91 protein-coding genes and 3 pseudogenes (1 of these 94 cut by a window edge) are annotated in these 115,343 nt (G+C 58.8%); 48 read left to right on the top strand and 46 right to left on the bottom strand.

All coding sequences use genetic code 11. The features are described from left to right. The first annotated feature begins 282 nt into the window (after positions 1–282). Complete coding sequence (locus tag AC6I1V_RS05555; protein ID WP_302552137.1) at positions 283–2,010, top strand: hypothetical protein; 1,728 nt, start codon at positions 283–285, stop codon at positions 2,008–2,010. A gap of 150 nt (positions 2,011–2,160) precedes the next feature. Continuing rightward, entirely contained in the window at positions 2,161–2,943 is a 783-nt protein-coding gene (locus AC6I1V_RS05550; protein ID WP_482333531.1) for a 16S rRNA (uracil(1498)-N(3))-methyltransferase, read from the top strand. A gap of 819 nt (positions 2,944–3,762) precedes the next feature. Here the strand turns inward: AC6I1V_RS05550 and aroQ are convergent. After that, complete coding sequence (gene aroQ / locus AC6I1V_RS05545) at positions 3,763–4,203, bottom strand: type II 3-dehydroquinate dehydratase (RefSeq protein ID WP_308771629.1); 441 nt, start codon at positions 4,201–4,203, stop codon at positions 3,763–3,765. A gap of 219 nt (positions 4,204–4,422) precedes the next feature. On the opposite strand from aroQ, the gene AC6I1V_RS05540 reads away from it, so the two are divergent. Next, on the top strand, positions 4,423–5,115 hold the full coding sequence (locus AC6I1V_RS05540) for a glutamine amidotransferase (protein WP_486854872.1): 693 nt from the start codon (positions 4,423–4,425) through the stop codon (positions 5,113–5,115). Between the two features lie 427 nt (positions 5,116–5,542). On the opposite strand, the gene AC6I1V_RS05535 is transcribed toward AC6I1V_RS05540, so the two are convergent. The 5 genes from AC6I1V_RS05535 to AC6I1V_RS05515 all read right to left on the bottom strand — a co-directional run bounded on the left by AC6I1V_RS05535 (position 5,543) and on the right by AC6I1V_RS05515 (position 11,675). Next, positions 5,543–6,319: a phosphate ABC transporter ATP-binding protein gene (locus tag AC6I1V_RS05535; RefSeq protein WP_486854873.1), complete on the bottom strand. Its 777-nt coding sequence runs from the start codon at positions 6,317–6,319 to the stop codon at positions 5,543–5,545. Then, a complete protein-coding gene (locus tag AC6I1V_RS05530; protein WP_486854874.1) occupies positions 6,316–8,094 on the bottom strand; it encodes a phosphate ABC transporter permease in 1,779 nt (592 codons plus the stop codon). Before AC6I1V_RS05530 ends, AC6I1V_RS05535 begins: the two co-directional genes overlap by 4 nt. 321 nt (positions 8,095–8,415) lie before the next feature. Next, a complete protein-coding gene (locus tag AC6I1V_RS05525) occupies positions 8,416–9,243 on the bottom strand; it encodes a phosphate ABC transporter substrate-binding protein (protein ID WP_486854875.1) in 828 nt (275 codons plus the stop codon). A gap of 1,376 nt (positions 9,244–10,619) precedes the next feature. After that, entirely contained in the window at positions 10,620–11,132 is a 513-nt protein-coding gene (locus tag AC6I1V_RS05520; RefSeq protein WP_486854860.1) for a hypothetical protein, read from the bottom strand. Positions 11,133–11,183: 51 nt separating this feature from the next. Continuing rightward, positions 11,184–11,675 carry a hypothetical protein gene (locus AC6I1V_RS05515; RefSeq protein WP_486854861.1) on the bottom strand — a complete coding sequence of 164 codons (492 nt, stop codon included), beginning with the start codon at positions 11,673–11,675 and terminating at the stop codon, positions 11,184–11,186. Between the two features lie 1,034 nt (positions 11,676–12,709). Between AC6I1V_RS05515 and AC6I1V_RS05510 the strand changes: the two genes are divergently transcribed. Further along, positions 12,710–13,219, top strand: a complete 510-nt coding sequence (locus AC6I1V_RS05510) for a DUF1269 domain-containing protein (RefSeq protein ID WP_005025835.1) — start codon at positions 12,710–12,712, stop codon at positions 13,217–13,219. A gap of 119 nt (positions 13,220–13,338) precedes the next feature. On the opposite strand, the gene AC6I1V_RS05505 is transcribed toward AC6I1V_RS05510, so the two are convergent. Continuing rightward, on the bottom strand, positions 13,339–14,118 hold the full coding sequence (locus AC6I1V_RS05505) for an HAD-IIA family hydrolase (RefSeq protein WP_486854862.1): 780 nt from the start codon (positions 14,116–14,118) through the stop codon (positions 13,339–13,341). Between the two features lie 148 nt (positions 14,119–14,266). Here AC6I1V_RS05505 and AC6I1V_RS05500 point away from each other — a divergent pair, with 148 nt between their 5' ends. Beyond that, on the top strand, positions 14,267–15,028 hold the full coding sequence (locus AC6I1V_RS05500) for a DeoR/GlpR family DNA-binding transcription regulator (RefSeq protein WP_302554734.1): 762 nt from the start codon (positions 14,267–14,269) through the stop codon (positions 15,026–15,028). 590 nt (positions 15,029–15,618) lie between these two features. On the opposite strand, the gene AC6I1V_RS05495 is transcribed toward AC6I1V_RS05500, so the two are convergent. The 15 genes from AC6I1V_RS05495 to AC6I1V_RS05425 form a co-directional block, all read right to left on the bottom strand. Then, the gene (locus tag AC6I1V_RS05495) at positions 15,619–16,041 is read right to left on the bottom strand and encodes a JDVT-CTERM system glutamic-type intramembrane protease (protein WP_486854863.1); all 423 of its coding nucleotides are present in this window, start codon (positions 16,039–16,041) and stop codon (positions 15,619–15,621) included. Between the two features lie 310 nt (positions 16,042–16,351). After that, positions 16,352–17,362 (bottom strand): tetratricopeptide repeat protein, encoded by a 1,011-nt coding sequence (locus AC6I1V_RS05490; RefSeq protein WP_486854864.1) that lies wholly within the window; start codon positions 17,360–17,362, stop codon positions 16,352–16,354. Next, entirely contained in the window at positions 17,359–17,844 is a 486-nt protein-coding gene (locus AC6I1V_RS05485) for a pilus assembly FimT family protein (RefSeq protein ID WP_482332136.1), read from the bottom strand. Before AC6I1V_RS05485 ends, AC6I1V_RS05490 begins: the two co-directional genes overlap by 4 nt. Continuing rightward, positions 17,828–18,280, bottom strand: a complete 453-nt coding sequence (gspG, locus tag AC6I1V_RS05480) for a type II secretion system major pseudopilin GspG (protein ID WP_302552558.1) — start codon at positions 18,278–18,280, stop codon at positions 17,828–17,830. The genes AC6I1V_RS05485 and gspG overlap by 17 nt, the downstream gene beginning before the upstream one ends. Positions 18,281–18,327: 47 nt before the next feature. Beyond that, the gene (locus tag AC6I1V_RS05475; protein WP_486853957.1) at positions 18,328–19,368 is read right to left on the bottom strand and encodes a type II secretion system minor pseudopilin; all 1,041 of its coding nucleotides are present in this window, start codon (positions 19,366–19,368) and stop codon (positions 18,328–18,330) included. Further along, on the bottom strand, positions 19,355–20,062 hold the full coding sequence (locus AC6I1V_RS05470) for a type II secretion system protein GspJ (protein ID WP_486853958.1): 708 nt from the start codon (positions 20,060–20,062) through the stop codon (positions 19,355–19,357). Before AC6I1V_RS05470 ends, AC6I1V_RS05475 begins: the two co-directional genes overlap by 14 nt. Continuing rightward, the gene (locus tag AC6I1V_RS05465) at positions 20,040–20,390 is read right to left on the bottom strand and encodes a type II secretion system protein (protein ID WP_308770681.1); all 351 of its coding nucleotides are present in this window, start codon (positions 20,388–20,390) and stop codon (positions 20,040–20,042) included. The genes AC6I1V_RS05470 and AC6I1V_RS05465 overlap by 23 nt, the downstream gene beginning before the upstream one ends. After that, the gene (locus AC6I1V_RS05460) at positions 20,387–20,866 is read right to left on the bottom strand and encodes a type II secretion system protein M (protein ID WP_337430473.1); all 480 of its coding nucleotides are present in this window, start codon (positions 20,864–20,866) and stop codon (positions 20,387–20,389) included. Before AC6I1V_RS05460 ends, AC6I1V_RS05465 begins: the two co-directional genes overlap by 4 nt. Next, a complete protein-coding gene (locus tag AC6I1V_RS05455) occupies positions 20,863–22,401 on the bottom strand; it encodes a hypothetical protein (protein ID WP_497736925.1) in 1,539 nt (512 codons plus the stop codon). The genes AC6I1V_RS05460 and AC6I1V_RS05455 overlap by 4 nt, the downstream gene beginning before the upstream one ends. A 12-nt stretch (positions 22,402–22,413) precedes the next feature. Beyond that, positions 22,414–23,349, bottom strand: coding sequence for a type II secretion system protein GspN (gene gspN / locus AC6I1V_RS05450; protein ID WP_497736924.1), 936 nt, complete (start codon positions 23,347–23,349; stop codon positions 22,414–22,416). Positions 23,350–23,436: 87 nt separating this feature from the next. Continuing rightward, the gene (gspE, locus tag AC6I1V_RS05445) at positions 23,437–25,152 is read right to left on the bottom strand and encodes a type II secretion system ATPase GspE (protein WP_308770678.1); all 1,716 of its coding nucleotides are present in this window, start codon (positions 25,150–25,152) and stop codon (positions 23,437–23,439) included. Positions 25,153–25,156: 4 nt separating this feature from the next. After that, positions 25,157–27,154, bottom strand: coding sequence for a type II secretion system secretin GspD (gene gspD / locus AC6I1V_RS05440; protein WP_302552550.1), 1,998 nt, complete (start codon positions 27,152–27,154; stop codon positions 25,157–25,159). Continuing rightward, the gene (locus AC6I1V_RS05435; protein ID WP_486853961.1) at positions 27,138–27,998 is read right to left on the bottom strand and encodes a type II secretion system protein N; all 861 of its coding nucleotides are present in this window, start codon (positions 27,996–27,998) and stop codon (positions 27,138–27,140) included. Before AC6I1V_RS05435 ends, gspD begins: the two co-directional genes overlap by 17 nt. A 2-nt stretch (positions 27,999–28,000) precedes the next feature. After that, positions 28,001–29,242, bottom strand: a complete 1,242-nt coding sequence (locus tag AC6I1V_RS05430) for a type II secretion system F family protein (protein WP_486853962.1) — start codon at positions 29,240–29,242, stop codon at positions 28,001–28,003. A gap of 59 nt (positions 29,243–29,301) precedes the next feature. Beyond that, positions 29,302–31,818 carry an amidohydrolase gene (locus tag AC6I1V_RS05425; RefSeq protein ID WP_486853963.1) on the bottom strand — a complete coding sequence of 839 codons (2,517 nt, stop codon included), beginning with the start codon at positions 31,816–31,818 and terminating at the stop codon, positions 29,302–29,304. Between AC6I1V_RS05425 and AC6I1V_RS05420 the strand changes: the two genes are divergently transcribed. Next, positions 31,792–32,076: a hypothetical protein gene (locus tag AC6I1V_RS05420; protein WP_486853964.1), complete on the top strand. Its 285-nt coding sequence runs from the start codon at positions 31,792–31,794 to the stop codon at positions 32,074–32,076. The two genes, AC6I1V_RS05425 and AC6I1V_RS05420, sit on opposite strands and share 27 nt — an antisense overlap. 129 nt (positions 32,077–32,205) lie before the next feature. Here the strand turns inward: AC6I1V_RS05420 and AC6I1V_RS05415 are convergent, their stop codons facing one another. Then, a complete protein-coding gene (locus AC6I1V_RS05415) occupies positions 32,206–35,085 on the bottom strand; it encodes an amidohydrolase (protein ID WP_486853965.1) in 2,880 nt (959 codons plus the stop codon). Positions 35,086–35,247: 162 nt separating this feature from the next. Between AC6I1V_RS05415 and AC6I1V_RS05410 the strand changes: the two genes are divergently transcribed. After that, positions 35,248–35,586 (top strand): hypothetical protein, encoded by a 339-nt coding sequence (locus tag AC6I1V_RS05410; RefSeq protein WP_497736923.1) that lies wholly within the window; start codon positions 35,248–35,250, stop codon positions 35,584–35,586. 1,310 nt (positions 35,587–36,896) lie between these two features. On the opposite strand, the gene AC6I1V_RS05405 is transcribed toward AC6I1V_RS05410, so the two are convergent. Both AC6I1V_RS05405 and AC6I1V_RS05400 read right to left on the bottom strand, forming a co-directional pair. Beyond that, positions 36,897–37,592 carry a nicotinate-nicotinamide nucleotide adenylyltransferase gene (locus tag AC6I1V_RS05405; protein ID WP_486853967.1) on the bottom strand — a complete coding sequence of 232 codons (696 nt, stop codon included), beginning with the start codon at positions 37,590–37,592 and terminating at the stop codon, positions 36,897–36,899. Between the two features lies 1 nt (position 37,593). Then, positions 37,594–38,862: a glutamate-5-semialdehyde dehydrogenase gene (locus AC6I1V_RS05400; protein WP_486853968.1), complete on the bottom strand. Its 1,269-nt coding sequence runs from the start codon at positions 38,860–38,862 to the stop codon at positions 37,594–37,596. Between the two features lie 230 nt (positions 38,863–39,092). On the opposite strand from AC6I1V_RS05400, the gene AC6I1V_RS05395 reads away from it, so the two are divergent. The 6 genes from AC6I1V_RS05395 (at position 39,093) to AC6I1V_RS05370 (ending at position 46,403) form a co-directional block, all read left to right on the top strand. Further along, positions 39,093–39,779 (top strand): tetratricopeptide repeat protein, encoded by a 687-nt coding sequence (locus AC6I1V_RS05395; RefSeq protein WP_482332082.1) that lies wholly within the window; start codon positions 39,093–39,095, stop codon positions 39,777–39,779. A gap of 174 nt (positions 39,780–39,953) precedes the next feature. After that, positions 39,954–41,807, top strand: coding sequence for an indolepyruvate ferredoxin oxidoreductase subunit alpha (gene iorA / locus AC6I1V_RS05390; protein WP_479859113.1), 1,854 nt, complete (start codon positions 39,954–39,956; stop codon positions 41,805–41,807). A 2-nt stretch (positions 41,808–41,809) separates the two neighbouring features. Further along, entirely contained in the window at positions 41,810–42,415 is a 606-nt protein-coding gene (locus AC6I1V_RS05385) for an indolepyruvate oxidoreductase subunit beta (RefSeq protein WP_482332075.1), read from the top strand. Positions 42,416–42,624: 209 nt separating this feature from the next. Beyond that, positions 42,625–44,214, top strand: a complete 1,590-nt coding sequence (locus AC6I1V_RS05380; RefSeq protein ID WP_486853969.1) for a sigma 54-interacting transcriptional regulator — start codon at positions 42,625–42,627, stop codon at positions 44,212–44,214. A gap of 995 nt (positions 44,215–45,209) precedes the next feature. Next, positions 45,210–45,614 (top strand): Ros/MucR family transcriptional regulator, encoded by a 405-nt coding sequence (locus tag AC6I1V_RS05375; RefSeq protein WP_486854663.1) that lies wholly within the window; start codon positions 45,210–45,212, stop codon positions 45,612–45,614. Between the two features lie 588 nt (positions 45,615–46,202). Continuing rightward, the gene (locus AC6I1V_RS05370) at positions 46,203–46,403 is read left to right on the top strand and encodes a hypothetical protein (protein ID WP_486854664.1); all 201 of its coding nucleotides are present in this window, start codon (positions 46,203–46,205) and stop codon (positions 46,401–46,403) included. A gap of 444 nt (positions 46,404–46,847) precedes the next feature. Here the strand turns inward: AC6I1V_RS05370 and AC6I1V_RS05365 are convergent, their stop codons facing one another. Beyond that, positions 46,848–50,069 carry a DEAD/DEAH box helicase gene (locus tag AC6I1V_RS05365; protein WP_337430444.1) on the bottom strand — a complete coding sequence of 1,074 codons (3,222 nt, stop codon included), beginning with the start codon at positions 50,067–50,069 and terminating at the stop codon, positions 46,848–46,850. A gap of 314 nt (positions 50,070–50,383) precedes the next feature. On the opposite strand from AC6I1V_RS05365, the gene AC6I1V_RS05360 reads away from it, so the two are divergent. The 3 genes from AC6I1V_RS05360 (at position 50,384) to AC6I1V_RS05350 (ending at position 54,844) form a co-directional block, all read left to right on the top strand. Beyond that, positions 50,384–52,018, top strand: coding sequence for a peptide-binding protein (locus AC6I1V_RS05360; RefSeq protein WP_486854665.1), 1,635 nt, complete (start codon positions 50,384–50,386; stop codon positions 52,016–52,018). Between the two features lie 69 nt (positions 52,019–52,087). After that, the gene (locus tag AC6I1V_RS05355; protein WP_302552537.1) at positions 52,088–54,304 is read left to right on the top strand and encodes a RelA/SpoT family protein; all 2,217 of its coding nucleotides are present in this window, start codon (positions 52,088–52,090) and stop codon (positions 54,302–54,304) included. 3 nt (positions 54,305–54,307) lie between these two features. Further along, positions 54,308–54,844 carry a DUF456 domain-containing protein gene (locus AC6I1V_RS05350; RefSeq protein ID WP_308771441.1) on the top strand — a complete coding sequence of 179 codons (537 nt, stop codon included), beginning with the start codon at positions 54,308–54,310 and terminating at the stop codon, positions 54,842–54,844. 1,350 nt (positions 54,845–56,194) lie between these two features. Here the strand turns inward: AC6I1V_RS05350 and AC6I1V_RS05345 are convergent. The 5 genes from AC6I1V_RS05345 to AC6I1V_RS05325 all read right to left on the bottom strand — a co-directional run bounded on the left by AC6I1V_RS05345 (position 56,195) and on the right by AC6I1V_RS05325 (position 61,197). Next, on the bottom strand, positions 56,195–57,493 hold the full coding sequence (locus AC6I1V_RS05345) for a phenylacetate--CoA ligase family protein (RefSeq protein ID WP_486854375.1): 1,299 nt from the start codon (positions 57,491–57,493) through the stop codon (positions 56,195–56,197). A 189-nt stretch (positions 57,494–57,682) separates the two neighbouring features. Further along, a complete protein-coding gene (locus AC6I1V_RS05340) occupies positions 57,683–58,765 on the bottom strand; it encodes a DUF1786 family protein (RefSeq protein WP_486854374.1) in 1,083 nt (360 codons plus the stop codon). 2 nt (positions 58,766–58,767) lie between these two features. Then, entirely contained in the window at positions 58,768–59,166 is a 399-nt protein-coding gene (locus tag AC6I1V_RS05335; RefSeq protein WP_302554517.1) for a pancreas/duodenum homeobox protein 1, read from the bottom strand. Between the two features lie 136 nt (positions 59,167–59,302). Then, positions 59,303–60,292: a tRNA glutamyl-Q(34) synthetase GluQRS gene (gene gluQRS / locus AC6I1V_RS05330; RefSeq protein WP_486854373.1), complete on the bottom strand. Its 990-nt coding sequence runs from the start codon at positions 60,290–60,292 to the stop codon at positions 59,303–59,305. Then, complete coding sequence (locus tag AC6I1V_RS05325; RefSeq protein WP_302554515.1) at positions 60,289–61,197, bottom strand: EamA family transporter; 909 nt, start codon at positions 61,195–61,197, stop codon at positions 60,289–60,291. Before AC6I1V_RS05325 ends, gluQRS begins: the two co-directional genes overlap by 4 nt. A gap of 308 nt (positions 61,198–61,505) precedes the next feature. Here AC6I1V_RS05325 and trpB point away from each other — a divergent pair, with 308 nt between their 5' ends. Then, positions 61,506–62,708, top strand: coding sequence for a tryptophan synthase subunit beta (gene trpB / locus AC6I1V_RS05320; RefSeq protein ID WP_337432072.1), 1,203 nt, complete (start codon positions 61,506–61,508; stop codon positions 62,706–62,708). A gap of 326 nt (positions 62,709–63,034) precedes the next feature. Continuing rightward, positions 63,035–63,271 (top strand): hypothetical protein, encoded by a 237-nt coding sequence (locus AC6I1V_RS05315; protein ID WP_497736922.1) that lies wholly within the window; start codon positions 63,035–63,037, stop codon positions 63,269–63,271. A gap of 486 nt (positions 63,272–63,757) precedes the next feature. On the opposite strand, the pseudogene AC6I1V_RS05310 reads toward AC6I1V_RS05315, so the two are convergent. Then, positions 63,758–63,841: pseudogene (locus tag AC6I1V_RS05310) on the bottom strand (IS1595 family transposase); the annotation flags it as partial. A gap of 159 nt (positions 63,842–64,000) precedes the next feature. After that, positions 64,001–64,585: pseudogene (locus tag AC6I1V_RS05305) on the bottom strand (IS1595 family transposase); the annotation flags it as partial. A 281-nt stretch (positions 64,586–64,866) separates the two neighbouring features. Here AC6I1V_RS05305 and AC6I1V_RS05300 point away from each other — a divergent pair. The 4 genes from AC6I1V_RS05300 to rho all read left to right on the top strand — a co-directional run bounded on the left by AC6I1V_RS05300 (position 64,867) and on the right by rho (position 70,971). Then, a complete protein-coding gene (locus tag AC6I1V_RS05300) occupies positions 64,867–66,582 on the top strand; it encodes an amidohydrolase (protein WP_486854372.1) in 1,716 nt (571 codons plus the stop codon). A gap of 520 nt (positions 66,583–67,102) precedes the next feature. Continuing rightward, the gene (locus AC6I1V_RS05295) at positions 67,103–68,458 is read left to right on the top strand and encodes an alanine/glycine:cation symporter family protein (RefSeq protein ID WP_302554184.1); all 1,356 of its coding nucleotides are present in this window, start codon (positions 67,103–67,105) and stop codon (positions 68,456–68,458) included. Positions 68,459–68,516: 58 nt separating this feature from the next. Beyond that, positions 68,517–68,912: a hypothetical protein gene (locus tag AC6I1V_RS05290; protein WP_497736921.1), complete on the top strand. Its 396-nt coding sequence runs from the start codon at positions 68,517–68,519 to the stop codon at positions 68,910–68,912. Positions 68,913–69,720: 808 nt separating this feature from the next. Further along, positions 69,721–70,971, top strand: a complete 1,251-nt coding sequence (rho, locus tag AC6I1V_RS05285) for a transcription termination factor Rho (RefSeq protein WP_302554186.1) — start codon at positions 69,721–69,723, stop codon at positions 70,969–70,971. A 311-nt stretch (positions 70,972–71,282) separates the two neighbouring features. On the opposite strand, the gene AC6I1V_RS05280 is transcribed toward rho, so the two are convergent. Together AC6I1V_RS05280 and AC6I1V_RS05275 are read right to left on the bottom strand one after the other, a co-directional pair. Further along, on the bottom strand, positions 71,283–71,915 hold the full coding sequence (locus AC6I1V_RS05280; protein WP_486854370.1) for a hypothetical protein: 633 nt from the start codon (positions 71,913–71,915) through the stop codon (positions 71,283–71,285). After that, positions 71,912–73,150 (bottom strand): hypothetical protein, encoded by a 1,239-nt coding sequence (locus AC6I1V_RS05275; RefSeq protein ID WP_486854369.1) that lies wholly within the window; start codon positions 73,148–73,150, stop codon positions 71,912–71,914. The genes AC6I1V_RS05280 and AC6I1V_RS05275 overlap by 4 nt, the downstream gene beginning before the upstream one ends. 301 nt (positions 73,151–73,451) lie before the next feature. On the opposite strand from AC6I1V_RS05275, the gene AC6I1V_RS05270 reads away from it, so the two are divergent. After that, positions 73,452–73,664 carry a heavy metal-binding domain-containing protein gene (locus AC6I1V_RS05270; protein WP_308770927.1) on the top strand — a complete coding sequence of 71 codons (213 nt, stop codon included), beginning with the start codon at positions 73,452–73,454 and terminating at the stop codon, positions 73,662–73,664. 730 nt (positions 73,665–74,394) lie between these two features. On the opposite strand, the gene AC6I1V_RS05265 is transcribed toward AC6I1V_RS05270, so the two are convergent. The 3 genes from AC6I1V_RS05265 to AC6I1V_RS05255 all read right to left on the bottom strand — a co-directional run bounded on the left by AC6I1V_RS05265 (position 74,395) and on the right by AC6I1V_RS05255 (position 76,858). Next, positions 74,395–75,147 (bottom strand): amino acid ABC transporter ATP-binding protein, encoded by a 753-nt coding sequence (locus AC6I1V_RS05265; RefSeq protein WP_302554614.1) that lies wholly within the window; start codon positions 75,145–75,147, stop codon positions 74,395–74,397. Beyond that, on the bottom strand, positions 75,128–75,922 hold the full coding sequence (locus AC6I1V_RS05260; protein WP_302554615.1) for an amino acid ABC transporter permease: 795 nt from the start codon (positions 75,920–75,922) through the stop codon (positions 75,128–75,130). Before AC6I1V_RS05260 ends, AC6I1V_RS05265 begins: the two co-directional genes overlap by 20 nt. A gap of 192 nt (positions 75,923–76,114) precedes the next feature. Further along, complete coding sequence (locus AC6I1V_RS05255) at positions 76,115–76,858, bottom strand: basic amino acid ABC transporter substrate-binding protein (protein WP_302554616.1); 744 nt, start codon at positions 76,856–76,858, stop codon at positions 76,115–76,117. Positions 76,859–77,099: 241 nt separating this feature from the next. Here AC6I1V_RS05255 and AC6I1V_RS05250 point away from each other — a divergent pair, with 241 nt between their 5' ends. Further along, a complete protein-coding gene (locus AC6I1V_RS05250) occupies positions 77,100–77,714 on the top strand; it encodes a D-glycero-alpha-D-manno-heptose-1,7-bisphosphate 7-phosphatase (protein ID WP_486853790.1) in 615 nt (204 codons plus the stop codon). A gap of 595 nt (positions 77,715–78,309) precedes the next feature. On the opposite strand, the gene AC6I1V_RS05245 is transcribed toward AC6I1V_RS05250, so the two are convergent. From AC6I1V_RS05245 to AC6I1V_RS05220, 6 genes and pseudogenes are all read right to left on the bottom strand, one after another. Beyond that, the gene (locus tag AC6I1V_RS05245; protein ID WP_479859520.1) at positions 78,310–80,007 is read right to left on the bottom strand and encodes a lipopolysaccharide biosynthesis protein; all 1,698 of its coding nucleotides are present in this window, start codon (positions 80,005–80,007) and stop codon (positions 78,310–78,312) included. A 648-nt stretch (positions 80,008–80,655) separates the two neighbouring features. Then, positions 80,656–82,044 carry an aminopeptidase gene (locus tag AC6I1V_RS05240; RefSeq protein WP_308772040.1) on the bottom strand — a complete coding sequence of 463 codons (1,389 nt, stop codon included), beginning with the start codon at positions 82,042–82,044 and terminating at the stop codon, positions 80,656–80,658. A gap of 116 nt (positions 82,045–82,160) precedes the next feature. Beyond that, positions 82,161–83,567: an L-seryl-tRNA(Sec) selenium transferase gene (gene selA, locus AC6I1V_RS05235; RefSeq protein ID WP_486853789.1), complete on the bottom strand. Its 1,407-nt coding sequence runs from the start codon at positions 83,565–83,567 to the stop codon at positions 82,161–82,163. Then, complete coding sequence (locus AC6I1V_RS05230; protein ID WP_486853788.1) at positions 83,564–83,833, bottom strand: hypothetical protein; 270 nt, start codon at positions 83,831–83,833, stop codon at positions 83,564–83,566. The genes selA and AC6I1V_RS05230 overlap by 4 nt, the downstream gene beginning before the upstream one ends. Positions 83,834–84,220: 387 nt before the next feature. Further along, positions 84,221–85,486 (bottom strand): bifunctional folylpolyglutamate synthase/dihydrofolate synthase, encoded by a 1,266-nt coding sequence (locus AC6I1V_RS05225; protein ID WP_486853787.1) that lies wholly within the window; start codon positions 85,484–85,486, stop codon positions 84,221–84,223. Positions 85,487–85,701: 215 nt separating this feature from the next. Continuing rightward, positions 85,702–85,863, bottom strand: a pseudogene (locus tag AC6I1V_RS05220) (DUF711 family protein); the annotation flags it as partial. Between the two features lie 1,179 nt (positions 85,864–87,042). On the opposite strand from AC6I1V_RS05220, the gene mraZ reads away from it, so the two are divergent. The 17 genes from mraZ (at position 87,043) to AC6I1V_RS05135 (ending at position 106,285) form a co-directional block, all read left to right on the top strand. After that, a complete protein-coding gene (gene mraZ / locus AC6I1V_RS05215; RefSeq protein ID WP_302552808.1) occupies positions 87,043–87,492 on the top strand; it encodes a division/cell wall cluster transcriptional repressor MraZ in 450 nt (149 codons plus the stop codon). A gap of 90 nt (positions 87,493–87,582) precedes the next feature. After that, a complete protein-coding gene (gene rsmH, locus AC6I1V_RS05210; protein ID WP_486853786.1) occupies positions 87,583–88,668 on the top strand; it encodes a 16S rRNA (cytosine(1402)-N(4))-methyltransferase RsmH in 1,086 nt (361 codons plus the stop codon). Continuing rightward, a complete protein-coding gene (locus AC6I1V_RS05205; protein WP_302552810.1) occupies positions 88,665–88,970 on the top strand; it encodes a hypothetical protein in 306 nt (101 codons plus the stop codon). The genes rsmH and AC6I1V_RS05205 overlap by 4 nt, the downstream gene beginning before the upstream one ends. 33 nt (positions 88,971–89,003) lie before the next feature. Next, positions 89,004–91,088 carry a penicillin-binding transpeptidase domain-containing protein gene (locus AC6I1V_RS05200; RefSeq protein WP_308770464.1) on the top strand — a complete coding sequence of 695 codons (2,085 nt, stop codon included), beginning with the start codon at positions 89,004–89,006 and terminating at the stop codon, positions 91,086–91,088. After that, entirely contained in the window at positions 91,088–92,542 is a 1,455-nt protein-coding gene (locus tag AC6I1V_RS05195) for a UDP-N-acetylmuramoyl-L-alanyl-D-glutamate--2,6-diaminopimelate ligase (RefSeq protein ID WP_486853785.1), read from the top strand. Before AC6I1V_RS05200 ends, AC6I1V_RS05195 begins: the two co-directional genes overlap by 1 nt. Next, positions 92,533–93,951 (top strand): UDP-N-acetylmuramoyl-tripeptide--D-alanyl-D-alanine ligase, encoded by a 1,419-nt coding sequence (locus AC6I1V_RS05190; RefSeq protein WP_302552813.1) that lies wholly within the window; start codon positions 92,533–92,535, stop codon positions 93,949–93,951. Before AC6I1V_RS05195 ends, AC6I1V_RS05190 begins: the two co-directional genes overlap by 10 nt. Beyond that, entirely contained in the window at positions 93,941–95,017 is a 1,077-nt protein-coding gene (gene mraY, locus AC6I1V_RS05185; protein WP_302552814.1) for a phospho-N-acetylmuramoyl-pentapeptide-transferase, read from the top strand. The genes AC6I1V_RS05190 and mraY overlap by 11 nt, the downstream gene beginning before the upstream one ends. A gap of 249 nt (positions 95,018–95,266) precedes the next feature. After that, the gene (gene murD, locus AC6I1V_RS05180) at positions 95,267–96,601 is read left to right on the top strand and encodes a UDP-N-acetylmuramoyl-L-alanine--D-glutamate ligase (RefSeq protein ID WP_486853784.1); all 1,335 of its coding nucleotides are present in this window, start codon (positions 95,267–95,269) and stop codon (positions 96,599–96,601) included. Next, positions 96,598–97,743 carry a putative lipid II flippase FtsW gene (gene ftsW / locus AC6I1V_RS05175; protein ID WP_302552815.1) on the top strand — a complete coding sequence of 382 codons (1,146 nt, stop codon included), beginning with the start codon at positions 96,598–96,600 and terminating at the stop codon, positions 97,741–97,743. The genes murD and ftsW overlap by 4 nt, the downstream gene beginning before the upstream one ends. A 12-nt stretch (positions 97,744–97,755) precedes the next feature. Next, complete coding sequence (gene murG, locus AC6I1V_RS05170) at positions 97,756–98,832, top strand: undecaprenyldiphospho-muramoylpentapeptide beta-N-acetylglucosaminyltransferase (protein WP_486853783.1); 1,077 nt, start codon at positions 97,756–97,758, stop codon at positions 98,830–98,832. Between the two features lie 14 nt (positions 98,833–98,846). Continuing rightward, positions 98,847–100,211: a UDP-N-acetylmuramate--L-alanine ligase gene (murC, locus tag AC6I1V_RS05165; protein ID WP_302552817.1), complete on the top strand. Its 1,365-nt coding sequence runs from the start codon at positions 98,847–98,849 to the stop codon at positions 100,209–100,211. Positions 100,212–100,509: 298 nt separating this feature from the next. After that, positions 100,510–100,653, top strand: coding sequence for a hypothetical protein (locus AC6I1V_RS05160; RefSeq protein ID WP_497736920.1), 144 nt, complete (start codon positions 100,510–100,512; stop codon positions 100,651–100,653). Between the two features lie 50 nt (positions 100,654–100,703). After that, the gene (murB, locus tag AC6I1V_RS05155) at positions 100,704–101,594 is read left to right on the top strand and encodes a UDP-N-acetylmuramate dehydrogenase (RefSeq protein ID WP_486853782.1); all 891 of its coding nucleotides are present in this window, start codon (positions 100,704–100,706) and stop codon (positions 101,592–101,594) included. Continuing rightward, positions 101,582–102,427, top strand: a complete 846-nt coding sequence (locus AC6I1V_RS05150) for a cell division protein FtsQ/DivIB (RefSeq protein ID WP_302552820.1) — start codon at positions 101,582–101,584, stop codon at positions 102,425–102,427. Before murB ends, AC6I1V_RS05150 begins: the two co-directional genes overlap by 13 nt. Before the next feature lie 229 nt (positions 102,428–102,656). Then, the gene (gene ftsA, locus AC6I1V_RS05145; protein ID WP_005025975.1) at positions 102,657–103,889 is read left to right on the top strand and encodes a cell division protein FtsA; all 1,233 of its coding nucleotides are present in this window, start codon (positions 102,657–102,659) and stop codon (positions 103,887–103,889) included. 40 nt (positions 103,890–103,929) lie between these two features. Continuing rightward, positions 103,930–105,219: a cell division protein FtsZ gene (gene ftsZ / locus AC6I1V_RS05140; protein ID WP_302552821.1), complete on the top strand. Its 1,290-nt coding sequence runs from the start codon at positions 103,930–103,932 to the stop codon at positions 105,217–105,219. A gap of 328 nt (positions 105,220–105,547) precedes the next feature. Then, a complete protein-coding gene (locus AC6I1V_RS05135; RefSeq protein ID WP_308770455.1) occupies positions 105,548–106,285 on the top strand; it encodes a DUF4851 domain-containing protein in 738 nt (245 codons plus the stop codon). 258 nt (positions 106,286–106,543) lie between these two features. Here the strand turns inward: AC6I1V_RS05135 and AC6I1V_RS05130 are convergent, their stop codons facing one another. Further along, on the bottom strand, positions 106,544–106,750 hold the full coding sequence (locus tag AC6I1V_RS05130) for a Trm112 family protein (protein ID WP_302552823.1): 207 nt from the start codon (positions 106,748–106,750) through the stop codon (positions 106,544–106,546). A gap of 202 nt (positions 106,751–106,952) precedes the next feature. Here AC6I1V_RS05130 and AC6I1V_RS05125 point away from each other — a divergent pair, with 202 nt between their 5' ends. The 6 genes from AC6I1V_RS05125 (at position 106,953) to AC6I1V_RS05100 (ending at position 114,106) form a co-directional block, all read left to right on the top strand. Continuing rightward, positions 106,953–107,831 carry a PHP domain-containing protein gene (locus tag AC6I1V_RS05125; RefSeq protein WP_337430995.1) on the top strand — a complete coding sequence of 293 codons (879 nt, stop codon included), beginning with the start codon at positions 106,953–106,955 and terminating at the stop codon, positions 107,829–107,831. A 9-nt stretch (positions 107,832–107,840) separates the two neighbouring features. Continuing rightward, a complete protein-coding gene (locus AC6I1V_RS05120; protein WP_486855016.1) occupies positions 107,841–109,199 on the top strand; it encodes an aminotransferase-like domain-containing protein in 1,359 nt (452 codons plus the stop codon). A 1,633-nt stretch (positions 109,200–110,832) separates the two neighbouring features. Beyond that, the gene (locus AC6I1V_RS05115; protein ID WP_486854867.1) at positions 110,833–111,147 is read left to right on the top strand and encodes a c-type cytochrome; all 315 of its coding nucleotides are present in this window, start codon (positions 110,833–110,835) and stop codon (positions 111,145–111,147) included. A gap of 152 nt (positions 111,148–111,299) precedes the next feature. After that, positions 111,300–112,424, top strand: coding sequence for a glycosyltransferase family 4 protein (locus tag AC6I1V_RS05110; protein ID WP_486854866.1), 1,125 nt, complete (start codon positions 111,300–111,302; stop codon positions 112,422–112,424). Between the two features lie 623 nt (positions 112,425–113,047). Continuing rightward, the gene (locus AC6I1V_RS05105; protein WP_497736919.1) at positions 113,048–113,626 is read left to right on the top strand and encodes an ATP-dependent Clp protease proteolytic subunit; all 579 of its coding nucleotides are present in this window, start codon (positions 113,048–113,050) and stop codon (positions 113,624–113,626) included. A gap of 141 nt (positions 113,627–113,767) precedes the next feature. Beyond that, positions 113,768–114,106: a DUF4410 domain-containing protein gene (locus AC6I1V_RS05100; protein WP_497736918.1), complete on the top strand. Its 339-nt coding sequence runs from the start codon at positions 113,768–113,770 to the stop codon at positions 114,104–114,106. A 48-nt stretch (positions 114,107–114,154) separates the two neighbouring features. On the opposite strand, the gene AC6I1V_RS05095 is transcribed toward AC6I1V_RS05100, so the two are convergent. Next, a complete protein-coding gene (locus AC6I1V_RS05095) occupies positions 114,155–114,433 on the bottom strand; it encodes a zinc ribbon domain-containing protein (protein ID WP_497736917.1) in 279 nt (92 codons plus the stop codon). Between the two features lie 141 nt (positions 114,434–114,574). On the opposite strand from AC6I1V_RS05095, the gene AC6I1V_RS05090 reads away from it, so the two are divergent. After that, on the top strand, positions 114,575–115,343 hold the 5' portion of the coding sequence (locus AC6I1V_RS05090) for a phage tail tape measure C-terminal domain-containing protein (protein ID WP_497736916.1). 2,222 nt of this gene lie beyond the right edge of the window; 769 of the gene's 2,991 nt are visible here — the first part of the coding sequence; the start codon lies at positions 114,575–114,577; the stop codon falls past the right edge of the window.

Genomic DNA, 115,343 nt, shown 5'->3' with positions numbered 1-115,343 from the left:
ATATTCAACTATATGAAATTAAAAATGAATTCTTTCAAAAGCCATTGAAAGGGCGAATGCCTCAAGGGGCGCTTCCCGTTTGTCCCGGATGTACAAAATTTTCACTGGTGCGAAGGCGGCGCGTATGGGTGAGCAGCCGTCTTTTTTGGAAATCAGGGGTGGAATTTTTTTTGCATTTCTGATAGGTAAACGGCGTAAAACCCATGAGCTTGTAATGGAACAGAGGCGGCCTTGCTCCGTGGGCAGGGGCTTGGTCTATAAAGCCGGAAAGAGAGTTCAACCATGTCTTTGTTATGGAAAGAAGCGTTCACCCTCGGGGATTTTTCTTGGTCGAACACCAACTCTTTCTCTGATATTATCGAAATTACTGATCTTGAAACGCTCAAGCATTTTCTTGATGCGGTACACGTCAAGTTCTGCCTGCTCAAGCCGTGGTGCGAAACGGAAAATTATCCGCTGGTCGATTCGCGTGATCTCCTGCCTTCTTTCGAGGCGGAATTGTGGGAATACAAGGGGCTCCCCGGTTTTTCCATGGTGGCCTTTGCCCGGCCTCTGGAAAGTTTCAGCGAAATTTTCCAATACGACATCCTCCATCCGGTTCTCAGTGCGGTAAACGCGGCGGAAGGAGCCTCCTGCCCCTTGGAAACGCACGTCATCGCCCGCAACGTCCAGATCTTCCTAAGCCGCCTGCCCAAAAAACTTCAAGATCCTTTCCGTGATCAGTTCCGGCGCGTGGATACCGCCGTACTTGACTACTATCCCGCGCTGATGCCGTACCTGCTGGCGATGGATCGGGCCCATGTGTTCGCTACGGACGTCTACGGGCATTATCATCTTGCGGGGCTTTTCGCTTCATTCCCGTCCGATATGGACGGCGAGATCAAGCGGTTCGGGCTGCGCACCGGTAAATTCAAGATCGGCGACAACGAGATGTACGAACGCAACCGGACGTTCGTCTGCCAGTTCCTGATGGAACTGTACGGCTTTCCCATTTCCTCGGAGCGCCGGACTTCGGCGGCGCTTTTTTCCCGGCGCCTGCACAAGCTCGGCGAGCGGTTTATGGTGCGCGTGCTTGGGCAGTCCGACCGGACGATCACGACCATCTGGAACAACGGCGAGAACCGGCCCTATCCGCGCGTTGAAAAAATCGCCCTTGTGAAGCTCGACCCTGAGCAGAAGGATTTGATCCGGGCGTGCGGGGAGGGCGGCTTTTTCGTGGACGCCGAAAAACGCGTGGTGATCATCCGCATTTCCTACAAACAGCACCGCTACAATGCGGACAACGTGCGGCAGGATCGTGCCCTTTCCGTCGAGCGGCAGGAGCTGATCCACCCGCTCACGGGGCGGGTGATGCCGGACGTGAACGTGGTCAAGGATACCAGCACCATGATCCTGCGCCTCAACGACATTGTGCGCGGCGAGTATGTGGGCCGCGCGGTCTACAAGCGCAATGAGCTGGTGGAGAATACGGATACGGACGAAAAGCGCCTCAAGTTCCTGTTCTCGTGGCTGTCCAAAAACCAGCGCCGCATCATCGGGTACAGTGAAGAGTTTTACAACAATACCACCAAGGTACTGGACGCCTACCTCAAAAACCCCGAAAACCAAGAAGCGTTTGCGCTCCTGCATGATCTCAAGCAGGAAGTGATGAGCAAATACGCCTATATCCGTCAGGCGCGCACGGTGCGCTATCTTGAGGACATCGTTTCCCGGAACTATAAGGGGGAACGGCTGACCTACAGCCGTATGCTGATTGAAGCGATCGGGCTGCTGCGGGATCTCAAGTTCGAGCTCGGCAACTACTTTGAACCGCTGATGCTGAGCGTGCTCCACTATATGGAAATGATGCTGGATGACCGTTACCTGCTCCGGCGCTACATCAATTGCCCGGACGAAAAGCTGAGCAAGGGCGGCGTGGAGATACGCAAGAATTATCGGCGTCTTGTCAGCCTCAAGGACGAATTCGAGTCGGTGCGCAAGTCCCGGCAAAAACCTGTTGCCGAAGGGTAACAGGGACGTTTGGGGAACTGGGGGCGCTTCTCAAAAGGGAGCGTCCTTTTTTAGGGGCATTTGACAAGACCCTTCGCCGATGCGAATTTCCTGTGCCGCCATATCGGTTTCCGGTATGCGTACCGCGGACTTTTTTTGAAGGAAAACATCATGGCAGAGAATGAAATTCCCGAACCGCCGGACTGGTCGGATGCGCGCACGTTTTTTCTGGAGCCCGATCTGTGGCATGCCCCCTATGAACTGGACGCTTCGGAGAGCCATCACCTGACCCGCGTGTTGCGTATCCGCGAGGGTGAGGAGGTACGTGTCCTGGACGGCAAGGGGCGCGAGGGGCGTTTCCGGGTTTTGCCCTATAAGAAGAACGCCAAGACCGTAGCCTTGCAGCTTCTTGACGAGTGGACGTACCCCGAACCGGAATCGAAGGTCATCCTTGCGGCCGGCTGGACAAAGGCCGCCCGCCGGGGCTGGATTTTGGAGAAGGCCGTGGAGTTTGAAGCCAGCGGGATCTGGCTGTGGCAGGCCGAGCGGAGCCAGTTCCCCGTGCCGTCGGACATCAAGGAGTCATGGCAGGGGCAGCTTGTTGCCGGAGCCAAGCAGTGCCGCAACCCGTGGCTGCCCGAACTGCGTACCATGCCCGGCGGCGTGGGTGAGCTCATCGCGCTGGCCGAGGAGCTCGGCTGTGAGCATCGGCACGTGCTCGTGGAGAGCGGGCACAAGTCGGTCATGTCGCTGACCCCGGACACGCTGGGGCAGCCCGGCAAGACTCTTTGCGTGGTCGGCCCTGAAGGGGGCTTTACGGTGCAGGAAGTGGAGAAGCTCACCCGTGCGGGGTTCCTGCCCGCGACGCTCGGCGAGCGCGTTTTGCGCTGGGAGACTGCCGCCGTGCTGTGTCTCGGCCTTCATTGGTGGAAGCGTCAGCTTGGAGGGGAATAGGGAGGAAGACCGGGGGAGGAAACTTTCTGGAGAAAGTTTCCTCCCCCGGACCCCCACCTTCAAAGACTTTTGACCTTATCGAATCCCTGACTTCAGCTTTCCCGTACTTGGGAGGAGCCTCTTTTTTAAGGCCCTGTCAGAGTATGTGGCTGTTTTATCTCCAGAGAGCGTTGAAAATACAGATTTTTCCAGTTTTCCCCTTGGCGGAATCCACGGCTAAGGCTTTTTGCTGGTTATTCCTTTGGAATTTCAAGAAATAGCCAATAAAATTCCCCAATCATGGAGCCCATCAGCGGAAAAATTGGAAAAAGTATATATTTTCGTTATATTATTGAGATAGAACAACCATATGCTTTGACAGGGCCTTAAAAAAGAGGCTCCTTTTTGTTATGGCTGTGTTATAGAAAATGGTTGATGCTTTTTTTCTTGAAATTTCAAAGGGATAACCGGAAAAAACTTGGCCGTGGATTCCACCAAGGGGAACACTGGAAAAAGGCTGTATTTTTCACCGCACTGTGGAGATGAAATAACCACATGCTGTAACAGAGCCTTTGTCATAGGGTTCAGCTTGCTGGGGCACAAGGCGGCCGAAACGATAAACCGCTTGTATAAGAGCGGTTGTTATTTTGTTGTTAATAGGTAACAGCAGAATGCTGGGGGCTATTGCCCCGACCGGCTAAAATGTTCCGTCCTGTCATAAGGGATTCGATAAGGTCAAAAGTCTTTGGAAGAGGAGGGATGGGGGTGTGGGGGAAGGGAGGGGAAACCTTTCTCCAGAAAGGTTTCCCCTCCCTTCCCCCACAATGCCCCCCCCACCCGTCACCCTCTCACCAAATCAACAACGGCACGCAAACCGAGCAGATAGCTGCCGCTGCCGAACCCGGCAACGGAACCCCGTGTCACGGCGGAAAGCACGGAAAAATGGCGGAAGGCTTCGCGGGCGTGGACGTTGGACATATGCACTTCCACGACCGGAATGCTCAAGATTGCCAGCGCATCCATGATGGCATAGCTGTAATGGGTCCATGCCCCCGCGTTGAGCACGATGCCGTCCGTACCGTCCCCGTGCGCCTCCTGAATCCGTTCCACAAACGCGCCTTCATAGTTCGACTGGAAAAACGAAACCTCCACTCCGAGCTCCCCGGCGAGCGCGGAAAGTTTGCCGTTGATGTCTTCGAGCGTTTCCGTCCCGTAATGTTTGGGATCGCGCTTGCCGAACATATTAAGGTTGACGCCGTGCATGACCAGAATACGATTCATAGGATGGTGTCCTTTTGGATTGTGCAGGTTGCGGGACGGCCTGAGATGCCGCCGTGGGGCACAGCATAGGGAAAAGGAAGCCGGAAAACCAGAGGGGAATGGCCCCGCGGAAAAAAGAACCCGGATGAGGCTTGCCAAATGGAGTAAAATCAATAGAATCCAAACGAAAAGCCTGTGCGGTCTGGGGGGTAAGGACGCGCGGCGCAGGAGGCGTATCATATGAAACAGTGTCTGGTTATGCAGCATGTCGCCTTTGAGGACATGGGGACTTTCGCGCCTGTGCTGGAAGAGAAAGGGTTTGCCATCCGCTATTGCCCGGTGGATGAACCGCCTACCGAAGAGGAATGGCTGTCCGCTGAGCTCGCCGTGGTTCTTGGGGGCGCCATCGGGGTTTACGATCAGGTGCTTTATCCGTTTCTCAAGGATGAAAAAGATCTCATCAGGAAGCGCCTGGAGTCGCAAAAGCCGCTGCTCGGCATCTGTCTGGGGGCGCAGCTCATTGCCTCCGTGCTCAAATCCCGCGTATATCCCGGCAAGGGCAAGGAAATCGGCTGGGGCGGCGTAGAGCTCACCGAGGCGGGCAGGAAGTCGCCCTTGCGTTTTCTTGATGGTTACCGCCCGGTTCTGCATTGGCATGGGGACACGTTTGATTTGCCCGAAGGTGCCGAACTGCTGGCTTCCACCCCGTTGACCCCGCATCAGGCGTTCCGCATGGGGAACCATGTGCTGGCGTTGCAGTTCCACCCGGAGGCCGATGCGGACAAGCTGGAAAGATGGTTTGTCGGGCATGCCTGCGAGTTGGCCCGCGCCGCCATCGATCCCCGCCGCCTGCGCGAGGAAACCAAACGCGCGGGTGAGAGCGCCAAAAAAACGGGGCAGGCGCTTCTGCGTGAGTGGATAGACCAGTGGTAAAAGTATGCTGACAAGCAATGAGGAAACGCGCAGCCGTCGGGGTGCGCGTTTTTTTGTATGGCTGTGTCTTAGATCGTGTCGTCAACTAGATATAATTTATTGAAATTATTGAGTTGTTTTTAGGTTGTAAAAGGTTGTTTTCAAATGGTTTCAAATAGTTCTATGTCAAATGACGACACGGCCTGGAAAATGGTTGATGCTTTTTTGAAGTCCCAAAGGAATAACCGGCAACATGCCTCAGCTATGGATGCCGCCAAGGGGAAAACTGGAGAAAAAGGCCGTCTTTTCACCGTGCTGTGGACATGAAACAACTATGCTCTGACAGAGCCTTTTGTATTGTGGAGGCCATGCGCTGAAGAAGCGGCTCTGTGCTTTGGCGGGGCGGGTTTCCCTTTGCTGGGAAAAGGAGGAGAGCCGCACGTTTTCCTTAACAGTTTGCAGCGTCCTCGCCGTCGAAAAAGCGGTTCATTTCCGCCTCGCTGGGGAGCTCTTCGGGTGAAATCAGACCTTGCAGGCGCCCTTTCCCAAAGAGGGCAATCCGCGAAGCCACCCTTTTGGCCTGCGGCAGCCCGTGGGAGACGAGAAGGATGGGATAGCGATCCGCCAGCCTGAGGAGCAGGTTTTCAATGGTATGGGTTGTTGCGGGATCGAGGGATGCCGTGGGTTCGTCGAGGAGCAGCATTTCCGGCTCAAGCGCCAGCGTGCGGGCAAGGCAGAGGCGTTGCTGCTGCCCCCCCGAAAGTATTGAAGCCGGTTCCCGCAGGCGTGAGCGGACATCCTGCCAAAGCCCCACCTCCGTCAGGCTGCGTTCCATCCGTTCCTGCCATTCCGAGGCAGGGAATCCTGTTGCCAGTTGAAGGGGGAGCAGCATGTTTTGCCGGATGCTGGCGGGCAGGATGTTGGGCGTCTGGAAGACCATACCCACGCGGCGGCGCAGGTCGGAGAGTGCGGCCTCTCCGGTGCGTCCGGCATAGATCGGGCGGAGTTCGCCGCCTAAACGGAGTTCGGCCTCGCCGGATGTCCGGCATCCGGGCAGGCATTCGTTCAGGCGGTTCAGAGCTCGGAGGAAGGTCGTCTTGCCCGATCCTGAGCGTCCGAGCAGGACGGTGACGCCTTCGGCCGGGATGTCCAGGGTGATGTCATGGAGGATCGTGCGTCCGTGGAAGGCGACGGAAAGCCGCCGGATACGTGCTGCCAGCGTCATGCGGAAACTCCCTCCCGCAGGGAACGGGCGTCCTTGCGGCGTTGATAGCGGGCGTGCAGCCACCATGCGGCGAGCAGAAGGCTTCCCGAAAGCAGCAGGAGCGTCAGTGAGGCTCCGAAGCCGCGTTCGAGTTCTTCTGGCGTCTGGTATTGGGCCGCCGTGTAATAGATGAAGAAGGGCAGGGCCTCGAAGCGCACGGCGAGGCCGGACGGAAGGCCCGCATTGGCGACCACGCCGGTCAGCAGGATGACCGCCGTGTCTTCGGCGGCGCGGCCCATAGCCAGCATGACGCCGCCGAGGATGCCCCGGCTGGCTTGCGGCACGAGGATATGGCGGACTGTCTGGCTGCGTGTCAGGCCGAGCGCGAACCCCGTCAGGCGCAGGGAGGCGGGCAGCCCTTCCAGCGCCGTCCGGGTTGTGACCACGAGCGAGGGCAGAACCAGCAGTGCGAGGCAGCCGCCCGCGAGCAGGATGCCGGGGCTGGCTCCGGCGATGCCGAGGCGGTGCAGGAACAGGATGAGCGTAAAGCCGAAAATCCCCATGACGATGGACGGTATGCCCGCGAGGACGTCCATGAGCACGCCGAACCTTTGTTTCATGGAAGGCGAGGCGTACTCGGCAAGATAGATGCCGCAGCCGATGCCCGGCCCGACGGCGAGGAGCATGGTCGTCACGATGAGGCAGAACGTCCCGGCGCAGGCGGGCCAGATGCCGTCCCAAACGGGCAGGGTTCCGAGCAGGGCGCGGAGCGGCGGGGTGTCTCCGAAGAGGAGGGACGGGCCGAGCGTGGGCAGGCCGCGATACAGCAGGAATCCGAGCAGGCACGCGATGGCGGAGGCGACGGCGATCCCCGAAATGAAGGACAGCGGGCGGAGTGCGGAAGGCGCGTGCCGTCTCCAGAGGGCGGGCAGTCCGGGAAGCTGTTCGCCGGATTCGGATGCCAGCTTGCGCAGCGCAAGGCTGACGCAGGCGCTGGTGAGGAGGAGCAGCCCGCCCGCCACAAACAGGGAATTATATGCCGGGCCGCCCACTTCGGTGGCCGTGACGAGCCCCATGTGCGCGGTCAGCGTCCGCAGGCTGCCGAACAGGGATTCCGGCACATGCGGGGCGTTGCCCGTAAGCATCAGCGGGATCAGTGTATCGCCCACGGCGCGCCCGAAACCGAGGATGGCCGCCGTAAGCAGCCAGCGCCGGGAGGCGGGGAGCACGAGGCAGGCCAGCGTTTGGGAGCGCGTAAAGCCGAGGGCCGCGGCGGTGATGCGGACGTCCTTTTCCTTCGTCCGCATGGCTGAATCCATGACCAGAACCATCGTGGGGAGGATGAGCAGGGCGAGCATCAGGGCTGCGGAGAGCCAGCAGAGGCCGGAACCTTTCCCCGCGGCCTCGCGGACGATGGGGACAAGCAGAAAGACGGCGGCGAAGCCGTAAACCACGGTGGGGATCGTGGTCATGAACCGGATGATGCCCGCGACGGTGCCGCCGAAGAGGTGGTTTTTCCCGCCGTCCTGTATGGTGCAGGCCACGCCGACCGCGAGAGGCCAGCTCAGGAGCAGGGCGGAGACGGACAGCAGGAGCGAGCCCACGATCATGGGCAGGATGCCGAATTCATAGGTATCCGGGCGCCAGACCCAGTTGAATATCTGACCCCCCTGTGCGCTGAACACGACGGGCAGTGCGAAGCAGGCGATAAGGGCGAAGACGGCGCACACGGACGCCCCGGCCAGCCATGCCGCCAACAGGGGGAGCCCGCCGCGTTCCGTGAGTGAAGTGTCCATCAAGCTGTCCGTGTTGAGGTGTATGGAAAGGCTGCTGGGGAAAGGAGGGGCTGAGGGGAGGGGCTCTTTCCCCTCCCCAAACGGCCGGCACTGCCCGCGCCCACCCCTCTCCCTCCAGAGACGTCCGTTATCGATCCCTGATGCCGTTTTTCCCTGAGGAAGCGGAAGGCGGCGTTGGCGTCCGTTTTTTTGGGGGGGGAGAGGACGCCAACGCCAGTGTGCACGAGGTCGGGCACTATGGTTCATCAGGGGATGAATGCATTGTAAACATGGAAGGTGGGGAGACAGGTGGGCTCCCCATTCTTTCCGTGTTGGGGCGGGTTATTGCCTGCCGGTGGGGATGTAGCCGCTCTTTTTGATGATTTCGGTGCCTTCGGGGGTGTAGATGTAGTCGATGAAGGCTTTGGTGATGCCTTCGGGGGCGCCCTTGGTGTTCATGAACAGCAGGCGGGTCACTTTATACGTGCCGTTGGAGGCGTTTTCCTGCGAGGGAACCATCTTGTCGAAGACGAGCGCCTTCACGTTCTTATCCACATGCCCGATGCCCACGTAGCCGATGGACTGCTTGTCCTGCGCCACGGCGGTCTTCATCGCGCCGTTGGAGTTCACCACGTTGGCGGACTGCACGATGGAGCCCTTGTTCAGCGCGCGTTCCACGAACACTTCGCGGGTGCCGCTGCCGTCTTCGCGGGTGTACAGGGTGATGGGCGCGTCGGCTCCGCCGAGTTCCTTCCAGTTGGTGATCTTGCCGTTGTAGATGTCGGCGGCCTGCTGGGCGGTGATGTCGGTCACGCTGTTGGTGGGATTGACCACGAGGGCCACGCCGTCAATGGCGAAGGGGAATGTTTTCAAGCCGAATTTTTTGATTTCCTTGTCCTTCAGCGGGCGGCCCGTGTTGCCGATCTGGACGAGCCCTTCGCCCACCTGCTGTACGCCCACGCCGGAACCGCCGCCCGCCACGGTGATGCGGATGTCGGGATTGGCGGTCATGATGCGTTTGGCGGCTTCCTTCATGACCGGGATGTGGGCGGTGCCTCCGGCAATGTCCAGAGTGCCTTTCATACCCTTAAAGGCGTCGAGGGGCGCGGCCACGGCGGTGGCGGCCAAAAGAAGCGTTGCGGCGAAAGCGGGGAGCAGGAATTTTTTCATGGGAGCCTCACAAGATACAAGTAGAGGATAGCCTGACGCATGGAGTGAGGATGCGGCAGGACGAAAGCGCACGCTCAAGGCGTGCAGCCCTAGTTGCTCGGAGACGCTTCCATACCCGGTATGGAATGCGCGTGGATGGGGGAAGGGTCCGGTGTCACCTCACCGGAGCACGCAAGGCGCTCAGGGGGGGAGGCAGTTTGCGGATGCAAGGCGAAGGCACAGACCACACGGGACAGGACGGCCCGCTATGGAAGAGAAAAGGAAGAGGCGGTCTGTGGAGGATGGAATCATGATCAAAGCATAGCCGCAAGCGGCGCTTTTGGCAACGGCATCCAACGGATTCTTTTCGGCGGGAAGGCTGATATTGAAGCCCCGCTTTTTAGGGGGGCGTCAATTGTATAATCCATTGAAATTGTTTAACTGTTTTTAAGTTTCAAAATATCTTTTAATAATTTCAAATTGTTATATAGTGTGACGACACGCCCTAGGGGGAAAAGCCGCCCTTGCTGCCTGCATCAAACAGTTTGATGTCGTGTATTTTTTATATGCTGAAACAACTGTCTATAGTTACCCCAAAGCCTCTGCCGCAGCCTTTGGCTGACGTCATTTTGCAGTAATTGATTTCACTGGGTTTTGGGGAGGCATTTGCTGACAAGCCCAACGGCTGAAAATATTTTTTCAATATTTGCTATAACCTATATAAAACAAAGGCTGTGTTATAGAAAATGGGTGATGCTTTTTCCCTTGGAACTCCAAAGGTATAACCGGAAAATGTCTTAACCGTGGATCCCGCCAAGGGGAAAACTAGAAAAAAAGCTCTATTTTTCATCGCACTGTGGAGATGAAACAACCACATACTGTAATAGAGCCCAAACAAAAGGCTGTATCATAGAAAAGGCTGATGCCTTCTTGAAGTTCCGAAGGAATAGCCAAGAAAAAGCCTCAACCATAGCGCCCGCCAAAGGAGAACTTGAAGAAAAAGGCCGTATTTTCACCATACTGTGGGATGAAGCAATAGCATTCCATGACAGAGCAAAACAAAATGGCAACCTTTTGCCATAACGGATCCTTTCAAAAACGCTCTGTTATAGTTTGCTCATCTCCACAGTGAGGTGAAAATACAGCCTTTTTCTCCGGTTTTCCCCTTGGCAGGATCCACGGTTAAGACATTTTCCGGTTATCCCTTTGGAACTTCAAGGAAAAAAACATCAACCATTTTCTATAACACAGCCTTCAAAAAAAAAGCCGCCCAACGGAACTTCCGTCGCGCGGCCTCCCCACCCGTCGAAAGTCTTGGGAGGGAGAGGGGAGGGGGTTCGGGGGAGGGGAGAGGGAACCCTTCTCCAGAAGGGTTCCCTCTCCCCTCCCCCGATATCCTATTCAACCCCAAACTCGTACTGCCCCATCTTGTCGAGGATAGCGCACATGGTAATCGCCATCATGCCGGAAAGGAAGGCAACCCGTTCCTTGGGCAGGGCTTCCAAGGTCCCTTCGCCGACCAGCCGCTGGTAAAACAGCGAGGGGCACTCTTTCTGCCGGTTCTGGGCCATCAGCCGGATATAGCCGGAAAACGTGTCGTCGATGAAGCTCTCGATCTGCTCGGAGGTGTACCCGGCCACCTGCGACAGCAAGTTCCGGGTGCTCCGCAGGTATTCGGCCATGACCTGATTGGAGGCCTGCGCCATCAGGCCATAGACCACGGCGGCGTGGACGAAGCCGTACCATTCGCGGGTGAGGGCCTTGCGGGAGGCGTCGTCGGCACAAGGAACACCCGCTCGCTGGGCCATCTCAAGGAGATCCTGCTCACGGGTGTTGAGTTCAAAGAGGATGCAGGCGGCCTGCACCGCCTGTTCAGGAGAAAGTATTTTCTTTTCGGTTTGTTCTTGCATGGCGTTTCCGGCGGGCAGGGCGGCCGCGAGAGGCCCCGCCAGGCTATGCCGCTACCCGATTTCGTTAGTGTCGTCCTTGGTATGGAACGGATTAAAGGAGGCTTCTTCCCTGAACATGGCTTCGAGGTAGGACAGCGCGTTGTCGCTGCTTGTCTGCTTGATGCCGATGGCGCCGTAGGAGAAGTTTACATGGAACTGCTTGACGCGGTCAGTTCCATAGCCGATTTCCATGAAACATTCCACCAACGAGATGGGCTTGACGCTGATGGGGATCCATGTGCGGTCGCTTCTGTCCTCCGTGTGGATGCAGACGGCGGCGATCATTTTGTTGTTGACGATGCGGAAAGAGGCGGTCTGATCCGGCAAGGGGGTGCAGGCTTCGTCGATGCGCAGGGGAACCACCAAATCCGGCTGCTGGCAGCCGATGTAAAATTCAAAAAGTTCCACGAAGGTCAGCAACTGGCTGTATGCGGCGCTGGCGTATTCTTCTTCAACTTTTCTCCGTTGTTCAAACATGGAACAGATTTCAGCGTAAGCGGACATGGATGTTTCCTCCTGCGGATGCGTTTTGCCGAATAACATTCCGGTATATGACGGCGTTTCCCGTGCAGGCGGCCCGGAGGGGCGGGGAGCGGCGCGGGCAAGCGCGGTTCTCCCGGCGGGAAACGCATCTCCTTGTTCCCTTTGCAGTTGTATTGCAACACGCCTGCTGCAATGGAAAAGGGGCCCGCACGGAGCTTGCCGTTCCGTGCTGCGTCCTTACCATGCAAGAAAGTTCAAAGATGATCAAGCGCCGGACAAGGAAAAGAACGTCCGGGGCCCCGCTTTTTATCGGGCCAATGCGGTGCTGGGATACGGCTTGCGGCGGCGTCCCCCGGCACGGTTCGGAGGGAGGGCCTTTTTGCGTCCGGGAAAACGGGATTCGCCTCCTCATTTTTAGGGGAAGGCTTCGCCATGGAACGTGGCTGTTTCATCTCTACAGTATAACGAACATACAGGTTTTTTCTCCCATTTTTCTATTGGCGGGCTCTACGGCTGAGGCATATTTTGGCTATCCCTTTGGAGTTTAACAAGGCTGTGCCATAGAAAACGGTTGATGTTTTTTCCTTTAATTTCCAAAGAGATAACCGGAAAAATGCCTTGGCTATGGATTCCGCCAAGGGGAAAGCTGGGGATAAAGTCTGTATTTTCACTGTGTTATAAAGATGAAGCAACCACATACTATGACAGAGCCTTATTCTTTGTTTGCGTGAACAGGCCCTAGGTTGTGGCGTTAATTAGATATAATATATTGAAATTATGTAACTATTTTAAAGAAACAAAATATTATTATTTAATAATTTCAAATAGTTATATGTAATATGAAACACAACCTAAGGGAAAAGCGGGCAAGGAGCGTTGTGGTAGGGTGCCCCCGTTGGCCGGAGGCTTCTTTTTGCGTCCGCCCTCCCCTGAAAACATTGAGGAAACCCTTTGGGTTCAATACTCTCAGAACTCTAAAGGGATATATAATGGCGGTTTCCCGGCGTTCGCGGCACCTTTTGCGCAAGGCACAAAACGAATCAGGAGGTTTTTCCATGCGTAAACTGATTGCTGTGACATATGATACGGAATTCAAGGCCGAAGAAGTGCGCCTTCAGTTCCTGAAAATGCAGAAGTCGTATTTGGTTTCCCTTGAGGACGCCGTGGTTGTTGAAAAAAAGCAGAACGGCAAGGTGAAGCTGCACCAGATGTACAACCTGACCGCCAGCGGCGCCGTCGGCGGCGGTTTCTGGGGCGTGCTCATCGGCCTGATCTTCATGAATCCGCTGCTCGGCCTTGTGGTCGGGGCCGGAGCCGGTGCCGTCGCCGGTGCGCTGAGCGATGTGGGCATCAACGACGATTTCATGAAGCAGCTTGCTGAAAAGCTGACGCCCGGCACGTCCGCCCTGTTCGTTTTGGTCGACTCCGACCTCACCGACAAGGTGCTTGACGCCCTGCGCGGCACAGGCGGGACTGTCCTCCAGTCCTCGTTGTCCCATGAGGACGAAGCCAAGCTCCAAGCCGCCCTGAACAGCGCCCGCGCCGCTCAGAAGGATGCCGAATAGCTCGCCGATGCTCCGGAAAGGCAGTATGGAAAGGCCGCTTCCTCAGGGAAAGCGGCCTTTTTGTATGCGCAACGGGGAGGCGGTATGGAATCCTCCCCGTACATCAGGCGGGGTTCCGCTTATACGCTTTCCAACTGGCCGAGGTTGTCCACGACCAGCGTGGGCTGGCGTTCGAGGCCGGGCAGGTCGCTGCGCTTGGCTTCCCCGCTGAGGACGAGGATGAAGTCGATGCCCGCGTTTTCAGCGAGTTTTTTGTCCGTGCTCAGGCGGTCGCCGACCATAACCATGTCTTCTTTTGCATAGGTATCCAGAAGCGTGCCGAGCACTGCGGGGTCGGGTTTGCCGAAGATATGCTGTGGACGGCGTCCCGTAGCTGTTTCAAACAGCGACATGAAGCTGCCCGCATCCGGGAGCGGCCCTTGCGGGGAAGGGCAGACGAGATCCGGGTGGGTGGCGAGGTAGGCTACTTCCGGGTTTTGCAGCAGCAGGGCGGCGTGGGTGAGCTTTTCGTAGGTGAGCTCCGTATCGTATGCCAGTACGACGGCTTCCGCGCCTTCGGAGTCGCCGTAGCCGAGGACGTTCAGTTCCGGCATCCGTTCGCGCAGGCACGCCACGAAGTCACGGTTCCCCACGGGGTACACCGTGCGGATGCCGTTCGCCCGCAGGTGGGCGATGAGCGGCGTCACGGGGGAAAGGATGCGGTCAAGCGTCGCCGGGATGCCCATCCGGGCCAGCTTGTTGACGTAGGTCGTCGGGGCCTTTGACGTGTTGTTGCTGAGGAAATGGAAGTCGATGGCGTCCCAGTGGCGGAGGATGAAGTCGACCGTTTCTTGAATGGGGATGTCGCCGAGGTAGACGGTTCCGTCGAGATCCAGAACAAAACATTTCTTGTTGAGCATGGCAGTCTTCCGGGGATCAGTGTTGGAAAGCGCGTTACCATACGGAGACTTTGTGCGCCTGTCCAGCCGGACAGCCTTTGACGTTTCCCCACAGCCTGTTGAACCAAAAGGAAGAACAGGATAAAAGCGGGGAGCACAGGGAGGACACATGAGCAAAACTTCCGCTCGTCATCAGGCCTTGCAGGAGTTCCTTTCGGCCCGCGGCTACGCGACCATCGAGGAGCTGGCCCGGCATTTTGAAGTGACGCCGCAGACGGTTCGCAAAGACATCAACGCGCTCGCCGGAGAGGGGAAAGTGCAGCGTTTCCACGGCGGGGCGGGCATGGTTTCCGGTTCGGAGAACATCGTTTACGACGAGCGCAAGGGGATTTGTCAGGAAGAAAAGCGGCGTATCGGCGCTCTGCTGGCGACGCACATCCCGGACGGCGTTTCCGTGTGCATCAATATCGGAACCACCACCGAAGAGGCGGCGCGCGCCCTGCTTGAGCACAAGAACCTGCGCGTGGTGACCAACAGCATCAATGTGGCTTCCATCTGCGCCCGCAACTCCTCCTTTGACGTGGTGGTCGCCTGCGGCACGGTGCGGCACAGGGACAACGGCATCGTCGGGGCCAGCGCCGAGCGTTTTATCCGCGAGTTCCGCGTGGACTACGGCATCATCGGCATTTCCGGCATTGACGAGGAGGGCAACCTGCTCGATTACGACTACCGGGAAGTCGCCGTGGCCCGTACCATCATCGAATGTTCCCGCCGCGTGTTCCTCGTGACCGACCGATCCAAGTTCGGGAGGCCCGCAATGGTTCGCGTCGCGCACCTTTCAGACATCAACGCGCTGTTCACCGACGGCCCCATCGACACCAAGTGGGCGGATCTCATCCATGAGCACGGCGTCGAATTGTTCATGGTCTGATCGGATCGAAAAGAATGACGATAGGAAGGGAACCTTTCAGGAGAAAGGTTCCTTTCTTTTTGAATGGCTGTATCACAGCAAACGATTGGTGTTTTCTTGAAGTCCCAAAGATATAGCCGATAAAATACCCCAGCCATAAAGCCAGTCAACGGAAAAACAATATGAAAGCCTATATTTTCAATATATTATAAATGTAAAAGGCCCTATCATAGTACATGGTTGTTTGTTTCAGTAATATATTGAAAATATATGTTTTTTTTAATCTTTCCGCTGGTGGACTCTGTGATTGGGGGATTTTATTGCTTATTTCTTTAGGTCGTGTCGTTATTTTACATGTAATTATTTGAGGCTATTGAAAATAATCATTTTGTGACTTTAAAATGGTTAAATAATTTCAATATATTATATATTGAAAACACGACCTAGAATTTCAAGAAATAAAGCATCAACCGTTTTCCATGACACAGCCTTTGAAATTCCAAAGGAATGACCAATAACGTTTCTCAGTTATGGAATCTTTTAGTGGAACAATAGAGAAAAAATGTATTTTCACTATGTTGAAAAAAAGTAACCACATTCTATGACAGAGCCTATAGAAACAAAAGGAGATTATACCAGAAATGGACGGCGGCGCAGAGCCAGAGGGAACGGTGGCGCGTCCAGAGCGCACCAAAGGCAAGCGAAGGGAAAAACGTCAGAGCCGCCATAAGGGGCGTATGCGTTGGCAGGTGGGAAAGCGCGAACAGGGCCGATGTTATCAACATGCCGCCCGTAAACAGTCCCCATTTGCCCGGCACACATTGTTCAAGCTGACGCTGGAGCAGGGCGCGGTACGCCAGCTCCTCCGTTACGGCGGCGAATGCCAAACGCCACAGGGGTGGGATGCCGCCCGCCGGGAACAACAGCCCAATGCCCCCGATCAGGAAGGCCAGCCAGACCCACCGATCCCGGAACGAGCCGAAAAAACGCCTCCTGTCCAGCGATCCCCTGATGTCCGCCCATACTTCCTTCATGCTATATTATTACCCACTAGAGCAAGTTAACTTTAACATATTAATATTACATTTAGACACGCTCGATCCGGCATTGGACAGCGCAACTCCATTGTGCTTATGCCTTCGCAGCGACCGCCTGCTTCCTGTAGCCGGAAGAACGTTTTCACATTGAACACCCTCTAACTGATACTCTCCAGCCGCTTGTTCCCGGAAAGCCGCGGATAGGGATTCGATAAGCACAAAAGTCTTTGGGGATGGAGGGGATGGGGTTTGGGGAAGGGGAGGAAGGCCCTTTCTCCAGAAAGGGCCTTCCTCCCCTTCCCCAATCTTAAAAGAAATCCCGGCAGCGCCCGGCGTCCTCGTATCTGTTCAAACGCTCGCACTCTCCAAGCTCACAGGCTTTTTTCAGATCCTGACAGGCACCTTCCGTTTCGCGCAGCAGGAAACGCACGTCGCCGCGGTTGATGTACGCGCCCGCCAGATCCGGGATGAAGGCGACGGCACGCGTGTAGTCGTCGATGGCGGCCTTGAATTCCTTCTGCTCCTTGAGCACGTTCGCCCGGTTGTAGTAATACTCACCCTGTTCGGGGCGCAAGGCGATGGCCCGATCAAGATGCGCCTTCGCGCTGGCGTAGTTCCCGGCGCGCAGCATCACGACGCCGAGGGCGTTCTGCGCTTCGGCGTCGTCAGGATGCTCACGGGCATAGGTGCCGAGAGCCGTGCCCGCATCGTCCGCGAGCCCCATTTGATACATGGCGAGCGCCTTATTGTAGAGCACTTCGGAAGACGCCGCATCCGTGCCGCTGACCAGCGAAAGCTGCCGGAGGGCCTTTTCCGGCTCCTTCCGCTGGATGAGGATGCCCGCCTTGCCCACAAGGGCTTCCGGGTTGGTGGGATCGATCCGCAGGGCCGCGTCAAATTGCCGTTCGGCGCGCTTGTAATCGTTGGCGGCGTACAGCGCGGTGCCCGCATTGGTATGCAGCGCGGCGGAGCCGGGCGAGATGGAGACGGCGCGTTCAAAGGCTTGGGCGGCGTTCCGAGGCTGGTTGCAGCTCAGATAGGCCATGCCCAGCCCGTTGAGCAAGGCCGGGTGCTCCTGCTGCTGCAGCGCGGCGCTGAAACGGAGGATGCTCTCGCGGCAGTCGCCTTTCTGGTAGGCTTCGACGGCCTCGTTCATCGTGCTGGCCGGAAAGGTGGGGGCGGCCCCCTGTTTGCGCATGGGCGTACAGCCGGAAGCCGCCATGAGGACGAAAACGGCACAGAGGGCCGCCGCTGCGGAACGGAAGGGGGCCCGGCGGGAAAACCCGTGCTGCGGGACGGGGCGGTGAGCCGACATCATAAAAACTCCTTGCGAATCTGTTCCAGAGAAAACTGCCCTTCGAGGATGCGGGCCGTTCCCGTGGCCGGGATATAGACCGAGAGGGTATCCTGGCCGGACTGAAGGTGGACGACGTGTTCCTGCACCACGCCGAGGGGATGGAACAGCAGCTTCTGAGAGCTGCCGAGCAGGTAGTGTTCGTCAACCGAGGCGGCGGACATGCCCTTGGGGAAGTCCTCCCTGAGCGGGCGATCGCCGTTTTCCGAGCTGATTTCCATAAACGTCTGGCCGAGTTCGAGCGTAACGGGCGCGTTGAGCAGAAGTGCCCGGCTGCGGGCCGTGGAGGACGCGGTGACGAGCGCCTGCGCCCCGGTGTAGAGCGGATTCCGCTCGACGGAGAGGGCGCCCGCTCCCACGGCCGCCAGCACGCCCATGAGCACAAGGACAATGAGCAGCTCAAGCAGGGTGAACCCGGCAGACCGCCGCTCAGCGGTCGGGCACATCTTCGCCCCAGATGTCGGCGGCTTCGCCTTCGCCGCCTTCCGCACCGTCGGAGCCGAGGCTCATGATTTCAAACGGCACTTTCTGCCCCGGCGCCGTGTAGACGTAATCATTGCCCCAAGGGTCTTTCGGGATCTTGGTGATGTAGCCGTTGGCAGGGTAGTTCTTGGGCGTCTTGCCGATAGCCGGGCGGGTGACGAGGCTTTCGAGGCCCTGTTCCGTGGACGGATAGAACCCGTTGTCGAGATAGAATTTCTTGACCGCCGTGGACAGGTTTTCGATCTGCATCTTGGCCTGCACCACGCGGGCCTTGTGGGGTTCGTCCATGAATTTCGGGGCGACGATGGCTCCGAGAATCCCCAGAATGACGATGACGATCATCAGTTCGAGCAGGGTGAACCCGCCGTTGTTCCGTTGCCGGATGTGTCCTTTGTCCATGTTTTCCTCCTGTCAGGCGCAAGTGTGCGTATCAGAGCCGGGCGGCGTTAACGTACGGCCCGGTATTCCCATGTGACATATTCGTGCGTGACCCATCCCACCGAAGTGAGCGTATTTTTCCGCGCACCCTGCTGTACGGTGAGGTTGAGCCTGTACCAGCGGCTCCGCACGTCGAGGCAGCCGCTGGGGAGGGCCGGGACGTCGTACGCGGAGAGCAGATCCTCATACCAGTTTTCCCCCAAATCGTTGTCGGGGTTACTGCGGTAGTGCAGGACGGCGTTGACGAAGGGCCGCGCCTGCCGTTCGTCGCGGACGAGCGCGCTGAGTACGGCGGGTTGGAGCGTATTCATGTTCATGGGCCCCTGCGTCCAGATGGTCAGGGTTTCCAAGAGGCCGGGAAGCTCCTTTGTCCCGCGCAGGACATCCCACCCCCATTCCTGTTCGACATGCGGCCAGCGCACGAGCAGGATTTCTTCTGGCGCCATCAGGGGGCGTCCCGGCGGCAGGCGGCGCGGCGTCTGCGTGAGATACCATTTCAGGGTGTCCTGATCCGTTTCGGCCAGCCCGCCCCACTGCCGGAGCGAATCCACATACTCTTTGGCCAGCGCAAGGGCGTTGTCCGTCCCGCCCGCGTAACCGTGCACGCGCATGAGCCCGGCCAACAACCGGGTGAGGATGTCGGCGAACGCCTCGGCGCGGGCGCGATCGGCCTCGCGTTCGTAGAAAATGGCGTTGATGGGAAAGCGGCTGTTTTCGTCCTCGATGGAGCCCGAAAGGTCCGCGCCCGGCAGTTCGGCGGAAAGACGCTCCAGCCCGATGCCGAACAGCCCCCAGTCCTCCCGCATGTGATCCGGGGTCCCCTCTTCGCTGTTCCGGGTGAGGACAGCCGTGGCGAGGCGTTCGCCGGACTCCATGAGCGGTTTGGCGGCAAGGATGGAGCGGGTGGATGCGGACATGGCGTGATCAAGCAGGATGTCGCGGCTGAACTCCACGGTCAGCACGGAAAGCCCGGTGAGCACGAACAGCACCAGAATGAGCACCGCGCCCCGGCGCCTGTCCTTGAAGAAAGTTCCCCTAGTCCCGTACATGCGGCCTCCGGGGGAAAACGGGGACGACAAACAGTTCCGGCTGTTCTTCCCCTTCCCTGTGCAGGGCAAACCGGATGGCTTCGGGCACGGCGCCGGAGGGCAGCGGGGAAGGCCAGTCCTCGACGTATTGCGTCTTGGCCGAATAGAGGGCCACTTCAAGCGACTTCACATTGCGGACAAGCACCAGTTCTGACCACGGGAAATCGCCCTCCACGCCGCAGTAGGCCCGTTCGCGCCGGATGAAGGCGGCGGAACGGTTGCCGTTGCGCAGGACGTATTCCACGCATACCGGGCCGGGCAAGGGATCGCCGGGCATGTCCGCCAGATGCGAGCTGGTGGCGAAGGACAGCAGCACTTCGTCGTCGGACGGCTGCGGCTTGTCCGTTTCGGTGAGGCGGTAGAACGCATCGGACGGGACAATCGGCTCGCGCGAGAGCGGGGGCAGGGTGGAATGCTTGTCGTCGATGAGGCACAGCCCGGCGATGTCGTTGTCGAGGATGCCCCAGAAGACGCGCTCGCTTTCCCGTTCGAGGACGCGTTTGCGCACGGTCTTTCCGTTGTCCATGACCATGCTGTAGGTGCTGAACAGCACCATGCCGATGACGGCGGTGAGGGTCATGGCGATGAGCAGTTCCACGAGCGTAAAGCCGCACATGCCCGTCGAGGGAGGATTATCGCGGGAGGACGTATTCAAGCAGCAGCTCCCGGTAGGACGTCCCACGGTTTTCCACCAGCCGGAATTCAAGGCGCTTGCCTTCCATGCACCGCAGGGCGACGAGTTTTGAATGCCATTCCACATCAGGGTATTCTGGGGACAGGGTTCCCCATTGTTCGAGGCTGTCCGGGGATTCCCGGAGCATCTGGAGCATCTTGGCTCTTCCGGCGCGGAGGACGCCGTCCTCCCATCCCGTTTCCGCAAGCTGCGTCAGGCTGTCCCCGCTGACGCGGACGGCAAGCAGGGCCACCGTGCTCAGGATCGCCAGCGCGACGAGCACTTCCAGCAGGGTGAAGCCCCGGTTCATTGCGCGCCCCCGGAAAGGGAAACGGTCATGTCCATATCCAGAAGATTTTTGCCCGAACGCCGGAACGTGACGTTTTCGACGCGGACGCCGGGGTGCGATTCCAGCGCGTGCAGCCATTGCACCCCCTGTTTCAGGTAGAGGCCGGTAAGGCGCATCTCGATGCGCTCGGAGCCGTCGTTTTCCTTGCGGGCCGCCGGGCGTAGGGCCTCGATGCGCCGGGACAGGGAGAGGCGGTCGGCCTCCTTGTTGACGAGGCTGAACAGGGAACGGTTTTTTGCCGGGGCCGCCGCGTTCGACTGGGACAGCCGGGCGTAGTCGTCGGTCAGGAGCCGCATGGAAAGATGGCGCTGCCGGGCGCGTTCGGCGCGGGAGGCGTTGTCGGCACGATACTCGAAGATGGGCAGGATCACCCATTGGACAGCCCCAAGGAGCACAAGCCCGCCGAGGCCGAGGAGGAGGGGACGGGACACGCTCATGGCTGGCCTCCCTCAAGGGCAAGTTCGATTTCAAAGATGACCGCGCCCGGCGGCGTGCCCGGTTCGGGCTTGCCCGTACGGTTGGCTGCACTGAGGATTTTGGCCTCGCGGACGCCGGGGAGCCCGGACAGGGCCACGCGCAGGGCGTTGACCTGCTCATAGCCTGCGGCCGTTCCGCCGAACTCGCAGCGGCGGGCGTCGAGGCTCAGGCGGTCAAGGCGGATGTCGAGGGAGCCCGGTACGGCGGCGTGCATGTCCTGCAACAGGTGGAGGGCCGGGAAGGTGGCGTCGTTTTCCCCGCCGCCGCGCAGTCCGGCAATGCGGTTTTTGAGGATGCTCTCCATCTGCACGGGGTTGAACGAGCCGCGCACGTCGGGGAGCGCCTTGCGGAACAGGGCGCGGGCGGCGTCCTCATGGCGCAGGGCCTGCTGTCCGGCGGCGTACCCTTCCGCCCAAACGGAGGCGAGGCAGGCCGCTCCCACGGCAAGCGCGCCGCAGGCCGCCCATGCCAAACGCCTGCCGTGTTCGCTGGAAAGATGGCCCCCCCTCGGAGGACGGTGGAACGAGGGGATGAGGGGCGGACGCCACGGAGCCGGGAGCGGCATGGCTGCCACGCAGAGCGCGAGGAGCCGGGAGGGATCGGTTTCTCCCAGCCGGGCCACCTGCCCGCCCAAGGGTATTTCTTGGCCAAGCACGGAAACGGGCAGCCCGAAGGCTTCGGCAAAACGGGCGGACGCGCCGTTTCCGAGAAAGGCTTCACCATAGGCGAGAAGGCGATCCGGCACGAAAGGCGTCCCTTCCAGTACGAGGGAGGTTTCGCGCCGCAGCCGGGCGGCGAATCCGCACAGGGCGGCGTTTTCCCGTTCGGATGAAGGGCTGTTGAGGCCGGCGGCGTCCGTTTCGGGCATCCAGCCGACCGGGATGGCCCGGATGCGCCGGATGGTGCCGTTGTCGAGCAGGGCCACGGTGGAGCATTCGCGCTGGACGTGCAGGAACAGGGCTATTCCATGTTGTCTGGACGGCAGGTTTATGAGTAGCGGGAACGGATCAACGGTGACGAGGCTGGGGAAAAGCCCCTCCGCGTCAAAGGCGTCCAGCCATAAATCCAGTTCTTCCTTTCGGAGGGATACGCTGATTGCCTGTGCGCCGCTTTTGTACCCGGCGGACGCGGCGGCGTTCCCGGTCAGGCAGACGCGGTGCGCGAGCGTGTCGGCGTCGAAGGGAAATTCGGTTTCGAGCATCAGGGAAAGCGCCTGCTCCACCTTGGCCCGCGAACGGAAGGGGAAGGCCCAGTCCCTAAACAGCGCGGCCCCGGCGGACAGGCACACGCGCACGTCGTCCGGCCGCTTCAGACCCGCCGCAGCCGACCCGTCGAGCAGGGAGCGGAGGCCGGAGGCCACGGCCTGCGGCGTCAGATCGGCGCAGGCGACGCGGTGCAGATACGAAACCTCACGGCTTTTCAGCCCGATGCGGCACAACGCGCCCGTGAGTTCAGTCCCGGACTGGAGGATGATGAAGCTGTCCTTGGCGATCATAATGCTCTCCGGTCAGGGTTGCACGTCAAAGGAGGGGCGTCGGAAGACATCCCGGATGCGAACCCGGACTTCGCCTTTATCCTTAAGGGATTGAAGCGTCCGTTCCGGCATGAGTTCCTCCCGTACCTGTTCAAGCGGGATGCGCAGGGCGGACTGTACGTCCATACGGCTGGCGGGGAGATCGCGCGGGACAAGGGTAGCCTGCCCTTGGACGGTACACGCAATCACGGGGCTCCGTACTGCGAGCTGGTGCAGGGTCAGCCGGTTTTTTTTCCAACCGGTTTCCACTGTACCCTCCAACTTATCCAGGCGGGAACTCTTGAGCATAGGCAGGCTGAGATCCGCCACGCCCCCGCGCAGGGAGAGGTTCAATGAGCCTTCGCCCGCAAGCGGATCGGGCCGTCCGTTCTGAAGGGGCAGATCGAGCGTTGCGGAACCATCCAGCTTGCCGCCCCGCATCTGCACGAGAGACGTTTTGCCCACGAATGGCCTGATTAAGGGCTCGATGCCGATTCCGGAGAGGGATGACCGCACGGCGAGCCGTTCGGGGTTCCAGAGCGAGGAGGGGATCACCGTCGCGTTCAGCTCACCCCCGGCGATGTCAGCGTCGAGTGTTACGCCAAGCGGGAAGGCGGTCAGGCCCGCCCGGACATTGCGGAAGGCCAACGGCTCCGGGGCGTTCGGCGGCTGCACCGTCAGCTCGGCGATTTTCAGCGCGGGCGGGAAGAAAGACAGTTCCGGGCGGCTCATGTCCATCTGCACGCCGGGCAGACGCCCGCACCATTGGCGCAGGCCGACCACGCCGAGCTCGCGCACGTACAGTATGCCGAGGAACAGGCCGTACAGCAGCAGCCCGAACAGGAGATAGAGCCCCCCACGCACCAGCGAGGTCCGGGAAGGCGGGGAAGGAAGCGCGAAAAGCAGCCTGTCCAGCAACGCCCGCATCATATGGCCGCCCCGTATGTTAAAGGCGCTTCGCCGTGGGCCTCATGCGGAGGCGTCGGGGCGTGCCGCCGGGAAGTGCCGTTTATTTTGCTACTCATTGGTAACCCTCGCAACTTCGGTAAGCGAGGTCAGCCCCGCGATCACTTTCAACATGCCGTCATGCCGCAGGTTGCGCATGCCTTCGGACAGCGCGCACGCCCCAAGCACGTTGGCGTCGGCCTTATCCACGATGAGCCGTTTCAAAGCGTCACTTACCGGCATGATTTCATAAATCGCCATACGGCCCCGGTATCCCGTGTCCAGACAGTCCGGGCAGCCTTTGGCCCGGTAGAGCGGCTGGCCGGGCCGGTAGGCGGAACGGGCCGCACCGAGCTTTTCCAGTTCCTGCCCATCCGGGAGATAGGCCTCCCGGCAGTGCGGGCAGAGCATACGGACGAGGCGCTGCGCCACCACGCCGCGCAGGACCGAGGAGAGCAGGAACGGTTCCACGCCCATGTCGAAGAGGCGGGTGACTGCGCCGGGCGCGTCGTTGGTGTGCAGGGTGGAAAAGACGAGGTGCCCGGTCAGGGCGGATTGCACGGCGATGGCGGCGGTTTCGGCGTCGCGGATTTCGCCGATCAGGATGACGTCCGGGTCTTGGCGCACGATGGAGCGCAGCCCGTCGGCAAAGGTCAGCCCTATTTTGGGGTTGACCTGTATCTGCCCAACGCCCTCCAGCTCGTATTCCACGGGATCTTCAATGGTCAGGATGTTCTTGTCCGGCGCGGTCAGTTCCTGAAGCACGGCGTAAAGCGTGGTGGTCTTGCCGCTGCCGGTGGGGCCGGTGACCAGCACGATGCCGTGCGTGATCCCCACAAGGGAATGCATGAGCTGCAAGTCTTCCCGGCTGAGCCCGAGTTCGGTGAGGGAGAGCACGCGTTCGCTCTTTTCGAGCAGGCGGAGCACCACGCGCTCGCCGAAAGACGTGGGCAGGGTGGACACGCGCAGCCCCGCCTGACGCCCGCCGAGGGAAATGGCGATGCGCCCGTCCTGCGGCAGGCGCTTTTCCGCGATGTTGAGCTTCGCCATGACCTTGATGCGCGACACCACGGCGGCGTGATGGGCCTTGTTCAGGGTGTGGCGTTCGTAAAGCACGCCGTCCAGCCGGAAGCGCACGCGGGAAACGTCGCGGTAGGGTTCGATGTGGATGTCGCTGGCCCCGGCGCGCACGGCCTGCGCGAGGATCATGTTGACCAGCCGGATAAACGGGGCTTCGCTGCTGTCCTCCAGCAAGTCCTCCACCGCATCTTCATTGAATTCGTCGATCTCGTTGACCGAATCGCCGAGCACGTCCGAAACGCTCCCTTCCGAGCGGGTGGACTCGCCGAAAATCCGGTTGATGACGTCCGTGATGTCGTCTTCGCGGGCAAGCACGGGGTATTCAAGCCGTTCACCGAGCAGCATCCCCAGTTCTTGCGCGAGAAGCCAACTGAACGGATGGCAGATCGCCAGCGCAAGTTTGCCGTCCTTGTCGCGGACGGGCACCACTTTCTGTTTTCTGAGCCACGGAAGGGGAACCTTACAGACACGTTCGGCGTCCGCACGCCACCCTGAGCCCTCCTTGCCCACGAGGGCCGCAAGCCGCAGTTCGCAAGGCATGGCATGGCGCTCCGCCGCGGTTTCCAGATACTGGTTTTCGTCGATGCGCTCCGCCTCGTACAGGGCCCTTTCGAGGGGGATGCCCGAAGCTTCCGCATTCCGCGCACAGGCCTCCAGCACCTCAGGGGCGAGGTTAAGGCGTTCCAGCAATGAAGTGAGCGTCTTCATGGCGTCAGTTCACGAAAACAGGTTTCAGCATCTTGGGCTTGCTCATGATCGGCAGGCCGAGGCCGTCATGCCCCACACTCGTTTCATGCAGCACGAGCTGTTTTTCGCGCGTAAGGTCGGCGGAGTCGGCTGCGTTCCTGATGACTTTGGGCGTGATGAAGATGAACAGGTTGGTCTGGTTCGACTGCTTGTTGCGGGCTTTGAACAGCCATCCCAGTCCGGGAATGCTGCCGAGCCCCGGAACTTCGCTCTGGTTGTAGGTCTTCTGATCGTCGAGGAGGCCGCCGATGACCGCCGTCTGGCTGTCCTGCAACAGGATGGTCGTCTTGACCAGGCGCTTGCGGGTGGTCGGGGCGACGATCTGATCCCCGTTGGTGAGGGTGATGAGGCCCTGCGTGACCCGGCTGACTTCCTGTTCCACCTCAAGGCGGAGCGAGCCGTCGTCGCTGATGCGCGGGGTAATCTTGAGCTTCACGCCCACGTCCTTGTAGTCCATGGACTGGGTGGTGAAGTCGTTGTCGTTGCGGGTGGTGCTTTCCTTGGTGAACGGGATATTGTCCACGACTTCCACGCTGGCCTCCTCGTTGTCGAGCGTGAGGAGCTGCGGGGTGGCGAGCACGTCGACGTCGCTGTTGCCCCTGACCGCGTTCAGGATGGATTGGATGTTGTAGCTTGTGTTGCCCACGGTGATGGCGTCTTTCAGGATGGCCCCGATGCTCACGCCGGAGGGGAGGGATACCGTTTTGTTGGTTCCGCTGGAGCTCAGGGAGAAGCTTCCCCCGTTCAGGCCGACACCGCCGACGATGGCGGCATCTCCGGTATTGCCCCCGACGGCCCAGTTGATGCCGAAGGAGAAGGATGCCTCACTGCTCACTTCCATGATCAGGGCTTCGATGAACACCTGCTTGCGCACCACGTCGAGCTTGGCGACGATGTTGCTGAGGGCTTCAAATTCATCCGGGCGGGCGGTGATGACAAGGCTGTTGGTGGATTTGTCGGCCACCACCTTAATGTCCTTGGAAAGCACGGTATCCGGCTTCTGCTCTTCCGTCCCTGAGGCGCGCTGGCGCTCCACGAGCGTGTTGATGACCTGCGCCAGATCCTCGGCCTTGGCGTTGGACAGTGAGATAAGGTGTACGTCGCCCTTGCCCTTGGGGGTGGGGATGTCCAGGGAGCCGACCGCGTCACGCGCCATCCCGATGGCTTCGGGATCGCCGTAGATGAGCAGGCTGTTGGTACGTTCGTCGGCAAGCACGAGGCTGACGGTGGGGCGGCCCTTTTTGGCGTACTCCTCATCCCGGCTTTTGAGGATCTTGGCGAGCGTGGCGGCCAGCGTCTTGGAGTCGCCGTATTGCAGGCCGAGCGTGACGGAGGTGCCCGCCGTTTCGCTGGCCTCCACCTGTTCAAGGAAGGTCATGGCCTTGGCGACGTTGGGGGCCGGGGCCGTCAGCGCGAGGGTGTTCGATGGGGTATAGGCGGAAATGGCGTGCTCCTTCCCAAGCAGGGAGGGCAGGATTTTGGCGAGCTCGGCCGCCACGCCGACTTTCAGGGGCACGATCTGCGTGACCACGGTTTCCAGCTCGGAACCCATTTTACGGCCCACGGCGGCGTCTTCGCCTTGCCCGATGCCTTCCTTCAGCGGGACGATCTTGTAGGCCGTGCCGCTTTTCTGCACCGCGTACCCTTGCACGCGCAGGATGGAAACGAAGGTCTCAAAGGCTTCATCCGGGGAAATCCTGACCGGGGAATAAACGGTCACTTTCCCTTTGACTGCGGGATCGGTGATGAAGTTCCGGCCGGTGGCTTCGCTGATGTACTTGATGAGGGCATGGATGTCCGCATCCTTGAAATCCAGCGTCAGGCCGTTTTCCGGCTCCGCCCACGCAGGAGCGGCGGACGGGAAACCCTGCGCGCAGAGCAGGGCGAGGAACAGGATGGAGACACGAAGGGCCGTTGCCGCTTTGCTGGACGAATCGAACATGGCATCAACTTTGTACATCATACCGGATGATGGTTTTTTTCCCGTTGCGCAAGACTTCGAGCGTGATGGCGCTCTTGTCGGCCAAATCCCCAAGCCCGCCCAGATCGCCGAACCCTCTCAGGGGCTTGCCGTTGGCCCCCAGCAGAAGGTCGTCTTTTTTGAGGCCGAGCTCCTCTATGTAGCTTCCCGGCTGCATGTCGAGGATGCGTAAACCCTGATAGCCGCCCACGGCCTGCGGGGAGACGGAGACGGCGCGCATCAGGGCGCCGATGTCGCCGAGTTCTTCCCGAAGCCGGGCGCGGCTCACGGCCTTTTGTTCGTCGGGTTTGGCGCTTTCCTTTTGGAAGACAGGATCCTCGCTCATGGGCAGCCGTTCTTTTGCTCCGCCTTTGGCGATGACCACGGTGCGGCGCTGCACGAGGGCGATTTTCCACCCTTGTATCGTGTCCCCTTCCTTGTAGGGCCGTTCCGTCCCGTTCACCTGAATGACGGCGCGGCTGGCCTTGCCCGGCCCCGTGTCCACGATGGTTCCGAGCAGTTTCCAACCCTGCTTGCTGATGGGCAGCGCGTCGATGCCTTCGGCGGAAAGGCGTTCGCTTTCTTCGCCGGAATCCGTCCCCGTACCGCCTTTGGGGGAACGGCGGGCTTCAGGTGGGAAGACGGAAACCCCAAGGAGGTTGCGTGCGGTGATGCCGTCAAAGGCGGAGAGCGGTTCGGGCGCGGCAGCGGCGTGTTCCGTAAGCCGGGAGGCGGAACCGGGTGTGTCGAGCGCCGTCTCGCGCAGGGCGAAGGTGGCCTTGGCAAGGAACCACGCGATCAGCGAGATGCAGAAGAGGGAGAAGAGTGTGGTTACGCGCTTGGACATGGTCAGCCTGCGAGGGTGCTCATTTCAAAGATGGGCAGGATGATGGCGATGACCACAAAGCCGACGATGCCGCCCAGCAGGAGGATCATGACCGGTTCCATGAGGGACGTGACGACCTGAAGGCGCGAGGCGACCCGGTTTTCGCTGTCGTTGGCGACCCAAAGCAGCATTTCGCCGAGTTGCCCGCTCCGTTCCCCGGCGGCGACCATCTGGCGGGACAACGGCGGAAAGACAAGCGGATCGTCCATGAATTCCGAGAGATCCCGGCCCGCCTGCACGCCGTCGATCATGTTCTGGACGGCTTGGGCCATGAGTTTGTTGTCCGCCACGGATTTGACGATGTGCAGGGCCTTGAGCAGGGTGACGCCGTTTTTGAGGAGCATGCCGAGGGTGCGGGCCATATGCCCGACGATCAGCGGGCGGTAGATGCCGGCAATACCGGGCAGGCGCAGCAGCAGGCGGTGGGCGTACCGTTTGCCTCTTTCAGTCCTGCGCATCCGCCAAATGCCGAGCATGATGCAGAGGGCGAGGAGCAGGATGATCCACCAGCCGGATCGGATGCCGTCGCTGACGGCCAGCAGGATCTGCGTGGGCACGGGAAGCGCGCGGCCCATGTCCGAGAAAATTTGTGTGACCTTGGGGATCACGAACGTCAATAGAAAGATGACGACGCCGATGCCCACGAACAGCATGAGGATGGGGTAGGCCAGCGTAGCCTGCACCTTGCGCACGAGCGCCACCTGCTGTTCGATATGTTCGGCGAAGCGTTCGATCACGAGTTCCAGCGTGCCGGAGGCTTCGCCCGCCCGTACCATCGTTACGAACGTTGATGAGAAGACGCGGGGGAACTCGGCCAGCCCGTCAGCAAGATCCCCACCCGCCATAATCCGGTCGCGCAGGCGGGAAACGATGCCCTGCATCCGGGAGAGATCGTCGTGGGCGCAGATGCTCGCAAGGGCCTCGTCAAGCGGAAGGCCCGCATGCAGCAGTGTAGCAAGCTGGCGGGCCATGGCTGCGACGGCCGTCTTGGGGACGGGGCAGAGCGATTCGAGGATTTTTTTGAAAGGTTTTTGGGCGGAAGGCTTTTCCGGGTTGGCAACGGATGCAGATGCGGATTCGACGGAGAGCGGCACAAGCCCCTTTTCGCGTACGGACGCGATGGCCTGCCGTTCGGTGTCAGCCTCCACCATGCCGCGCACGGTTTTGCCGGTTGCGGAAATGGCCTTGTAGCAAAAGTTCGCCATGAAACCTTGCGCGTGAAAGGGGCCCCCATACGGGATGGAGGGCCCCTTTTCAATTGATGTTATTGTTCGTTGCGGCGGCGCAGCACGCGGATAGCGGCTACGGCCGACATGCCGAGGAACAGAACCAGGAGGTCATAGGAAGGCGTGGAGCCGACGGTGCAGCCGCTGCTGCTTCCGTCGTCGTCCGAGCCGGAATTGCCGTTATTGGGCAGAGGGCCCGTTGTGGCGAGAGAAACCGAATCCTTGATCACCCCGTCAGCGGGTTCGATGTCAAACGTGGCGTCGTTATCAGCGATGATAAAGAAAGCCATATAGGTATGATCCATTTCCAGAACGTCTGTCGGAGCGAGAGCCTTCGTCGGCTCCTTGATGTCGGCGACCCACCACATGCCGGAAGCGGTAGGCAGCTCATCGGCGGACGGCTTACCGTAAGTATACGGGGCGGTCTTATTGGCGTACAACTTGTGCAGGCTCAGCTCACCCACCGTGGCCCCGTTGCCGAGGAAGTTCATTTGGAAAACGGCGCTCTTGCCGGCGGTCGTTTCAGCCGTGAACGCAAACGTGCCAAGGCGCTTGCTCCCCTTCGGCAACGGAGCGTAATCCTTATCGGCCGTGGCATTGTCGATGCTCGTACCGTTGAAAGAGGATACGCTTGTTCCGTTAGGCTGGTCATAGCTCGGCGCAATCTGCATGGCGAAGGTTTCGGAGTCGGGCAGAACACCGTATACAGGCTTGTCGCCTACGATGGTGGTCGTCACACGCGTGGAAGCGATGGTGGTAGGATCGATTTTGAAAGGATCCTGATCCAGGATGGTAAAGTCAGCGAACTTATCGGGAGCGATGGAGCCGATTTTATCTTCCATGTGGTTCTGGTATGCGGGGACAATGGTGATCGCGTGGAGTGCCTGCAACACATTGATCCGCTGGTCATAATTCCAGAAAGCCTTCTGGGTGCCGTCCTTGGTTTCGGGATACATGGCAACGGCGTCGAGATTCTTGCCTGTACCACTGATCAGCGTACCGCCCTCGCCCAGAGGCGTGGGGGAAGAAAGGCGGGTGATCGCATCCTGCATACTGCGGAGCGGAGAGATAGGGGTGACCGTCGTGTCATTGTGTACGGAAAACGGCAGATCGTACGCAGCACTCCAGCCGCAGGGGTTCATATTCTTAGCGCGGCCGGGCCCCATGAATATTTCCATGTGGCGGTCGCCCCAATAGAATGCGTGGTTGACGAAGTAGGAGTTGATGAAATTCTGTTTCTTCATCAGTTCCCCGTCCTGAAGGGCGGCGCGGAGAGCCGGATCCACAGCGGTGCCGCTCAGCTCCGTATACATATCCTTCGTGGCATCAAGCTTTGAGTAGTCGCCGACAAGACGTTCGATGTGCTGACGCTCCATCATCTGTCCATGAATGGCGCAATCCCGGGTATCCGTGACTTCGGGATGGGCCGCAACGGCTTTTTCGAGAGCGGTCACGTAATCTTCGGCGGCCCAGCTTCCATTGGTATGCACTTCGACGGACTGCTTGGCGGCGTGGTATATGTCAATGGTCTTCTCGAGGACCTCCTTGGAGAAGGTCGTGGCGTTGGGCATACCGTTGTAACCCTTTTCATACCCGCCATATTCGGGGTCATAATACCCGGGTGTTTTGAAATACCCCGTATACCCTTGGTTAGAACCGTCGTAGATGATCTTCCACGCACCCATGAAAAAACGGTTGGCAGGCAGCCCTTCAGGCGCTTTACCATTTATAGAAACGTCTTTGAGGCTGAGGCTCGTTATGTCGGAACCTTTGGCGGGTGAGTCGCCGGGATCAGAATAATCGTCACCCTTCCAGCCAAGAGCCATACGATTGATTTTACCGATTTCGGCTGAACCATAGGCCATATATGCGAAGGGATGGACGAGAACACGGGGCTCAAGTACTCCACGCTGGAGGGCCTCTTGAATTTGATACAAGGCGAAGCCGACGTTACCGTATTCGCTAGGCATAGCGAGCACGGCCCCTCCTAGATCAGCGGTCGTCACGCCCGCGGCGGTGTACACCTGTGAAGCGCGGGCGATGCTGCGGACGGATTTGTCAGTGATGTTCGGACCATTATTCTGTGTTGCCGCGTTCAGAAGGCCCATGGCTTCGGTTTCGGCGCAGATGCCGGTAAAATCCCATCCGTCAGCCTTTTTCACAGTACGGACGCCGATGTAGGGCTTACCGTCACGCATGTAAACGCCGTCTTCACCTATATCGCCGCGTTTGAAACCAGCCAGCTCAAAGGCCAACGAGTTCCCCGCATTGAGATGGTCAGATGTATGAGTAATAACAATTGGATGCTTTGTGCTGGCTTCGTCAAGATCTTCCTTGGTAGGGTACCTCCTTTCCGTCACCAACGTATCGTCAAATCCCTTCCCGGTAACCGCTTTGCCTTCTTCTGTTTGGTCGGCCAGTGCGGCGAGGGCGGAGATATAGTCCTTAATGCTTGTCATGGTGCCGATGGGCGGACTGTTCAAGTTCGCTTGGAACAGATCGAGTTCACCTTGTCCGGGAAAGTGCCCATGACCATCGACAAAGCCAGGCAACATCGTTTTGCCTTTGAGATCCACAATCTTGTTCACGTTACTGGCGTTGAGGAAACCTTGGGCCTTAGCTTCCGACTCACTGCCCACGAAAACAATCTTTCCATTCAACGTCGCGACGACTTCAGCCGTGTTGGGGGTATTCAGTTGCGATGGCTTACGAAAATCTTCCGTTACAGTGTAAATAGTACCGTTGTGATAAACGGTATCGGCCTTTTTATTAGCCGCATACAACTGCATGCCGCCGCCAAGGACCAATGTTAGAGCTGCTGCAAAACAGAAAGCATATGTTGAGGTTGGTTTTTTCAAAGTCGCTCTCCTGTAACAAATCATTACTGGGTATACTGGGAAGAGGAGCCTCCACACGAAATGGAGGCCCCTTTTCAGCAGGTGTTATTGTTCATTGCGACGGCGCAGCACGCGGATAGCGGCTACGGCCGACATGCCGAGGAACAGGACCAGGAGGTCATAGGAAGGCGTGGAGCCGACGGTGCAGCCGCTACTGCTTCCACCGTCGTCCTTACAAATACCGTTGTCGGGGAGCTCACCGGTTGTCGTGAGTGATATAGGAGCATTGATAATGCCGATGGTGTTGTCGGCATCGAACACACCGTCGTTGTCACAAATTACAAAGAAAGCGAGATATGTCTTGTTCTTTTCCAACGTATCAGTAGGAGCCAACGCTGTTAACGGAGAGTCTAAGTCGGCGATCCACCACTTGCCGGACGCAGTAGCCATGTCTTCTGTGGCAGGCTTGCCGTACTCATATAAATCAACAGTGGTATTGTGCAGCCCGTACAGCTTGAAATCACCAGCGGTACCTCCATTGCCGAGGAAGGAGAGCTGGAATACACCACTCTTACCTTCGGTCACCCTTACCGAGAATTCAACGGTACCGAGACGGTTTTCGCCCGCACCGATAGCCCCGTAATTTTTTTCTGCAGTAGCGTGAGCGATCTGTCTGTAGTCAAGCTCCCTAACATCCACTCCTTCGGGCTGGGCATAACCGATGCTCATCTGCCCAACCATGCTTTCAGAATCAGGGAGAATCCCGTGAACGACCTTATCCCCCACGATAGTGCTGGTAACGCGGATATCGGCTAGCTTCAGAGGCTCATTGGCGGCGACTTCCAGTGGATCTTGATCGAGGATAGTGAAGTCGGCCAGCTTGCCGACTTCGATGGAGCCGATGCGATCGTCGACCTTGTTCTGATAGGCTGGATTGAAAGTAGTGGCATGCAGAGCCTGCAGCGCGTTTACCTTCTGGTTGTAATCCCAGAATTCGGCGTCCGTACCATTCTTGGTTTCAGGGAAACGCACAGTAGCGTCGATATCTTCACTGTCGCCGTTAAGGACCCTGCCGCCGGTGGTGATGCGATTTACGAATGAGTTAACGCTCCGCAAAGGCGATATCGGAGTAACGGGGGTATCGTTGTGTGAGGTGAATCTGTGGCCAAAGTAGGTGGCCCAACCGGCAGGGCTGATCATTCTGGCAATACCGGGGCCAAAGTAAATCTCATAGTGGCGATCCCCCCAGAAGTAAGTATGGTTGATAAAGTAGGAAGAGATCAAATTCTGATCTTTGATCAACTGACCGTTCCCCAAGGCTGAACGCAAGGACTGGGCTGTATATGTGGTACCGTCGGCAGCCTTCACAGAACCTTCCTGCAAGGCGGTTCCGTTGAGCTGCGTATACATATGGGCGGTAGCATCAAGGTTGGTGTAATTGCCCACGGCTCGTTCAACAATCTGACGCTCTTCTGTTTGTCCATGAATAAACGTGTGCCGGGTGTCTTTAACTTGGGGGTTGGTAGCTACAGCTAACTCAATAGCTGTCATCAGACTTTCGGCGGCGAGAGGGCCGTTGGCATGGGTTTCGATAGATTCCCCATACTGATGATAGAGGTTAACACTCTCCACAAGCTGCTGGAACGGAATTTTGGAGGTACCGCCAAGCCCCAGTAGAGGACCATCAGGACCAAGGTCTTGGTTGGTTTCGGGATCAAAACCGTTCTGTCCCTGCTTGTCCCAGTACCCAGGACGCTTGAACAGTGCCGTATACCCCTGGGGAGAGCCGTCGTAGAACTGCTTCCATGCGCCGAGGAAGATACGATTATCGACCTGCCCTGCCATGTCTACTTCTTTAACGGCGTTAGGAGCTTTGTAATTGGTAAGATCGGTCCCCATTCTCGGGGAACTCTCCGTGGGCTTGTCGTCCAGCAAGCTAGTTAGGTTCTTGTTACTTGCGGAGTTGTCTTCGGTACCGTTGAGATCCCACTTCAGCGCCTTGTGGTTGGCAGTGTTGCAGATAGACGGGTGCGCGATTACGCGAATGTTCATCAAGCCATTCTTGATCGACTGCTGATAGCCAGGAATGGTAGAGGCGATTGCTGTACCACCACAGTCGGCGGTAGTAACGCCTGCCGCAGCGTACTTTTGGCTACCACGGGCATTCAGCCAGTCGGTATTGGATGTGACGTTTTGAGCAGGATACCCTGAAGAGAGGCTGGCGGCGGACTCTCGAAGTACGCCGGTAGGTCTACCGTTCTTATCAATATCTACGCCAGATTCATAGGTTCCATCGTTTTTCTTGAAAATATAGGAGCCGTCTTTTTTCTCGATAGTTCCTTGGGTTTTCAGGATCCATTCTATAACGATGCTATTAACCGAACCCATATGCCCGGAACTGTGCGTAACGTTGACTGGTTTGGTTTGGCTGACCTGATCAAGGTCATCTCGAGTGGGATGCCTTTTTTCGGCAATTAACGAATCGTCATAGTTATTTCCCTTTACCCAATAGCCATCGGGTGTACTATCCGCTTTATTTTTCATTAGGGCGATCAGATCCGCCATAGTTTCCACTGGACCAAGAGGAGGGCAGTTCAAGTTTACCGTATATAGGTCAATGGAACTGTCACCGGGAAAGTGGCTATGACCGTCTACAAAGCCAGGTAGCATGGTTTTACCTTTTAGGTCGACAATCTTGCCTACCTTGTTGGCGTCAAGCAATCCATTGGCCTTAGCTTCAGACTCACTGCCCACGAAAATGATTTTTCCATCTAACGTGGCAACGACCTGAGCTGTCTTAGCGTTTTTGACGTCCTTGACCTCTTCTGGTGTTTCCGTAATGGTGTAAATTTTACCATTGTGGTATACGGTGTCAGCGATCTTGTCGGCAGCATACAACTGCATACCGCCGCCAAGAACCATCGCCATGACCGCCGCGAAAGACAGCGCCTGCTTCTTCACGCGATTCTTTACACGGTTCTTCATGAATCTTCCTCCTGTAAAAGGGTGGCATTGCCAGACGCATTCCTGTCGGCTCCTTTCCCCGATTCGGATAACAGAAACGCATTTTCCCCAGATTGGGGGCAATAAAAAGACCAGCAACGCGCCTTGCGTATGCCGGTCTTTTTATACGGATGGGTAGAGAGTGTGGCTCTCGAAGAAAGGGAGGAAAAACGGCATCCCCTGAACAAAGGAATGCCGTGCAAAGAGGCTGACGGATTGAAGAGGGAACTTACTCTAGAGAGAGAGAGAGAGAGAGAGAGAGAGAGAGAGAGAGAGAGAGAGAGAGAGAGAGAGAGACCGCGCGCCAGCCAAGAGAGGTGTTCTTACACCGTTAGAAGGGGAAAGAGGCTGGCGGGATGGCTGCATTTACTATCCGATTGTTGTCATCTTGCAAAATACGCTTGTTCAAAAAAGGATATGCAAAGGCCATACCTGAGAATTATCATGTTATATTTCTATAGATTGAAAAAGAATGGCACATAAAGATGATAAAATAAAGGTAAACTTAATGCATAAATGAATTGCCTATTTAAAATAATTCAATAGTATCCATTGATTATAAAATAAGTCTTTTATGCATTATAATTTGAATATGCATTATCACGCAACCCTTTTCAATCAAAGGCTGGAACCTCTCCCCCCTCCTATATGATAATGATAACCTTTTTATCAAGAAAAATAGGCATCCATCGTGTGGAATGTAATCATTTTTGTCTGTGCCGCAAAAAATGGCTGATGCTTTATTTCTTGAAATTCCAAAGGAATCACCAATAAGTACCCCAATTATGAAGTCCACTGACGGAAAACTGGAGAAAAAGTTTACATTTTTCACCATACGTTGGAGATAGGACAACTACATACTGTGACAAGATATATTATTGATAATCATAATAATTATGTGTTCTTGATAGCTTTTTTTGATGGCTCTGTCATAGCATATGGTTGTTTCATCTCCACAGTATGGTGAAAATACAGCCTCTTTCGCTAGTTTTTTCTTTGCGGAATTCGTGGTTAAAGTATTTTGTTACTTATTCCTTTGGAAATTCAAGAAAAAAAGTATCAACCATTTTCTATGACACAGCCTTTTTGATAAACGAAGATAGGGGAAACGGCACAGGCGGGATGTGTGTATCCGGGATAATGTACGGAGAGGGGTTGTGTGTTTAGCTTGTGAATTTAATCGTATAATTGTGCCGGATGAACGTCCAGATCCTTACTATAGGGCCAGCCGATTCACAGCGTATTGCCGCAGTGTGGGGGCTCCGCAGAGAAAAAATTTGGCTTTGTTATAGTGTGGGGTGCTTCATCGCCACAGCGCAGTGAAAATACCGCCTTTTTCTCCAGTTTTTTCTTGGCGGAATCCGTGGCTAAGGCATTTTGTCGGTTAATCCTTTGGAGCTTCAGGGAAAAAGCATCAGACGTTTTCTAGGCTGTGACGTTATTTTACATGTAACTATTTGAAATTATTTTAATAATATTTTTTGCGGCTTAAAAATAGTTAAGTAGTTTCAGTAGACTATATCTAATTGGCGACACAGCCTAGAATACAGCCAAAAATTTAAGGCTGTGCCATAGAAAACGGTTGATGCTTTCTTTCCTGAAATTCTAAAGAAGTAACCAATAAAATCACCCAATCATGGAGCCTACCGGCGGAAAATTAAAAAAAGTATATAATTTCAGTGTATTGTTGATACAAAACAATCGTATGCCATGACAGGCCAAATGTAAAAGACAACCACCGGGGCATGGCAGGACATACAAAAAGCCTTCCCTGTGATGGGGAAGGCTTTTTGTCATTGCCAGCAGAGGCGGACGTCTTCCTTATAGGTATCCAAAATGTCGATGACCGGGTCGGGGGTCAGGTAGCGGATGCTTTCGCCAAGGAGCCATTTGGTGCGGAGCAGCGAGGCGCTGATGTCCAGATGCGGCAGCGGAAGGTAGAGGCAGGAGGTTTCGTCCGTGATCGCCGCCGAGAGGAGGTTGTTTTCATCGGGCTCGGTGATGACGGCCTTGGGCCAGTAACGGGCTATCGTCGCCCGGAACGCCTCCTCATCCGCCCGGCAGCGGGGCACCACGACAAAGTTGGTGATGTTGGGAAGCTCCAATCCCCTGTGCCATGTGTCCAGGTGCATGAAATCCTCACCCCCAAGGATGAACATGGGGCTTTCAGAGGCATGCCGCTTCCGCCATTCCGTGATCAGGTTCCATGTATAGGAAGGGTGGGGAAGTTCGCCTTCAAGCGTGCTGACCTGAAGCCGTGCATCGGATGGGGAGGCGTTTGGGGGCGTTTCCAGCGCGCCCTGCAGCAGCGAGACACGCATCTCGAACGGAAGCAGGCCGGAATCGGGCTTGTGCGGCGGGACGGCGCAGGGCATGAGATCCACATGCTTGAGTTTCAGCGCTTCGGCCACGGCGGTAGCCAGCCGGAGGTGTCCGATGTGTACAGGGTTGAATGTCCCGCCCAGGATGCCGATGGTTTCCGGAGTCATGCTATTCCCTGATCTGCCCAGTCCCAAGGGCTACGAATTTGGTTGTGGTGAGTTCGCGCACGCCCATAGCGCCGTAGGAATGCAGCTTGGAGGTGCAGATCCCGATTTCGGCGCCAAGGCCGAGCTGCCCGCCGTCGTTGAAACGGGTGGATGCGTTGACGGCGGTGAGGGAGGCGTCGGCCTCGCGCAGGAAGCGCATGGCGTTGGCGTGGTTGTTGGTGCAAATGACTTCGGTATGGTTCGAGCCGTAACTGGCGATGTGATCCAGCGCGTCATCCAGCGAATCCACGACGCGGACCGCAAGGATCAGGTCATGGAACTCCTGCCCGAAGTCGCCGGGCTGCGCGGGGACGGCCTTGGCCCCGGACAGCAGGGGCAGGGCGCGGGCGTCGGCCCGGAACTCCACGCCGTCGCCGCCGAGTTTCGCGGCAAGCGTCGGCAGGAACGCGGCGGCCTCTTTCTCATGCACCAGCAGGCATTCAAGCGCGTTGCAGACGCCGGGGCGCTGGACTTTGCCGTTGTGGGCGAGCCGCAGGGCCATGCCGAGATCCGCCCCTTCATCTATATAAAGGTGGCACACGCCCATGTAGTGCTTGAGCACGGGCATGGTGGCGGCTTCGCAGACGGCGCGCACCAGCGATTCCCCGCCCCGCGGGATCATGACGTCCACATATTTGTCAAGTTTGCAGAGCGCGGCGACGGCGGCGCGATCCGTGGTTTCCACGACCTGCGCCGCATCTTCGGGCAGCCCGGCGCTGCGCAGCGCTTCATGGAGGAGCCCCGCCAGCGCGAGGTTGGAGTGGATGGCCTCCGAGCCGCCGCGCAGGATCACGGCGTCCCCGGCTTTCAGGCACAGGATGGCGGCGTCGATGGTGACGTTGGGGCGCGACTCGAAAATCATGGCGATGACCCCAAGCGGGATGCGCATCTTGCCGATCATAAGCCCGTTGGGGCGCTGCCACTGCTGCTCGATGACGCCGACTTCATCAGCCATCTCGGCGATATGCAGGCAGGCATCGGCCATATCCGCCATGATGCGCGGCGTGAGGGTGAGGCGGTCGAGACGCGGCGCGTCCATGTTTGCGGCTTTGGCGGCGTCCACGTCGAGGGCGTTGGCCTTGAGGATGTCAGGCTGGCGTTCGATGAGCAGTGCGGCGAGCGTGCGCAGGGCCTGCGTCTTGGCTGCGGGCGCGGCGGCCGCGAGCACGCGGGCGGCCTTCTTGGCGCGCTGCCCCATCCGTTCCATCTGAAGTTCGATCGAGACTGTCATGGCGTTTCCTTTTTCGTGGCGCGGGAGGGTCGAACCGTTCCCTGTAGCCCGTATGTATACGGTTCCACGCCGTTTCCCGCAACCCCGGCCGGGACATTTCTTTTGACATTCCTGTCGATCCAACCTATGTTTTGCTGTCTTTGGTCTTGCTCCGGCAAGCCCGTTTCTGCGTGCATCGGACTTCGTCCGACATAAAAAAGAGTGTGGAAGAGTCAAGGAGTACAGACATCATGGCAGATCCTCTCCGTCCGTCCGGGCCTCAGATCCCCGGCAGTCTGATGGGCGAAATCCAGTCCGAAGTGGCCGTCGAAGCCACGCCGCTGTTGAGCTTCGTGCTTCGGAACAGCCGCATCATCGTGGCCTGCATCGTTTTGCTGGTGCTCGTCATCGTCGGCGTCGGAGGCTGGCAGTGGCATCAGGGCCGTGTGGAGCGCGAGGCGCATCTTGAGCTTGGCCGCATCCTCGTCAGCACGCAGGGCCCGGATCGCATCGCCGCGCTGGAAACATTCCTGCCCACCGCCCCCAGCGACATGAAGCCCGGCGTCCAGCTTGAAATCGCCACCGCCGCCCTTGGCCTTGAACAATACGGGAAGGCCGCCGACGCCTATGCCGCCGTCGCCGCCGCCGATCCCAAGGGCCCCATCGGGATGATGGCCGCCATCAATCAGGCCGACCTCCTCCAGCGCCAAGGCAAGTACGCCGAAGCGCTCGCCGTTTTCGACTCTCTGGAAAAGGGTGCCCCCGAAAGCCTGCGCCCCGCCATCCTGGAAGGGCAGGCCATGTCCGCGGAACTCGCGGGCAAGCTCGACCGCGCACTCGCCGCCTATGAAAGCATCGCCGCCTCTCTGGGGGATGCCGCAAACAACGGCTACTTTCAGGCCAAGATCGCCGAACTGAAGGCGCGCATGGCCTCCTAACGCCTATCAAGGGGAACGGCCTCCGTCGTAAACCCTGTCGGTTTCCGGTTTTCCGGAAAGAAAACGGGCTGTTGCCGCAAGGCCTCAGCCCGTTTGCGCAGGGGCCGTTTCTTTCGGAAAACCGTGCGGCCCGGATCCGTTCCCGCCGCGCTTCAAACACGAGGGAAGGTTTTCATGAGTCATCCGTTACTGGCTGCTGAAGCGGGCGTGAGACACCTGCTTCTTGGCAACGAGGCCATCGTCCGGGGGGCGTTGGAAGCAGGGATCAATGTGGTAACCTGCTATCCGGGCACCCCTTCATCCGAGATCCCGGACACGTTCCACGCTCTCGCCTCGTGCGGCAGATACCGCATGGAGTATTCCGTCAATGAGAAGGTGGCTGTGGAAGTGGGTGCCGGCGCGGCCCTTGCCGGGGCTATGAGCATGACCACGATGAAGCACGTGGGCGTCAACGTGGCCGCCGATCCGCTGTTCACCGCGGCGTATGTGGGGCTTCCCGGCGGTTTCGTGCTGGTGAGCGCCGACGATCCGCTGTGCCATTCCAGCCAGGATGAACAGGATAACCGCACCTACGCCCGGTTCATGGGGATGCCCTGCTTCGAGCCCGCCACCGCGCAGGAAGCCAAGGACATGGCCCGTGAAGCCCTGCTGCTGGCCCGTGAGCTCCAGCAGCCGGTCATGCTGCGCACGACCACCCGCGTCAACCACCTGCGCGGCCCGGTCACGTTCGGCGCGCTCGGCGAACCGGCCCCCATCGTGCCTTTCGAGCGCAACCCCATGCGTTTCGTGCCCGTGCCAGCCGTGGCGCAGAGCCGCCATAAGGTTCTTGTCGAGCACCTTGAGAACGCCCGCGCCAAGGCCGAAGCCTCCCCGTGGAACAAGGTTTCCGGAGAAGGGCGCATCGGCGTCGTCGCCAGCGGCATCAGCCGGGCCTACCTTGCCGACGCGCTCGCCGAGAACGGCTGGGAAAAGGAGGTCAAGGTACTCGAACTCGGGTTCACGTGGCCCCTGCCGGAAAACCTGCTGGCGGACTTCATGTCCGGCTGCGATACGGTGCTGGTGCTCGAAGAGCTCCAGCCGCTGGTTGAGCAGGATCTTCGCGCGCTCGCCCAAGAACGCGGGATTGACGTTTCCATCGTGGGCAAAGGCCCGGATCTGACGATTTTCGGCGAATACTCCACGGGCGCCGTGGCCCGTGCGCTGGCCGCCGTGCTCGGCAAGGAGCCCGTGTCCGTCAGCGGTTCCGCCATCGACGTGTCCCGTCTGCCCGGCCGTCCTCCGAACCTCTGCGCCGGGTGCTCGCACCGCGCCATGTACTACGCCGTCCGCAAAGTCTTTGGCGACGAAGCCGTCTACTCCAGCGACATCGGCTGTTATACCCTCGGCATGGTTCCGCCCCTGCGCGCCGCGGACTTCCTGTTCTGCATGGGCTCTTCCGTATCCGCAGGCAGCGGGTTCGCCATGGTTTCCGATCGCCCCGTGGTCGGCTTCATCGGCGATTCCACGTTCTTCCATTCCGGCATGACCGGCCTTGCCAACGCCGTGTTCAACAAGCACGACGTGCTGCTGGTGATCCTCGACAACGGCACGACCGCCATGACCGGCCATCAGCCCAACCCCGGCGTATGCACCGCCGTCCTCGGCGAAGGCTGCAACCATCTGGACATCGAGAGCGTTGTCCGCGGCATCGGCGTTACGGACGTCGCCAAGGTCAAGCCCTTCAACATGCGCAGCACGCTGAAGACGATTGAGGAAATGAAGGCCCGCTCTGGGGTTCGCGTCATCATCGCGGAAGAGCCCTGTATGCTGTTCGCCCGCCGCACGCTGAAGCAGAACCGCCCGCAGGTGGCTGAGGTCGTCACGCAGGGCGAGGAAGCCTTGAAGTGCCTGGCCGAGCTTGCTTGCCCCGCGTTCCGTCGCGGCGGCACCGCCGAAGCCCCGGTCGTCAGCGTGGATGAGTCGCAGTGTTCCGGCTGCATGGTGTGTCTCCAGGTAACGCCCGCTATCCGGGCCCGCAAGCGGAGCTGAAGATGAGCAATCGTATTCGTATTTATATGACGGGTGTGGGTGGTCAGGGAACGCTTACCGCCACCACGCTGCTGGCCCGCGTTGCCGTGGCGCAGGGCGTCGAGGTGGTCGCCGGCGAAATCCACGGTATGGCGCAGCGCGGCGGCGTTGTGGAATCCACCATTCTGCTCGGCGGCTGGAAAAGCCCCAAGCTCGGATTTGGGGAAGCCGACATCGTGCTTGGCTTTGAGCCGTTGGAAACGCTGCGCGGCCTGCGTTACCTGAAGCAGGGGGGCGTGGTGTTTTCCAGCACGGACGCCATCCCGCCGTTGTCCGTTTCCGCCGGGCGGGAAGCCGCTCCGGGGCTGGACGCCGTGGAGCGGGCCGTGCGTGATCACGCTTCTTCCGCGTGGTTCCTCCCCTGCCGCAGCATGGGCATCGAGCTCGGTTCCGCCCAGTGCGGCAACAACATTCTGCTCGGCGCGCTGTGCGCTTCCGGCCTCCTGCCCTTCGGGTTTGAAGCGTTGGAAGAAGGCATCCGCACTTTCATGCCCGCCAAGCTGGTTGACGTAAACATCAAGGCCGCCGGGCGCGGGCGCGAAATCCTCGCCTCGTCGCGGCTGTTCTAGCCGTTTGCCGGAAAGGGCGGCGCGCTTCCGGCACAAGGGGGGCGCGCCCCCTTGCCCTTTCCGAGGCAGGCCATAAGCGCGGACAGGCCCCGGCTCCTCCGAATGCTTTTTTATGGATGAAGGGGCAGGCCGTCCCGTTTTTCCTTCACATTCATGCACCCTCACACTTGGGGCTTGAAACGTGCCTTTCAGTCCCTTTTTTGATTCTTATGTCCGAACAGCCGACAGCCGATTTGCTGGATCCCATCCCGTACATGGAAACCCTGCGGCGCATCGCCGCAGGGATGGGGCCGCAGCGTGGTTTCCAGTCTTCGCTTAACTCCTTGCTTTCGCTCCTTACCGAGCGGCATGGTTTTCTGCGCCCGCATCTGGTCATTTTCGATCCGGAAACCCGGACGCTGCGCCTCTGCGTGGCTGATGGCGCCCCCCGGAGCGCTCAGGTCGTGTATGAGCCCGGCATGGGCGTTACCGGCCAGGTTTTCGTCACGGGCAAGCCGGTTATCGTCGAGTGCCTCAAGGGACACCCCGTTTTTCTCAGCAAATTTTTTGTGCGTACTGATGAAGAACTGTCTTCGCTGGCTTTCCTCAGCGTCCCGGTGCTCGCCCCGCAGATAAGCTGGGAGCCGGGCCGCGAACAGGCGCGCAAGGTCATCGGCGTGTTGAGCGTCGATACGCCGCGGGCTTCACGCGAGGAACTGGAGCGGCACCGTTGTTTCCTTGAGGTCGTTGCGGGGATGATTGCGGCGCAGGCCACGTATTTGCAAGACGACATGGCCCGGCAGCAGCGCCTTGCCGAGCGCCGGGGGGACAGGCCGCATGTGGCCGGGGATTTGGACGGCGGCATACTTGCCGTGTCCGAGGGCATGTGCGAGGCGCTGAAGCAGGCCAGCTATGCCGGGCACGGGCGTGGCCCGGTTCTGCTCCGGGGCGAACCGGGTACGGGAAAAGCCCGCGTAGCGGCATTCATCCATACGGCAAGCGTGCGCAACGAACTGCCGCTGGTGCGTTTTTATGCGTCGCGCCTCCAGTCGTCGGGTGCCGACAGGCTGACCGAGGAACAGGCCGAACGCGAGTTGTTCGGCTACCGCAAAGGCGCGTTTCCCGGTGCCGTTCAGACCCGCAAGGGGCTGTTTGAGCTTGCCAATTGCAGTACGCTGTTCATTGAGGACATCGACAGGCTTCCCCTGTCCATTCAAACGCAGATCCTGCATGTCTTGCAGGATCAGTCCGTGATCCGTATGGGGGGCGGGCAGCCCGTAGGCGTGGACGTGCGTTTTATCTGTTCATCGGCGGCGGATTTGGAATCTTTGGTTGCCCAAGGCGCCTTTCTTGAGGACTTGTACAATCGGATCACCGCGTTTCCCATTACCCTGCCCCCATTGCGTGAACGCCCTGAAGACATCCTTCCGTTGGCGGATATGTTCCTCAAGGCGTCCGCCGAGGCCATGGGGCGCACGGTGGAGCGCATTTCGACGCCGGCGCAGGAACTCCTCCTGCAATACCCGTGGCCGGGCAATGCCGGGGAGCTGGCCCAGTGCATGAGGCTCGCCGTACAGGGATGCGACGATCTCGTCCTGCGCGCCGCCCACTTGCCCCAATTCCTCCAGACGTCCGGGGACAGCCGGACGGCGCTGCCGTTCAACGATGCGGTGGCACGCTTCGAGCAGGAACTGCTTATCGACGCCCTGCAGCATGCGCACGGCAATATGCTGCAGGCCGCCAGGGATTTGCAGGTGAGTTACCGTATCGTCAATTACAAGGTCAAGAAGTATAAGATTGATCCCCGTTCCTTTGCCTGACATGGCAAGAGCCTGGCAGAGCATAGGTTAAGGATGGGGCGGCGCTGGGGAAGGGGAGGCATCCCGGCAATTGCTTTGCCCTTCGGCACGGAGGCATTGGCCCAGCGCTATAGCATGTGGCCGTTTCATCCCCACAGCCGAAAAGACACCTTTTTTCAGTTTTCCCCTTGGCGGAATCCAGAGCTGGCCTTTTGCCGGTTATTCCTTGGGGACTTCAAGGAAAAAGCATCGATCATTTTCTATGATGCAGCCTTCCGTTTTTTCCAACGCCGAAGTTATCTTTTCCCTCGGCCCGTTGGGGTAAGGAATGGCTTTGGACGGATATATACACTCTAAAGTGAAAAGGCTCTGGGCCCCGCCGCCGTTTTCCCTTGAAGAAGCCTCCTGCAGCCGCCCCCGGTTTTGGGGCCGTGCGGGGGGCCTTTTTGTGGACTCGTCAGCAACATCTCTTTACTGCGCCCCGTTCTGCTCTTGGGAAAAGTGCAGGGCGCCGCTTACTGCCCCCTATCGGATCATCTGCCCAAGAAAACGGAGGGAGGCGTTTTCCCCGTGCAAGCTGTGATTCCTCCTGAACAAGATGGGACGGGCAAGCAGCGTTCCTCAACCATACTTCTTGATGCGGCCGCATGGAATAACCGCCTTTTAGCCGGCCTTCATGGAAAGTATATAATAAAAGGGTGCGAAAAGCAGTTGCATTGCATAGCCTCCCCGTGCGATACTGAACAATATCGTTTCAGATATGGCTTGTTGTGCAGAGATCCTGAGTACGGAATAGAGGGAAGTGAGATGCCTTGGCATCAGGGACAGTTGACGGCTGGTAGGGGTACTTTGCCGGGGGAACGGTTCCGTTCCTTTCTGTCCCCGCCCCATGTCACCTCAGGGGAGGAGACACGGGGGAAAGGTGTATCGGGATTCTGGGGGGAGTGGGTACAGGAGAGGTTCCTGAATCCATAGCACAACCTTTTCAGTAACTTTGTTCCGAGGAGGCATCCCTGATGGATGATCATTTGAAAGAAGCACTGGATATTGTCAAAGCACAGGCCTGCGTCCGTATCATGTCGGAAGACGAAATCATCTCTATGGTGCGCCGTCTTTCCTCCGATATTAAGAATGTTGCCGAGGGTGAAGGCTGTGCCGAGGAGCTTGCCAGCTCCGATGTGCAGAGCGATCCCCGCAAGTCCATCAAAGAAAAGTCGATTACCTGCATGGAATGCGGCAAGACATTCAAAATTTTGACGCGCAAGCACCTCGCCAGCCATAACCTTGACGCTGCCGAATACCGCGAAAAGTGGGGCCTCAAGAAGGATACCCCGCTGGTCTGCAAGGGCCTCCAGCGCGAACGCCGCAAGAAGATGAAGGATATGAAGCTTTGGGAAAAGCGCCGTAAGGTTGAAGAATAACCATAGCCCGGTGGGGAGGGGGCTTTTTGAAGGACGAGATGCCCGGACGGGTTCTCTTCCCCCTCCCCGCCGGATTTTTTGCCCCGCTGTTTTGGCTGTGGGGTTAGCGGAAAGAGGCGGCTGTCCAAGGCCGCCTTTTTGTATGGAAAGAAAGCCTCCCGGTGGGCGGGAGGTTCCCAACACCCTTACAGCCTTGCGTAGGTTAAAAATTCCTTTTCATGGGTTTCGGCGTGCTGAGGGCGCGAAGCGGCCGAAACAAACGGCTGCCCGCATAACGGGTAGTTTTTTAGGCTGTGTAGTCAATTAGATATAATCTATTGAAGCTATTGGCTCTGTCATAGTATGTGGTTGTTTTGTTTTTACAGTACACTGAAAATACAGACTTTTTATCCTGCTTTCCCTTGCGGAATCCCTAGCTGAGGTATTTTGTTGGTTATTCCTTTGGAACTTCAAGGAAAAAGCATCAACCATTTTCTATGACACAGCCAAGCTATTTAACTATTTTTAATTTATAAAAATATTATTTTTAAATAATTTCAAATATTTGTATGTAAAATGACGACACGGCCTAGGCCGCCATAGCGGAATATGACAGTTTCATTTCCCCAGTATGGTGAAAATCAGTTCGCTCCGGCGGTTCCGCCAGCGAATCCTGTTCAGGGCATTTTGTTGGCTCCCATTGGGGAACTCAAGAAGCAAGAGATCAACCGTTTATCGTATACGGCTTTCTTTGAGGCTGTGCCAGAGGAAGCGCTTGAGGCGTTATTTCTTGAAATTCCAAAGGAATAACTCATAAAATGCCCCAATCATGGAGCCTATCAACGGAAAAATTGGATAAAAAGCCTCTACTTTTCAACATGCTGCGGAAATAAAACATCCACATGCCATGACAGGGCCTTCCTTGATGCTTCACATAGCCTTTTGAAGCGGCTTGAACAGCATTGGGCTGTGTTGTTTTGCATGTAGTTATTTAAAATAATTTTAATAGATTATATCTGATTGACGACACGATCTAGGAACCGCAGGGATAGCCCTGCGATATTCCGCCGTTGTCTGCGCCTCCCGCATCACCCTGCAATCTGTCGCCGGATGGAAACGGCAGCCCCATATTGCACAGGAAAAAAGTGAAGAGGGATTCAATGAAGGGGAAAGTCTTTGAAGGGGGCGGGGGAGGTTTGGAGGGGGCGGGGGAAACTTTCTCCAGAAAGTTTTCCCCGCCCCCTCCAATCGTTTCTAAACCTCAAACAACATTTCGAGGTCTTCCTTGGTGAGGGACTTCCATGTGTCCTGACCGGGGATGACGGCCTCGGCAACGCCGCGCTTCATTTCCTGAAGCTTGAGGATCTTTTCTTCCACGGTGTTCTGGCAGATCAGCTTGTAGGAGAACACCTGACGCGTCTGGCCGATGCGGTGCGTGCGGTCGGTGGCCTGGCTTTCCACGGCGGGGTTCCACCACGGATCGTAATGGATGACGTAGTCCGCTGAGGTCAGGTTGATGCCCGTGCCGCCCGCCTTCAGGGAGATGAGGAAGATCGGGATGTCCAGGCTGTTGTTGAAGCGATCCACCTGATCGAGGCGATCCTTGCTGGTACCGTCCAGATAGCAGAAGGGGATGTCCGTCAACTGGAGCCAGCCGCGGATGATCTGCAGCATCTGCACGAACTGCGAGAAGACCAGCACCTTGTGGCCGCCTTCCACCACATCGAAGATCATATCCTTGAAGGCCTCGAACTTGCCGGAGGGCAGGCTTCCGGTGGAGAAGCCGGGCATGTCCACCTTGAGCAGGCGCGGGTGGCAGCAGATCTGGCGCAGCTTGAGCAGCGCGTCGAGGATGGACATCTGGCTCTTGGCCATGCCCTTGCTTTCGACGTCGGCCAGCACCTGATCGCGGAGCTTCCGGGTCAGGGCCGAATAGAGTTCGGCCTGCTCGTCCGTCATGTTGCAGTACGTCACGTTCTCGATCTTCGGCGGCAGATCCTTGGCCACTTCAGCCTTGGTGCGCCGCAGGATGAACGGCTTCACGCGGGAACGCAGGTATTCGAGGCTTTCGCCGTCGCCGTCGCGGATGGGCTTGACCACGCCGCGCTGGAACGCGTGCTGCGAACCGAGGAAGCCGGGCATCAGGAACTCGAACAGCGACCACAGCTCGAACAGGTTGTTTTCGATGGGCGTACCGGACAGGCACAGCCGCATCCGGGCCTTGATGGCGCGTACCGAGCGGGCCGTGATGGTGTTCGGGTTCTTGATGTTCTGCGCTTCGTCAAGGATGATCGAGTTGAAGTAGTGCTTTTCCAGCTCCTCAAGGTCACGGCGGAGCAGGGCGTAGGTCGTCACCACGATGTCGGAATCCGCGACCTTGCGGAACATCCCTTCGCGGCGCGTCCCGTAGATGATCAGCCGCTTGAGGTGGGGCACGAACTTTTCGGATTCGCGTTCCCAGTTGGGCAGCACGGACGTGGGCACCACGATGAGGTTCGGGCCTTCATGCCCGTGGTTGACCATATGCTGGATGAACGACAGGGTCTGGATGGTCTTGCCGAGGCCCATTTCGTCCGCGAGGATGCCGCCGAACCCGTACTCGCTGAGGAAATTCAGGTACGAAACGCCCTGCAGCTGGTAGTTGCGGAGGGTGGCGTTCAGGCCCTTGGGCGTGCTGACGGGCTCCACTTCGGTGAAGTTCCGCACCTTCTCACGCAGCGAGTTCCAGAAGGAGTCGGTTTCCGCATTGGGCAGGTCGTCGAGCAGGTTGTCGAGCACGGGGGCTTCAAACTGCTTGAACTGGCGCTTGGGCGGCTTGGTGGGGTCGAAGCCGAGGGCCTGCAGCTTGTGGGCCAGCTTTTCCAGCCACGATTCGGGCAGGCTCGTGTAGGAGCCGTCCTTGAGCTGCACGTAACGGCGGCCGCGTACCCATGCCTTCCAGATGCGCTCCAGAGGCAGGTGCTGGCCGTCGTACTCCACATCGATGTCGAGGGAGAACCACTTTTCCTTCTCGTTGCTCTCCACCTTGGCGGAGATGACCGGCTGCGACATGCGCACCTTGTAGCGGGTGAGCGCCTTTTCGCCGTACACGCGCCAGTTTTCCACCAGCGTGGGGTAGGAGTCGAGCAGGAAGGCGATGGCCTCTTCCGGCTCCATAAACCACAGCCGGGTGCTTCTGGGCTGGAAGTGCATTTCCGCGAGCTGCGCCATGAGCGCGGCCTCTTCGGTCTGATCGCGGCGCACGAGGAAGGTATGCCCTTCAAAGACGTAGCTGCCCGTCTGGAAGTCCGGGTTCGGGCCGGGGAGGACGAATTCGCCGTGCACCGTCTCGTAGGTGTTCTGGACTTCAAGCGTGAGCAGGCTGCCTTCCTCGTCGAGGAACAGCTTGGGATCGTAGGTCGCGGGCTGGAAGATCGGGCCCATGATCTTGAGGAATTCGTCCGGCTCGTAGAGCTCGGAGGCGGGCAGGCGCGCCCATACGCGGTCGAGGAATTCCGAAATGTTGTCCTGCGGTACCACGGGATGGTCGGCGACAAGCTGCTTCACCAGCGAGGGGGAAAGGCTGGTCTGCACCGGGTAGAAGCTCTGGTTCCAGCACACCCACAGGGGCATCTGCCCGTGGAAGGTGATTTCGCTGTCTTCTTCCGAAATGGAGAAGGGTTTCTTTTCGCCGCGCTGGAGCAGCACGTCGAAGCGCAGCCCGTCCTCGTCGAGGCTGGGGCGCAGCTTCACGGTGAGCGGCGTGCTCACGATGGTGCACGGGATGTCCGTATCCTTCCAGAACATATAGTATTCGCGGCGGATAGCCCAGAAGAACCACGAAACGAGGCCCTCCGGGATTTCAATCCTGTGCCCGTAGTAGTCGAGGTAGTGCCCGATCTGGCGGGCGACCTGCAGGAGCTGGGGAGACTGGTCGCACCACTCCGGATTGCGCAGGATCTGTTCCAGCGACGTTTCCTGATGGACGGAGGACAGGCCGGTCTTGTTCTGCCGCGCCCGGAAAAGCGCCACGATGAGGCGGCCCGGTTCGGGATAAAAGCGGAAGATGAAGTAGTGGCGTCCGGTTTCCGGCTCCAGGGAGCTGGAGAAGAAGCTGCGGAAGCTCTGGCGCCATTCGGTGTTGAGGCGCTGCGGCTCCTCCGGCGCGCCATAGTCCTTGTCGAGATCCGCGAACATCTTCAAGGCGGTGGCGGCCACATGACGGCAAACGCCCATGAACGCTTCATGGCAGTTGCAGTTATACGAAATCTGGGAGTCCCCCGGATTCAGCAGCAGGTGGGGCGAATAGTTCTGAAAGTCCTCGCCCTGGACGATGCCTTCCACGTCCCAAGTATCGCCCTCCTTGCGGATGGTCAGCTTGTGGACGCCGCCGCTGTTCAGGATTTCCTGCCCCGTATCCTTGATGTATTCGGGCACGGAATCTTTCAGGAAGCCTTGGATCATGGCCCTGGCGGCATTTTCCTCACGTACGTTCATTTTTTCGGATGTCCTTGCTTCTGTCATGGCACTTTTAAACAGCGTATCCTTGTTTGTTGTGCATAAGCCTCATCAAAGCGGCAGATCCCTTGCCGACAGTTCGTCTATGGGTACGGATGCTTGCGGCATAACTGATAAAGTGGGATGGATACCCGGCAGAACGATGCGCTCCGCAGATGCGGAAGGGGATGCACGGAAGTATAAGCGACGAGTCTTATATTATCGTTGTATGCCAAGAATCGTCTGTTTTCAAGGGTACGCAAGTATGTTATGGGCATTTTCGAGAAAATATTTACAACTGACCCGGAATGCGTATGAAAAAGAGCTTGTTGATTCTGCTTTTCATCTTTTTGGCGCTGTTTTTTGCGGCGTTCCGTCCAGCCATGCCCTTTGCGGAGGAAACGGCGGCTCCACCGGAAGGCGCCCCGGTCACCGGAGGGCGTATCCTGATGGGCACCATCGGCGAGCCGTCCAACCTCATCCCTTATATGGCGTCCGATTCCGCTTCGAGCGAGATCACCGGGCTCCTGTATGTAGCTCCGCTCAAGTACGACAAGGATCTGAATGTGGTTCCGTGGGCCGCCGCTTCCTATGAAGTGCTCGACGGCGGCAGGCTCCTCCGCTTCGTCCTGCGCGACGATATCCGTTGGGAGGACGGCGCGCCCCTAACGGCGGACGATGTGGAATTCACCTACAGGCTCATGATCGATCCCAAGACGCCCACGGCCTATTCCGGGGACTTCCTCGCCATCGAATCCTTCAGGAAGACAGGGCGGCTGTCGTTCGAGGTGCGTTATGCCAAGCCTTTCGCCCGCTCCCTGATGACATGGATGGGGGCCATTCTGCCCAAGCATGTGCTTGAGGGGCAGGATATCATGACCTCTCCCGCAGCCCGCAAGCCCATCGGCGCGGGGCCGTACCGGCTTGCCAAATGGGACGCCGGTTCCATGCTTACCCTTACGGCTTCGGATACCTATTTCGAGGGCCGTCCCAATCTGGATGAGGTGGTGTACCGGATTATCCCCGATCCCTCGACCATGTTTCTGGAGCTGAAGGCCGGAAAGCTGGATATGATGTCCCTTTCCCCCCAGCAGTACCTGCGCCAGACGCAAGGGCCGCAGTGGGAACAGGATTGGCGCAAATATCGCTACCTGTCGTTCAGCTACACCTTCCTCGGGTTCAATCTTGAGCATCCTTTCTTTAAGGATGTGCGCGTCCGCCGGGCCATTTCGATGGCCATCGAACGCCAGTCGCTCATCGACGGCGTGCTGCTCGGGCAGGGCGTGCCCACGGTGGGGCCGTACAAGCCGGGGACATGGGCCTACAACGACAGGCTGACGCCGGTTCAACAGGATGTGGACGAGGCCCGCAGGCTGTTGGCCGAGGCCGGCTGGAAAAAGGGCAAGGACGGCCTCCTTGAGCGGGACGGCAAGCCGTTCCTGTTCACCATCCTCGTCAATCAAGGCAACGATTCGCGCATCAAGGCGGCGATCATCATCCAAAGCCAGCTCAAGGCGCTGGGCATCACGGTGCATATCCGCACGGTGGAGTGGGCCGCCTTCATCAAGGAGTTTGTCAATAAAGGGCGCTTCGACGCCATCATCCTCGCGTGGACGATTACCCTCGATCCCGACATCTATGACGTATGGCACTCTTCACGGGCCAAGCCCGGCGGGCTGAATTTCACGGGCTACCGCAACGCCGAGGTCGACAAGCTGCTCGTGGAGGCCCGGAGCATGGCCGATCAGGATCGCCGCAAGGAGCTTTACGACCGCGTGCAGGAGATCCTTGACGCCGAACAGCCCTACTGTTTCCTCTACGTCCCCTACGCACTGCCCATCGTGCAGGCCCGGTTCCAAGGCATCAAGCCTGAGCTGAACGGCATCATGTACAATTTTGATCGCTGGTGGGTTCCCAAAGACTTGCAGAGGTACAGCGTTCGGCCTTAGAGTTCGTATACCGCCGCACAAAACCTTGCGCGGCGGCGATCATGCACCATCAGCCCACAGGACGAGTCCATGAGTACAGTTGAAGCTCCTGCCTCCCATCTTCCCCTGCCGATGCAGAACATCCTGAGCCGGCTGGCTGCCAATTCCACGGAAGCGGAACAGGCGCTCGTACGCAAAGCCTATGCTTACGCAGCGGCGGCCCATGCCGGGCAGGTACGGCTTTCCGGCGAACCCTATCTCTCGCACCCGCTGGCCGTGGCCGAAGTCCTTGCCGAGCTCGGCTTCGACGCCCATGCGGTGGCTGCCGGGCTGCTGCACGATACGGTCGAGGATACCAAAGTCACGCTTGAAGAGGTTGACGCCGAATTTGGCGAACAGGTCGCCGACATCGTGGACGGCGTGACCAAGATCAGCATGATGACGTTCGACAGCAAGGAAGAGCAGCAGGCGGAGAATATCCGCAAAATGATCCTTGCGATGTCGCACGACATCCGCGTGCCCATCGTCAAACTGGCTGACCGCGTGCACAACATGCGGACGCTCGATTTCCAGAAGGCCCACAAGCGGCAGCGCATCGCGCAGGAGACGATGGACATTTACGTGCCCCTCGCCAACCGCCTCGGCCTGCACCGGATCAAGCTGGAACTTGAGGGCCTGAGCTTCAAATACATACACCCGGACGTCTACGCCCAGATTTCGGACTGGCTGGAAAGCAATCAGGTCGTGGAGCGTCAGCTCATCGCCAAAATCATCGCCAAGCTGGAAGGCATCCTCAGCTCCAACCAGATCGAAGGCACGGTTTGGGGCCGCATCAAGCATATCTACAGCATCTACAAGAAGATGACCGAGCAGAACCTGACGCTCGACGATATGCACGACATCCTGGCTTTCCGCGCCATCGTCAAGGATGTGCGCGACTGTTACGCGGTGCTCGGCCTTGTCCATGCGCAGTGGAAGCCCGTGCCGGGCCGCTTCAAAGACTATATTTCCATGCCCAAGGCCAACGGCTACCAGAGCCTGCACACCACGGTCATCGGGCCGGAGGGCGAGCGGATCGAAATCCAGATCCGTACCGAGGAGATGCACCGCCTTGCCGAGCACGGCGTGGCCTCGCACTGGCTGTATAAGGAGCGCCACCACGCGGTCAACGTCAAGGACGCCCCGGAATTTGAATGGCTCCGCGAGATCGTCAACCGGCAGGGGCAGGAATCGGACTCGAAGGAATTCATGCACACTTTGCGCATGGATCTCTTCAAGGATGAAGTCTACGTCTTCACGCCCGCGGGCGACGTAAAGGAACTCCCCGAAGGCGCGACGCCGCTGGACTTCGCTTTCCTCATCCATACGCAGGTGGGCAGCCAGTGCGTGGGCGCGAAGGTCAACGGCAAGCTGGTTCCGCTGAATACCGCGCTCAAGAGCGGCGACACGGTGGAAATCATCACCGACAAGAACCGCCATCCGAGCCGGGACTGGCTCAAGATCGTCAAAACTGCCAAGGCGCGCAGCCGCATCCAGCAGTACCTGCGTACCGAAGAACGCGCGGCGGCGATGGGCCTTGGCCGTGAAATGCTGGAAAAGGAAGCCCGCAAGTCAGGCATCAACCTGAGCAAGGCCGAGAAGGAAGGGCACCTGAGCACGCTGGTGAACAGCCTTGCCGCCGGGTCAGTGGATGAGCTGATGGCCTCCATCGGGTACGCGCGCTTCACGACCAAGCAGGTGGTGAAGCGTTTGCAGTCCATCGTTTCGCCGCCGGAGATCCTCGAAACGCCCGATGCCGTGGACACGGTCGTCTCCCACCGCAAGCGCAAGGAGCAGAGCCCGCCTCCCCCGCCCAAGACGGGCGGCATCTCCGTGCGCGGCGTGGACGATATGATGGTCCGCATCGCCCACTGCTGCAACCCCGTGCCCGGCGATTCCATTGTGGGGTTCATCAGCCGCGGGCGCGGCGTGATCGTCCATACGGCGACGTGTCCGAACATTCAGGAGATGGAGCCTGACCGCCTCGTTTCCGTGCAGTGGGACGGCCATGAGACGCAGCCCTTCCCGGTGCGTATCCATATCATGGCCCGCAACCAGAAGGGGTCGCTGGCGGACATCGCCATCGTCCTGCGCGACGAGGACGTCAATATCGACGGCTGTCTTTTGCAGGCGCTGGTGGACGGGCGCTCCGAGATGGAAATGGTGGTGCAGGTGCGCGACGTGGCGCATCTTTACCATGTCATCGACCGCTTGCGCCATTTGCCTTCGGTCATGGAAGTGCTGCGCAAGACGGCGGACGAGGAGTAGTGCGTGGAGGTTCTTTTTCCGACCATCTTTCTCGTTCTGCTCGGTTTTGTCCTTTTGCTGAACGTGATCACGCTTCCCGCCAACTGGATCATGCTCGGCCTCATCGGGCTTTGGAGGTTTGCCTACCCCTCCCCCGGAGACATGGGGTTTTTCTTCTTCGCCATGCTTGTCGGCCTTGCCCTGTTCGGTGAGGTCATCGAGTACATTGCGCAAGGCTGGGGGAGCAAGAAATACGGTTCGAGCACCAGCGGCATGTGGGCGGGGCTGCTCGGCGCGCTTGTCGGCGCTCTGGCGGGGCTTCCCCTGCTGTTTGGCCTTGGCGCGTTCATCGGCGCGCTCGTCGGCGCGTGGGTAGGCTGTTATCTCATGGAGCGCTGCAAGGGGCGCAACGACTACGAAGCCCGGCAAGCCGCCAAAGGCGCGCTGGTAGGCCGTTTCCTCGGCATCGTGGTCAAGTGCGGCATCGGTGCCGTCATGCTCGGCCTCACCTGCCACGCTGTTTTTCAGGTACCGGTGTATCCTGAGGTGACGACGTTTTAGGAACCGGGGGAAGGGAGGAAGAAACTTTCTATAGAAAGTTTCTTCCTCCCTTCCCCCGGACCCCCATCCCTCCATCTTCAAAGATTTTTGACTTTATCGAATCCCTATTCCGCGTTTTTGCCTCTTTTGAAGATCTGGGCGTTGTAAAATAAACGGAAGGCTTTGCCAGAGCAAATGGCCGATGTTTTTTGGGGCATGTCATAGGAAATGGCTGATGCTTTATTTTTGGCTCTATCATAGTACATGGTTTGTTGTTGTTTCGGCAATATACTGAAAATATATGCTTTTTCTCCAAGTTTTCCGCTGGTGGGCTCTGTGATTGGGGGATTTTATTGATTATTTCTTTGGAATTTCAAGAAAATAAAGCATCAACCGTTTTCTATGACACAGCCTTATTTTTATGGCTGTGTTTAAGTTTACGGTTGCTGATTTTTTCAATGAAAATCATGAATAGATAAAAGCTCGTTTCACGTCTAGTGATGTGGGCCTCTCTCATTTTTTGTTCATTACATGAAATCCAGTTTTGAAGAATTGTTGCGAGACCTCCAGATAATCTCCAAAGAGCTCTTCTTTTTCAGTTGGAATCTTGTATCAATCACAAACTTAAACACAGCCATTTTTATTTATCTTTTTTTGAAATTCCAAAGGGATAACCAATAAAGTGTCTCGCGCTATGGAGTCCTTTAGTGGGAAAACAGGAGAAAAAGGTTGTATTTTCACCATACTGTGAAAATACAACCTTTTTCTATGACAGGGCCTTTTTCATGGCCCAATATAGCGGTTCCACCTCTTTTAGGTCTTACTGTTGTTTTTGCATATAATTATTTGAAGTTATTAAAAACAATCTTTTTATAACTTGAAAAGTAGTTTAATGGTTTCAATAGATTATATCTAAATGACGACACGACCTAATAAGGTTCTGTTATAGTGTATGCTTGTTTCATCTCCGCAACGCGGTGGGCATACAGCCTTTTTCCCCGGTTTTCCCCTTGGCGGAATCCATAGCTAAACATTTTGCTGATTATTCCTTTGGAATTTCAAGGAAAAAAGCATGGCTCTGTCATAGTGCGTGGTTGTTTCATCTCACAGAACGGTGAAAATGCAGCCTTTTTATCCATTTTTCCCCTTGGCGGACGTTATGGCTGAGACATTTTATTGATTTCCGCACTTCAAGGAAAAAGGCATCAATCATTTTCTATGACACAGCCTTTAATAAGGAACCGTCTTGCGAGAAGGATTCGATAAACACGAAAGTCTTTGAAGAGGGAGAGGGGAGGTTTGGAGGGGGGAGGGAGAAACTTTCTCCAGAAAGTTTCTCCCTCCCCCCTCCAATCTTCACAATACCTTCCCTCAACTCTTCTCGCGCTTGTCGATAACGCGCTGGGCCTTGCCTTCGGTGCGGGGCAGGGAATTGTGCTGCACGAGTTCGACCTTGGGCGTGATGAGGATTTCGTCCTTGAGGGCGCGGGCGATGGTCTCCTGAAGGCCGCGCAGCACGCGCATGTCTTCCACAAAGCTCTCCTCGCGGATTTCGACCTGTACCTTCATGGTGTCCTTGAGGCCGTCGCGCTCAAGGACGATGACATAGTTCTGGCCCACTTCGGGGTAGGCCATGAGCACGCGCTCGACCTGCATGGGATAGATGTTCACACCCTTGACGATGATCATGTCGTCGGAACGGCCAAGGATGCGGTCGATGCGGCGGTGCTTGCGGCCACAGGGACAGTCGCCGGGGATGATTCGGGTAAGATCGCGTGTCCGATAACGCAGGATGGGCATCCCGTGGCGGCACAGGGTCGTGAGCACCAGCTCGCCCACTTCGCCGTCCGGAACCAGCTTCCCAGTGTTCGGATCAATGATTTCCAGCAGGTAGGCATCTTCCCAGAGGTGCAGGCCGTTTTGGTACTGGCACTCGAAGGCCACGCCGGGGCCGTTCATTTCGGACAGGCCGTAGGAGTTGTATACCTTCATGTCGAACAGGGCTTCGATGCGGCGGCGCGTTTCTTCGGTGTAGGGTTCCGCGCCCACGCAGGCGATGCGCAGGGAAAGGGTCTTGGGGTCTTCGCCCTCCTCAATCAGGGTCGTGCCGAGATGCAGGGCGTAGGAGGGCAGGATGTGGGCCACGGTGGTCCCGAAATCCTTCACCAGCTTGAGCTGGCGCTTGGAGTTGCCCGCGCCCGCCGGAATGGTCATGCAGCCGAGGCGCTCGGCGCCGAAATGGATGCCGAGGCCGCCCGTAAACAGGCCGTAGCCGGACATATTCTGAAACACATCGTCTTTGCGTACGCCCGCCATGTAGAGGCTGCGGGCCATGAGATCGGCCCAACTGTTGATGTCGGACTGGGTGTAGCAGACGGCTACCGGGGTGCCGGTGGTGCCGCTGGAGCAGTGCATGCGCACGAATTCGGAATGCGGGACCGTGGCGAGCCCATACGGATACTGGGAGCGGAGATCGTCCTTGCTGGTAAAGGGAATCCGCCGGATGTCCTCAAGGGAGCGCAGGTTGTCGGCGGACACCCCGGCTTCGGCAAGGCGCTTGGCGTAGAAAGGCGCGCGGCTGGCTTGCTGAATGGTCGTTTTCAGGCGCGCCAACTGAACGGTTTCCAGCGTGGCCCTGTCCCATGTTTCGGCTTTGTCAAAGTAATCCATCTTCGTATCCGTATTTGGTTGAAAAACGGTTAACACGCTATCCGTAAAAGCGTTCGCTCATTCAACGGAACTCCCGCCGCGTAGCCACCCCACCAGTCAAAAATTTTGGGAAAGGACGGGAAAGGGGGTGGAGAAGGGGAGGAGAACCTTTTCTGGCAGGAAGGTTCTCCTTCTCCCCAATGCAAACCATTATGCCTCCCGCAGCGCAAGGCCGTGCAGCAACCCGTGGCAGCCCGCAATCATCATATCGCCGTGCGGGGCGATGAATTGGGCGTGCCCCAGCAGCATCCCGCGGCGCGGCCCGACCGCGAAGGTCGGGGCAAAGCCTTCCGCTTCAGGAGGCAGGGGAGCGAGAAACGCGCAGCCGTGCCCGCCTTTGGCGCGTACCTGTTCGTCGGGAAGCCAGCCGAAACCGAATTCCTTGAGATCGAACAGCAGGGCGTCGGTGTCCAGCATCCCGGTGTGGTGCTCGTAAACGCCGAGGATACGCCCCTTGAAGACGAGGAACGCCGCAACATGGCTGTTGCCCACGTTGACCACCGTAACGCCTTGGCGCTGGCTGCGCTTGGCGACTTCCGGCGCGGCGAGCGCGCCGAGGACGGCTGCCGCGGCGGTATCCGCCACAGGCCCGCCCGTGCATTGCCGGAGGGCGCTGAGCCGGGTGCAGGGGGCGGGGGGCGTGTCGTACAGCCAGCGGGCGGGATCGCCCTGCGTTTCGGTGAGCAGGGCGCGCCAGAGGTTGAAGCGCCCGACGCGGTTGCCTTCGGGATGGTGCCCGTGATCCTGTGCGGCGGCGACGACGAGGGAGGGCTTGGGAAGCCCGGCGGCGCTGAGGAGGCCGTCCCAGAAGCCGGGTTCGTAGTCGGCCAGCGGGACGGCGGCGTATCCTTTGGGGCAGGACGGGGTAATGGAGACGCCCTGCGCCTTCACGCGTTCGGGATTGTCATGCAGGGCGAGGGCCGCATCAGGCGAAGCGGCGGGGGCGAGCCCGGCTGCCGCTTGTTCCTGAACCGCGACGGCGAAACCGCCGCCCATGTTGTGCCCGTACAGCCAGACGGGGCGTCCGGCGGCCGTGTGGCGGCGGATGCGGCCGGCGATGCCGAGCGCAGGGGAGGGCAGGACGAAGCGGGGCCAGTTTTCGGCCCGTTCGCCGGGCAGGGCCAGCAGGGCATCCTGCGTCCCGCTGCCGATGTCGAGGCTCAGGATCGGCCCGGCGGCCGCCAGCAGACGCGCAACGGCATCCCCGGCGGACGCGGGAGAAAGTTCGGCCATGACTATTTTCCTTTATTCTGGATAAGCACCAGCGGGATGCGGTGCAGCGCGCTGGAGAGGCTTTCCGTGGTGCCGATGCGCCACCACACGTCGTCGAGTTCCCATCCGGCGCGGCTCGCAATGTCGCTGACCAGGCCTTTGAGGTTGATGATGGGGTGGCGCTCGAAGACCTGCGGCAGGCCGTAGGTCAGGCTGCATACGAGGCAGCGCCCCGCGCGCTGGTGGAGTTCAAAGTAAAAATGCAGTTCGCCGTCGTCGCTTTCTTCGGGATCGATGGCGAGGCGGATATCATAGGCCCCTTCTTCCGCATCTCCGAACAGTGCATCAAAGAAATCGTCGGTTCGCTGTTGAGGGAAAAGATCGTTCAGACATTCGGGGGTAAAGACGTCACATACGGCCATGAAGGGAACCTTCCTTGCGTTGGGGGCCTGAGAAACGCACAACGTGCGGACGAAACAACAGTTTGGAAGGTAGCACCCATCGGCGCAAGACGCAACAAGGGGCACCTTGCGGCGCGACAACAAAGGGGTTTTCACGTCAGCAGGCGGCGGAGAGCGAGGCCGCAAGATCGGCCTCGATAAGGACGCGTCCGGGAAGGGAGCGCAGGCTGGCCGGATCGAACGCCGGAAGGAGATCGCGGGGATGGACGGGGGAGGGCGCGCCGAGCAGCCCCGCCTTCCAGCCGAGGTAACCGGCTACGGCGGCGGGGGAAACGCCCGCATCCCGCAGGGAGGCCAACGTGAGGCTTGCGTGGCGCTTGGCGAGGCGTTCGCCTTCGGGATCGCAGAGCAGGGGCAGGTGCATATAGGCGGGGCGGGGATAGCCGAGCAGGTCGAACAGGGCGAGCTGGCGCGGCGTGGAGACGAGCAGGTCTTCCCCCCGGACGACTTGCGTAATGCCCATAAGCCCGTCGTCCACGACCACGGCAAGCTGATAGGCGATGACGCCGTCTGAGCGCCGCAAGGCGAAATCGCCGCCGCAGGCTTCCAACGTCATGCTGAAAGGGCCGGATACGGCATCCTCAAAAGCATAGCCTTGTGAAGGGCAGCGGAGCCGGATGCAGGGGCGGCGCCCGGCGGCTTCCAGCCCGGCGCGGCGTTCGGGGGACAGGTTGCGGCAGGTTCCGGGGTAGGCGGCCCCGGCGTCCCCCACATGGGGCGCGCCCGCCAGCGTGCGCAGCTCCTTGCGGGTACAGTAGCAAGGGTAGGTATGCCCGGCCTTGTCCAGACGGCTCAGGGCGTCGGCATACAGCCCCATGCGGGCGCTCTGGACGTACGGCCCCGCCGGGCCCCCGACATCGGGGCCTTCGTCCCAATCCAGTCCGAGCCAATGCAGATCGCGGATGATCGCGTCGGCGTACCCGGCCCGTGAGCGGTCGGGATCGATGTCCTCCATCCGCAGCACGAGCGAACCGCCTTTGCTCCGGCAGGCCAGCCACGCGAGCAGGAAAGCCCATGCGTTGCCGAGGTGCAGGAAACCGGTGGGGCTCGGCGCGAGCCTGCCCCGGACGGGACGGGAGGCGTTCATCCGTGCTTTCGGGAAACGATGAAGAAGACGGAAAGGACGGTCAGGCAGCAGGCCGTAACGATGACGCCGTCCACTTGTTCGCCCGCGAGCAGCCAGCCGAGGAATACGCCGATGACCGGGTTGACGTATTCGTAGGAAATGGCGACCACGGTGCGGGTGTGCAGCAGCAGCCAGAAATAGCAGGTGTAGGCGATGATCGCCCCAAAGATGACCAGATAGAACAGCGCCCCCGCGCTCAGCGGGGTGACGGAATCCATCGAGAAGGTGGAAAACTCGCCCAGCACGGCGGCCCCTGCAAGGCTTTGCAGGCCGCCGATGAACATCAGCAGGGCGCTCGTCTGTATGACGGAAAGCCGGGTTTCGCTGGCCTGTTTCTTGGAGAGGAACGAGCCCGTCACCCAGCCGAAGGCGGCGCACAGCACAAGCAGTATGCCCCACCCGGAGTCCGTGCCGGAGGCCGTCTGATTGACGCTGAGAAGGATAAGCCCCGTAAAGCCGGTTCCGAGCCCGAAGAACTGCACCAGCGAAGGCCGGGGATCGCCGCAGAACAGCCAGCCGCCGAGCACCATCCAGATGGGCACCGCGCCGAGGATCATGGCCGCCGTACCGGAGGAAATGGATTCCTGCCCCTTGGCGAGGAAACCGCTGGCCATAAACACCATGAAGAACGCGAGGACGAAACTTTGGGAGAGATCCTTGCGGGTTGGGAGGTTGCGTTCGCCGCGCGCCCAACTCCAGAGATACAGGAGCATGCCCGCAAACATCATGCGCAGGCCGCACATCATGAACGGGGGGAAGCTCTCAATGGCGAATTTGATGGAAATGAAACAAGACCCCCACGAGATATAAACCAGAGTGAGGCATCCCAATACCTGCGCGATGTGTTTTTGCCGTGTCGTCAACATGCGCGGGAAAATATCCCGTCGCCAGCCGTACTGCAACCCCCGAAAAACGGCAAAAACGAAAACCGGTTGTCTTTGTTCACGAAAAGAAAAAAGCGAAAATGGTATTGACATGAAAAACGAATCTGGGCATCATGCCGTCCATGAACATTCAGCCCGTCAACCTTCTTTCCGCCCGCTGGTGGTGGCGCTCTTGTTAAAGGGTGCCGGGTTGTCGAGTCTTCTCCACAGAGCATAAACATCCAACCGCGGCCGGGATACTGGTCGCGGTTTTTTGTGGTGGTATCCCGTCCTAAGATGAGGAAACTGCCATGAATACGTCTTCCCCTTCCGCTTCCGAATCCACCGGTTTCTTCGGCGCCTACGGCGGGCAGTTTGTCCCCGATGAGCTGAAGGTGCGCCTTGACGAAGTGACCGAAGCCTTTGAACGGCATCGCGACAATTCCTTTTTCAAGGATGAGCTGGATTACTATTTCAAACACTACACCGGGCGTCCGAACCCCATCTTTTTCTGCGCCAATCTGAGCGAACGCCTCGGCGGGGCCAAGATTTACCTCAAGCGTGAGGATTTGAACCATCTCGGCGCGCACAAGATCAACAATACGCTGGGCCAGTGCCTGCTGGCGAAGCGGATGGGCAAGAAGCGGATCGTGGCGGAGACCGGCGCGGGGCAGCATGGCGTGGCGACGGCGGCGACGGCGGCCCTGCTTGGGCTGGAATGCACCGTCTACATGGGCGCCGAGGACATGAAGCGCCAGCGCCTGAACGTCATCCGCATGGAGATGCTCGGCGCGAAGGTCGTGCCCGCGCTTTCGGGCCAGCGCACGCTCAAGGAAGCAGTGGACGAGGCGCTCGCCGCGTGGATTGCCAACCCCGATACCTTCTATGTGCTTGGGTCGGCGGTCGGCCCGCATCCTTATCCCACGATGGTTCGCCATTTCCAGTCCGTCATCGGCCGTGAGGCGCGGGAGCAGATGCTTGCCGAATGCGGGAAGCTGCCTGTGGCGGCCTTTGCCTGTGTGGGCGGCGGTTCCAATGCCATCGGCCTGTTCGCCGGGTTCGTGGACGACGCGGACGTGCGCCTCATCGGTGTGGAGCCCGCCGGACGCGGCCTGACCTACGGCGATCATGCCGCCAGCCTGTGCAAGGGCGAGCCCGGCGTGATGCACGGCTTCCATTCCTACATGATCAAGGACGAGAACGGCGAGCCGGGCGCGGTGTACTCCATTTCCGCCGGGCTTGACTATCCTTCCGTCGGCCCCGAACATAGCTATCTCAAGGATATAGGCCGCGCCGAGTACGTCAGCGTGACTGACAGGGAGGCCGTGGACGCGTTTTTCCTGCTGTCCCGCACGGAGGGCATCATCCCCGCGCTCGAATCCTCCCATGCGCTGGCGCAGGCCGTCAAAATGGCCCCCACGCTGCCCAAGGACGCCGCGCTGCTGGTATGCCTCTCCGGTCGCGGCGACAAGGACGTTGAGCAGATGGAGGCTTTCCTAGAGAGCGCGAAGTAGGGCGGGATTGGGATGAATTGAAGGGAGAAGCTTTTCTGAGGAAGGGGGAACACCCCACGCGTTTCTTCTTCCTCTTCTTCCCCCCCAACGCCATCCCCTTCAAAGGCTTTTAACTTGCCCGTGTTATAAAATGGTTGATGCTTTTTTCCTTGAAGTTCCAAAGGGATAACCGGCAAAATGCCTTATCTGTAAATCCCGCCAAGGGGAAAACCGGAGAAAAAGGCTGTATTTTCACCGCACTGTGGAGATGAAACAACCACAAACTATAACGGAGCCTTTAACTTTATCGAGCCCCTGACCGATGAGGGGGCTACGGCTGGAAGGGGATGCCGTTTGGTTTTGAAACCGTGCCGCAGGAAACGATTGCCGCTTTATTTCTTGAAGCTCCCAAAGGACAATCAATACAATGCCTCAGCCATGAAGCCCACCAGCGGAAAGATTGGAGAAAAAGGCCGTATTTCCACCATGCTGTGGAGATAAAACAGCCATGTTTTATGAAACCGCCTTGCTCAAAAAGCCGCAACTATCTTTATCTTGTTCTTTTTTTGAATAAAATCCAATAAAAAGGTTGTGCCATAGGAAACGGTTGATGCTTTCTTGAAATTCAAAGGAATAACCAATAAAATGCCCCAATCATGGAGTCCGTCAGCGGAAAAATTGAATGGAACGTCTCCATTTCAGTATCATGCTGAAATGAAATAACTGTATACTATGACAGAGCCAATAAAAACAGCCATAACCCTGGCAGAATCGCTTCATGACTTAATCGTTCTGACCAATGGATGCCCATAAATAGGGCTTCCTTTGATAACATCAACTGGGGTGGTAGGTTATGAATCGACGTGTCTTTATTGCATTTTTTATAACACTTTTCGCCTCCTTGATTACCGGATGCCACAGGCATCCCCGCCCTGCACCTGCCCCCAAGCACCCGCCTCTTCCCCCAAAAGGCCACCGACCGCCCCCTCCAAGGCGTTAAGCTCTATAACCGCATCGAATTTCGCCCGGAAATGCCGTTTTCCGGGCTTTTCTTTAGTGGTATGACTCAGATTTTCTCTGAGCATTTTGAGGATGAGTTTGCAGATATTCTCATGGCGGTGATTAAAGCGAAATCCGCATTCTTCCAAATGGAAAGGCTCTGTCATATATGCGGTTGCTTCATCAGTGCGGTGAAAATACAGCCTTTTTTCTCCGGTTTTTCTCTTGGCGGAATACAGGGCTAAGGCATTTTGCCGGTTATCCCTTTGGAACTTCAAGGAAAAAAGCATCAATCATTTTCTATGACACAGCCAATGGAAAAAGAAGGTATGCTTGTGAAGGCTCAGGAAGCGGGCGAGCCGAGTTTTGGCAACGGCCCAAAAGCTTTGTATTCTATTGATATGGGAATGCCTGTTGGCAAACTCATTGCTGCCATGCTCAACACGAAAGTGCTTCCGATAGCTCAAATCTACCAGCCATCGTAGCCACGCCAACCATCAGAGTGAATAACGCCTTCAAGCTCCACACGGTCACGAATCATTCCCTGGAGAGTGGGTTTTGAGCAGCCTGGCACGCTCTCAGTGTATCCGCGTCCGTTACGCCTGAGCAGGCCAAAGACAATGGTTTTGCCGTGGGCGCCTCGGCCCCTTACGCCTTTGGCCCGGCGTGCGCCGAAGCGGCTCTCATCCACTTCAACTTCGCCGCCGACAGGGGATTCCGACTCGCAATAGCGGGCGATTCTTTCCCTCGAAGGCGGCAAGGCAACAATTGATAGTATTTCTATTCAGATTCGTTGCCGCAGCGATTTGCGAGGCGTCCAAATCCACGACAAAAAGTCGGACGATTTGCCGGATTTTGGCCTCTGAAATTTTAGAACGATAAGCGTACTTGTTTTTCATTGCCATAACTTGCTTTTAGCCACTTTATAGACTCTGTGCCAGCCATGCCCCTATGAATAACGTCTTCAAAGCAAGGGAGGTTTTCATGGTTTCAAGGAGATTGGCGTATATATTTTTGTAAAACGCGCCGTTTCCTTCCGGGATGGGAACCGCTCCGGGGATGCGGAATATGGCTCCGAAAAAATTGACAGGTTATTCCCTTTATCGTAACACTCTGATATTCCATTATCATTTTTGCTGTAACCGTTTCGGGGCCGGGAAAGCCCCGGTGAGGTGCGCCTATGTCGGTTTCCTCTTTGCCTTTTTTGCAAGATGCGCTTGCCGCCGTGCTCCCAAAGCTGGCGGCGTGGCGGCGCGACTTCCATGCCCACCCGGAAGCGGGCTGGACTGAATTCCGTACGGCGGCTTTGATCATCAGGCGGCTGCATGGGCTTGGGTATGCGATCCGCATGGGCGAAGCCGCTTGCGCCCCCGGCCGGAGGATGGGCGTCCCTTCCCCCGCCGTCCTTGAGGCGGCGCGGGAACGTGCGCTTGGGCACGGAGCCGATGCCGGATTGGTTGCGGGCATGGGGGACGGCTATACGGGATTCTGGGCGGATCTGGACTGCGGCCCCGGCCCCGTGACGGCGTTCCGGTTCGATATGGACTGCAACGAGGTCGTCGAGTGCGCGGAAGGGAGCCATAGGCCCGCGCGCGAGGGATTCGCATCACGCTGGCCCGGCCTGATGCATGCGTGCGGGCACGACGGGCACGCCGCCGTAGGGCTCGGCTTGGCTGAAGTGCTTGTTTCGATCCGGCGGCGCCTGCGGGGGCGGATCCGCCTGATCTTCCAGCCGGCCGAAGAAGGCGCGCGCGGGGCGCTTCCGATGGCGGAAGCCGGAGCCGTGGACGGCGTGGATGCGCTGTTCGGTTTCCATATCGGTTTCAAAGCCGAAGGGCCGGGCATATTGATATGCGGCACGCAGGGATTTCTTGCCACCACCAAGCGTGATGTCTTTTTCTCCGGGGTGCCCGCCCATGCGGGGGCCGCACCGGAAGAAGGAAAGGACGCCCTGCTTGCGGCCTGTTCGGCTGTGGTCAGCCTGCACGCCATTTCCCGGAACGGCAAGGGCGGCACCCGCATCGCCGTGGGCAGGCTGGAAGGGGGGGAAGCCCGCAACGTCATCCCCGCCTCCGCGCGGCTGTTCATGGAGACGCGGGGGGAAACCACGGAACTGGACGCCTATATGGTTGCCGAGTCCGAGCGTATCCTGCGCGCTTCCGCCGATCTGTGGGGCTGCGCCTGCGAGTGGCGGACTGTGGGGAACAGCGCCGGGGGAGAGAGCAGCCCGGAGCTTGCCCGCGTCATTGCTGCGGCTGCGGAAGCGATGGGCGGCTGGAAGGCGATCATCCCGATGGGCGGTTTCGGGGCGACGGAGGATTTCGCTTGCCTGATGAGCCGGGTTCAAGCCTCAGGAGGGCTGGCTTCCTACATGCAGGTCGGGACGGACAGGGCGGCCGGGCATCACAGCGACCGCTTTGATTTTGATGAAACGTGCCTTGGGCGGGCGCTGGAGCTGCTGGCCCGGCTGGCCGTGCGCATGGCGGGCGGGGGGCAGGAAGGCGCTGAAACGGAGACGGAGAACAACATGGAATTTTTGGATGAGGCCGTAAGGCGCAAGGGCATCCACGTGCAGCTCTGGCTGGAGGGGGAGGATGGGGAAGGCTTCGGCAGGGGGCGTGTGGAGCTCCTCCAGCTCGTCGACGAGCTCGGATCGCTGAGCAAGGCCGCAAAGCAGCTCGGCATGTCCTACCGTGGGGCGTGGGGCAAGATAAAGAAGGCCGAACGCATCGCGGGCGAGACGCTTGTGGACGCTTCGGGAACCAAACGCGACGGCTATTCGCTGACCCCGGCGGGGCGGGAGCTGGTTCAGCGTTTTCAGCAGTGGTATTCGGATGTCGAAAGCTTCGCCAATAAGCGTGCGGCAGCTTTATTCAGCCATTCCGGTAAAGAATGAAGATTCATTGTTCAACCAATCTCTGTTTATTGCCTGACCAACTTTATATTCATTGTTCAACCAATCTGTATTCACTGTTTAATCAATCTCTATTCATTGAGCAATCAATCTCTGTATTGATGATGAAGAAGAACAATTTCACATGCAAAAAGCCTTGCACTGCTATCTTTTTTTGACTAACAATACGCAAAGAGGGCTTTGCATGGATAAAAAGCCCACAGGGGGAGTGGAAGAGGGGTCATATATTGGCGGTATTGGGATCGCCAAGAGATGACAAGCAATTATGTTTTGAGGAAGAACCTTTTGGGGAAGTTTTTTTCTTTAATGAAACATAATCGAATGTTGCCTGAAGATGGGCGGTAGTGCTTTTTACAGTTACTGAATCCTTTTTCATTTCTCCCGTTTCGGATTGCTTTCGCCGTTTTCAGCGCACAATATGCTGCCCTGCGTTGATAAGCAGCAATGCGAACGACGTGCGAAGCGGTGCCTTCTAATGTTTTATCCTTAATCAGGGGGAGAAATGGAAGCTTTCATGGCATGGCTGAAGTCAGTCAACGACGTGGTTTGGGGGCCGGGGATGTTGGTATTGCTGGTCGGCACCGGCCTGTATCTGACCGTCGGCCTGAAATTTTTTACATTCCGTAATTTTTTCCGGGGGCTTAAAAATCTGTGGGATGGCCGCTCCAACCAGTCCGAGCATGGCGAAATCTCCCCGTTCAACGCGCTGATGACCGCATTGGCCGCCGACATCGGGACAGGCAACATCGTGGGCGTGTCGACAGCTATTTACATCGGCGGCCCCGGTGCGCTGTTCTGGATGTGGGTGACCGCCCTTGTGGGTATGGCCACCAAATTCAGCGAAGTGCTCCTTTCCGTGCATTTCCGCGAAAAGACCCCTGCCGGGAACTGGGTGGGCGGCGCCATGTACTTCATCAAAAATGGGCTTGGGCCCAAGTGGATGTGGCTCGGCTCGTGCTTCGCGCTGTTCGGCATCGTCGCCTGTATCGGCACGGGCGCCATGGTGCAGGGCAACTCCATTGGTGAAGCCATGCAGGCCAACCTCTCCGTTCCGACATGGTTTACCGCTGTCGCCATCTTCCTGCTGGCCGGGGCCGTGCTCATCGGCGGCGTGAAGCGCATCGGGGCCGTGGCCGGCAAGATCGTGCCCGCCATGGCGGTGGTGTACGTCGTCATTTCCCTGATCGTCATTGTCCTGCATATTGATCAGCTTCCCCGCGTCCTCGCTTGGGTCGTCGCCGAAGCGTTCACGCCTACGGCCGCCGAAGGCGGTTTTGCCGGTGCGACCGTGATGATGGCTATCCGCATGGGCATGGCCCGCGGCGTGTTCTCCAATGAAGCCGGCCTTGGCACCGCGCCTATGGCCCACGCCGCCGCGACCAGCGTTTCCCCGCTGGTGCAGGCTTCCATCGGCATGCTTGATACCTTCATCGATACGATCGTCGTGTGCACCATGACCGGCTTCGCCATCCTCGTGACCGGCCAGTGGACTTCCGGCCTCACCGGGGCCGCCATGACCTCCGCCGCCTTCGAGACGACGCTTCCCGGCATCGGCGGCATCGCGGTGACGATCTGCCTGACCTTTTTCGCCTTCACCACGGCCCTCGGCTGGTGCGTGTACGGCGAACGCTGCTCCATCTATTTCTTCGGGGACAAGGCGCAGGTTCCTTTCCGGATCATCTACTGCATCGCCATCCCGGTGGGCGTGCTCACGCAGCTTGATGTGGTGTGGCTGCTTGCGGACACCTGCAACGCGCTCATGGCCATCCCGAACTTGATCGCCATCCTGCTGCTCAGCCCGGTGCTGTTCAAGCTGGTGAAGGAAGACGAATCCAAGGATACCATCTTCAAGCACTGATCTGCCTTTCCGGCGGAAGCGTGGAGGGGCCGAAAGGCCCCTTTCCTTAGCAAGGCATTTGGCTGGCTATTCCTTTGGAGCTTCAAGGAAAAAAGCATCGGCCTTTTTCTGTGGCACAGCCTTCCTTTCCTGTGGCGGGGAGGCGGCTAACGAAGAGGTACAGCGCCCCGGCCAACAACGTCCTTTCCTGTGGCGGCGGGAGGGCGGCACTGTTGCCATTCCCGCCATGAGGCTAGAGGCATGTCCGGCCTTTTTAGATTGCTTTGGCTGTGTCATGGTATGTGGTTGTTTCTCTCCACCGCACGGTGAACATACAGGCTTTTTCTCCAGTTTTCCCCTTGGCGGAATCCACAGCAAGGCATTTGGCTGGCTATTTCTTTGGAGCTTCAAGGAAAAAAACATCAGCCTTTTTCTGTGGCACAGCCTTCCTTTCCTGTGGCGGGGAGGCGGCTAACGAAGAGGTACAGCGCCCCGGCCAACAACGTCCTTTCCTGTGGCGGCGGGAGGGCGGCACTGTTGCCATTCCCACCATGAGGCTAGAGGCATGTCCGGCCTTTTTAGATTGCTTTGGCTGTGCAAGGTATGTGGTTGTTTCATCTCCACCGCACGGTGAACATACAGGCTTTTTCTCCAGTTTTCCCTTTGGCGGAATCCACAGTAAGGCATTTGGCTGGCTATTCCTTTGGAGGTTCAAGGAAAAAAAACATCAGCCTTTTTCTGTGGCACAGCCTTCCTTTCCTGTGGCGGGGAGGCGGCTAACGAAGAGGCACAGCGCCCCGGCCAACAACGCCCTTAGCACACTGAAAATACAGCTTTTTTATCCGGTTTTCCCATTGGCGGAATCCGCAGCTAAAATATTTTGTTAGTTATCTCTTTGGAATTTCAAAGGAAAAAACATTAGTCTTTTTCTATGACACAGCCATTGCTTTCCAAGGCCCTGAAGGGGATAAGGGAAGAAGGGCACGCCGGAAACCGGAAAATATGGCTAAATCTATTCTCATCCCCTTGCCAAAAAAAAGAAGTTACGCTAGGAAAACGTCTGCGCCGCTTTCCGGCGCATGCCTGCCTTTTTCAATCACACACTATCCTCCCTATATTAATCAGCGTTTGATGCGGCTGTGCCGTATATGCCGTCCTGCCGTTCGGCAGGGCTCATAACGTCCGGCGACACGTCGGCGGACTTCCATTCACTCCCAAAACAAGTATCGGAACGTATGCGGAAGAAGAAAGTTGCCACGGAGGAGGTTCAGGAAGGCGCAACGATGAGCCTTACTGAGCTGAAGAACATGAGCATGTCCGTGCTCATGGAGCTTGCGGAAAAGTATGAGATCGAGAACGCCAGTTCCATGCGGAAGCAGGAACTCATCTTTGCGATGTTGCAGGCCTGTGCGTCCCGGAGCGGCGCCATTTACGGCGATGGCGTGCTGGAAATCCTGCCTGACGGCTACGGTTTTTTGCGATCTCCACTGTCGAGCTATATGCCCGGCCCGGACGATATTTATGTTTCCCCCTCTCAGATCCGGCGCTTTTATCTGCGCAAGGGTGATGTGGTTTCCGGGCAGATCCGGCCTCCCAAGGAAGGCGAACGCTACTTCGCCCTGCTCAAGGTAAAGGAAATCGGCTTTGAACCCCCGGAAAACGCCCGCCACGTCGTTCTTTTTGACAACCTCACGCCCATTTATCCTGATCGCAAGCTGATCATGGAAAACGGCGAAAAGAATCTTTCCTGTCGGGTCATCGACCTCATGTCGCCCATCGGACGCGGCCAGCGCGGGGTCATCGTCGCGCCTCCCCGGACGGGCAAGACCATCCTGCTTCAGAGCATCGCCAACTCCATCAACGCGAACCACCCTGAAGTGTACCTCATCGTGCTGCTTATTGATGAACGTCCCGAAGAAGTGACGGACATGGAGCGCACGGTCAAGAATGCCGAAGTCATCAGCTCCACATTCGACGAACCTCCGCAGCGCCATGTCCAGGTCTGCGAAATGGTGCTCGAAAAGGCCAAGCGCCTTGTCGAACGCAAGCGTGACGTGGTCATCCTGCTTGACTCGATCACCCGCCTTGGACGCGCCTACAACGCCGTGACGCCTTCATCCGGCCGTGTGCTTTCCGGCGGCTTGGACGCCAATGCCCTCCAGCGGCCCAAACGCTTCTTCGGCGCGGCCCGCAACATTGAAGGCGGGGGCAGCCTGACCATCATCGCCACGGCGCTCATTGATACCGGCTCCCGCATGGACGAAGTGATCTTTGAAGAATTCAAAGGCACCGGCAATATGGAAATCTATCTTGATCGCCACCTTGCCGAAAAGCGCGTGTTCCCGGCCATCGACATCAACCGCACCGGAACCCGCAAGGAAGATCTCCTTCTCCCCGACGACGTGCTCAAGCGCGTCTGGATCCTCCGCAAGATCCTTGCGCCCATGTCTTCCATCGACAGCATGGAATTCCTGCTCGACAAGATGCGCGGCACCAAGTCGAACGACGAATTCATCAACGCCATGAGCAAGTAAGCAAGGAATCGGGAAAAGCTTTTCCAAAAGAGAAGGTTCCCAGATTCCTTGGCTGTTTCCTCAAAAGAAAAACGCCGTTCCCCCACATGGAGGGACGGCGTTTTTTGGGGCTGTGTCATAGAAAACGGTCGATGCCTTTTTCCTTGAAACTCCAACGGGATAACCGGAAAAATGCCTTAGCCGAGGATCCCGCCAAGGGGAAAACCGGAAAAAAGGCTGTATGTTTCACCGCACTGTGGAGATGGAGCAACCACATACCATAACAGAGCCTTTTCCTTTGAGGCGCTCCAATCGCTGCCTGAATGGGCCGGCTATTCCGCTGCCTCCTTCTGGAGGCGGGAGACGAGCTTGTCCATGTTGGCGATGCTGGTGACCTTCCAGCTTTCTCCGGCAGGGCTCATGCCCAGATCGACCTTGTAGTCGCGCCCATTGCCGAAATCATGGATGGTTGCGGGAAGGATGACGCTGCCGTTGGCTTTGCGGGATGCGCCGCGTGGACGCAGCTCCTTGCGCCCTGTGGAAACATTGCTGAAAAGCGGTGCAAGCAGGCCTTTGGGTTTTGCGTCGGCTTTGGGCTTTCCGGCGAAAAAGCCGGACTCGATGCCCGAACGGGTGAATGTTCCGGCTTCTTGAACCAGCAATCCTTTGATCTGCTTCGCCATCGACGGGTCCTGCACGGAGGCGACCATCAGGGCCAACATGGGGGGAAGGCCGGACGTATCGACCTTTCCGGCTTTTTGCAGCGCCGCAATCAGGGCTGAGGAACTTTGGTCGAGCAGGGCGTCCACATCGACGCGCCGTTCAAAAGCCGCCAGATCGCCGGCGTCGATGGCTGCCTGGATTTCCTTCAAGGCCGTCTCCGGGGTCTGGCGGGCCAGAGCGGGGGCCGTCACGAGCAGGAACAGCGGAAGGAAGAGCAGGAAGCGGAAGCGGCGGAAAATCATTGCGAGGCTCCTTGGGCGGCGGCCGCAGCGTCGAAGTGCCCCGCCAGATCGCGGAACAGGTTCGCCGCCTGCCCGGCAGCCGCGAGTTTCTCCGGGTTATTGCGCGTGCGCCTATCGATCCATGAGGCGATGAAGAGCAGTGCGTCATCATCCAGATACCGGGCCTCAGGAGCCCGCTTGAGGGCCCGCACGAACGCGCCCTTGGCCTGTTCGCGGGCGATGACGGCCTGCTGGTACTGCTGGCCCTTGGCGGCCATCTGCTGGCGCAGTGTCGAATATCTGGTCAGCTCGCCGTTGGAACGGGCTTCATCGGCGGCGAAGGTCAATTCGGAATATTGGGCGTTGGTGTCCACGACACGCTGGGCCGCGGCGCTGAGGCTTTCCATCTGGCGGTTGAAGTCGGGCATGGAGGCGAGCGCCTGCAATGCACCGGCAACGCCGCGGAATTGCCGGGCGTACAGCTTGAAGCATTCGCTCCGCTGGGCGGGCGAGAGGGTTTCGCCGCTCGGCAAGGGAGCCGCCGCGCTGCGGTTTACGGCTTCCATGAAGCGATCGACGTACAGCCGGTAAATAGCGTCCAGCATGCCCGGCGTGAAGAGGTGGTTCAGTGCGGCGGCACGCCCGGCGGGCAGGTCGTCGCCAATCCATGCGAGGCCGGTCATCCCCATCCCGTAACGGAGATTCGCTCCCTGCAGGCTTGCAGAAAGCCTTCCGCCCCGGCCCGGAGTCGCTGCGGGGACATAGTGGGAAACGAGCCAAGAAGCCAAATCGTCGATAAAGGCGATGCGCACGACCTGATCGTCCTTGCGCCCCGCATCGGGGGGGATTTGCTCTCCGGGAGCTATGGGGCCGCGTACTTCGGCCCCGCCGGGCTGTACCGGCCTCTGCTCCGCAAGCGCTTCATCCAGCTCGGCTGGCGTTTCAATGGGAGAACGGTATTTGGGCGGCGCACCGGGCAGGCTGTCTCCCGCGACGGCCCCAACATCAGGAGGGGAGGGCGGTGTCACCGTCTTGTTCATCAGATCAGCGGCAAGGCTGATGGCCGATTCGCCCAGCCTGGCCATGCGGTTGGAAAATTCTTCCCGCGCCTCCGGATCTCGGGCCAGCCAAAACCAGACCACCACTCCCGCGAGCAGGACAAGAATCAACAGGGCCAGCCCGTGATGTCCTTTACGCGACGGTTCCGTTTCGTGGCCGTCGTCTTTATCTGTCCGATAGCGGTTCGGCTTGCTCATGCCACCCTCCAGAGTCTCTTCCCGGATCAAAACGGGCTGTGTACAGGTATCATATTCACTACAGAATATCCCATTTTGTCCGCTCTGTGAAGCTGTACAGATGGGGGAGATCCAGCAATTGTACACGCTTTCTAACTGGTTGGATCACGGCAGAGGCCGGTATGCAAGATTCGCATCGCATGAAAAAGAATCATGCCCTGGGGGGTTGACTTCTTGAGAACCAATCCTGATACTTAATGCCAAGGATAATGACACCCGACGCGCACGGCGCGGACACATTTTACTTCAAGGGAGCAAGCCAATGGGATGCTGCTGTAACAATACGAAAGACAATAAGAGCCAGACCCCTGACTGCATGGCCAGCAAGAGCACGGTTGTCACCACGCCCGAAGGCGAAGATGTCGAAGTCAGCTTCAACATGGGAACCGGCGAAGTGACTTATGGGAAAAAGGGCGGATGCCGCTCGGACAAGCCCGAAGGTACTTCCTCCTGCGGCTGCGGTTGCTCAAAGTAAGGTATGCGAACGGATCGCTTTTAAAACGGCCTAAAGCGGAAACGTCTCAAGCCACAAAAGGACGGAGGAAGAGCGGTAAGGTGATCCCTTACTTGCTCTTCCTCCACTTTTGGGGAACCGGCTGATTGCTGGTACACGCAAGGAGAAACTCCCTTGCGTTTTTTTGTTTGGCTGCGTCATAGAAAATGGCTGATGCTTTTTTTCTTGAGGTTCCAAAGGGATAATCAGCAAAATGTCTTATCCATGAGCTCAGCCAAGGGGAAAACTGGAGAAAAAAGCTATACTTTTCATCATGTTGTGGTAATGGAACAACCACATACCATGACAGAGCCAAAAAATATAAGGCTGTGCCATAGAAAACGGTTAATGCTTTATCTCTTGAAATTCCAAAGGGATAACCAATAAAATCCCCCAGTCATGGAGCCCGCCAGCGGAAAATTGGAGAAAAAGCATATATTTTTCAGCATATTGCCGAGACAAAACAACCATGTGCCATGTCAGAGCCAAATATAAAAATACAGTATATCCATCATGTTATATGGATACGCCAATGCATTCCGTACAAAGCCATCCCAATAGGCCCAGTGCGGCAACGTAACCAGCCATGAGCGGAAAACCTGAGAAGAGGGATTCGATAAGCGCGAAAGTCTTGGGAGGGGAAGGGGGGAGGTTGGGAGGGGGGAAGGGGAACCTTTCTCCAGAAAGGTTCCCCTTCCCCCCTCCAATCTTCTTACAGAATCTGCTTGAGGAACTGCTGGAGGCGGGGATGCTCAGGATCCGAGAAGATCTTGGCAGGGGGAGCCACTTCAAGGATTTGCCCCTGATCCATAAAGACGATGCGGTCGGCCACTTCACGGGCAAAGCCCATTTCATGGGTGACGCATACCATCGTCATGCCTTCCTGCGCGAGCTTGACCATAACGTCAAGCACTTCGCCGATCATTTCAGGATCGAGCGCCGACGTGGGTTCGTCGAACAGCATGATGTTGGGCTGCATGGCGAGCGCGCGGGCAATGGCGACGCGCTGCTGCTGGCCGCCGGAAAGCATGCTCGGATAGACGTTGACCTTTTCGGACAGCCCCACTTTCTTGAGCAGTTGGAGCGCGCGCTCCTCGGCTTCATGCTTGGAAATATGGCGGAGCTTCATGGGCGCCATCGTCAGGTTCTGGAGCACCGTCTTGTGCGGGAACAGGTTGAAGCTCTGGAACACCATGCCCAGATCCTGCCGGATCTTGTTGATGTCGTTCTCAGGGGCGTTGATGTCGTTCCCTTCGACGAGGATGGTGCCCTTGTCGATGACTTCCAGACGGTTGATGGAGCGCAGCAGCGTCGACTTGCCGGAACCGGAAGGCCCGATGATCACGACGCGCTCGCCGGGCTGCACGTCGAAGCTGACATCGTGCAGTGCGGTGAGCTGCCCGAAGAACTTCCACACGTTCTGGATGCTGATGATGGGGGCTGCGTTACTTTCTGTCGCGGTCATAGTAGGTGAGTCTCCCTTCCATCATGCTCACGCCTTTGGAGAGCAGCAGGGTGATGATGAGGTATACGAGGGCGATGACCGTATAGGTCTCGAAATAGTCGAAGGTCTGCGAGGCGAATTCGCGGCCACGGCGCAGCAGGTCGGCCACGGCGATGATGGAGACCAGCGAGGTGTCCTTGAGCATGGCGATGCATTCGTTGCCGATGGGCGGCAGGATGGTGCGCATGGCCTGAGGAAGGATGACGAGCGTCATGGTCTGGAACCTGTTGAAGCCGAGCGAACGGGCCGCTTCCGTCTGCCCCTTGGGTACGGAGAGGATGCCCGCGCGGAAGACTTCGCCCATGTAGGCGCCGTAGCAGAAGCTGATGGCGATGACCGCCGACACCATGGGCGGAACCTGAATGATGCGTCCGAGGGCGTAATAAATGTAAAAAAGCTGGACGAGCAGCGGTACGCCGCGGATGATTTCCACATAGGTCGACGCGATCAGGTTGATGACGGAATTGCGCGACAGGCGTCCGAGGCCCGTGAGCAGCCCGATAGGCAGCGTACAGAGCAGGGAGAGGGCGGTGACCTCAAACGTGATGATCAGCCCGTCGGGGAGGAATTTGACGATTTCCAGATAGGGTTCCGGCTGCGTGGCGCAGAGGGTGACGAGTGCCACCACGGCAACGCAGAACGCCAATGTCCAAGCATTGAGGAGCCTGCGATCCCGCGGATCGGGGATCTGCGCGCCCTCCGTAACCTCAATGCGAATGTTGGGAGCGTTGTTCATAAATATTCCTACAATGTGTCAGGCTCCGGCAAACGCCGCATGGGATGCGTGCGCCGCGATGTGGGCCTTGCAAGTTGCGGCGCGCCGGGCGACGCGCGAAAACAGGGGCCTTACCAAACGGGCGGCAGGGGAGAGGGCTCCCCTGCCGGCATAGAATCGCAACAGGATGGTTAAGGGTGGGAGATCCGGCGCTTATTTGCCGATCCACTTCTCGACGACCTGCTTGTCGATACCCTTTTCCTTCACGGCCTTGATGCCTTCGTTGAGCTTCTTCACGAGATCCGTGTCCGACTTGCGGACGGCGAACCCGTAGTATTCCACATCCTCAGTGATGAAGGCAACCTTGAGCTTGCCCGTGTATTCCTGCTTTTTGTTGGCGTAGAACTTGGCGACGGGATCATCGCAGATCACCGCTTCGATGTTGCCCTTGGCGAGGTCTTCGAGGGCAAGGCCCACTTCGTCATACGTCTTGACGATGGCCTTTGACTTGGCCTTGGGCAGGGTCTCCACAAGGCCGGTAGTGCCGATCTGCCCGCCGACCTTCTTGCCGTCCAGCTCCTTCAGGCTCTTGAGATCCGAATTGGCGGGAACCACAACGGCTTGGCGGATTTCGCAATAAGGATCGGAAAAGCCCATCGCTTTTTTGCGCTTGTCGGTAATGGTCACGGAAGAGGCGATGATGTCGGCCTGACGGGATTCCAAGGCGGCGAAAATGCCGTCCCACGCGGTGTTGCGGAATTCGACGTTCAGGCCCGCTTCCTTGGCGACGGCCTTCAGGTAGTCGATGGAATACCCGACCACGTTCTTGTTCTCATCAAGCATTTCAATGGGAGGCCACGTCGCATCGGAAGCCACGATGAGGGGTTTTTCGGCGGCATTGGCCAGAGAAGCGCACAAGAGCAGGGACAACAGGGTCGCGCTGAAAAGACGGATCATACCGACAGCTCCTCCAGATATTGCAAATGTTCCACGGCGGCAAACCGCATGAGGAAAAACGCGCCATCTTTCCCTTGCGCGCCGTCCCCATCCTCCATATTCTAAGCGTCCTCTTTTGCAGGAAGATGCACAGCGTGTCAAGAACCGAATCGCGGAACCGCGGGTTCTGGAGGCTTGATTTCCGCAACATTCCCGCGTTGTTTTACGTCATTGCCCCATCATTTTTTACGGAGGATTTTTCATGCCGGTTTCTTGCGCGGTGCTCCTTGATCGGGACGGCACGCTCATTGAGGATAAGCATTACCTTTCGGAGCCGTCCGGCGTCGTCCTGTTGCCCGGCGTCGGCCCGGCGTTGTCGCGTCTGGTTCGGGCAGGGCACCGTCTTTTCTTGGTATCCAACCAATCCGGCGTGGGCCGGGGGTATTTCACGGAACAGGCTGTCGCGGCATGCCAAAAACGGCTTGAAGAGCTTCTGGAGCCGTACGGCGTCGTTTTTACGGATGCCGTGTGGTGCCCGCACGCGCCGGAAGCGTCTTGCCTTTGCCGCAAGCCCTTGCCGGGCATGTTCGATGAACTCCGGGCCCGGCATGGGCTCTTGCCTGAAACGACGTTCATGATCGGGGACAAGCTGGACGATCTGGGCTTCGCCGCCAATGCCGGGCTGTCCGCCGGCCTGCTCGTATTGAGCGGGAAAGGTGCGGAACATGCCCGGAGGGTCGGGTATCCCGTGCCCGTTTCCGGCATCGCCGAGGTTCCGGGCGCGCCCCGGCGTGTCGTGGCTGCGGATTTCGAGTCCGCTGCGGCGTGGATAATGAGGGATATTGAGAAGCGGGGAGGGAAAAAGGGGCTTTTTTGAAAGGTTGGGTTCTGGAAAATGGTTGATGCTTTTTTCTTGAAGCTCCAAAGGGATAACCGGAAAAATGCCTTAACCGTGGATCCCGCCAAGGGGAAAACTGGAAAAAAAGCTCTATTTTTCACCGTACTGTGGAGATGAAACAACAGCATGCTATAACAGAGCCTTTTGAAAAGGCTGTGTCATAGAAAACGGTTGATACTTTATTTCCTTGAAATTCCAAAGAAATAACCAATAAAATCCCCCAATCACAGAGCCCACCAGTGGAAAAAATAGGGAAAAAACATATATTTCAATATATTGCTGAAATAAAACAGCCGTGTACTATGACACAGCCTTTGAAAAAGCTCCCCCTTCACCTCCCGCCCCCCATCTCCCCCAAAGGCATTAGGCTGGCGGGGAGGCTGCGCGGCAGGGGAACCTGCCGGATGTATGGATCTGGCGGGATAGGGAATCAGAGGATAGGGAAGCTGAAAAGAGCGCTGCATGGCCATGCAACGCCCTTTTTTTATTGTGGGTTTCAGCCTGTTGATGGCGCGAGGCGGCCGAAACAGGAAGCCGCCCGCTATGCGGAAGGTTATTATGATATGTTGCAGGATCAGGCTTTTTTCTTGATCAGGCGCAGCCGGATGAGCATTTCCCGGAAATCCTGCCATGAGCACCCGAACAGCCACGGGCAGGTGACGGCGAGCCCAAGGGACATGAAGGAATAGAGGATGCCGGAAAGGAAAAAGCGTATGATTTGGTGAGCGTCATCCGCGAAATAGATTCCCGTCGCCTGCTTGCAGACCCATGCGATTCCGAGGAGGGAGCCGAGGATGAGCCCTTGCAGCATCAGGTTGCGGAAGAAATTGAGAGGGATGAGCCGCGAGGCCATCCAGAACAGCAGGTTGACCATGATGAACTGCGTCGTCACGGTCTTAAGGGCAAGGCCCGTTGCGCCGAGCCCCATGCCGAGCATGTCCTGCGGCGCGACCAGCAGCCATACGAGGAGGAACCCCCCGAAGTGTTCGATGAAGGCAAGGTTCCGCAGCACCTTGGTCTTGCCGGTGGCATGGAAAACGGAGCTTGCCAGTTGCCCGTAGGCTTGATGGGCCGGATAGAGAGCCATGATCTGCACGGGGACGAGTGCCGCGGCGAACTCCGCGCCGCCGAAAATATGTACGAGGACGGAGGCTTCCACGGCGGTGAAGCAGGAGAACCATGCCGCGATCCCAAAAAGGAGCGGCGCGAACCGGGTCAGGAGATGCCCCATGTGCTCGCGGTCGTCCTTGCCCCATGCAATGGCGAGTTCGCGCATGATCAGCGGGGTCATGGCGGATACGAACAGAAAACATGCGGCGCTGACGCGCTGGGACAGTGCGAAATAGCCCTGCTGCGTGCTGCCGTCGAACCACTGGAGCACCCAGCGTTCGGCGGAAAGGGCCAGCGCCGAAAGCAGCGCCTGCACGAACAGCGGCATGCTGTAGTCGGAAAATTCGCGTGTGTAGGAAAGGCGCTGATCGCGTGTGAGGCTGAGATCGATATGCGCCCATGAGCGCCGCATGATGGCGAGGCACCCGATCACGATGCTCCCCATCATCAGGTATTGCAGCCCGAACAGGCTCCCCGCGTTCAGGAAACCGAACCAGAACAGCGCCAGAATGATGATGGCCCCAAGCAGGTTGACCCCGCTCCGCAGGAGCTCGCCGGGCACGGTCAGGCCGAGGGCGTCGTTCATGGAGCGCACCACCCGCGTCCCCCACAGCAGGAAGCCGTAGAAGGCCGCCAGCGGAGCGTACCAGAGCGGCACGTCGGGCAAAAGCATATCCCCAAGCCCCGGCACAAGCAGGAAGACGCCCGCGAGCATGGTAATGAGGAAAACCAGCGCCGAAACGCGGCCGTAAAAGGCGACGAGCGGCATTTCGTATTGGCGGCGGGACAGGGCGTTATAAAAGCAGGTGGACGTGCCCATGTCCAGAAAGCCGGTAAGCTGCGTGAACACGCTGGTGGAGAAATTGAAGTTCCCGTAGGCCTGCGGCCCAAGGGCGCGCGGGAGCACCGCCTCCATGATCAGATAGACGGGGACGGTAGCGATGTTTGCCAGCAGTTTGCCCATATAACGGCGCGCCAGCGAAGCCTGCGGAGGCCGCTGGTGCGTCGCCTGATCCGTGCCGGGCGTCTGATTGGGGGCTGATTCGCGTTCTTCGGTCATGGGGCGGTTTGGGGGCAAGAGGATTTCGCGTCTCCGTACGCTGTCTTTGTCCGCAGCGCAATGCCCCTTTTCGGCCTTTTGTCGCGGGACAGGCGCCATCATAGCTTTTTTACTAAAAATGCAAAAGAGTTCCGCCGTGTGCCGGGCGTGTTATTTTTTTAGGGGAAGAAAACCGGGGAAGGGAGGGGGAACCTTTCTGGAGAAAGGCTTCCCCCTCCCTTCCCCGGGCCCCATCCCTCCCTCTCCCAAGACTTTCGGCTGGTGGGGAGGCTGCCCGGCAGGAGTCCCTGTCGGATGGGCAAGGCGGGATGGAGCGGAAAAGGGCGGCTGTGCTGGGTCGTGTCGTCAATTAGATTCTATTGAAATTATTTAACGGATTTCAGGTTGTAAAAATTATTTTTAATAATTTAAAATAGTTAAATGTAAAAATGACGACACGGCCTGGGAACTGGCGAATAGTGGCTGTCCCCGTTTCAGCGCCCACTCGTTCGCTGCCCACTTATAAAGCTGGACTCATGATCCCTGTAATGCCTGACATAGCTCTTGTGCCCATCTATTATGGCTTAATCGGGAGCCTGAACCAGACTGTTTTGTATGGCAAGGGAAAGCGCCAGACAGGGGTTCGATAAAGCAGAAAACCCGTGAAGGGAAGGAGTCGTTTGGCTAGGATTGGTGAGGGGAAGGGAAATGTGGGGAAGTCCTCCCCATTCTTTAGTAAAGTTTCCCTTCCCCAAGCATAACGGGTGGGGCTTAGGCTTCCAAAATGGCCTGATACGCGAGTTTTGTGGAATAGAGATCGGCCTTGGAAAGCAGCTCAAAGGGGCTGTGCATGGAGAGGACGGCGGGGCCGAGATCGATGGTGTCCATGCCGTAGGCCGCGAGATAGAGGGCTACCGTGCCGCCCCCGCCGTGATCGACCTTGCCGAGTTCGGCCATCTGCCACGGGATGTTTTTCCGATTGAGCACGCCGCGCAGCCAGCCGATGTATTCGGGATGGGCGTCGTTGGCCCCGTATTTGCCGCGCGAACCGGTGAATTTGCAGAACGTGGGGCCGTGCCCGATGATCGAGGCGTTGAGCTTTTCGTGCAGCTCCTGCCAGTCGGGGTCGGTAGCCGCGTGTACGTCGCCGGAAACGGCCGTGGAGTTCTGGAAGACGTCGCGAACCTTGGTTCCCGGTTCCCATGCTTCCGTGAGATCCTCCATGCAATACTCAAGAAAACGGCCTTGCGCGCCTGTGGAGCCTTCGGAGCCGATTTCTTCCTTGTCCCAGAAGATCAGGCAGTTGGCGTGTTCGGGGGCTTGCGCATCCAAGAAGGCGGACAGCGCGGTGAACACGCAAACGCGGTCATCCTGCCCGTAGCCGCCGATGAGGGCGGCATCAAGGCCGACGTAGCGCGCCGGGCCTGCGGGCACGGCCTGCAATTCGGCGGACATCAGATCTTCTTCCCGGATGCCGTATTTGCGGTTGAGGAGGGCGAGGATGTTCGCCCGAACCGGATCTTTCTGTTCTTTTGCGGTTTCGTCCGTATCGGAAGCGGAAGGCAGCGGGCTGTGCCCCAGGATCACGTTGAGCTTTTCCGCATCAAAGGCGTCGGCTACGGTCTTGGTGACTTCCTTCTGTGCCAGATGCGGCAGCAGGTCAGCGATGGTGAACACCGGATCGCCGGGATCTTCGCCCAGCACGACCTTGATGGACGTGCCGTCCTCTTTGACGATCACGCCGTGCAGGGCGAGAGGCCGGGCCAGCCATTGGTATTTGCGGATGCCGCCGTAGTAGTGGGTCTTGGCCTGCCCGATGCCCACCTGTTCCTGAAGCGGGCGCTGCTTGAAGTCAAGGCGCGGGGCGTCGGTATGGGCGCTGATGAGGCGCACGCCCGAAGCGAGCGGCTTCTTGCCCTTGCGCGCCACGAAGACGGCCTTGCCCCGATAGGTGCGGAACACGAGATCCTTTGTGAAATCTTCGGAAAAACCGGCACCCTTCAACGCTTCAACCACGAGATCCACGGTTTCGCGTTCGGTTTTCGCATGGGAGAGGAAATCCATGTAGCGGGTGGCCAGTGCGTCCATCTGTTCTTGGCTTGCCGCATCGGCGTAGTGCGTCCAGCCGTTTTTGGTTTCGAAATCGAATTCGTTGTTCATGTATGTTGTCCTTTATGGTTTGGAGCGTCGTGATATGGTTTTCCGGCTCTCCCTTTCCATGCGGGAGAGTCCGGGGCCTTGCTGTAAAGCCGTGTCCGGGTAGGCCGCTGTTATGCTCATGTCTGATTCAGCGCAGCCGCGATAACATTGGCGGCCATGGGCAGTTCCTCGTCGGCGAGCGTGCGCGGATCGAGCAGGAAGGCATGATCCTCAAGGCGTCCGATCAGCGGCGGAACGGTTTCGAGCAGGCGTTGCTTGAGGCATTCCGGCGTGCATCCCGTGGGGGCGACGCGCACGAGTGTGGTCGGCAGGGCGTTTTCGGGGAACGATCCGCCGCCGACGCGGGATTCTCCCCGCACCAGCCGGATTTCGGCCTTGTCCCCGCACGCCTTGCGGAGCCGGGAAGCCAGACGCGAGGCCCGGCGCTTGAGTTCGTCCGGTACTGCGGTGATCATCGCGACCGTGGGGATGCGCTTCCGGGCGAGCTGTTCGTCCAGGTACAGCCGTAGGGTTGCTTCAAGGGCGGCAAGGGTCATCTTGTCGATGCGCAGTGCCCGGTTCAGCGGGTTCCGCTTGATTTTTTCGATGATCGCCTTCGTGCCCACGATAATCCCGGCCTGCGGGCCTCCGAGCACTTTGTCTCCGGAGAAGGTAACCACGTCCGCGCCCGCGGCAACCACCGAAGGTACGGTCGGTTCGCCGGGCAGCCCGGCTGCGGTGAAGTCGAGGAAGCTGCCGCTGCCCAGATCCTCAATGAGCGGGAGGCCGTGCCGGTGCGCCATGTCCGCGAGTTCCTCAACGGGCACGTCCGCATGGAAGCCGACGATGCGGTAGTTCGAGGTATGGACGCGCATGAGGGCGACCGTGCGCTCGTTGATGGCGTTTTCGTAGTCCTGCGGGTGGACGCGGTTGGTGCATCCGACCTCGCGCAGGGTGGCCCCGCTGCGTTCCATGACGTCAGGGATGCGGAAACTGCCTCCGATTTCCACAAGCTGCCCTCTGGCGACCACGACTTCGCCGCCTGAGCAGAGCGCGTCCATCGTAATCAGCACGGCGGCGGCGTTGTTGTTGACCACAAGGGCGGCCTCGGCTCCCGTAAGCGTGCAGAGCAGTTCCTCAACGTGGCTGTAGCGGCTGCCGCGTTCCCCTGTGGCAAGGTTCAGCTCAAGGTTGGAGTACCCCCGGCAAGCCTTGAGGATGGCGTCCACGGCCTCGTCAGCGAGGACGGAGCGGCCCATATTGGTATGGATGACGACCCCGGTGGCGTTGAGCACGCGGCGGAAGCGCGGCGCGGCCCCTTTTTCCGCGAAGGCGGCGAGCCGGGGGAGCAGGGCGTCCAAGCCGAGCTGCCCGGAATCCGTAAGGCGTCCTTCCTTGATGTCTCTGCGGCAGCCGTCCAGAAAGGCGTTGGTGAGCGACCGGAGCAATGGGCGGGGCGTCGTTGCGTACAGCATGGGCGCGGCGTTTTCCAGCCCGCTCAGGCAGGCGTCGACCGAAGGCAGGGAACGAAAGAGATTATTCATATGTTTTGGTTTATTATGGAATGTGGTTGGTTCATTTCCACAGGCACGGTGAAAATACGTTTTTTCAGTTTTCCGCTGCTGCGTTCTCTAATGGAGGCTTGTGCCGTTATTTGTTTGAAATAAAAATGAACTCTGTCATGGCATATGGTTGTTTTATCTCGACAGTATGCTAAAAATACAGACTTTTTCTCCAATTTTCCGCTGATTGGCTCCATGATTGGGGCATTTTGTTGGCCATTCCTTTGGAATTTCAAGAAGCCAAGCATCAACCGTTTCCTATGGCGCAGCCTGGGTTGTGTCGTTGTATTATGTGTAACTATTTGAAATTATTGAAAATAATTTGTTGTGGCTCGAAAAATGATTAAATAATTTCAACAGATTATATCTAAATTGACGACACGGCCTAAGCCTTTTCCCCTTCCCGCTAGACAAGTTCCTGTTCCAGCGTTTGCGGGTGAAGGGTAAAGAACTCGTCGAGCAAATACAAGGAGCCGCACAACAGGACGGAGTGCCTGCCTGCGTCTTCGGCGGGAACGAAGGAGGCCGCTTTTTTCAGGGCGAGGCTCAGGCGTTGGGCTGGCTGCGTGATGGCTGGCCCGCGACCTTAGATTATCTCTAATTGACGACACGGCCTAAGCCTTTCCCCCTTCCTTCTAGACAAGCTCCTGTTCCAGCGTTTGCGGGTGAAGGGTAAAGAACTCGCCGAGCAAATACAAGGAGCCGCACAACAGGACGGGGTGCCTACCTGCGTCTTCGGCGGGAACGAAGGAGGCCGCTTCCTTTAGGGCGAGGCTCAGGCGTTGGGCTGGCTGCGTGATGGCTGGCCCGCGACCTTCGGCAAGGAGCTTTGCGAGCTCTTCGCCGTTCATGGCCCGTTCGTTGTCCTGAATCGTCGGGACGAACAAAGGTGCGTCCCCGGCGATGCGGCGGATAAACGGCAGCATGTCGGATACATCCTTGTCCGCAAGGCAGGAGAAGATGACGGCGGCGGGCTGGATGCCCGCGTCACGGATGGCCGTTTCAAACGCGCGCAGGCCGTGGGGGTTGTGCGCGCCGTCAAGGAGCAGGGGCGGCAGGCCGTTGGCGGCCGGGATGCGCTGGAACCGTCCGGGGAAATGCGCGGAAGCCAGCCCCTTGGCGACGGTTTCGGGCATATTGGGCCAGTGCCGCTGATTGGCGAGCCAGTCCCATGCGGCGACGGCCAGCCGGGCATTGGTGCGCTGGTGCGGCCCATCGAGCCCAAGGGGGGATTGCGGGAACGGGAGCGAGGCCGTTTCGTGGAGTTCCGAGCCTTTTTCCTGTGCGGTGCGGAGAAGGCAGGCGAGGGCCTCGGCTTCCTGCGGGGCGGTGAAGGCCGGGACGCCGGGGCGCATGGCCTGCGACTTGTCGGAGGCGATGTCCGTCAGGGTCGGGCCGAGGATTTTTTCGTGATCCATGCCGATGGGCGTGAAGCAGACGGCCTGCGCCGTCATAGCCGTCGTCGCATCGTAATGCCCGCCAAGCCCCGCCTCCATGACGACGAGATCCACGCCCGCCTCGGCGAAGGCGAGCAGGCCGAGGGCCGTGAGGAATTCAAAATAGGTCAGGTTGGGCGCCGCTTCCATGACGCGGTCGGCCAGCGCGGGCCAGCGGTCTGCCGGCAGCATCGTCCCGTTGATGCGGATGCGCTCGCGCGGGGTGACGAAATGCGGCGAGGTATAGAGGCCCACGTTCAGCCCATGCGCACGGGCGACGCACGACAGGAAGGTGGAGGTGGAACCTTTGCCGTTGGTGCCGACGATCTGCACGGTCACGAACGGGGGCGCAAGCAGCCCGAGCGCGTCCAGTGCGTTCCGCATGCGGTCAAGGCCGAAGTCCATGTGAAAGAGCCCAAGGGTGTCGAGATGATCTTGTACGTCGTCGAAAGAATGGAAACGCATTGTCAAGCCTTTGCGGTGGGTTGGGTGATGGGCGCCGGACGGCGTGCCTCCGGCGCGGCGCGGGGCGGTCCCGTCTCGTCGGCATGGGGCAGAAACTAGCCTCTTTTTTCAGGAAGGAAAAGATGCGGGGAGGCCGCGCATGCGGCTGGCCCGGCATCCTCTGGAACTTTCCGAACTTATGGATCAAAAGGTTCTGTCATAGTATCCGGTTGTTTCATCTCCACAGCGATGATGCCGGAAATGGTGGCGGCGGGCGTGCCGCCGGGGATGGCGATCATGTCGAGGCCAACGGATCCGCTGGTCATGGCTTCGAGCTTTTCGAGGGACAGCGCGCCGGAACGGGTGCCCGCCCCAATGCTGGAGCCCTCGGAAACCGGACGGTGAAAATACAGCCTTTTTCTCCAGCTTTCCCTTTGACGGAATCACCGGATGGGTCGTGTCGTCAATTAAATATAATCTGTTGAAATTTTTTAAGTATTTTTCAGATTATAAAAGATTGTTTTAAATGATTTCAAATAGTTACGTGTAAAACGACGACACGGCCTAAGGCATTTTGCTGATGGCTCTGTTATGTTTGTGGTTGTTTCATCTCCACAGTGCGGTGAAAATACAGCCTTTTTCTTCGGTTTTCCTCTTGGTGGAATACAGGGCTAAGGCATTTTGTCGGTTATCCCTGTGGAACTTCAAGGAAAAAAGCATCAACCATTTTCTATGACACAGCCTTGCTGATTATTCCTTTGAAACTTCAAGGAAAAAGCATCAGCCATTTTCTATGGCACAGCCAATCAAAAAAGGCTCTATGTGGTTGGCCAGGCATCTGGGGGCGCTGCAACCCTGCCCGGAGGCCGCACCTGCAACCTATGGGCCGGCCATTTTGCCTGAGTCATTTGAGATGCCAAACCTGCCCGTGCCGCGTAGGGATGGGCCCGCTTTTTCATCCATATTCCGCCGCCCCTGATCAGCCGTGCCGTACGGGTGGTTTTGCCCCTGCCGTGGTCGCTCGACGGTCGTTTCAGGTCGCCCCGCGTCGCACAGGGACGTTCCTGCATCAGGCGCAGAGCTCTTTTCTTTTAAAGATCGGAAAAGCTCGCCCCGTGCTGCACAGGGAAGGGCTGATGGCGGCGGCAGTATCATCCTGCGAGTCGGCCCTGATCTCTAAAAGGCCGCTTGTCCGGGGCAGTTTCATCCCGTGTGCGAGTCGGCCCGTGCCGCATCATGATGGGCCACAGCAGGCGGCGCAGGGAGGTATTTACACTAAGACTATTGACAATTTCTGATATGGGCCACAGCAAGCGGCGCGGGGAGGACGCGCATGCAATCGGCCCGGCGTGTGCCGGACGGGGAGGCGGCGTTTTGGGCCCACGGTGGGAATGAGAAAGTCCCGCGCCGGAAGCCGGGCCTGTTTCCGTAACAGGTAAAATATTTTGTATAATAAATAATTACATATGGTTTTATACATTTGTCACCCTCTTGACAAGGTGGGTGGAATGGACGACAAAGTGGGGGAAAGTGGGAAAAAGTGGAGTATCCTGACAAAAGGGGCCCGGAGGCCGGGTATGTTGTTTCGCGGACAGTCCTATAGGAGCCTTGATGCCAAAGGCCGTCTGATGCTCCCCCCGGAGTTTCGGGATGCGCTGGCGGCGGCTTCGGCGGACGGTACGTTTGTGCTGACGACATACGACGGCTGCCTTGTCGGGTATCCCGGCCCCCTCTGGAACGAACTGGAGGAGCGTTTTGGGCGTCTTCGGAACAGTTCGAGGAAAATCAGGGACTTTCGTCGTCTGGTGCTCGGCGGTGCGGAGGATCAGTCCTTTGACGCGCAAGGCAGGATACGCCTTTCCCGCGCGCATATGGAATATGCCGGGCTCGGACACGACGCCGTCGTGGTCGGACAGGGCGACAAGTTTGAAATATGGGATCAGGCCCGGTTCAAGGCGCTGCTCTCACAGGATTTTGACGATGTGGCCGATGAGCTGGCTGAAAGCGGCATCGACTTCTCTTTTTAAGAATCCCCGGACACGCTGTTGTATGACGTGCAGCCGGAACACGCCGGCCGCAGGGACGGCCATGCTTTTGCAGCAGGACGAAACGAAGCAATGAATTCCGATACCTCCATGCCTTCTCCCGAATCCGTACACATTTCCGTATTGCTGAACGAAGCGGTGGATGCGCTGGCCCCCAAAGCGGGAGGGCGCTATCTCGACGGCACGGTCGGCATGGGCGGGCATTCCTTTGCCATCATGGAGCGCACGGGCGGCGAGGGCTTTCTGTGCGGCCTGGACAGGGATACGCAGGCTCTTGAGCTTGCGCGTATCCGTTTGGCCCCGTTCGGGGATCGCGTCCATCTCGTGCATACCCGCTACAGCGGGTTTGAAGCGGCGCTGGACGGGATCGGCTGGGATGCCGTCGACGGGGCGCTCATTGATATCGGCGTTTCCTCGCTGCAGATCGACTCGGCGGAGCGCGGTTTCAGCTTCAGTTCCGATGGCCCCCTCGACATGCGTATGGATCGTGATTCCGGCGAGCTGCCGGTGAGCCGCCTTGTGAACCGGGCCAAGGCCGAGGAATTGAAGGAGATCATTGAGCGTTACGGCGAGGATCCGCAGGCCGGGCGCATTGCGCGGGCCATCGTGGAGGCGCGGGTGCGCAAGCCCATCGAAACCACCGGGGAACTGGCGGCCCTTGTGGAGCGCGCTTATCCGGCGGCATGGCGGGCCAAGGCCCGGAACCACCCCGCGACGCGCACGTTTCAGGCGCTGCGCATGGCGGTCAACGACGAGATCGGCGAACTGGAACGGTTCCTCGACGCCATCCTCGGACGGTTGAAGCCGGGCGGCCGCGTGGCGGTCATTTCCTTCCATTCGCTGGAGGACAGGGTGGTCAAGCACCGCATGAAAGCGTGGACGCAGGGCTGCATCTGCCCCAAGCACATCCCCGTGTGCGTGTGCCATCATATGCCGGAAGCCCTGCTTGTGACCCCGAAGCCCATTTGCCCTTCCGAACGGGAAAAGATGCTGAACCCCCGCGCGGGCAGCGCCAAGCTGCGCGTGGCGGAAAAGCTGGATCCGCATGCCCGGCAGCCCAGCGGGGAATCCGGCGAAGAGGCCGCGCGCCTGCGGTATGAAGCCAAGCGCGCCGCGCGCATGGCCCGGCATGGGCGTGAAGGGCGGGGACGGGCATGAGCCAGATGTCGTCAAGCGGCTGGCTGCTGGCCTTCATCCTGTCGCTGCTGCTGAGCCTGCTCATGGGGCTCGCGTTGGTGTGGCTCAGCATTGAGCGCACGGATAAGGCGTATTCCATCCGCCAGCTCAGGAACGAGGTGGAACAGCGCGCCGTCCTCAAAACCAAACTTGAAGTGGAACGGGACAGGCTGCTGGCTCCGCATGTACTGCGCCGTAAAGCCATCCAGCTCGGCATGAGCGAGGCCAAGCCCGGCCAGATCCGGCGGATGCCCGATCCGGGGCCTGAAGCCGGGGTACAGTAGCCTCCGCACGGGCGGGCCAGGGGTCAGGTTTCTATGGCATATTTGGGCGCGCGCAAGCGCACGACTCGGCAATCTTCTTCGCAGGCCGTCAACCGACGCCGTTCGGAAGGCGGGCTTCGCGCATGGTTTGCGTCCGTCGACTGGAACAACGTCCGGTTCCGTACGGTGGCGGTGCTTTTTTTCGTGGTGTGGGGCGCGCTGTGGATCCGGGCCGGATATGTCCAGCTTTGGGAAGGCCCCTTTCTGGCCGAGCGCGCGCGGCGGCAGCATATGGCCGCCGAAACCGTGGCTATGCCCCGCGGCATGATCACCGATCGCAACGGCCATATCCTTGCCCGCAGCGTGGAGTGCTGTTCCGTATATGCAAATCCGAGCATCATCACGGACATTCAGGCTACGGCGGCGACGCTGGCCGGGATACTCGGGCGTCCGGCCGATCAGATCAGGCCCCTGCTGGAAAAGAAGCGCAGCTTTGTCTGGCTTGCCCGCCGCGTGGACGATGCCACGGCCGAGGCCATCCGGCAGGCGGATCTCACGGGCGTCGAGCTGTCCCGCGAGTTTGAGCGCATTTACCCTTACCGTCAGGTGGCGGGGCAGTTGCTCGGCTTTGTCGGCATGGACGGCAAGGGGCTTGAAGGCGTCGAGCGTTCCTTTGACGATCAGCTCGGCGGCCTTTCCGTGCGTCAGGCCGTGCGGCGCGACGCATCGGGCCGTGAGTTCTACGTGGACAGCAATTACGAGGCGCAGCCCGCCGAGGATGTGCACCTGACCCTCGATTTGCAGGTGCAGTCCATCGCCGAGGAGGAAATTTCCAAGGCCGTCACGGAGTTCGGCGCGAAATGGGGCGGCGTGCTCGTGGTGGATGTGGCCGCCGGCGATATCCTCGCCTGGGCGCAGGCCCCGTTCTTCAATCCCAATTCCTATAACCAGTACCGTCCGAGCGAGTACCGCAACCGTCTGGCGCAGGACGCGCTGGAGCCGGGGTCTACGTTCAAGCCGTTTTTGATAGCGTCGGCGCTTCAGGAAGGGGTCGTTACCCGCGACACGACGTTCGATTGCGAAAACGGGCTGTGGAAAAGCCGGTACATTACCATCCGGGACGACAGCCGCCCGAAAGAGAATATCCAGAGCGTGGCGAAGATCCTTGCCAACTCAAGCAACATCGGCTGCGGCAAAATCGGGCTGGAGCTTGGCGCGGTCAAGTATCAGCGGTATCTTTCCCGGCTTGGCTTCGGGGAACGCACGAACATCCAGCTCGCCGAGAGCCGCGGCATCCTGCGCCCGGCGCGCGAATGGAGCGAGGCCGACCTCATCTCGTCCTCGTTCGGGCAGAGCCTTGCGGTCACGGTGCTCCAGATGGCGCAGGGGTATCTGACGCTTGCCAATGAAGGGGTGTATAAACCCCTGCGGATCGTCCTCAACGATGACGTGGGCGGGGGGGAGCAGCGTATTTTTTCCAGGAACACCGCACGGGAAGTGCTTTCCATGATGCGCGAGGTCGTCGATGAGGGCACGGGCAGGCGCGCCGCCATCCCCGGCGTGTCCGTGGCGGGGAAGACCGGAACGGCGCAGAAGGCGTTTCGCGGCAAGTACGGCGGGGAGCGCACCGCGTCGTTCGTAGGGCTTGTTCCCGCCGAAAAGCCGCAATACCTCGTGGTCATTTTTATTGATGAACCGTCGAAAGTGAGGTACGGCGGCGTGATCGCGGCGCCGGTGTTCAAGGCCGTGACGTCGCGGGTCATGGCGTATCATGGTTCGCTGCCGGATCCCGGCGCGCTGACCCCCGCGCAGATCAAGGCACGGGAAAAGGCCGAGGCCCGCGCCCGCGCCCGTGCGGAGCGGCGGGGGAACAAGGAAAAGACCGTGCTCGGCGAGTACCGCAGCGAGCTGGCGAAAAGGAAGACGGCGCTGCCGGTTCGGGATTCGGGGACGGTCCCGGACGTGGTGGGGCAGTCCGTGCGGCGGGCCGTGGAAATGTTTGCGCGGCAGGGGCTTGTCCCCGTCATCAAGGGCAATGGTTCAAGAGTGGTACGACAAACGCCGGAACCGGGCGTGCGCTGGGCGGGGAAGGATTCGGCCCCCACGTCATGCGTTCTTTGGCTTTCGGAGCAGGAATAATGGGAATGTATCCGCTTTCGTTACTGGAATCCCGCGTGGCCGCGCAGGGGATGGAGTTGTGCATCGACTCCCGCAAGGCGACCCCCGGTTGTGTTTTTGTGGCTCTGCCCGGCAGCAGTGCCGACGGTTCTCAGTTCATTGCCGACGCCGTGGCGCGGGGGGCCGGGTATGTGGTCTGCCGTCCTGAGGCCGCGGGGAACTGCGGCGAAGCGGAAGCCGTCGATTGTGCCGATCCCCGTCAGGCCCTTGGGCTGTTGGCCCGCGCCCGGTACGGGACGGCTTCCCTCCCGTTCCCCGTGGTCGGCGTGACCGGAACCAACGGCAAGACCACCACGACCTATCTGCTCGATCATCTGTTCGCCTCCGCCGGGAAGAAGACCGGCGTGCTCGGCACGGTTTCCTATCGTTGGCCGGGGCACCATGAGGACGCGCCCATGACCACGCCGGACTGCCTCGACGTGCATGCCATGCTGGCCGATATGCGCGCCGCCGATGTGGATATGGCCTTTATGGAAGTCTCTTCGCATGCGCTGGATCAGAACCGCGTCGCGGGCGTCGGCTTCGGCGGGGCCGTGTTCTCGAACCTGACGCAGGATCACCTCGACTACCATCACGATATGGAGACGTATTTCAAAGCCAAGGCCAAGCTGTTCCTTGACGAGGACGGCAGGCCCTTCGCGGATCGCGTGATGGCTATCGGCACGGACAACCCGTGGGGGGCCCGTCTGGCGGGGATGGTTCCCGACGCCATCGGCTTTGGCCTGACGGCCCCCGGATCTTCCAGGCGCTACCTTGCGGGCAAGGTGCTTTCCAGTACGACCGCAGGGCTGCGTTTGCATGCCAGTTTTGAAGGCCGCGAATGGGAATTCACGTCGCCGCTGGTGGGCAATTACAATGCGGAAAACCTGCTCGCCGTGCAGGCCGTCGCCCTTGGGTTCGGTCTCGATCCCGAAGCGTTCCGCTGTTTCGAGACCTTCTGCGGGGTGCCGGGCCGTCTGGAGCGCATCCTCAACCCGCAGAACCTTGATGTGTTTGTGGACTATGCCCATACGCCCGACGCGCTGATCAACGTCCTCAACGCGCTGCGCGGGGCGGGCTTCAAGCGCATCGTCACCGTGTTCGGCTGCGGGGGCAACCGCGACCGGGCCAAGCGCCCGCTCATGGGTGAAGCCGTAGCCAGGCTGTCCGATGTGGCCGTGCTTACCTCCGACAACCCGCGCCACGAGGAGCCTGAGGCGATCATGGCCGACGTCATGCCCGGCCTCTCCGGGGCCGCCGAAGTCTTTGCCGATCCGGATCGCCGCCGGGCCATCGAAAAGGGGCTTGAGCTCCTGCGCCCCGGCGACGCCCTGCTTATCGCGGGCAAGGGGCACGAGGGCACGCAGCAGATCGGCGATGTCAAACACCCGTTCAGCGATCAGCAAACAGTCCGGGAGATTCTGGGATGCGCCTGAGTTTTGAAGAGGTTGTCCGCGCGGTGGACGGTTCCGCCGTAGCGGGTGCCGTGCCTTGCGGCATTGTGGAAGGCGTGGGCACGGACAGCCGTGCGGTCAAGCCCGGCTCCCTGTTCGTCTGCATCCCCGGCGAAACGTTCGACGGGCACGATTTTGCGGGCAAGGCCGCCGAAGCCGGGGCCGCTGCGCTGCTGGCATCCCGGAATCCGTTCGGCGGCGTGCCGCCCGTCCCGCTCATCCTCGTTGACGATACGGTCAAGGCGCTTGGGAAGCTGGCGCACTGCTGGCGCAAACGCCTCAGCGGGACTCGGGTGATCGGGCTTACCGGCACGGCGGGCAAAACCACGGTCAAGGAACTGCTTGCGCAGGTTCTGGGCCGCCGCGGGCTTACCGCCAAGACCCATATGAACCTGAACAACCAGATCGGCCTGCCCCTGTCCATGCTGGCGGCGACCGGCGAGGAAGCGTTTTGGGTCATGGAGGCGGGCATCAGCCGCCCCCATGACATGGACGAGCTTGGGGCCATTCTTGAGCCGGATCTTGCCTTGATCCTCAACGTGGGGCCGGGCCATGCCGCCGGTCTGGGCGATCGGGGGACGGCGCATTATAAGGCGAGGCTTCTTGCGCACCTCGCGCCCGGCGGGACGGCGATCATCAGCGCCGATTATCCCGATCTCGCGCGCGAAGCCCGTGCCGTGCGGCAGGAATTGGTTTTCTTTTCCACCGCGGGGCGCCAAGTGGACTACCGTGCGGCCTATGTCGTGCCGGCGGGCGAGGACAAGGGGCTGTTCCGGCTGTGGCTGGACGGGGTTTCCATTGATGTGGAGGCTCCGTTCCGTGGGGCGTTCGGCGCGGAAAACGTCATTGCCGCAGCCGCCGTAGCGCACCGTCTGGGGCTGGGCGCCGAGGAAATCGCCGCCGGGTTCGCCGGGGCCGTGCTGCCGAAACAGCGTTTTGCCTGTTCGCGGGCCGGGGATTGGCTGGTCATTGACGACAGCTACAACGCCAACCCGCTGTCTTTCTCGCGGATGCTGGAGGCCGCCGCTGAAATGGCCGGGGATCGCGCGGACAGGCCCCTTGTGTGCGTGCTCGGCGAAATGGGCGAGCTCGGTTCGCTTTCCGAGGATGAGCACCGCAATTTGGGCCGCCTTGTGGCGGACATCAGGCCCCGCCTCGTTTGCTGGAAGGGCGGGCATCGGGAAGCGTTTGAAGAGGGGCTGCATGCCGGACGTTACGGGGGCGCATTCTGCCCGGTGGCGTCCGCCGAAGATATGTTCAAGGGCCTTGCCGCCTGTGATCTCGGCAGCGGCGGAGGCGTGATCCTGTTCAAGGGGTCGCGTTCAAACAAACTGGAAACGCTGGTCAACGCCTTCACGGAGGCTCAGGCGGGAGATCCTCATGCTGTATAACCTGCTGTATCCGTTGAGTGTTGACTATTCCGTCCTCAACATTTTCAAATACATTACCTTCCGATCCGCGTGGGCGCTTGTGACGGCGCTCGCGGTGAGCATCCTCGTCGGGCCCTATTTCATACGCTGGCTGCAGGCCATCAAGTGCCGTCAGGAAATCCTCAAGGAAGTGAAGGCGCACCAGTGCAAGGCCGGGACCCCCACGATGGGCGGCCTGCTCATCGTGTTCGCGGTGAGCGTGAGCGTGCTGTTGTGGGCGGATCTGACCAACGCCTATATATGGATGACCATGCTGGTGTTCGTCGGGTTTTCGGCTGTGGGGTTCGTCGACGACTTCATGAAGGTATCCCACCATCAGAACAAGGGCCTCAGCCCGCGCGCGAAATTTGCGGGCCAGATGCTGGTCGCCGGGGTCGCCATGCTCCTGCTGGTGTCGGAACCGGCCTATTCCACGCGGCTGGCGTTTCCGTTCTTCAAGACGCTGAACCCGGATCTCGGATATTGGTATATCCCCTTTGCCATGCTGGTCATGGTGGGGACGTCCAACGCGGTGAACCTGACGGACGGGCTCGACGGGCTGGCCATCGGCCCGATGGTCGTCGCCGCGCTGGTGTTCTCGGTGTACATCTACATCACGGGGCATGTGCGGTTCGCGCAGTATCTGCAACTTGAATACATTTCCGGCGTGGGCGAGGTCGCGGTATTTTGCAGCGCTCTGGCGGGTGCGGGGCTTGGCTTCCTCTGGTTCAACGCCTACCCCGCCCAGATGTTCATGGGCGACGTGGGATCGCTTGGGCTCGGCGGCGTGCTGGCCTTCCTTGCGGTGCTTTGCAAGCAGGAACTGCTGCTCCTCATTGTGGGCGGCCTGTTCGTGGCGGAAACCCTCTCCGTGATCCTGCAGGTGAGCTATTTCAAGGCGTCGGGCGGGAAGCGCATTTTCCGCATGGCCCCGCTGCACCATCATTATGAGATGAAAGGCATTCCAGAATCAAAAATCATCATCCGGTTCTGGATCATCTCGGTGATGCTTGGGCTCATCGCGTTGTCGGCACTGAAGTTGAGATAGCACCGGGAAGGCATCGGCTTTGAAGGAAGGCCGCCGTTTTCGGCTTCCTTGCCCTTCCAAGGCGCTTGGCGGCAAAACAGGGAACATTGTTCCCGGATCAAGTGAAGAGAGGGCGTTCCGGCGCGCCCGGATCGCTGTGGGCCGGTTCTGCGGAAACGGTTCGCGGCGGCTCCGAGGGGCCGGGGGAGCCTTTTCCCGGCGGGATCAAGGGGCGGCTCTTGCCGCCGGAGGCATCATTCTGGAGTCATAATGAAAGCTGCAAACGAAATGTCCACGAAGCCTGCACCGGCGGTGAAACCGGGCGACCTCGCGGTTGTTGTGGGGGCCGGGGTTTCCGGCGTGGCCGCCGCCAAACTGCTGCACAAGCTTGGGGCGCGGGTGCGGCTGCTGGATCGCTCTGTGGGGCGCGTCCCGGCTGGGTTCGCGGAATGGGCTGAGTCCGCGGGAGTGGAGATCGTATGCGGCGAACATACGCCGGGCCAGTTCCGGGATGCGAAGCTGGTCGTGCCGAGCCCCGGCGTGGCCGCCGCGGTCATCAGCAAGTTTCTGCCCGACGACAACCCGCCGGAGATCATGGCCGAAACCGAGCTGGCATGGCGCCAGCTTTCCGGCGAGCCGGTGATCGGCGTGACCGGAACCAGCGGCAAGACCACGACGACCAGCTTGTGCGCGGCCATGTTGAAGGAGCAGGGCCTCAGGGTCTTTACGGGCGGCAATATCGGCACGCCGCTGTCGGAGTATATCCTGTCCGGCGAGAAGGCGGATGTGGTGGTGCTGGAATTGTCCAGTTTCCAGTTGCAGACCTGTTCGACGCTGCACCCGCGCGTGGGCATTCTGCTGAACATCAGCGAGAACCATCTCGATTTCCACAAGGACATGGACGAGTACGTCAGCGCCAAGATGCGCCTGTTCGCCAACCAGACCGGGGAGGATCTCGCGGTGCTGCAGGAGGGCATGGACGGGCTCGCCGGGAAGTACGGGATCAAGGCGCGGAAAATCCATTATACGGAATCGGGCCGTTTCCCGGATATGCAGCTCATGGGCCCGCACAACCGCTGCAATGCCGAAGCGGCATGGCTGGCCTGCCGCGAATTCGGCGTGACGGAGGAAGCCGCCGCCCGTGCCGTTGCCGCGTTCCGGCCCTTGGAGCACAGGCTGGAAAAAGTCGCCGAGATCAACGGCGTGCTGTACGTCAATGATTCCAAATGTACGACCGTGGAAGCCCTGCGGGTGGCGTTGTCGTCGTTTGATCGGCCCGTGGTGCTGCTTGCGGGCGGCAAGTTCAAGGGCGGGGATCTGCCGGGGCTGTGCCCGCTTTTGAAAGGGCGGGCACGGTGCGTGGCCCTGTTCGGGGCAAGCCGTGAACGGTTTGAGCCTGCGTGGAGGGATACGCTGCCCGTGACGTGGGATCGCACTTTGGAACAGGCGCTGCGCCGGGTGGCGGGCAAGGACGGCCTGCCCGCACTGGCCCATGAGGGCGATGTGGTGCTGTTGGCTCCGGCGTGTTCCAGCTATGACCAGTACCCCAATTACCTGCGGCGCGGCGAAGACTTCAAGCGCGTCGTCCGTGAGGTGCTCGCATGATGATGGCCCGTCGCCGTGTTCCTTCGTCCGGGTTCCGTCCGGCGCAGGAAAGCGCCCCTGCCGGACAGTACGACTGGGGGTTGATCGCGCTGTTCCTTATGCTGTTGTGCATCGGCCTGCTCATGGTGCTCTCCGCCAGCGGCGTGGTGGCGGAACGCATCAACGGCGACAAGTATTTCTTTTTCAAGCGCCAGCTCATTTATGCCGCCGCGGGCGGGGTTGTGATGTGGGTTCTTGCGGCCGTGCCGCGCCACGTCCTGTACAAATTCCAGTATCCGTTCCTGTTGTTTGTGCTGATGCTGCTGTTTGTGACCCTGAGCCCGCTGGGTACGCGCGTCAACGGCGCGCAGCGTTGGATTTCGATGAAATTCTTCTCCATCCAGCCGCTGGAGTTCGCCAAGATCGCGCTTGCCCTCTACTTGGCCTACTTCATGAGCACGAAACAGGAGCTGGTGAAGACGTTCAGCAAAGGCATCATTCCGCCGTTTGCCATGACGGCCTTGTTTTGTTGCCTGCTGCTGGCGCAGCCGGACTTTGGCGGGGCCGTGGTGCTTTCGCTGATCCTGTTCTTCATGTGCCTGATCGGGGGGACACGGTTCATTTACCTGTTTATGGCCATCGGCGTGGGCTTGGCGGGCGCGTTGGCCCTGATCATCTTTGAGCCGTACCGTGCCCGGCGTCTGGTGGCGTTTCTCGATCCGTTCGCGGACGCCCAGAATGCGGGGTATCAGCTTGTGCAGTCCCTGTATGCGCTCGGTTCCGGCGGGTTCTTCGGCGTGGGCATGGGCGGCAGTTCCCAGAAGATGTTCTACCTGCCCGAAGCGCACAACGACTTTATCATGGCGGTGGTGGGCGAGGAGCTCGGCTTTTTCGGCATGACGCTGATCATGGTGCTGTTCGCCATGCTGTTCATGCGCTGCTACAAGATCATCATGGGGCAGTCGGATCTGCGCGATCGTTTTTCGGCTTTCGGCGTGACGCTGGTGCTGGCCATCGGCGCTACGCTCAATCTGGCCGTGGTTATGGGGATGGCTCCGCCCAAGGGGGTGGCCATGCCGTTTTTGAGCTACGGCGGCAGCAGCCTGCTTGCGAGTATGATGTGCATCGGCTTGCTGCTGAATTTTTCCCGCACGGCGCGGTGACAGGATAAGGATATGGGCGTTCGGGTCATTCTGACCACCGGCGGAACCGGTGGGCATATTTTTCCGGCGTTGGCTGTGGCGGAGCAGTTGCGGCGTGAAGGCGCCGAGCTGTTGTTCGTCGGTTCGCAGTACGGTTCCGAGGCGAAGCTGGCGAAACAGGCCGGGCTGGAGTTCCGGGGGCTGCCCGTGCGCGGCGTGCTTGGGCGCGGCCTGCGTTCCGTGGGCGCGCTGTGGGGGCTTTTCCGCGCCGTGTCCATGGCTGGGGCCATCGTGAAGGGCTTCCGGCCCGACGCCGTGATCGGCTTCGGGGCCTATGCCTCCTTCCCGTCGTTGGTGGCGGGCAGGCTTTCCGGCGTCCCCATCGCCGTGCACGAGCAGAATGCCATGCCGGGCCTGACCAACCGCATGCTGGCGAAGCTGGCGAAACGGGTGTTCCTGTCCCTGCCGGACGTGACCGGGGCTTTTGACGCAAGAAAGAGCGAGCTTACAGGCAATCCCGTGCGCGAGGCTATTGTGGAGTCCGGGAAAAACGCTGTTGGGCATCCCGGCACCCGCCGCCTTTTGGTCATGGGCGGCAGCCAGGGGGCGAAGGCCGTCAATTCCGTGATCCTCGCCAGCCTGGAACGCCTGATGAAGGCCGGGATCGAAATCCGGCATCAAACGGGCTCCTTCGATCTGGAGCGCGTGCTTGCCGGATACCGGGCGCACGGCGTCGACGCTTCGGGCGTGACGCCGTTCATCGAGGATGTGGCCGCGGCGTATGAGTGGGCCGATCTGGTGTTGTGCCGGGCCGGGGCGACGTCCGTGGCGGAACTGGCCGTAGCCGGAAAGCCCGCCGTGCTCGTGCCCTTCCCCCATGCGACCCACGATCATCAGACATACAACGCTCAGGTGATGGTTGATCGGGGGGCTGCGCTGCTGGTGGCGGAAAAAGACCTCCCGCATCTGGACGCCGGGGGGATGCTCATCAACCTGCTGCAGGATCCCGGCACGCTGTACACGATGTCCCAGATGGCGCATACCTGCGCGCGTCCCGATGCCGCCTCCAAGGTGGCGCAGGGCGTTCTTGCGCTGTGCCGCCGGAGCTGAAAAAGGAAACGACGATGCGTACCAAGTTTACGAAAATCCATATGATCGGCATCGGCGGTTCGGGCATGAGCGGCATCGCCGAAGTGCTTTTGAACCTCGGCTATGAAGTGCACGGCTCGGACATGGCGGACGGCCCTGTGGTTCAGCGCCTGCGCTCGCTTGGGGCGGATATCCATATCGGGCACGCCGCCGGGAATGTGGGCGACGTCAACGTGCTGGTGAAGTCCAGCGCGGTGGCGGAAGACAACCCGGAAGTGGTCGCCGCCCGCCGGAAGGGGATCCCGGTCATTCCCCGTGCGGAGATGCTGGCGGAGCTTATGCGCCTGCGGACCGGGATCGCCATTGCCGGGACGCACGGCAAGACCTCCACCACGTCGCTGACCGCCGCCATTTTCGACGCCGCCAGCCTTGACCCGACGGTCATCATCGGGGGGCGGATCAATGCTTATGGGGCCAACGCCCGTCTGGGGCAGGGCGAGTACCTGATCGCCGAAGCCGACGAATCCGACGGTTCGTTCCTCTGCCTGCTGCCGATCATCAACGTCGTGACCAATGTGGATCGTGATCACCTGGATCACTACGGCAATCAGGAAGCCATCGACGAGGCGTTCGTCAGCTTCATGAACCAGATTCCGTTCTACGGGCTGAACGTCGTATGCGGCGACGACCCCGGCGTGGAGCGCCTGCTGCCCCGCGTGAAGCGCCCCGTCGTGACCTACGGCTTTGGCCCCGGCAACCATATACGGGCGGAAGTGCTGGAGTGCGGGGTCATCAACCGGTTCAAGGTCTTCATCAAGGGCGAGGAGCTTGGTGAGGTGGCGTTGCGTCAGCCGGGCCGCCACAACATCCTGAACGCGCTTGCCGCCATCGGCGTGGCGTTGGATGCCGGCATCGCGCCGCATTTCTGCATCGAGGGGCTGGCCCGTTTCGGCGGGGTGGGGCGGCGTTTCGAGTATAAGGGCGAAAAGAACGACATCCTTGTCGTGGACGACTACGGGCATCATCCCGTGGAAATCGCCGCGACGCTGGCGACGGCCCGCACCGCCTACCCGGATCGCCGGGTTGTGGTGGCGTTTCAGCCGCACCGGTTTTCGCGGACGCAGGCGCTGTTCGGTGAATTTTGCCATGTGCTCGGTACGGTGGACAAGCTGTTGCTGACGGAAATCTATCCCGCGTCGGAAAAGCCCATCCCCGGCGTGAACGGGCAGAACCTTGCGCAGGGCATCCGGCAGGTATCGGACGCGGACGTGAGCTATTTCCAGAATTTTGACGAGATGGTTGCCGCGTTGCCGGATATCCTCAAGCCCGGTGATCTTTTCCTGACCATCGGCGCGGGCAATGTGACCACTGTCGGGCCGCGTTTCCTCGCGCTGGAGTAGAAGGGCAATCGGGGGAGGGCGCTTTTTGCAAAAAGCTCCCTCCCCCGGCCCCCACCCGCAAAAACTTTGACTGGTGGGGAGGCCGTGCGGCGGGAGTTCCGTTGTACGGCACGGGGGAGGCTGTTGATGAAAACCGGGAATGCAGCGGCGTTTCCGGTACTGTCGGGGTCCGGGCCTGCGGTGCTTCAGCACGGCTTCCGTGATCTGGGCGTTTTCGGTTCTGCCGGGGTCCGGGGGGCGGCTCGTCCCCCGGACGGGGTCAAGGGGCAGTCGGCCCCTTGCCGCCGGAGGCATCCTCGTGTTGCTGTGGAAAGTGCCTTGCGTCACCGGGCCGCTTGCCGCCGGGGGCATCCTTTCCGTCCTGAAGGGCTGGGGCGTAAAAGGGGGTGCCCTGATACACGGCCTTTATCAGTCGGAAGGGCTTGTTCCCTGCAAAAAATAATATTCAACAGAGTCGTTCTCCTGCGAAACAAACGGGAAAGAGGAAAACCGATGGTACGGATCGTTGCGTCGCCGCGCATGGCTTCTTTGACCTCCCTGCACCTGGGGGGCCGGGCGCTGGCGCTCGCCACGTTTGAAAGCGCCGCGGATCTGGAAACGCTGCCTGCGGCGGCGGATCGGATCGGGGGGTGCGTGGCCATGCTTGGCGGCGGGACGAATATCCTCGCCGCCGATGGCGAGCTGCCCGTTGTGCTCGTCCGCTGCGGTATGGACGGAGCGCCCGCCGTGATCGGTGAGGAAGGAGGGCTGCGGCTCGTGCGGGTCGGCGCGGGCGTAAAGCTGCCCCGCCTGCTGGTCTGGTGCATGAAACACGGTTTGTCCGGGCTGGAAGGCATGGCCGGGGTGCCGGGCGACCTGGGCGGCGCGGTGGCCGGGAATGCCGGGGCGCACGGGATGGATATGGGCACGGTGCTGCGCAGTGTGGATGTATTTTCCCCGGATCGGGGCTTTCGGACGCTGGGGCGCGAGGATGTTTGCTGCGGATACCGCTTTTTCGGCTTGAAGGACGGCGGGAAGCCGTGGTTTGCCATTTCCGGCGTCGTGTTGGCGCTGCGCCCGGCGGAACCGGAAGCGATCCGCACGGCCCTGCGCGGCAATATCGAACGCAAGCTGCGGGTACAGCCCGTTCGTTCATGGAGCGCGGGATGCGTCTTCAAAAACCCCCCGGAGGGGATGTCGGCGGGCAGGCTGCTTGACGAGGCCGGGTTCCGGGGCAGGCGGCTTGGGGGCATGTGTTTTTCCGGGCTTCATGCGAATTTTCTGGTCAACGAGGGCAAGGGCAGCGCGGACGCCGCGCTTGAGCTCATCCGGTCGGCGCAGGGCGCCGTATGGGAACGGTTTGGGATCCAATTGCAGACGGAAGTGAAATTGTGGGTATTCTGAGTTCGTCCAGACGCAGCGGCAGGCGTTCCGCCCGCAACAGCTATACCAGCCAGCAGCGGCGGGCCCCCTCTTCTTCGGGGGGATCGTTTTTCGCCCATGTGAAATCGGCCCTCAGTTGGACTCTTGGCCTTGGGATCGGCGCTGCGCTGCTCGTCGGGCTTGGCGTGGGGGGGCTTCAGTTGCACCGGCTGGCGACGACCAGCGAGTTTTTTGCCATCAAGCGCGTTGAAATCCGGGGCACGACCCATTTTTCGCGCGAGGAAGTGCTCAAGGCCGCAAACCTGCAATCGGGCGTCAACAGCCTGACCGTCAACATCGCGGATGTGGAGCAGGGCCTCCGCAGCAACCCGTGGGTACTGTCCGTGGCCGTGAAGCGCCGCCTGCCGGATGCGTTTGAGATCCGCATCCGGGAGCGTATCCCCGCGTTTTGGATGCTCAAAGACGGCGTCCTGCACTATGCGGACAACAAGGGGCAGATCATCGCGCCCGTGAGTGTGGGGAATTTCCTGTCGCTGCCGACGCTGGAGATCCTCCCCGGCGGCGAGGAGCTGCTTCCCCAGATGGACGAGCTTTCCCGCGCGTTTCAGGCCGCCCACCTGCCTGTGAACATGGCCAGCGTTTCCCTGTTTCGGGTGAGCGCGGCCAAGGGCTTTGAGGTCTTTATTGAAAATAGGAATCTGGTGCTGTGCATCGCCGCTGAGGACTGGGACGCCAACCTGCGTCGGCTGAGTTTGGTTCTTTCCGATCTTGCCCGCCGCGGCGAGTTGAAGACGGCACGGGAAGTTTGGGCCGCCGACGGCAACGTCTGGGTTGTGGAACCTGAGAATGTTTAAAAGCGAGTAGCGGTTTTTTCTAGACTTTTTACGGAAAATATGCTGTATCCGGGGTATTCAGACTGTGAAACAGGGCGGAAATAGACACCCTTGTTTTGGCCCGGAACGGCAGTGACGGGCAGGGTGACGCCGCAGCGCCTCCCGAAATGATGGATTCGGGTCTGATTTTGCGTGATCGGGATGACGCAATATCCCGACATGCATTGCGAAACGCGCCAAGGAGTAGCGCATGTCCAAATCTGAATTGATAGTCGGCCTTGATATTGGCACCACCAAGATTTGTGCGGTGGTGGGCGAACCCTCTGAGAACGGCGGGATGGATATTGTCGGCATCGGCACGAGTCCGTCCACCGGGCTGCGGAAGGGGGTCGTGGTCAATATCGAGCAGACGGTGCAATCCATCAAGCGGGCGCTTGAAGAAGCCGAACTCATGGCCGGATGTGAAATCCGCTCCGTGTATGCGGGCATCGCCGGCAGCCACATCAAAGGCTTCAACAGTCATGGCGTCATTGCCGTCAAGGGCGGCGAAGTCTCGCCCCGCGACATCGAGCGTGCGCTGGATGCGGCCAAGGCGGTCGCCATCCCGCTGGATCGCGAGGTGATCCATATTCTGCCTCAGGAATACATCGTCGATGATCAACGCGGCATTGCCGATCCGATGGGCATGGCCGGCGTGCGTCTGGAAGTGAAGGTTCACATCGTGACCGGTGCGGTCACTTCCGCCCAGAACATCGTGCGCTCCTGCCATAAGAGCGGGCTTGACGTGTCGGACATCGTGCTGGAATCCCTCGCCTCGGCCAAGGCCGTGCTCACCGAGGAGGAACGCGAGATCGGCGTGGCCCTCATCGACCTCGGCGGCGGGACCTGCGACATCGCCATTTTCGCCAACGACTCCATCAAGCATACGGGCGTGCTGGCGCTTGGCGGGCAGAACCTGACCAACGACATCGCGTTCGGCCTCCGCACGCCCATGGCTGCGGCGGAAAAGATCAAGATCAAGCACGGTGCGGCCATTGCCGAAATGGTGCGCCCGGATGAGTATATCGAAGTGCCCAGCGTGGGCGGGCGGGAACCTCGCCGCCTGTCGCGTCAGGTGCTGGCGGAAATCTGTGAGCCCCGCATGGAGGAAATCCTCACGCTCCTCGATCAGGAGCTGGTGCGTTCCGGCCTCAAGAACATGATTGGTGCGGGTGTGGTGCTCACGGGCGGGACGGCCCTCATTCAGGGCTGTCAGGAGCTCGGCGAACAAGTTTTCAACCTGCCTACGCGCATCGGGTATCCCCGTAATGTGGGCGGGCTCAAAGATATGGTGAACAGTCCAAAGTTCGCCACGGCCATGGGCCTGCTCCGCTTCGGTGCGGAGAAGGAAGGCATGGAGCAGAAATTCCGTATCCGAAGCGACGGGAATGTGTTCAACTCGATCCTGTCGCGTATGAAGAAATGGTTTTCCGAAATTTCCTGACGCTTGGGCGCTCAGTAGTTGTTCTCTTTGAGGAGGAGCTATGATGGATATGCAGTTTGAAGCGGATACCCCCCCCGCGAATATAAAGGTCATCGGTGTCGGCGGTGGCGGCGGCAACGCCGTGCAGAACATGATCATGGCGGGCCTGAAGGGAGTCACCTTCATCTGCGCCAACACGGATGCGCAGGCCCTGCTTCGCTCCAAGGCTGAAATCAAGCTCCAGATCGGTGAAAAGCTGACCAAAGGGCTTGGGGCCGGGGCCGATCCCAACGTGGGCCGTGATGCGGCGCAGGAAAGCATCGGCGCGATCAAGGACGCCATCGGCGATGCCGATATGGTTTTTGTGACTGCGGGCATGGGCGGCGGCACCGGGACGGGCGCGGCCCCCATTGTGGCGCAGGCCGCCCGTGAGCTGGGGGCCCTGACGGTGGGGGTCGTGACCAAACCGTTCCTTTTCGAGGGCACGAAACGCGCCCGCGCCGCGGAGCAGGGCATTGCCGAGCTCCGTGAAAATGTGGACAGCCTGATCACGATCCCGAACAACCGCCTGCTGACCATCGCCCCCAAGAAGGCGAAGCTCAGCGATATGCTGAAATGCGCCGATGACGTGCTGCACCGGGCCGTCCGGGGCATTTCCGACCTCATCACCGTCCCCGGCCTCATCAACGTGGACTTCGCCGACGTGCGCACTGTCATGAGCGTATCCGGCCTGGCCATGATGGGCGCCGGCATCGCTGCGGGCGAAGGGCGTGCCATCGAAGCCGCCCGCAAGGCCATCACCAGCCCGCTTCTGGAAGATGTGTCCATCGCCGGGGCCAAGGCGGTGCTCATCAACATTACGGCCAACGAAGATCTGCTCTTTGAGGAATTCAACGACGCGTCCGCCTACATCAACGACGCGCTGGGCGAAGCCGATACCAACATCATCATCGGGTGCGCCACCGACGAGAACGCCGGGGACGAGATCCGCATCACCGTCATCGCTACGGGCATTGAGGGCAATACCGCGCCGAAGGTCGTGCAGGGCGGGCAGGCCAATATGGCTGCCGTCCGGCCCCAGCAGCGTCCTGTTCAGCAGCCGCAGCCTTCGCATTCCGGGTTGAATTACCAGAAGCAGTCCCCCGTCGAGGAGCATCCGCTGCCCCGTACGCGCATACCCCGCACATTCGACAATCTTCCGGCTGACGATGACGAGCGTATTGTGCCCACGTTCCTGCGGACTCGTGAGCAGCTCTCCAAGCAGGCAAAGCATAACCCCGGCCGTGAAGAGTTTATCTTCGAGGAAGAGGAAATCGAGCTGCCTACGTTCATCCGCAAGCAGGCCAACTGATCCCGGCCGGAGCGTATAATTCAGCCGACCGGCATTCAAAGGCAGATCCATCCGGCTCTTTCAGAGAGGCCCTTTCCTGTGGAGAGGGCCTCTCGTTTTTTCGGTGCCCTTCGCGCTGGCCGGTTTGGGAATGGAAGGAAATGTTCTTTCCCGGAAAAAGCCGCCTCTCCCTTTCCCGATATATCCCCATCAGTCCATATGGGAATGGCGGCGTGCTGGAGGCAAGAGGCAACGGCTGTGGAGTGCCCAAAAAAAGGGTGGCGTCCTCAGAGGTTCGGGCGTATTTATCGGCAATAGGGCTTTATAAGGCATAGATTCGGAGATAGCTATGAAAACGATCCGGTTTTTTCTGTTGTGGTGCATGGTTGTGGCTGTTTCAGCCTGTACGCCGTTCTACCGTGGCTTTGAAGGCTCGACGCTGGTTTCTCCGGCGCGTCCCGACGTTTCCGTCAGTGTTGCGGATATGCCGATGCTTGCGCACGGCCAGATCGCCCCGTTCCTGAGTACGGATCAAGGCTACCAGTTCCCGGAAACCTTTGTTTCCGTATACGGAACGGATGCTGCGTCTCCCGTCGCTGTCGTGGCCCTTTCCTTTGTGCCCAACAATGCTTGGGAATGGGACCCCCTGACGTTCAGCGGGCCTCTGGCGGAGCGGAATATGGGTGCGGTCTTTGGCGGTGAAAGCTTTTATGGGAATATCCGTATCGTGAATGGGGCCAAAGATCCTTTTGCCTCGTTGTTCGTGCCTGAGGAGCAGTGGGCCTCCATTGATTGGCTGGTGCAGCGGTTCGCCTGTCTGAATGATTTCAAGCGCGCCAAGCTCATCCTCGAATACCGCGAACCGCTTCCCGCGTCGCTCAAGGGCGTTTCCGAGGTGCCGGTGTACAACGAGGCTGTGCAGGCATTCCGCGAACGTGCGGCCAAGGTTTTCCATGTCCAATACGGCGGGGCCCCTTTGCCCAAGGATGCGGCCCCGTACATAAAGACGCTCAATGCCCGTTCTATGGGGAGTTTCCTCGGCAGCATGTCCATGAAGGAACCTTTGTTCCCCAACGCCTCCAATTGATGGGGCCGCTTCCCGGATGGGGCCGCATAGCCCGGAGTTTCATAGGGATTGCCGTCCCACATGAAAAGGGGCGGCTGCCCCCCGATATTCGGATGCCCTGCGGCTGGCTGCGCTTTTGAGCTGGGTGTGGACATCCGGGAGTGCGGGCATCTGGATGCCTGCGGACGGCTGGGCTTATGGGAGCATCCCGGACTGGGGCGGCAATGTATTTTTTTCATAAAGGAAAAGCATGTCCGGGGTGGGCATGCTTTTCTTGTCTCAGCGGGATTGCTTTTTGCGTTGTCCGCGTTCCCAATCGTCCTTGCGGATGGCTTCTTCTTGAAGCATGATGGGGATATTGTCGCGCACAGGAAAAACCAAGGCGCAGGCCGGGCATTCCAGCCCGCTTTCGTTGTCCACAGGTTCCAGCTCTCCCCGGCATACGGGGCAGGCGAGCAGGGCAAGCAGTTCGGGATTCAGGGCCATGAAGCGTCTCCTTGGCGCAGTGTTGACGGATAAATGAAGAGTGTAACGCCTTCCGTTGCGGAGGACAAGCCGCCTTCCGGCAGGGGGATATTCGCGTTTTCAATGAAACTTGTATTCAACTGTATGGAATTTAAAATGAGTTTTTTAGAAAATCATCGAAAAGGTGAATGTCTCTCCCGCAGGGCGGCGATGAGGAGGAATCATGCAGCCCCGTTTTGTTGATTTGCATACGCATACCACGGCGTCCGACGGTACGGACACCCCCAGGGAGCTCATACGCAGGGCGGCTTCCTTGAAGCTCGCGGCGGTTGCCGTGACCGACCACGATACGGTTTCCGGGCTTGATGAAGCGGAAGCCGCCGGGCGCGAGTACGGGGTGGAGATCATCCGGGGGTGCGAGCTCGGCGTGCAGGGGCAGTATGGGGAAATCCATCTGCTTGGGTTGTGGCTGCCCCGGCATTCCGCCCCATTGGATGCGGAGCTGGCCCGCTTGCGTGGGCACAGGGAAGAGCGCAATCTGAAGATTCTCGACAAGCTCCGGTCTATCGGCATCAATATAAGCTATCAGGAAGTGCTGGATGAGGCCGGGGGCGAATCGGTCGGCAGGCCCCACATCGCCCGCGTGCTCCAGAAGCGCGGCATCGTGTCCGGCTTCGCACAGGCCTTTGAGCTGTATCTCGGCTATTACGGCTCCGCATACGTGCCCCGGACGCTGCTCTCCCCGGAGGAGGGGGTAAGCCTCATGGCGGATCTCGGTGCGGTGGTGAGCTTTGCGCATCCCATGCTGATCCGTTGCCCGCCGTCGTGGTTCGACGAAATCATCCCCCGGCTCAAAGAGGCGGGCCTTGGGGCCATCGAAGCCTACCACAGCGAGCACTCCGCGCGTGACGAGCGGTTCTGCGTGGAGCTGGCTGCCCGGTACGGCCTCGGTCTCAGCGGCGGTTCGGATTATCACGGCATGGCGAAGCCGGGCGTGGAGCTCGGGCGCGGCAAGGGGGGCTTGCGGGTGACGGCGGCGCTGCTCGATGCGCTCAAGGCCCGGCGCAAAAGCCCTGTTGACGGCGCTTCGGAGGTCTTGTAGGCCAGCCGTATGAAACTGCTCGGACTGTATCAGGATCAGGCGCGGGAACATCCCGGCGAGGCCAAGTACATGCTCGTTGCCAACGCCATCGCGCAGGGCATTGAGGATGGTTGCCTTGCGCCCGGCGAATCGCTGCCGACGCACAGGGAGCTGGCCGAAGCGCTCGGCGTGACCATCGGGACCGTGAGCCGGGGTTACGCCGAGGCCGCGCAGCGCGGCTTGACCGTGGGCGTGACCGGGCGGGGGACTTTTGTGACCGCGCCGTGCCGCGACGTGGACGTATACGAGGGCGCGGGCAGGATGTATGATCTGGGGTTTATTGCGCCTTTTGAATATCTGAACCCGGATTTGAACGAGGCCGTAGCCGAGTTGTCCCGCTATGCCGATTTGAAGGAACTCAGCAGCTATCAGCAGCCGCGCGGCCTGTTGCGGCACCGCGAGGCCGGGGCTCATTGGGCGGGGCGGTACGGGCTGGCCGTTTCGCCGGAGAACCTCCTCGTCTGTGCGGGGGCGCAGCACGCGCTTTTGACGGTACTCGCCTCCCTGTTCAATCCGGGGGATCGCATCGCCGCCGAACAGCTCAGTTATCCGCTCCTCAAGCAGCTTGCCCGCCGCCTGCGGCTCAACCTGACGCCCATTCGGATGGATCAGGGAGGGATGCTGCCCGATTCGCTGGAAGCGGCTTGCCGGGCCGGGGGCATCAAAGGGCTGTATTTGATGCCCACCTGCCAGAATCCCACGCTGGCGCAGATCCCTGAGTACCGCCGCCGGGAGCTGGTGGAGATCTGTCGGCGTTATGATGTCATGATCATTGAGGACGACGTATACGCCCTCTCGTTGGAGCACAATCTGCCGCCGCTGGCGTCATTGGCCCCGGAGCGCTGTTGTTTCATCGCCTCCACGAGCGAAGCCCTGAGCGGCGGGCTGCGCATCGCCTATCTGTGCCCGCCGGATGCCGTTTTTGCCGAGCTGGAGCGGACGGTTTCCTACACCATTTCAATGGCCCCTCCGCTCATGGCTGAACTGGCGGCCATGTGGATCCGCAACGGCACGGCGGATCGAGTGCTGGCCGCCAAGTGCCGTGAGGCGGCGGAGCGGAACGCGCTGGCCCGTCAGCTTCTGGATGGTTTTCCGTTGGAGACGCGGACTACGGGTTTTTTCTGCTGGCTCAAGCTGCCTGATCCGTGGGCGGCGGTGGCTTTTGCCGAAGCCGCGCGCCAGCGTGGGATCATTGTGGCGGACAGTGACCTGTTCGCGCTCAGCCATGCCTCGCCGGAGCAGGGCGTGCGTTTGGCGCTCGGCGGCGTGCGCACGCGGGAAGCGCTGGCTGATGCGCTGGGCACGCTTGCCGGGATGCTGCACGGGTAGGGTAGGGGTGTTGTGTGAGGATGATTGGGGAGAGGGAGGGAACCTTTCTGGAGAAAGGTTCCCTCCCCCTCCCCAAACCCCACCCCCTCCCTCCCAAGACTTTTGCCTTTATCGAATCCCTGATGCAGGTTTGGGCGTATTATCGTATGGCGTTCGTTGGAAGGGCAGTTTCGGCTTTCTTTTTCTTTCTTCTCTCTCTCTCTCTCTCTCTCTCTCTCTCTCTCTTCGCCTTGCGTATCATAGTCGGCCCGCACGTCCGAGGCGAGAAGCTCTTGCGCCTTGCGTATAATTGAATGTTGTTCATTGGAGTTGGCTACCGGGTTGGATGGTTGTTCTGGTTGACTGTGAGGCTGGGGTTGGAGGGGCTGGCTGATTATGGGGTTGGGATGGAGCCTATTTTCCGAGTGGCGTTTATGCCCTGTATAGGCCAAGGAGGGCTGTGACGCGTGGAGCCTACCATAATCGGGGGTTCCTTTTCTGAGGGGAGGGGCTCTGTTGTGTGCCGCCGTGGACAGGGCTTCAATGTTTATTCCCGCGCGGGTAAGGGGCACTGTGACGCGTAGGGCCTATGGCAGCAGGAATCTTTTTGTTGTCGTTTCGTGGAAAAGGGAGGACTGCTGGAATGGGGGGATCTGCAAGGATTTTTTGGCTGTGTTCAATTTTACGGTTGATGATTTTTTTCAATGAAAATCAAGAGATAAAAGTTCGTTCCACGTCTAGTGATGTGGGCCTCTCTCATTTTTTGTTCATTACATGAAATCCAGTTTTGAAGAATTGTTGCGAGACCTCCAAATAATTTCCAAAGAACTCTTCCTTTCCAGTTGGAATCTTGTATCAGCCACAAACTTAAACACAGCCATTTTTTAGGCTCTGTCATGGGATGCGGTTGTTTCAACTTCAGAGCATAGAAAATACAGCTTTTTTCTCCCATTTTTCTTTTTTGGGGCTTTATGGCTGGGGCATTGCGTTGGTTATGTCTTTGGGACTTTAAAAAGCATCAATCGGTTTTCTGCGACGCGGCTTTTTGTAAGGCTCTGGTAGAGTATGTGGTTGTTTCATCTCTACAGTGCGGTGGAAATACAACCTTTTTTCCAGTTTTCCCCTTGGCGGGATCCACGGCTAAGGTATTTTGCCAGTTGTCCCTTTGGAATTTCAAGGAAAAAACATCAACCGTTTTCTATAACACAGCCTTTTGTAAAGGATTTGGGGGTATGGCTGTGCCATAATCTGGTTTATCTCTACAGTATATTGAAAATACAGGTTTTTCTTTAGTTTTTCTGTTGGTGGGCTCCATGCTTGGGGCCTTTTATTTAGTTATGGCTGTGTCATAGAGAATGGTTGATGTTTTTTCTTTGAAGTTCCAAGGGAATAGCCAACAAAATGTCCTAGTCATGGATTCCGTCAATGGGAAAACTGGATAAAAAGTTTGTATTTTCAATATGTTGTAGATATGAAGCAGCCACATGCTCTAACAGAACCTTCGTTATCCATTTGGAATTTCAATAGATGAGGTGTAAGCCGTTTCCTATGGCAGGGTCTTGTGTATTTATTGTATCTAGTTATAATCATTGATTGAAATGTCAGGCAGCGTATTTTGGTTGAAACCAAATGCTTCTTCCGAGGAGGAATCCCTATGCGTGGTTTCATGAAATATGCGTGCGTGTTGGCCCTTCCCCTGCTCGTAGCGGCGGGAGCGGCGCAGGCCCAGACGTGGCCCGACGGCGGCAATCCGTCTGAAGGTGCCGCCCTGTATGATGGCTGTGTCCCCTGTCATACGCTGAACGGCAACGGCCTTGCTGGGAAGCCGGTATCCGAGCTGATGGACAAGATGAAGGCGTACCAGAGCGGCACCTTCACCGACGCCAAATTGCTTGGCATGCAGCAGGTATTGAAGCCGTTGTCCGACAAGCAGCTTCTGGATCTTGCGGCCTATATCAACAAGATGTAATTCCGTAAAAAAGGTCTCACCTCCCTTTGCTCCTTGAAAGCGGCACCCATTGGGGGCCGCTTTTTGGCGTTCGGCATGGGGATCCTTGTCCCTGTCCGGGGCTTGTGTTACAGCAAAAGTCCCTTGAGCACCTTTCTTTTTCTGGAATGCCCATGTCTTCTTTCCGTTCGATTCAGGTCGTCAATGTCCGTTGGTTCAACGCCACAGCGTGGTATGGGCTGGAGCTCGCCCGCCTGCTCAATGCTGCGGGGCACGAAAGCCGCGTCGTGGCTTTGGCGGGCACGGAAACCTTCGCCAAAGCCGAGGAAATGGGGTTGCGTCCGTTGTCCATGCCGCTGAATGCCAAAAATCCGTTGGAATTCCCCGGGCTCATCCGTGACATGGGGCGCCTTGTCCGCGGGTTCCGGCCCGATGTGGTGAACTGCCACCGGGGGGAATCCTTTTTGTTCTGGGGGCTGCTCAAAGGCATGGGCGGATACGCGCTTGTCCGCACGCGAGGGGATCAGCGGCTCCCGAAAGGGAACCTCCCCAACCGGATTTTGCACACGCGGGTGGCTGACGCGGTTATCGCCACCAATTCGGTGATGGCCCGCCACTTCGCGGAAAAGATGCATGTACCCGCCGAGCGGCTGCATATGATTTTGGGCGGCGTGGACACGGAGCGTTTCCGGTTTGATCCTGAGGGCAGGGCGGAAGTCCGTGCCCGATATGGCTTTACGGATGACGAATGCGTCGTTGGCCTGCTCGGACGGTTTGATCTCGTGAAGGGGCAAAGGGAAACCATCGCAGCGCTGGCGAAGCTCGTAGATGAAGGCGTGCGGAACATCCGGCTGCTGCTTCTCGGCTTTTCCACGGCGACGCTTCAGGAAGAGGTTGAAGCGTGGATCCGTGAGGCGGGCATGGAACGGTATGTGACCATCACCGGAAAAGTCCCGGATGTGGCGGCCTGCCTGTCCGCGCTAGACGTGGGGGTGGTCGCCTCCTTGTGGTCTGAAACCATCGCCAGGGCCGCGCTTGAGATCATGGCCTGCGGGCGGCCGCTCGTATCCACCTCTGTGGGGGTCATGCCGGATCTGCTCCCCGCGTCGGCACTGGTTGCGCCGGGGGATGTGGACGCGCTGGCCGGCGTATTGCGGCGGGCGGTGACGGATGCGGCTTGGAGGCGTGATTTGGCCGGGCATTGCTCCACGCGCATCATGTCCCTCCGGGGCAAGGATTTTCTCGAACAGACGTTGGCTGTCTATGCGGAAGCGTGCCGTCGGCGGCATTCATCCTAGGGCTGTCCGGCTTTGGGATGGTGCTGTTTCAAGACGGCCTGCTTCATGGCAGGCTGGAGCGTGTCGTCAATTGTATATAATCTATTGAAAATATTAAATTATTTCTCGAGCTATAAAATATATTTTAATAGTTTCAAATAGTTACTTCTTGAAGAACGACACGGCCTAGGGATTCGATAAATGAAAAGGCTGTGTTATAGAAAATGGTTGATGCTTTTTTCCTTGAAGCTCCAAAGGGATAACCGGCAAAATGCCTTAGCCGTGGATCCCGCCAAGGGGAAAACCTGAGAAAAAGGCTGTATTTTCACCGCACTATGGAGATGAAACAGCCACAAACTATAGCAGAGCCAATGAAAAACTTTTGAAAGGAAGAGGGGAGAAGCGCGGGGAGCTCCCATTTATTCAGAAAAGGCTTTGTTTTATAGAAGGGTTTGTTTTTATAATATATTGAAATAATTTATATTTTTAATAAAATTAGTGATTTGGCATTTATATTTTCAAAGAAGATCATCCTTCTCAATTACCCCATAAATCCTTTCTTAGTACAGAGCCTCAGAAAAAAGTTTCACCCCAATGTCGAGCTATGCGCCTGTTACGGCCGCCGCCGGAGGCGGGACGGCGTAATGGCCTCGCCAGTTGTCGTTGAGGCATGGAGAAATCGGGAGTATGTCCTTGACCTCTACTCCCGAATGCTCCGCGACAGAATCATCGTGCTGGATACAGCCATTGAAGACTGGACGGCAACGATGATCACCAGCCAGCTTTTGTTTCTGGAACAAGCCAACCCGTGGCAAGAAATAGCTCTTTACATCAATAGCCCCGGAGGGCTGATCTCAGCGGGGCTCGCCATTTATGACACTATGCAGTTCATTGCCTGCCCTGTGGCAACCTGCTGTATGGGGCAAGCCGCCAGCATGGCAGCCGTGCTGCTCGCCGCAGGTTCACCGGGAAGGCGTTTTTCATTGCCCCATAGCCGAATCATGATCCACCAGCCACACGGCGGCTATGCCGGGCAAGCGTCCGATATTCAGATCCATGCACAGGAAATTACTCGTCTGAAAGGGCTTCTGACCGATATTCTTGCGGAACACTCCAGAATGGGCCGTGAGGAGCTTGAACCAATGCTGGATCGAGATACTTTTTTATCTCCTCAAGAAGCACTGGATCTAGGGATTATCGACAACATTATCAAAAAGCGTTGATCCCTGCGAGCGACTTTGTATTGATATATCCCGTTTCGTTACTAGCCCCTACCACCTCGGCAGGGGCTTTTCGTTTGCTTCCGGGGAGGAGTTGGGATAGATTCCTGCTGTGGGGCACGCCTCCCGAAAGGAGGCAACCCCATGAAGCACTTCCTGCGGGACGTCGCAGCGCTTGCGCTCGCCACGGAGGATTTAGCTGGGAATGATTATGTTATCAAAACAACCATTTTGCAGTATTCCCCCGGTAATGCTTTTGCCCGCTGGATGCTTCCCGGTGCAGGAGCTACCAAGCTCGTTACCGAAAGTGAAATCTACACCCTGGAAGGCGTGCTTGTGGCTAAAATCCCTGTGAATCGCAGTATCGCCGCTGGCGGAGGATACACCATCGGGGCATGGAAAACTATTTTTGATGATGTGGCGCAGGAGATTGTAAAAGTCCTCAAAGAGCAATTACTTGGGATAAAGAAAAACAAAGACTAGGGTTACTGAATAGCATAATAAAGGCGGCTCCGAAGAGCCGCCTTTCGTTTACTTTAAATCTTTGCCACAGAACCTACATACTGCCGCATCCTTGAGGATCAGCTCTTTGCAATATGGGCACCTGACGCGCTGGGAATCGTCTTGCTTTTGTATTGGGCCAAGAATCAAAATAATAATGACTGCAAAGGGCAAAAAGAAACAAACCAATGACCAGATCCAAGCTTCCCTGTTTTTGTTTTTAGCGAGCTTGTATCCAAGAACAGCAGAAATAACAGGGATCAGGCATATAAAAATTGCATACAATTCAAAACCGCCAATTCCATACATAGCGTAATCCTCCTCACATCCGCACATCACAGGATGGGAAAAAAGTCAAGAATCGAAAAAATTTTTCCAGATTTTTGCGCGCCCTAATTCCGCAAAAACGGTGCATAGCGTAGAATTGCCTGTAAAAAGGACTATTGCTCTATGCCCGTACTTTTTCTTGGAATTGACGCCAGAGGTATAAAATCTGGTGCCGCACAGGCAAAAGATGCCCTTGGTGGAGTATCGCAGGCTACTGAAACTCTGGACAAGAAAACCGCCTCACTTTCCAAGACATTTGACTCAGCATTTTCTCGGACAAAAGGGAATGCTCAACAGTTGCGCTCCCTCGCACAGCAACTTGTAGCAGTTTATTCCGCCTACAAATCACTGAGCGCCCTTGGCTCAACTTTAAAACTTGGTGTTTCGACGAATCAGGAATGGGAAGAATCAAAACTTTCCATTGCTTCCGTTATTGCCGCAACCAATACACTTTCTGATTCTCAGGGAAAGGTATTGGAAGGCGCTGAAAAATTTACTGCGGCGCAAGAGCTTGCCGCCCAGATGATGGAACGTATTCAGGTGTTGGGGTTGCAGACCACGGCGACGACTCAAGACCTCGTAAACGGAGTGCAGGGCATTATAGCCCCTGCTACTCGCGTAGGTATTGAGCTTGAAAAAATTCCTGATCTTGCCGTGAATATTGCCCAGGCAATGGGTGCGATGAAAATCCCGTTGGAGCAAATGCGGACCGAGGCAGAAGCACTACTTTCTGGCAATATTAATAGAGCACAGGATATTCTTGCGACAAATCTCGGAATAACCGGGGAAATGGTCAGGAACTGGCAAAAGCAGGGCACTCTTCTTCAGGAGATCAATATAAGGCTTGAATCATTTAGGCTATCCGGGGAAGCCATTGCGGATACATGGACAG

This window comes from Bilophila sp. T19-St14, from assembly GCF_059728385.1.
Note: the sequence above shows the minus strand (reverse complement) of the source record. Positions and strands in the feature narration are given on the sequence as shown.

Coding starts and splice junctions, on each gene's coding strand:
- AC6I1V_RS05380 (WP_486853969.1), top strand. CDS start 42,625: ATGTCCGAACAGCCGACAGCCGATTTGCTGGATCCCATCCCGTACATG.
- AC6I1V_RS05245 (WP_479859520.1), bottom strand. CDS start 80,007: ATGATGGCGCCTGTCCCGCGACAAAAGGCCGAAAAGGGGCATTGCGCT.
- AC6I1V_RS05230 (WP_486853788.1), bottom strand. CDS start 83,833: ATGCTTGGCTTCTTGAAATTCCAAAGGAATGGCCAACAAAATGCCCCA.
- mraZ (WP_302552808.1), top strand. CDS start 87,043: ATGTTGTTTCGCGGACAGTCCTATAGGAGCCTTGATGCCAAAGGCCGT.
- AC6I1V_RS05520 (WP_486854860.1), bottom strand. CDS start 11,132: ATGCAAGAACAAACCGAAAAGAAAATACTTTCTCCTGAACAGGCGGTG.
- mraY (WP_302552814.1), top strand. CDS start 93,941: ATGCTGTATAACCTGCTGTATCCGTTGAGTGTTGACTATTCCGTCCTC.
- AC6I1V_RS05300 (WP_486854372.1), top strand. CDS start 64,867: ATGTCGGTTTCCTCTTTGCCTTTTTTGCAAGATGCGCTTGCCGCCGTG.
- AC6I1V_RS05135 (WP_308770455.1), top strand. CDS start 105,548: ATGAAAACGATCCGGTTTTTTCTGTTGTGGTGCATGGTTGTGGCTGTT.
- iorA (WP_479859113.1), top strand. CDS start 39,954: ATGAGTCATCCGTTACTGGCTGCTGAAGCGGGCGTGAGACACCTGCTT.
- AC6I1V_RS05395 (WP_482332082.1), top strand. CDS start 39,093: ATGGCAGATCCTCTCCGTCCGTCCGGGCCTCAGATCCCCGGCAGTCTG.
- trpB (WP_337432072.1), top strand. CDS start 61,506: ATGAATACGTCTTCCCCTTCCGCTTCCGAATCCACCGGTTTCTTCGGC.
- AC6I1V_RS05425 (WP_486853963.1), bottom strand. CDS start 31,818: ATGTTGCCTGGCTTTGTCGATGGTCATGGGCACTTTCCCGGACAAGGT.
- AC6I1V_RS05405 (WP_486853967.1), bottom strand. CDS start 37,592: ATGACTCCGGAAACCATCGGCATCCTGGGCGGGACATTCAACCCTGTA.
- AC6I1V_RS05355 (WP_302552537.1), top strand. CDS start 52,088: ATGAGTACAGTTGAAGCTCCTGCCTCCCATCTTCCCCTGCCGATGCAG.
- AC6I1V_RS05555 (WP_302552137.1), top strand. CDS start 283: ATGTCTTTGTTATGGAAAGAAGCGTTCACCCTCGGGGATTTTTCTTGG.
- AC6I1V_RS05095 (WP_497736917.1), bottom strand. CDS start 114,433: ATGTATGGAATTGGCGGTTTTGAATTGTATGCAATTTTTATATGCCTG.
- AC6I1V_RS05325 (WP_302554515.1), bottom strand. CDS start 61,197: ATGTTGACGACACGGCAAAAACACATCGCGCAGGTATTGGGATGCCTC.
- AC6I1V_RS05255 (WP_302554616.1), bottom strand. CDS start 76,858: ATGATCCGTCTTTTCAGCGCGACCCTGTTGTCCCTGCTCTTGTGCGCT.
- AC6I1V_RS05115 (WP_486854867.1), top strand. CDS start 110,833: ATGCGTGGTTTCATGAAATATGCGTGCGTGTTGGCCCTTCCCCTGCTC.
- rho (WP_302554186.1), top strand. CDS start 69,721: ATGAGCCTTACTGAGCTGAAGAACATGAGCATGTCCGTGCTCATGGAG.
- AC6I1V_RS05530 (WP_486854874.1), bottom strand. CDS start 8,094: ATGGACACTTCACTCACGGAACGCGGCGGGCTCCCCCTGTTGGCGGCA.
- AC6I1V_RS05400 (WP_486853968.1), bottom strand. CDS start 38,862: ATGACAGTCTCGATCGAACTTCAGATGGAACGGATGGGGCAGCGCGCC.
- AC6I1V_RS05365 (WP_337430444.1), bottom strand. CDS start 50,069: ATGAACGTACGTGAGGAAAATGCCGCCAGGGCCATGATCCAAGGCTTC.
- AC6I1V_RS05475 (WP_486853957.1), bottom strand. CDS start 19,368: ATGTACGGGACTAGGGGAACTTTCTTCAAGGACAGGCGCCGGGGCGCG.
- AC6I1V_RS05510 (WP_005025835.1), top strand. CDS start 12,710: ATGCGTAAACTGATTGCTGTGACATATGATACGGAATTCAAGGCCGAA.
- AC6I1V_RS05345 (WP_486854375.1), bottom strand. CDS start 57,493: ATGGATTACTTTGACAAAGCCGAAACATGGGACAGGGCCACGCTGGAA.
- AC6I1V_RS05130 (WP_302552823.1), bottom strand. CDS start 106,750: ATGGCCCTGAATCCCGAACTGCTTGCCCTGCTCGCCTGCCCCGTATGC.
- AC6I1V_RS05465 (WP_308770681.1), bottom strand. CDS start 20,390: ATGAACCGGGGCTTCACCCTGCTGGAAGTGCTCGTCGCGCTGGCGATC.
- rsmH (WP_486853786.1), top strand. CDS start 87,583: ATGAATTCCGATACCTCCATGCCTTCTCCCGAATCCGTACACATTTCC.
- AC6I1V_RS05205 (WP_302552810.1), top strand. CDS start 88,665: ATGAGCCAGATGTCGTCAAGCGGCTGGCTGCTGGCCTTCATCCTGTCG.
- AC6I1V_RS05195 (WP_486853785.1), top strand. CDS start 91,088: ATGGGAATGTATCCGCTTTCGTTACTGGAATCCCGCGTGGCCGCGCAG.
- AC6I1V_RS05250 (WP_486853790.1), top strand. CDS start 77,100: ATGCCGGTTTCTTGCGCGGTGCTCCTTGATCGGGACGGCACGCTCATT.
- ftsA (WP_005025975.1), top strand. CDS start 102,657: ATGTCCAAATCTGAATTGATAGTCGGCCTTGATATTGGCACCACCAAG.
- AC6I1V_RS05460 (WP_337430473.1), bottom strand. CDS start 20,866: ATGAGCGTGTCCCGTCCCCTCCTCCTCGGCCTCGGCGGGCTTGTGCTC.
- murB (WP_486853782.1), top strand. CDS start 100,704: ATGGTACGGATCGTTGCGTCGCCGCGCATGGCTTCTTTGACCTCCCTG.
- gspE (WP_308770678.1), bottom strand. CDS start 25,152: ATGAAGACGCTCACTTCATTGCTGGAACGCCTTAACCTCGCCCCTGAG.
- AC6I1V_RS05360 (WP_486854665.1), top strand. CDS start 50,384: ATGAAAAAGAGCTTGTTGATTCTGCTTTTCATCTTTTTGGCGCTGTTT.
- AC6I1V_RS05315 (WP_497736922.1), top strand. CDS start 63,035: ATGCCGTTTGGTTTTGAAACCGTGCCGCAGGAAACGATTGCCGCTTTA.
- AC6I1V_RS05535 (WP_486854873.1), bottom strand. CDS start 6,319: ATGACGCTGGCAGCACGTATCCGGCGGCTTTCCGTCGCCTTCCACGGA.
- AC6I1V_RS05105 (WP_497736919.1), top strand. CDS start 113,048: ATGGCCTCGCCAGTTGTCGTTGAGGCATGGAGAAATCGGGAGTATGTC.
- AC6I1V_RS05500 (WP_302554734.1), top strand. CDS start 14,267: ATGAGCAAAACTTCCGCTCGTCATCAGGCCTTGCAGGAGTTCCTTTCG.
- AC6I1V_RS05435 (WP_486853961.1), bottom strand. CDS start 27,998: ATGTCCAAGCGCGTAACCACACTCTTCTCCCTCTTCTGCATCTCGCTG.
- AC6I1V_RS05340 (WP_486854374.1), bottom strand. CDS start 58,765: ATGGCCGAACTTTCTCCCGCGTCCGCCGGGGATGCCGTTGCGCGTCTG.
- AC6I1V_RS05225 (WP_486853787.1), bottom strand. CDS start 85,486: ATGCGTTTCCATTCTTTCGACGACGTACAAGATCATCTCGACACCCTT.
- AC6I1V_RS05420 (WP_486853964.1), top strand. CDS start 31,792: ATGACCATCGACAAAGCCAGGCAACATCGTTTTGCCTTTGAGATCCAC.
- AC6I1V_RS05100 (WP_497736918.1), top strand. CDS start 113,768: ATGAAGCACTTCCTGCGGGACGTCGCAGCGCTTGCGCTCGCCACGGAG.
- AC6I1V_RS05370 (WP_486854664.1), top strand. CDS start 46,203: ATGACAGTTTCATTTCCCCAGTATGGTGAAAATCAGTTCGCTCCGGCG.
- AC6I1V_RS05485 (WP_482332136.1), bottom strand. CDS start 17,844: ATGTGCCCGACCGCTGAGCGGCGGTCTGCCGGGTTCACCCTGCTTGAG.
- AC6I1V_RS05120 (WP_486855016.1), top strand. CDS start 107,841: ATGAAACTGCTCGGACTGTATCAGGATCAGGCGCGGGAACATCCCGGC.
- AC6I1V_RS05385 (WP_482332075.1), top strand. CDS start 41,810: ATGAGCAATCGTATTCGTATTTATATGACGGGTGTGGGTGGTCAGGGA.
- ftsW (WP_302552815.1), top strand. CDS start 96,598: ATGATGATGGCCCGTCGCCGTGTTCCTTCGTCCGGGTTCCGTCCGGCG.
- AC6I1V_RS05270 (WP_308770927.1), top strand. CDS start 73,452: ATGGGATGCTGCTGTAACAATACGAAAGACAATAAGAGCCAGACCCCT.
- murG (WP_486853783.1), top strand. CDS start 97,756: ATGGGCGTTCGGGTCATTCTGACCACCGGCGGAACCGGTGGGCATATT.
- gspD (WP_302552550.1), bottom strand. CDS start 27,154: ATGATGTACAAAGTTGATGCCATGTTCGATTCGTCCAGCAAAGCGGCA.
- AC6I1V_RS05430 (WP_486853962.1), bottom strand. CDS start 29,242: ATGGCGAACTTTTGCTACAAGGCCATTTCCGCAACCGGCAAAACCGTG.
- AC6I1V_RS05495 (WP_486854863.1), bottom strand. CDS start 16,041: ATGAAGGAAGTATGGGCGGACATCAGGGGATCGCTGGACAGGAGGCGT.
- AC6I1V_RS05240 (WP_308772040.1), bottom strand. CDS start 82,044: ATGAACAACGAATTCGATTTCGAAACCAAAAACGGCTGGACGCACTAC.
- aroQ (WP_308771629.1), bottom strand. CDS start 4,203: ATGAATCGTATTCTGGTCATGCACGGCGTCAACCTTAATATGTTCGGC.
- AC6I1V_RS05490 (WP_486854864.1), bottom strand. CDS start 17,362: ATGATGTCGGCTCACCGCCCCGTCCCGCAGCACGGGTTTTCCCGCCGG.
- AC6I1V_RS05190 (WP_302552813.1), top strand. CDS start 92,533: ATGCGCCTGAGTTTTGAAGAGGTTGTCCGCGCGGTGGACGGTTCCGCC.
- selA (WP_486853789.1), bottom strand. CDS start 83,567: ATGAATAATCTCTTTCGTTCCCTGCCTTCGGTCGACGCCTGCCTGAGC.
- murD (WP_486853784.1), top strand. CDS start 95,267: ATGAAAGCTGCAAACGAAATGTCCACGAAGCCTGCACCGGCGGTGAAA.
- AC6I1V_RS05455 (WP_497736925.1), bottom strand. CDS start 22,401: ATGATCGCCAAGGACAGCTTCATCATCCTCCAGTCCGGGACTGAACTC.
- AC6I1V_RS05505 (WP_486854862.1), bottom strand. CDS start 14,118: ATGCTCAACAAGAAATGTTTTGTTCTGGATCTCGACGGAACCGTCTAC.
- AC6I1V_RS05335 (WP_302554517.1), bottom strand. CDS start 59,166: ATGGCCGTATGTGACGTCTTTACCCCCGAATGTCTGAACGATCTTTTC.
- AC6I1V_RS05375 (WP_486854663.1), top strand. CDS start 45,210: ATGGATGATCATTTGAAAGAAGCACTGGATATTGTCAAAGCACAGGCC.
- murC (WP_302552817.1), top strand. CDS start 98,847: ATGCGTACCAAGTTTACGAAAATCCATATGATCGGCATCGGCGGTTCG.
- AC6I1V_RS05415 (WP_486853965.1), bottom strand. CDS start 35,085: ATGAAGAACCGTGTAAAGAATCGCGTGAAGAAGCAGGCGCTGTCTTTC.
- AC6I1V_RS05540 (WP_486854872.1), top strand. CDS start 4,423: ATGAAACAGTGTCTGGTTATGCAGCATGTCGCCTTTGAGGACATGGGG.
- gluQRS (WP_486854373.1), bottom strand. CDS start 60,292: ATGAACGCCTCCCGTCCCGTCCGGGGCAGGCTCGCGCCGAGCCCCACC.
- AC6I1V_RS05515 (WP_486854861.1), bottom strand. CDS start 11,675: ATGTCCGCTTACGCTGAAATCTGTTCCATGTTTGAACAACGGAGAAAA.
- AC6I1V_RS05295 (WP_302554184.1), top strand. CDS start 67,103: ATGGAAGCTTTCATGGCATGGCTGAAGTCAGTCAACGACGTGGTTTGG.
- AC6I1V_RS05525 (WP_486854875.1), bottom strand. CDS start 9,243: ATGAAAAAATTCCTGCTCCCCGCTTTCGCCGCAACGCTTCTTTTGGCC.
- AC6I1V_RS05260 (WP_302554615.1), bottom strand. CDS start 75,922: ATGAACAACGCTCCCAACATTCGCATTGAGGTTACGGAGGGCGCGCAG.
- AC6I1V_RS05110 (WP_486854866.1), top strand. CDS start 111,300: ATGTCTTCTTTCCGTTCGATTCAGGTCGTCAATGTCCGTTGGTTCAAC.
- AC6I1V_RS05280 (WP_486854370.1), bottom strand. CDS start 71,915: ATGATTTTCCGCCGCTTCCGCTTCCTGCTCTTCCTTCCGCTGTTCCTG.
- gspN (WP_497736924.1), bottom strand. CDS start 23,349: ATGATGCGGGCGTTGCTGGACAGGCTGCTTTTCGCGCTTCCTTCCCCG.
- AC6I1V_RS05265 (WP_302554614.1), bottom strand. CDS start 75,147: ATGACCGCGACAGAAAGTAACGCAGCCCCCATCATCAGCATCCAGAAC.
- AC6I1V_RS05200 (WP_308770464.1), top strand. CDS start 89,004: ATGGCATATTTGGGCGCGCGCAAGCGCACGACTCGGCAATCTTCTTCG.
- gspG (WP_302552558.1), bottom strand. CDS start 18,280: ATGGACAAAGGACACATCCGGCAACGGAACAACGGCGGGTTCACCCTG.
- AC6I1V_RS05550 (WP_482333531.1), top strand. CDS start 2,161: ATGGCAGAGAATGAAATTCCCGAACCGCCGGACTGGTCGGATGCGCGC.
- ftsZ (WP_302552821.1), top strand. CDS start 103,930: ATGATGGATATGCAGTTTGAAGCGGATACCCCCCCCGCGAATATAAAG.
- AC6I1V_RS05275 (WP_486854369.1), bottom strand. CDS start 73,150: ATGAGCAAGCCGAACCGCTATCGGACAGATAAAGACGACGGCCACGAA.
- AC6I1V_RS05125 (WP_337430995.1), top strand. CDS start 106,953: ATGCAGCCCCGTTTTGTTGATTTGCATACGCATACCACGGCGTCCGAC.